Source organism: Pseudonocardia sediminis (genome assembly GCF_004217185.1).
GTDB classification, from domain to species: Bacteria; Actinomycetota; Actinomycetes; order Mycobacteriales; family Pseudonocardiaceae; genus Pseudonocardia; species Pseudonocardia sediminis.
Genome location: NZ_SHKL01000001.1, coordinates 113957 through 228384, shown reverse-complemented (window position 1 = coordinate 228384; position 114428 = coordinate 113957). Strand labels below are relative to the sequence as shown.

The following is a 114428-nucleotide window of genomic DNA, read 5'->3' as shown; positions in this document are numbered from 1 at the left end:
GGTCACCGACGGACCGGTCGCCGACCTGCTGCTCGTGGTCGCCGAGGGCCCGCGGGTGCTGGCCGTCGACGCCGGCGCGCCCGGGGTCACGGTGACGCCGCTGGGCACCGTGGACACGAGCCGCCCGCTGGCCGACGTCACCTTCGACGCGGCACCCGCGCGTCTGCTCGCCGAGGGCCCGGACGCGGCACGGGCGCTGGAGCGCGCGCTGCGCACGGCCGGGATCGTGCTGGCCGCCGAGCAGGCGGGCGGGGCCCGCGCGGTGCTGGACATGTCCGTGGCGTACGCGAAGGAGCGGGTGCAGTTCGGCCGGGCGATCGGCAGCTTCCAGGCCGTCAAGCACCTGTGCGCCGACCTCCTCGTCGACGTCGAGTCGGCCTTCTCGGCGGCGTACCAGGCGGCGTGGTCGCTGGCGGAGGACCGGCCGGACGCGGGCGCCGTCGCGTCGATGGCGCAGGCGTTCTGCTCGGAGACGTTCGTCCGGGCGGCCGGGGACACCATCCAGATCCACGGCGGGATCGGGTTCACCTGGGAGCACCCGGCGCACCTCTACCTGCGGCGCGCCCGCAGTGCCGCGGCGCTGTTCGACGGGGCGTCGGAGCACCGGGAGCGGTACCTGGCCGCGGTCGAGCAGGGCGCTGCCGTCCTCTCCTCCTCCCCCGTCGCCCGGGACGACGGCCCGGCCGCACCGGTCCCGGCCGGCGGGGTCCGCGGAGAGGTCCGCGCCTGGCTCGCCGAGCACTGGGACCCCCGCCACCGGGACTCCCCCGCCGACCGCGCCGCGTGGCGCGAACGCGTCGTCGACTCGGGGTACGCGGTCCCGCGCTGGCCGCGGGAGGCCCTCGGCCTCGGGATGTCCGACGCCGACGCGGACGCCGTCGAGGAGGAGTTCCGCTCGGTCGGGGCTCCCGGATCGGGCCAGGACCGGGTGAACCTGTGGGCGAACACCGTCCTCGCGTTCGGCACCCCCGAGCTGCGGGATCAGCTGCTGCGGCCGCTGCTGCTCGACCGGGTCACGATGTGCCTGCTCTACAGCGAGCCCGGCGCGGGGTCGGACCTGGCCGCCGTCCGCACGACCGCCGTCGCCGACGGCGGGGAGTTCGTCGTGGACGGGCAGAAGGTCTGGACGTCCGGCGCCGCCCGCGCCGACTACGGGATGCTGATCGCCCGCACCGACCCGGACGTGCCGAAACACCGCGGGCTGAGCTTCTTCTTCCTCCCGATGGACCAGGACGGCGTCGAGGTCCGTCCGCTGCGGCAGATGACCGGCGAGGCGCACTTCAACGAGGTGTTCCTGACCGGTGCCCGGGTCGCGGCCACGCACATGCTCGGCGCGCCCGGGCAGGGCTGGCGGGTGCTGCAGACCGCGCTGGCCTACGAGCGGGCCGCGCTGGCGGAGTCCAACATCGGCGCGAGCGTGCGCAGCGGACGGGCGGTGGACGCGTCCGGGGAGGTCGACCTCGTCGGGCTGGCCCGCCGGCACGGACGGCTGTCCGACCCGCTCGTCCGCGACGACATCGCCCGGCTCCTGACGCTGCGTGCGGTGAACCGGTGGAACAACCAGCGGGCGCAGGCCGAGCTGGAGCAGGGCACGTCGTCGCCGGTCGCGTCGCTGGGCAAGCTGCTGATGTCGCGGATGGTGCACCTCGACGGGGCCGTTCAGACCGCGATCGTCGGGCCCGAGGCGATGCTCGAGGGCACCGCGCACCCGGACGGCGACGAGGCGAACTTCGCCGCGATGAACGCCTACTTCACCTCGATCGGCGGGGGCACCGACCAGATCCAGCGCACCATCGTCGGCGAGCGGATCCTCGGCCTGCCCAAGGAGCCCGAGGTGGACAAGGACGTCCCGTTCCGGCAGGTCAGGTCCTCGGGCTGAGGTCCCGGCGCATCGCCACCCGCGGCCACCGGTCCAGGCGGCGGGCGGCCTCGTCCGCGCGGATCGCCCGCAGACCCGGGCCGAGCTCGTCGTCGTCCAGGGTCCGGAACCCGCACCGGGCGTAGTACGGGCCGTTCCAGGGCACGTCGCGGAACGTGGTGAGCGTCAGCGCCGGGTGGCCCCGCTCGCGCGACCAGGACGCGAGGTGCTCGACGAGTGCGGCGCCGTACCGGTGCCCGGCGTGATCGGGGTGCACCGACGCCTGCTCGACGTGCCCGCAGCCGTCCACCACCGCCGCGACCAGGTACGCGACGACCTCGCCGTCACGCTCGACGACCCACGCCCGGCCGTCGTCGACGAACTCCCGCAGCACCGCGACGGGCGGCGGCTCGTCGTCGGCGACGGCGTCCATCCCCAGCCCGCGGAACGGCTCCCCCGCCGCGCGCTCGACCGCCCGCATCACCGCGACGTCACCGACCGAGGCCTCCCGGAGCACGTCGCGGAAGGTAGCCGGTCGAGTCGGTCCCGGCACCCGAGATTCACAGAGGCATGATCACGGCAGTGGGAGCGGAGGCGACCGTCCAGGTCGGTTCCGCTCCCAGCGCGGTGATCACGCCGACTCCCGGACGAGGTCCGCGGCCCTCTCGCCGATCATGATCGCGGTCGCGGCGGGGCCCCGGCGGGGCACCGACGGCAGGACCGACGTGTCGGCGACGCGCAGCCCGTCCACACCGTGCACACGCAGCTGTGGATCGACGACGGCGTCCGGGTCGGTCCCCATCCGCGCGCTGCCGGACAGGTGCACCGACGTCGTGAGGACGTCGCGGATCCAGCCGTCGAGGCGGACGTCGTTGCCGAGTACGTCGCCACCGGGGGCGACGCGGGTCCAGCCGGCGGTGCGCATGATGTCGGCGGCGATCCGGATCGCGGCGCGCATCCGGCGGCGGTCGGACTCGGTGCGCAGGTACTTGTAGTCCAGGCGCGGCGGGTCCGCCACGTCCGGCGAGGTGATCGCGAGCATCCCGCGGCTCTCCGGGCGCTGCAGGGCACACATCAGGTGCGCCGGACCGTCCATCGCGAACGGTCGCGCGAACAGCAGGATCTCCAGGTCACCGGCCGGGTCGGCGCCGGAGTCGAGGTTCAGCGCGGCCTGCCCGGCCACCGCGTCCGGGCCGATCCCGCCGCCGCCGCGGAACGGCACGAACACGCTGGGGTGGTCCGACCAGCAACGGCCCACCCCCGGCAGCTCGCGCCGCACCGGGACCCCGGCCGTGCGCAGCGTGTCCTCCGGGCCGATCCCGGAGCGCAGCAGCAGCGCGGGGGTGCCGACCGCGCCGGCCGCGAGGACGACCTCGTCCGCGTGCACGACGGTGTCGGCGAGACGGATGCCGGTGACCCGACCGTCCTCGATCACCAGTGACGTCACCGGGGAACCGCCGCGCACGGTCAGGGTGTCGCGCGGCGCGGCGTCCCCCCACGGCGGCGGCAGGTAGGCGGTGGCCGCGCTGACCCGGCGTCCACCGACGGCGTTGGTGGGGACCGGCCCGGCGCCGGGCGGAGCGGCACCGTTCTTGTCCGGCTCGGCGGGGTAGCCCAGGCGGGCGCAGGCGGCGAGGAAGGGGCGGGTCGCGTCGGCCAGCAGCGGGCCGGACGGGCGGGTGATCCGCATCGGGCCGGCGTCGCCGTGCCGCGGGCCGGTCTCGTTCAGGTCGTTCTCGGCGCGCCGGTAGTAGGGCAGGACGTCGTCGTCGGACCAGCCGGGGATGGCCCAGTCGGCGAAGTCGGCCGGGACGGCGCGGACGTAGTAGCCGCCGTTGATCGCCCCCGAGCCGCCGAGCACCTTGCCCCGCGGCACCGCCGCCTCGCGTCCGCAGCGGGTCAGGTTGGCCCGGAAAGCCCAGTTCAGGGCGTGTTCGGGGGCGGTCGCGGCGAGCGAGGCGATAGACGCGACGTCCGGCGGGACGGACAGCGCACCGGCCTCGACGAGCAGCACCCGGACCCCCCGCTCGGACAGCCGCCCGGCCAGCACGCACCCGGCCGACCCGGCCCCGACCACCACCACCTCGTACGACGGTTCCCGCATCCCTGCGAGGATGCCGCAGGTGTATGACGCAGCGCGCGATCTGGCCTCCTTCGTCACCGCGAGCCCGTCGCCGTACCACGCGGTGGCCGAGGCGGTCCGGCGTCTGGAGGCCGCGGGGTTCACCGCCCAGGCCGAGGACGCCGAGTGGAACACCGCCCCCGGCGGTCGCTACCTGGTGCGCGACGGCACGATCCTGGCCTGGCGTCAGCCCGCCGTCGCCGGCGCGGCGCCCCTGCGGATCTTCGCCGCGCACACCGACTCCCCCGGCTTCAAGGTCAAGCCGAACCCGGACACCGGTGCGGCCGGCTGGCGGCAGGTCGCCGTCGAGGTCTACGGCGGCGCGCTGTGGAACTCCTGGCTCGACCGCGACCTCGGCCTCGCCGGGCGTCTCGCGCTCTACGACGGCTCGGTCGTGCCGGTGCACATCGACCGCCCGCTGCTGCGCATCCCGCAGCTGGCCATCCACCTCGACCGCAGCGTCAACCAGGGCCTGACGCTCGACGCGCAGCGTCACCTGTTGCCGGTCTGGGGCATCGGCAAGCCCACCGACGGCGAGCTGATCGAGTTCCTCGCCGACCGGGCCGGGGTCGACGCCGCCGAGGTCGCCGCGCACGACCTCGTCACGTTCGACCTCACCCCGCCGTCCACGCTCGGGCGCAACGAGGAGCTGCTCGCCGCCCCGCGCCTGGACAACCTCGCGTCGGTGCACGCCGGCATCACCGCGCTGCTCGACGCCACCGAGCGCGCGCCGGGCACGGTGCCGGTGTTCGTCGGCTTTGACCACGAGGAGATCGGCTCCGACACCGCCACCGGCGCGGCCGGGCCGCTGCTGGAGACGGTCCTGACCCAGCTCGCGGGCGGTTTCGACGCCCGCCGCACGGTGTTCGCGCGCTCGCGCTGCCTGTCGGTGGACGTCACGCACGCGGCGCACCCGAACTACCTCGACCGCCACGACACCGACCACCTGTCCATCCCCAACGGCGGCCCGTCGCTGAAGGTCAACGCGGTGCAGCGCTACGCCACCGACGCCCCCGGCGCGGCGGCCTGGCAGCGGGCCTGCCGCGACACCGGCGTCCCCACCCAGACGTTCGTCTCGCGCAACACGGTCCCCTGCGGCACGACCGTCGGGCCGATCATGGCGACGCGACTGGGCATCCGGACCGTCGACGTCGGGATCCCGGTGCTGTCGATGCACTCCGCGCGCGAGCTGTGCGGCGTCGACGACCCGTCGCACCTGGCCGTCGCGGGAGCCCAGTTCCTCTCCGACGACGTCTGAGGAATGCCGTCACCGTGACGACGTTCCGGACCACGGTGGGCCGTCGAGGACCTGCGGGCGGGCGAGAAGCAGGTCAGACCCGGGCCGGCAGGTAGTGGTCGGAGTCGACGATCTCCGAGCCCAGCGGCAGCAGCGAGATCGGGATGAGCTTGAAGTTGGCGATCCCGAGCGGGATGCCGATGATCGTCACGCAGAGCGCGATGCCGGTGACGACGTGCCCGAGGGCCAGCCACCAGCCGAACAACACGATCCACAGGACGTTGCCGATGGTCGACGCCGCGCCCGCGGTCGGGCGGCGGACGACGTCGCGCCCGAACGGCCACAGGGCGTAGGCCGCGATCCGGAACGACGCGATGCCGAACGGGATCGTCACGATCAGCACACACGCGACCAGACCGGCGAGCACGTAGCCCACAGCCATCCAGAAGCCGCAGAGCACGAGCCAGATGAGGTTCAGCAGTAGGCGCACATGTCCATGATGCCCGGATTCGGGCGACCGGGTCCTGGGGTTCGGCCCCATCACGACCCCGGGATGTTCCGGAGGGACGTCGATCGACTCGCCGATCCGTTCACCCGGTGGTGTGCTCATGACATGGACGGCAGCGATCACGGGTTGTTCGGGCCGGACTCGGTCACCTGGCGGGTCCACCTCGAGCCGGTGCTCGGGGTGGCCGGGATGCGCGCGCTGCTGCTGCAGTCGCTGCACCCCCGGGTGATGCGCGGGACGTACCAGAACTCGGCGTTGTTCGACCCGAAGAAGGCCTGGGCCCGGTTCGAGCGGACGGTCGAGTTCGTCAACACCCGGACGTTCGGGTCGACCGCCGACGTCGAGAAGATCGGCGCGCGGGTGCGGGGCCTGCACGCCGGCCTGCGCGGCTACGACCCCGACGTCGACGAGACGTTCCGGATCGACGAGTCGGCCGGCCTGCTGTGGGTGCACTGCGGCGAGATCGCCTCGTACCTCGACATCGCGCGCCGGGCCGGTCTGCTCGACGCCGCCGGGGCCGAGCGGTACCTGGCCGAGAGCGTGCGGGCGGCCGAGGTCGTCGGGCTGGACCCGGCGGTCGTGCCGTCGACGGTCACGCAGATGCGCCACTACTTCGACCGGATGCGCCCCGAGCTGTACCTCAGCGACGAGGCCCGGATCGGCGCCGGCAACCTGTTCGCCCCGAAGGGCGACATGCCGCCCGCGGTGAAACTGCTGATCTCGACGGCCGCCTCGCTCGGGATGGCGACCCTGCCACGCTGGGCGCGGCGCATGTACGGCCTGCCCGGACTGCCCACGACCGACCTGACCACCTCGCTGGCGTTGCGCGCCCTGTGCACCGCCACCGGCTTCCTCCCGGACGTCCCGGCCCCGCCGGAGGTGCAGGAGGCCCGGCGCATCATGCGTGCGACGTCGGGCACCCCCGCCCGCGCCGGCTGATCCCCCCAGACCGCGGGTGGTCAGCGCAGTCCGACCAGCACGTGGTCCTCACCCGACTGCCAGACCGGGCCGGCCGCGGCGTACCCGGCGGCACGCAGCAGATCGGCGTGGTCGGTGACCGAGAGCCGGTTGCTGCCGTGGTGGTGCTGGGCCTGGCCGATCTGCTCGGGCCCCGCCTGCTCGTCGGGCTCCGGGTGCGCGGACGCGGCACGGGTCCGCCCGGCCGTCACCGCATCCAGCCGCGGATCGGCCAGGATGCCGTCCCACCAGGCCTGCCAGTCCTCGCGGTCGCGCACCCGGGCCCGTTCGGCCCGCCCGGCCCGCACCTCGTCGGCGACCGCGGTGAGCCCGCCGTCGGCCAGGGCGAGGTGGTCACCGTTCGCGAACACTCCACCGGGAGCGGTGCGGGCGGCGAGGGTCCGGTAGAGCGCGGCGAGCTGATCGGCGTCCATCCAGTGCAGGGCCGTGGTGGAGACGGCGGCGTGGATCGTCGGCGGGAGCGCGTCGGCCCACGCGTCGTCGGCCAGATCGGCGAGCACCCAGGTGGCGACGTCGCCGTAGTGGGCGCGGGCGAGCCCGACCAGGAGCGGGTCGGCGTCGACGCCGACGAACCGGGCGTGCGGGATCCGCGCGGACAGGCGCGCGGCCAGCGACCCCGGGCCGCACCCCAGGTCGACGACGACGGGCTCCGCGACGTCCCGCACCGCCGCGTCGACGACGTCGGCGAGCACCGCGAACCGTTCCTCCCGGTCGGCGACGTAGCCCTCCTGCTGGGCGTCCCAGCGGCCGATCCACTCGGCGGCCACCTGCGGGTCGATCTCTGCTGCGGGTGCGACCACGATCTCCTCCGTCACTGTCGTTAAGGTATTCAGCAGTGACGACGGTAGAGACGAGGAGGTGACTGGTCAAGTGGACTTCGACAGTCACACCAGTGACGTGGTGACGGCCGCCGTGGGCGCGGTCAACCTGCTCACCCCGGGCTGGGAACGCGGCCGCCGCTACACCGCGGAGGGGCACTCCGGCCTCGACGACGTGCTCGCCCCGCGCGACCGTCACCGTCACCGCGCCGTCCCCGACGAGGAGATCGCCCGGCTACGCGACTGGACCGACCGTCTCCACACCGTGTTCGCCGCGGTCGAGGCGGGCGACCTCGACGCCGCCTGCGCGACCGTGAACGCGCTGATCGCCGAGACGGGCGCCGCCCCGGTGCTGGCCCGGCACGGCGAGGGGCCCTGGCACCTGCACTTCCACGCCGCCGACGCCGGCTGGGCCCGGAGCTGGGCGGCGTCGATGGCCACCGCGCTGGCGGTCGTGCTGGGCAACCCGATGCACGACCGGCTCGGGGTGTGCTCGGCGCCGGAGTGCGACCGGGTGTTCGTCGACGTCTCCCGCAACGGCACGAAGCGCTTCTGCTCGACGGCGTGCCAGAACCGCGTCAAGGCGGCCGCGTTCCGGGCGCGACGGCGGGAGCCCTGATCGGAGATCCCCTTTCCGAACCCCGCTCCGACCGGCGATGATGACGTCCTCCCTGCAGAGTCGCCGAAGGAGACGAACGATGATCCGCGAAGCGGAGCTGTTCCTGAAGGCCCAGCCGGTCCTGAACGAGGTCGTCGGACGGATCCGATCCGAGGGATGGACCATCCAGCTCCCCGCGCTGCTCGACATCCCCGGCTACGACGCGCCGTCGACGATGCGCGCCGCGATCCTGCGCCTGGCCCGTGAGGACGCGCAGGTCCCGGCCCTGCTGGCCGGTAAGGACCCCGGCCCCGCCGACGAGGACCCCCTCGGCGACGACCCGCACGCCGCCGTCGTCCGGTGCTCCGGGATCGCCGCCGACGCCGCCCGCGCGGCCACCGACGGCGACGCCGAGGCGAGGGACCTCTCCGGCTCCACCACGACCGTCGCCGACCTGCTGTGGCAGCTCACGATGGCGCGCTCGTTCCTGGCCCACGACATCGCGATGAACCTCGGCTCGCGGGCCTGCCCGCTGCACGAGGACCTGTCGCAGATCCTCTGGGAGCGGACCGAGCCGGAGGCGGAGCGGTGGCGCGAGCGCGGATGGTTCCGCGAGCCGCTGCCGCTGCCCCCGCCGGAGATCCACGTGTCCTGGCGCGACCAGTTCCTGATGGGCGCCGGCCGCGACCCGCACCCGTGGATGCACGAGCACTGACCGCTACCGGTCGCCGGGACGCTCCAGCACCCGCTTGACGTCGACGACCGGCGTCCCGTCGATCGCCTCCAGGTCACCGACCCGCACCCGCAGGCCGTCGACCTCCAGCACCCGCACCCGATGCAGCCCGATCGGGTTCGGCCGGTCCGGCGACCGCGTGCTGAAGACGCCTGTCTCCGGCCGCGACGGGTCGCTGCGCGGACGCACCGTGAGCACGCTCCGGTCGGCGCGGTCGAGCCAGGTCAGGACGAGGGCGTCGTCGCCGGCGCGCAGGTCCGCCATCGCCGCGGCGACGTCGGCGTCGAACACCAGCCAGGCCTCCGGCGCGCCCTCGTCGCCCTGCTTCGGCGCCTCCGCGCGCTCGCGCAGCGGGGACTCCACCCGGGCCACCGGTCGTAGCTCCATTCCCCCAGGCTAGCGGCCGTATCCAATAATTAACTGACTGATCGATCAGTAAATCAGGTACGCTCGCCGTCGTGGCACGGACGACCGACCCCGCACTGACCGAGGCGCGACGCACGGCGATCAGCGACGCCGCGGCGGGCCTCTTCGCGACGAAGGGTTTCGAGGGCACGACGGCAGCCGACATCGCCCGAGCAACCGGCCTGAGCTCGGGCAGCGTCTTCTACTACTTCACCGACAAGCGCGCCGTCTTCCGCTCGATCTTCGAGGCCGACCTCGCCGGATCCCGCGCGATGATCGAACGCCACGCCGGGGTGACCGACCCGATCGCCGCCGTCCTCGCGATCGTCGACGAGATGGCCACCGACATCCAGGATCCGGCCACGCAGGGCCTGGTCGTCGAGCTGATCCGCCAGTTCGGCCGGGATCCGGAGCTGGACCGCGTGGTGATGGAGACGAACGACCTGGTCGTCGCAGGCCTGGCCGCGCACATCGACCGCGGGCGGGCGGCCGGCGTCGTCGACCCGTCGCTCGACGCCACCGAGGCCGCGGGCTGGGTCCAGTCGATCGTCGACGGTGCCTTTCTCAGCGCCGACCCGGACCGAGACCCCCGGCCGATGCTGCACCGGATCGTGACCGCCTTCCTGCGAACGCCGCCCGCGACGAGCGCACCGCACGACACCGAGGGGGAAACACCATGACGACCACCGACGACCGGCCCGTCACGCTGGCGCTGCCCGGAGTGTGGCCGTGGCTGTTCCGGATCGGCACGCCGATCGCCGGGTTCGGCCTGGGCTTCGTGGTCGCACCGCTGGTGCGCTGGATGCTGTCCACGGTCGACTCCGCACCCGGCCCGCTGAGGATCCTGGCGCAGCTCCCGACCGGATGGGCGGTGCTGGTGACGACGTTGCTCGGCGTCGCCGCCGGCATCTACGTGGCGCAGCAGGCGATCAAGGAGAGCCTGGTCCTGACGGTCGACCGCGACCACGTCGGCCTCACCCAGGACGGCGCCGAGCACTACCTGCCCCGCGAACGCGTGGACGCCGTCTTCCGCGACGGCAAGGACCTCGTGCTCCTCGACGCCCGCACCACCGAGCTGGCACGCAACAAGGCCTCGGACCTGTCCTGGACGCAGGTGCAGGAGGCCTTCGAGCGGTTCGGCTACCCCTGGCGCGGTGCCGCCGACCCGCACGACGCGCAGTTCACGCGCTGGGTCGACGGCCATCCCGACCTCGACGCGACCACCCACGAACTGCTCCGACGCCGGGCCCGGGCACTGAAGGACGGGCAGTCCGGCGCCGTCGGTGATGCGCAGGACCGCCTGCGTGCGCTGGGGATCGTGGTGCGGGACCGGGACGGGAAGCAGGAGTACCGGGTGGCGCGTTCCTGAGCGACGTCCCGGGTGGCAGTCTCGACGAATGTCCGGATCGTCCGTGTCGTTCACGGAGCGCTACGCCGAGCTGCACCCGTCCGAGCGGCGGGAACCTGCGCCCGTCGTCGACGAGTGGTGGCAGTGCCGACCGGGCCGCGGAAAGCAGTCGGATCACGCCGGCCCGGCTGCTAACGTCGTCGACGTGCAACTCCCCCTGTACCTCTGACCGGTACCCGAGCGCCCGCCCCTGCACGACGTGTGGCCGCGGGTCGCTGACGTCTGCACGGACCCGTTCCGGGTCTCCCGTCAGCTCGCGGAGCTCCCGCATCCCCTCGTGACCACTCCGGGGCGGAGCTCTGCTCGGAGGAGCCATGCCACTCACCCCTGCCTGTCCACTGCCCGCCGGAGAGCGGGCCCAACTGACGGCGACCGGCGTCCGCATCGACCGCGGCGGCCGGACGGTTCTCGCCGGCGTCGACATGACCGTCACCCCGCACTCGCGGTGGGGCGTCGTCGGCGAGAACGGTCGCGGCAAGTCGACGTTGCTGCACGTTCTCTCCGGCGCGCTCGTCCCGGACGCCGGGACCGTCCACCGCATCGGCACGATCGGCGTCGCGGAACAGGAGATGGACTCCGGCGGCCGTCGCACCGTCGGCGACCTGGTCGACGTCGAGCTCGCCGACGCCCGCGCCGCCCTGGCGGCGCTCGACCTCGGCACCCGGGGACTCGCCGAGGAACGACCGGGTGCGGCCGAGGAGTACGCGGCCGCCCTGGACGCCGCGGAGTCGCTGGACGCGTGGGACGCCGACCGGCGCGTCGACCTCGCGCTGGAGAACCTCGGTGCCGTCACCGACCGGTCGCGGCTCCTGGCCGAGCTGTCGGTCGGGCAGCGCTACCGCGTCCGTCTGGCCTGCCTGCTCGGCGCCGCGCACGACTTCCTGCTGCTCGACGAGCCCACGAACCACCTCGACGCCGCCGGTCTGGACTTCCTGACCGACCAGCTCCGCGGCCACCGGGGCGGCGTGGTGCTCGTCAGCCACGACCGTGCCCTGCTCTCCGACGTCGCCACGACCGTGCTCGATCTCGACCCGAGCCGCGACGGCCTGCCCCGCGTCTACGGCGGAGGGTTCGCCGGCTACCAGGAGGGACGACGCGCCGAGCGGGCGCGCTGGGCGGCCGAGTACGAGCAGCAGCAGGCCGAACACGCCCGCCTGACCCAGGACCTGTCCGAGGCGCAGAACAGACTCGTCACCGGATGGCGCCCGGACAAGGGCACCGGCAAGCACCAGCGGGCGACGCGCGCGCCCGCGCTCGTCCGGTCCGTGCACCGGCGGCGTGAGGACCTGGCCGGGCACGCCGTCACCATGCCTCCGCCGCCGCAACGGTTCCGGATGCCGGACCTGCCGGTTCGCCCCGGCGTGACGCTGGTCGGTGTCGAGGAGGTGACCGTCCCCGGACGTCTCGACCGGCCCGTCACGGTCGCGCTCGACTCTGGCTCGCGGCTGCTGGTCACCGGGCCCAACGGCGCGGGCAAGTCGACGCTGCTGTCGGTACTGGCCGGCCGGCTCGAGCCGACCACCGGGGCGGTGCGCACCGCCCGCACGGCCCGGGTGCAGCTGCTGACGCAGGAGTCACCGCGCGCCGGGGCCCGCCGCGCCCGGGACGTGTTCGCCGCCCATCTGGGCCGGCTCGTCAGCGACGGCGTCCTCGCCGAGTCCGACACCGTCTCGCTGAACTCTCTCGGTCTGCTCCCGCCCGTCGACGCGAACAGGCCCCTCCGAGAACTCTCCATGGGGCAACAACGACGTCTCGACCTCGCGACGGCGCTCGCGTCACGGCCGCACGTGCTCCTGCTCGACGAGCCGACGAACCATCTGTCGATCGCCCTCGTCGACGAGCTCACGGAGGCCCTCCGGGCCACCGACGCGGCCGTAGTGGTCTCCACCCACGACCGCCGGCTCCGGCGCGACCTCGGGTCGTGGGAGCAGATCGGACTGAACCCCGCCTGCTGCTCGGCCGGGACGTCGTAGCCGGGCGCCGTGCCTTGATGATCGATCTCTGTGGGATGTTCGGTGCCACCCGTGGCACCGAACATCCCACAAGAATTGATCATGGCGTGCCGATCGGGCGCCGTCGGCCCGGGCGTCGCGTGGCGGAAGCGGGGGGATTCGAACCCCCGGTCACTTTCGTGACGCTCGCTTTCAAGGCGAGTGCATTCGGCCGCTCTGCCACGCTTCCGCCCGGCAGCGTAGTCGCTCCCTCCCGCCCCGGGATCACCTCTCCGGGTCGATCACGGCCGGGCTGACGCCGGGAGCCGGCGGGAGTGTGGTGGGATCTTCGCGGACATGCGGGGAGGCCAGAATGCGGTTCGACGAGAACGCCCAGCTGGACACGTCGGGGGTCGACGATCTCCGCGGCTCCGGTGGGGGCGGCGGCGGTGGCGGCATCGGCGGCCGGGTCGCGGCCGGTGGTGGCGGGCTCGGCGTCGTCGGCCTGATCCTCTACTTCGTCCTCTCCCAGTTCGCGGGGGTGGATCTGGGCGGTATCGACGCGGGTGGCGGCTACGGCGGGCTGAGCAACGTCTCGGCCGGGCAGCCCGCGGACAGCAGCCAGCTCCAGCAGAGCTGCCGCACCGGAGCGTCGGCGAACAACTCGACCGACTGCCAGGTCGTCGCCGTCCTCAACTCCCTGGACAGCTACTGGTCGGACTCGCTCGCCCGCTCCGGCACCACGTTCGAGCGGCCGCGGACGAACTTCTTCGACGGCGGCGTCAACACCGGCGGCTGCGGCAGCGCGACGTCGGACACCGGGCCGTTCTACTGCCCCGCCGACTCCGAGATCTACATCGACCTGTCGTTCTTCGACGAGCTGACCTCGCGGTTCGGTACCCAGGGCGGGCCGTTCGCGCAGGCCTACGTGATCGCACACGAGTACGGCCACCACATCCAGAACGTCCTCGGGACCAACCGCCGCGTCGGCAACGACACCGGCCCGACGTCGGGTTCGGTCCGCCTGGAGCTGCAGGCCGACTGCTACGCCGGGGTATGGGCCAACCACGCCACGACGACGCCGGGCGCCAGCGGCAGCCCGTTGATCACCGAGCTGACCCAGGAGGACGTCGACGCCGCCCTGGACACCGCGGCCAAGATCGGCGACGACTACATCCAGACCAACCTGGGCGGCGGCCAGGTCGACGAGTCGCAGTTCTCGCACGGCAGCTCGGCACAGCGCGAGAAGTGGTTCACCACGGGCATCCGGTCCGGCGACCCGGCCCGCTGCGACACGTTCGCCACCCGCAACCTGGGCTGATCTCCCTCCCCCACACGTTCTCCTTCTCGCACATGCCCCGGGAGGCGTGTGTGAGGTGAAGCAGGTGTGTGCCGGGTTCCGCGCGGCGCCGGCGTCAGGTCGACAGCCGGGCCAGCTGGCGGTCCACGACGGACAGCGCCGACCCGGCGGTGTGGTCGCCGACGAGGATCGACTCCCCCAGCCCGCCGGCCAGGGCGAACAGGACGGTCGACTCGTGTGCCGGGTCGACGTCGGCGGCGATCCGCCCGACGTCCCGGGCGTGCGCGAGCTTCTCGGTGAGCACGTCGCGCATCAGGCGGTTGCCGGCCCGGTAGGTCTCGCACAGCTGCGGGTCGGCGACGGCGCGGACGAAGAACGCGGACCCGACCAGGGCGTCGGTCCGGCTCTCGTCGTCCAGCGGGAGGATCCCGGCCAGGAGTGCCCGCACGACGTCGAGCGGCTCGTCGGAGGTGACCCGCGCGAGCTGCGCCCGGACGCGGGCGTCGACCCGCTGCTGCAACAACGTCGCGGTGAAGCCCAGCAGCTCCTCGCGCGAGGCGAAGTAGTGCTGGACGCGCCCCTTGGACACGCCCGCCTCCTGCGCCACCCGGCTCAGGCTGACCGTCTCCAGGCCCTCCCGGGCGGCGATCCGCCAGAGCGCCTCGGCGATCTCTCCCCGGCGTTGCCCGTGGTCGACGATCCGCGGCACCGACTCCCCCTTTCACGATCCGATCGGCTTGCAAAAGCCTCGGCATACTTTTACAGTCCGATCGTATCGCAACCGAGGGAGGACGCCATGCGGGTCGGGCACTTCACGAGCTCCGACGGACGGGAACGGTTCCAGCGCGACTACGCCGCGGCGATGGCTCTGATGCCGGCCCCGGACGCGGTCGCCGACGCGAACACGCCGTTCGGCACGGTCCGGGCGTACCGGTTCGGCGGCGCCGTCACCTCCGGCGCGGGCGACAGCGCGGGCGGGGCACCTCTGGTGCTGCTGCCGGGTGCGGCCTCGCCGGGTGCGGTGTGGGCGCCGAACCTCGCCGGGCTGGCCGCGCACCGGACCGTGTACGTCCTCGACATCCTCGGCGGTCCGGGCGCGAGCATGCAGCGGGTCCCGATCCGGACCACCGACGACCAGGCGCGCTGGCTCGGTGCGGCGCTGGAGTCCCTCGACCTGCACGACGTCCACCTGGTCGGGACCTCGATCGGCGGCTGGCTGGCCACCGCCCTCGCCGTACGGGACGGGTCACGTCTCGCGTCGGTCTCCCTGTTCGACCCGGCGCAGACCCTCGACCGCATCCCGCTGCCGACGGTGCTGCGGTCGGTCGGCGCGCTCCCGTTCGCCCCGGCGGCGCTGCGGCGGCGGTTCCTCGACGCGCTCGGTGAGCCGAGAGGAGCTCGCGGAACGAGCAGACGGCACGGAAAGGCCGACCTGGACGATCCGGTCGCCCGGGTGATCGACAGCGCGATGCGGGCGTGGTCCCCGGCACTGCCGCACCCGTCGTACCCGACGGAGGCGGAGCTGGCACGGATCGGGGTGCCGGTCCTGGTCGTGCTCGCCGGGACGAGCGTGATGCTCGACGCCGAGCGCGCCCGGCAGCGGGCGGAACGGGCGATCCCCGACGTCCGGGTGGAGGTCTGGGCGCAGGCCTCGCACGCCCTGACCGGCGAGTTCCCCGACGCCGTCGCCGGGGCCGTGCTCGCGCAGGCCGACGCGGCCGACGCACGGCGGGCCACCCGGTGAACGGCCCGGTGAACAGTACGGACCAGGTCGTGGCACCGGGGGGTCGCCGCGAACTGGTCGTGACGGTGCTGTCCGACGTCGTCGCACCGATCGTCGTCTACTACGGCCTGCGGGCCCTCGGCGTCGCGCCGACCCCGGCGCTGCTGGCCGGCGCGGTCGTCCCGGCGGTGCGGGCGTTGTGGTCGCTGGTGCGGCACCGGCGCCTGGAGTGGTTCGCGCTGCTCGTCCTGGTGTTGGTGGCGGCGACGGTGGCGACGTCGCTGGTCACCGGCAGCGAACGGTTCCTGCTGGCCCGCGACGGCGCGATCACCGCCGCGCTCGGGCTCGTGATGCTGGCGACGGCCGCGTCCGCACGACCAGCGATGTACGCGATCGGCCGGGTGGTCCTGGCGCGGAGCGGGCACGACGCCGTGGCCTGGGACGGGCGGTGGTCGGGCTCGGCGCGGTTCCGCCGGATCTGGCGCGCGGTCACCGTGCTGTGGGGCGCGGGCCTGCTCGTCGACGCCGTCCTGCGGGTGCTGTGGGCCTACACGCTCCCGATCGACGTGGTCCCGGCCCTGCACGCGGTGCAGTGGCTCCCGCTGCTCGTCGTCCTGCAGGTCGTGACCCAGCTGTACCTGCGCCGCCCCGGCAACCGGGAGCTGATCTTCGCCTGACTACCTCACACCGGTTCGGTGCACCTCACACGTCGTCCACGGCCTGTGAGGTGCACCGACGGCGTGTGAGGTCGGATCAGGCCGGCGGGGCCGCGGCCAGGAGGCCGGCCAGGTCGGGGGTGTAGCCGTCGACCTGCAGGGTCCAGGCCGGGCGGGTGAAGCCGGACCGGTCCAGGACCACCCGCTGCTGCACCACCGGCTCGTCACGGGGCGCGATCCGGGCGGTGCCGTCGTCGCGGTAGCCGAGGCGTTCGGAGATCCGGCGGGACGCGACGCTGCCCTCCAGGTACTCCGACCGGGCCGAGACCGCACCGAGGTGGTCGAACGCGAACGCCAGGACGGCGGCGCGCATCTCGGTGCCCAGGCCCCGTCCCTGGAACCGTCGTCCCAGGTAGGACCCGGTGGCGACCTCGCGCAGCACGCCGAAGCGCGACGCCGTCAGGCTCTGGATGCCGGCCACCGCGCCGTCGTGGCGCACGACGAGGTGCAGCGACCACCGCTCCGGCGAGACCGCGGCCCGCTCGGACCAGAAGTACTGCAGCATCCCGCGGCCCAGGTAGGCCGGTTCGGCGTCGGTCCACGCCTGCTGGAACGGCATCGTCGACGCCGGGTGGATGCCGTCGTGGACGAGCGCGACGAGCTCGAGGAGCGACGCGTCGTCGTCGGGACGCAGCTCCAGGCGCGGGGTGCGCAGCACGAGGTGGCGCTGGGGCCACGGCTCCGGGAGGGCCGGGCCGTCCGCCGGGCGCGGGTGCCACGTCACGTCCGGCGTGGGCGGGGCGCCGGCCGTGGGCGGGGCGTCGGCCGTGGGCGGGGCGTCGGCCACCGGCGGGGCGTCGGGCGTGCGGGCCGTCGCGTCCGGTGTCGCCATCACCGCAGCGTGCCGGATCGCGACGACCCGGGCGACGCAATACCGTCACGTCCCATGTACGCGATCACGATGGCGGAGTCCGGCGGCCCGGAGAACATGAGCTGGTCCGAGGTCGACGACCCGCAGCCGAAGGCGGGCGAGGTCGTCATCGACGTCGTGGCGTCCGCGGTGAACCGGGCCGACCTGCTCCAGCGCGAGGGCAACTACCCGGTTCCGCCGGGGGCGTCGGAGATCCTGGGCCTGGAGTGCGCCGGGCGGATCAGCGCACTCGGCGAGGGCGTGACCACCTGGAAGGTCGGCGACGAGGTTTGCGCGCTGCTGGCCGGTGGTGGGTACGCACAGAAGGTCGCGGTGCCGTCGGTGCAGGTCCTCCCCGTTCCCGGCGGCGTCGACCTCGAGACGGCCGGCGGGCTGCCGGAGGTGGCGTGCACGGTCTGGTCGAACATCGTCATGGCCGGGCATCTCAGCGCCGGCGAGACGTTCCTGATCCAGGGCGGCAGCAGCGGGATCGGCACGCACGCGATCCAGGTCGCGAAGGCGATCGGCGCGCGGGTCGCCGCGACCGCCGGGCACGCGGACCGCCTGCAGACCTGCCGCGACCTGGGCGCGGACATCGCGATCGACTACCACGACGACATCGCCGAGGAGCTGAAGAAGGCCACCGACGGCCACGGCGCGGACGTCATCCTCGACAACATGGGCGCCAAGGGCCTGGACAACAACCTCACCGCGCTCGCGTTCGACGGCCGGCTGCTGATCATCGGCATGCAGGGCGGGGTGAAGGCCGAGATCAACCTCGGGAAGCTGCTGTCCAAGCGCACGAGCGTGACGGCGATGGGCCTGCGCGGACGTCCGGTCGAGGGGCCGAACTCCAAGGCCCGCGTCGTCGCCGAGGTCCGCGACAACGTCTGGCCGATGATCGCCGACGGCCGGGTCCACCCGATCACGCACGAGCGGTTCTCGATGGCCGACGCCGCCGACGCCCACCGCCGCCTGGACGAGGGCGGCGTCGTCGGCAAGCTCCTCCTGGTCAACCCCGACGCCTGACCCTCGTGCGCGGATATCGCTGCTGGAGCGGTGATGTCCGCGCACGGGCACCGGAGGCGCACGGGTGCCGCAGCGCGGGATCGGTGACGGGGCCAGAATGGGCGCCATGAGTGATGGACAGGGCGAGTCCGGCGAGCAGGTCATGGTGGTCGGAGCCGACGGGCGTCCGGTCGGGATGGCACGCGTGCCGTCCGGGGACCCCGAGCAGGCCGACGAGCAGGGACTGGGCAGCATGGTCGAGCAGCCCGCGAAGGTCATGCGGATCGGCACCATGATCAAGCAGCTGCTGGAGGAGGTCCGGGCGGCGCCGCTGGACGAGGCCTCCCGCGAGCGTCTGCGCGAGATCCACGAGAACTCGGTCAAGGAGCTCGAGGAGGGCCTGGCTCCGGAGCTGCGCGAGGAGCTGCAGCGCCTGAGTCTGCCGTTCACCGCCGACAGCGTGCCGTCGGAAGGGGAGCTGCGGATCGCGCAGGCCCAGCTCGTGGGCTGGCTGGAGGGCCTGTTCCACGGCATCCAGACCGCGCTGTTCGCCCAGCAGATGGCAGCTCGCGCGCAGTTGGAGCAGATGCGACGCGGCCTTCCGCCGGGCGCCGGCGGCGGCCAGCCGGACCAGGGCGTCCCGGAGGGTCTCGGCCGAGGCACCGGTCAGTACCTCTGAACGCGATCACCGGGGCGGACCCGGCGGATCGGGCGGCGTGGTCACCCACGCATCCCGGTGACGCGAAGGCGCACGCCGTCGTCGTCGTCACGATGTCGATGAGTACCCTCGCGGAGTGGCCGTGACGGTGAGCGACAGCGAGGCGCGCGATGGCGCGTCCGCGATCGAGATGTCCGGTTCGCGCAGCTGGAAGCGGGCGTTCGCGGACATCGCGGCGGGCTGGCAGCAGCGTCCGCTGTGGGGGTATCTGGGCTGGCAGGACATCAAGCAGCGCTACCGCCGCTCGGTGCTCGGGCCGCTCTGGATCAGCATCAGCATGGGCGTCATCGCGCTCGGGCTGGGCATCCTCTACTCGGCGTTGTTCAAGGTCGACATCGCGGAGTTCCTGCCGCACGTCGCCGTCGGCCTGCTGATCTGGAACTTCGTCTCGGGGTGCATCCTCGAGGGCAGCGAGGTCTTCATCGCCAACGAGGGACTGATCAAGTTCCTCCCCGCGCCCCTGACGCTGCACATCTACCGCCTGGTGTGGCGCCAGACGCTGTTCTTCGCACACAACCTCGTGGTGTGGGTCGTGCTGATGTTCGTCTTCCCGCACCCGCTGGGCTGGTCGCTGCTGCTGGCGATCCCCGCGTTCGCCCTGCTGATGATCAACGGGGCGTGGGTCGCGATCCTGTCCGGCATCCTGGCCACCCGGTTCCGCGACATCCCGCCGATCATCGCCAGCGTCACCCAGCTGGTCTTCTACCTGACCCCGATCGTCTGGTCGATCGACATCCTCTCGGACAACGAGGCCGCGCGGGAACGGGCCAACCTGGTGGAGCTCAACCCCGTGTTCCACTTCCTGGAGATCCTCCGCCAGCCGCTGCTCGGCCAGGAGATCGTGTGGCGCTACTGGATCGTGGCCGGCGTGATCACCGTCGTCGGCTGGGCCGCCGCGCTGGTCTGCCTGCGCAACTACCGCTCCCGCGTCGCCTACTGGGTGTGAGACGACCATGAACGAACCCCGCATCACGCTCGACGACGCCGCCGTCGACTTCCCGATCTTCGACGCCAAGACGCGGTCGCTGAAGAAGTCGGTGCTCGGCCGCGCCGGAGGCCGGATCGGCACCGAGTCCAAGGTGCCGATCATCGAGGCGCTGCGCGAGATCAACCTGTCGCTGACCAAGGGCGACCGGGTCGCGCTCGTCGGGCACAACGGCGCCGGCAAGTCGACGCTGCTGCGCCTGATGGCCGGCATCTACGAGCCGACCCGCGGCCGCGCCGTCGTCCGGGGCAAGGTCGCGCCGATCTTCGACCTGGCCGTCGGGATGGACCCGGAGATCTCCGGCCGGGAGAACATCATCATCCGCGGGCTGTTCCTGGGCATGACCCGCAAGCAGATGGAGGCCCGGCTCGAGGACATCGCGGAGTTCACCGAGCTCGGCGACTACCTGTCGATGCCGCTGCGCGCCTACTCCACCGGCATGCGGGTGCGGCTCGCCCTCGGCGTCGTGACCAGCATCGACCCCGAGATCCTGCTGCTCGACGAGGGCATCGGCGCCGTCGACGCGGAGTTCCTGGCCAAGGCGCGCGGACGCCTCAACGAGCTGGTGGCGCGCTCGGGGATCCTGGTCTTCGCCTCGCACTCCGACGAGTTCCTGGCCGACCTGTGCGACACCGCGCTGTGGATGGAGCACGGGCAGATCAAGGAGTTCGGGCCGCTGCACGACGTGCTGGACCACTACAAGGGCCGTCGCCCGCTGGAGGACCCCGCGTGAGCACGGCTCCGCTGCCACCGGGATCGGTCGTCGGCGTGATCGTCACCCGGCACCGCAGCGACATGCTGGTCGACTCGCTGACGGCGATGGCCAAGCAGACTCACCCGATCGCGCACCTGATCGTCGTCGACAACGGGCCCGACCAGCCCGCCCGCGAGGCGGTCGAGGCCTGCGACCTGCCGACGACCTGGCTGCCGTCCTGGAACAACCTCGGCGGCGCCGGCGGGTTCGCCCTCGGCATGCTGCACGCGCTCGCCCTGGGTGCGGACTGGGTCTTCCTCGGCGACGACGACGGGCACGCCGGCGACGAGACCGCCCTGGCCACGCTGCTCGACCTCGCACAGCGCCGCGACCTCGCCGCGGTGTCCCCGGTCGTCGCGGACAAGGCGGAGCCGGACCGGCTGGCGTTCCCACTGCGCCGCGGCCTGACCTGGCACCGGACCCGCACAGCTCTCATGGCCGCCGACGGCGCCGGCGGCAGTTCCGACACCGAGCTCCTGCCCGGCATCGCGAGCTTCTTCAACGGCGCACTGTTCCGCGCGTCCACGCTGGAGGTCGTCGGCGTGCCGGACCTGCGGCTGTTCGTGCGCGGCGACGAGGTCGAGATGCACCGCCGGATGGCCCGCTCCGGGCTGGCGTTCGGCACCGCGCTGAACGCGACCTATCTGCACCCCTACGGGTCCGGCGAGTTCAAGCCGATGCTCGGCGGGCGGCTGCACGCGCAGGACCCCGAGGACCCGGTCAAGCGCTACTACACCTACCGCAACCGCGGGTACCTGATGAGCCAGCCGGGGATGCGCCGGATCGGGCTGCTGGAGATCCCCCGGTTCGCCTGGTACTTCCTGGTCACGCGCAAGGACCCGGCGGCGTTCCGGAGGTGGTTGAAGCTGCTCAAGCAGGGACGCGACGAGCACTTCCAGCGCGCCCCCTGACCGCGATCCGTCATCGGCCCGCACAGCCCCGCACCGTGCCGGCCGACCGCCGTCACAGGGCTGGTCCGCTTCGACCGAACGCTCGGGCGTCACGAAATGGTCGTCCGGACACCATTTCGTGACGCTCGACGTTCCGCGGCCGCGCAGGCCGGCCGGTGCCGCGACCGGCTGTCCAGGGCGAGCTCAGGAGCGGAAGACGACCGTCCGCAGCATCACGAAGTTGATGACGGTCGCGGTGCCCTGGGCGATCACCCAGGCGATCGTGGTCGCGAACGCGATCGTCGGCAGCAACGCCAGCGCCGCCGAGTTCACCCCGATGTTCACCGCGAACGTGACGGCGTAGAGCGCCACGAAGCCGGCGAAGCGACCGCGTCCACCACCGGTGTCGTTGAACGTGAACTTCCGGTTGAGCAGGTAGGCCGTCGTCGTACCGAGGATGAAGCTGATCCCCTTGGACACCGGCACGGGCAGGCCCAGGTGCAGCAGCAGGTGGTAGACGCCGAAGTCGACCACGGCGGCCACGACGCCGACGGCGACGAACCGGACGATCTGCTGGAGCAGACCGGACTTCTCGGGTGCTGCCTCGGTGGCCGTCACCGGTCGAGGGTAGCGCCGGGTGCCTCGACGCCCCGGGCGGACCCACCGTCCCTGGACTCGCCAACAACTTTGCGGTACAAAGTAGCTGTCAGTGCAGACCACTTTGGGGGAACCGATGACCGACCGACCCGAACCGACCACGCTCGACGAGGACCGGCCGGGCAGCCCGGCCGACGCGATGGACATCATCCGCAGCCAGCAGGCGAAGGTGAACGCACAGCTCGCCCCGGAGACCGCTCTGTTCTTCCTGTTCTGGGGGGTGGCCTGGGTCCTGATCGGCGTCCTCGCCTATCTGAACTCGACCGACGTGATCGGCGGTACGACCGCCGGGTTCGTCGGCGCCGCGGTCCTCCTGGTGGCCGGTGGCGCGTCCGCCTGGGTCGGGATCCGGTCGGGGCGCGGGGTCACCGGGGACTCGGCCCGTCAGGGCATGCTCTACGGCCTGAGCTGGCCGATCATCATGACCCTCGTCGGCGTCTTCATCGGGGCCGCGGCCTCGACCCTCGGTCTGACCGACGTCCAGATGTCGGTGCTGGTGCCGGCGATCTTCGCGCTGGTGGTCGGCGCTCTCTACTCGGCGGCCGGGGCGATCTGGGGACACGTGCCGAACTACGTCCTGGGGCTGTGGATCGTCGCGGTCGGGGTGATCTCGGTGTTCGTCGGCTTCCCGGTGAACACGCTGGTCTTCGGCATCGGGGCCGGGGGCGGCATGCTCGTCGTCGGCGGCATGGAGATGGCGCGGAGGGGTCGACGGTGACCGGGGTGCCGCAGCTCGATCCCGTCATCCACGCACAGGCCCGGCTCCGGGTGACCGCGACGCTCGCGACCCTCTGCGAGGGCGACCGGATCACGTTCCCGCGGCTGCAGGAGCTGCTCGACATGACCGCGGGCAACCTCTCGACCCACCTGCGCAAGCTCGAGGAGGCCGGGTACGTCGTGATCACCAAGGCACACGAGCGACGGACCCCGGTCACCTACGCCGAGCTCACCCGGGCCGGGCGGCGCGCGTTCGAGGACTACACCGCCGCACTGCGCTCGCTCCTCGCACCGGATGCGGCGACCGGCGACCCGGTCGGCACGGACGGGCTCGGCGCCGACCGGGACGCCGCGGAGAACGGGACCCGGCGATGACCCCACCTATCCGGCTCGACGACGTCAGCCGCAGCTACGGCGGCACGGTCGCGCTCGACCACCTCGACCTCGAGGTCGAGGCCGGCTCGATGACCGGGCTGCTCGGCCCGAACGGGGCGGGCAAGTCCACGCTGATCGCGCTGGTCGCGGGGCTGCGCCGCCCGGACTCCGGCACGGTCTCGCTGTTCGGCGGCTCGCCCCGGGACGCGGCGAACCGGGTCCACCTCGGGATGACGCCGCAGGAGACCGGGTTGCCGGAGGCCCTGCGGGTCGGCGAGGTGGTGCGGTTCGTGGCCGCGCACTTCCCGGACGCGGTGCCGGCGGGCGAGCTGCTGGAGCGCTTCGGGCTGACCGGGCTGGTGCAGCGCCAGACCGGCGGGCTCTCGGGCGGCCAGAAGCGGCGCCTCGCCGTCGCGCTGGCGTTCGTCGGACGTCCACGTCTGGTGCTCCTCGACGAGCCGACGACCGGGCTCGACACCGAGGGCCGCCACGCCCTCTGGGCCGGGGTGCGCTCGTTCCACGCCGAGGGCGGGACCGTGCTGCTGACCAGCCACTACCTCGACGAGATCGAGTCCCTGGCGCAGCGCATCGTCGTCCTGGCGGGCGGGCGGATCGTGGCCGACGGCGCCGTCGACGACGTCCGGGGCGTCGTGCACGGCAACCGGGTCACGTTCCGGGCGGCGTCGCTGCCCGAGCTCACCGGCGTCACCCGCACCGACCGGGACGGCGACCGCTGGGAGCTGCACACCCCCGACGCCGACGCCCTGGTCCGCGAGCTGGTGCTCAGCGGCGTCGGGTTCCGCGACCTGCAGGTGCACCGGGCGTCCCTGGAAGAGGCGTTCCTGACGATCACCGGAGGATCCCGATGACCGCGCCCACGGCCACCGTCGCACCGCCCCGCCGGCCCGCCCCGGTCGGCGTCCACTACCGCTACCTGGTGCTGGAGAACCTGCGGACGCCGGTCGCGGTGCTCACCTCGTCGCTGCTGCCCGCGCTGTCGCTGTTGTTCTTCGTGGTCCCGTTCGACTACGGGCAGGACACCCGCGCCGCGACGAACGCCGTCGCGCAGCTGGCCGTGTTCGGGCTGATGAGCAACTTCCTGTTCCTGTTCGGGGTCGGGGTGGCCGACGACCGCGCCAAGGCCTGGGACCCGTACCTGCGGACGCTGCCCGCGCCGCCGTGGTCCCGGATCGCCGCCCGGGTGCTCACCGGGCTCACGTTCGGGCTGGTCTCGGTGGTGCCGGTGATCGTCGTGGGGGCGCTGTTCACCCCGGCCACCGTGACGGCGGCCGGCCTGGGCCTCGGGGTGCTCGCGCTGATGGTCGGCGCCCTACCGTTCCTGCTCGGTGGCCTGGCGCTGGGCTACGCGCTCCCGGTGAAGGCCGCGCTGCCGGTGGTGCAGCTGGTGTTCTTCCCGGTCGCGTTCGCGGGCGGGCTGCTGTTCCCGCCGGAGCTGTTCCCGCGCTGGCTCGACGTGCTGTCGTCGCTGTTGCCCTCGCGCGGTGCCCGCGAGCTGGTGGTCTGGGCGACGACCGGTGCCGACCCGAAGGTCCTGGCCCTGGTCACGTTCGCCGTCTGGACCGCCGCGACCGCCGTCCTCGCGATCTGGGCCCTGCGCCGCGACGAGGGCCGCCGGTTCCGCTGAGCCCCCGCTTCCGTCTTCGCGGCCGGCCGCACGAGGGGGTGGCCGGAGCTCAGAAGTGGCGGCCGGCGAAGTGATAGCGGCGGCGGACCGTCACCGAGCCCATGCCCGCGCGGCCGTAGACGCGGAAGTGCGGGTGGCCCTGGGCGGCGCGGCCGGAGACCTTGGTGCGGACCGAGCCCATCGCCGTCACCATCTCGTCGAGGTCGGCGGTGGCGTCGTCCGGGACGAGCAGGCGCGCCGAGCCGGCGCCGAGCTGCAGCTCCACCTCGATGACGGGGTGGGAGAGCGTCGCGTCGCAGAAGTCGAGCACGACCGAGCCCATCGAGCTCTGCACCCGCAGGCGGGCCGGCACCTCCCAGTTCCCGACGCGGCGCAGCGAGCCCATCCCGCCGCGCAGCACGGTCGGTGGGCCGACCGGGGTGGAGAGCTGCTCGGTGCGCAGGTCCAGCGGGTCACCGGGGAGGTCGGCCAGCGGCGGGACCAGGTCCGCGCCGAACCGGGCGGCGTAGACGACGGCGAGCCGTTCCTCCAGCTCGCCCAGCGTGATCCGGCCCTCGGACAACGCCCGCTGCAGCCGTTCGGCGGCACGCTCGCGGTCGGCGTGCGAGATCCTGATCTCCCGCCGGTCACCGGATGAGGGCTGCGCGTCCACCTGAGCAGGGTAATCGCCACCGCCGTCGCGCTCACCGTCCCACCCTCGGAGATCGTCGCCGGAGCAGCGATATCCGCGCACGGGCGGCGTCAGCCGCCCGTGCCGCGCGGCGTCAGCCGCTCGGGCCCGCGGCCGCCGGGCGGAAGAGCCAGACGTCGCCGGTGAGACGGCCTGTGTCGCCGGTGACCCGGCGCGTCCAGTCCAGGACGCGCGGGTCGGGGGGCTCGCCGTCGTCGGGTGCCACCGCGACGACGGTGACGCCCAGGCGTCGCAGGTCGCCCGCCGCCTGGGCGGTGTAGCGCTCGCTCGGGTCGTTCTTGCCGTCGGCGACCCACTGCGCCCCGACCTGGTACCGGTTCCACGGCGACTCGATGACCAGCGAGCTCTCGGCGTCCGAGGCGATGAAGTAGCCGCCGGCGGTCTTGAAGGCCATGCCCGAGGCGACCTGCCAGCGCGAGCCCTGGGCGCCGTCGTCCCAGGCCGCGGTCAGCCGCGGGTGGATCTCGGCGACGTCGCCGGGGCGGAACGCGTCACCGGGGTCGGCGAACAGGGCGGGGACGGTCGCCGGCTGCACCTCCTGGGTGTCGCCGGGCAGCCAGGACACCAGCGCGAACCCGGAGAGCACGAGCGCCGCCGTCCGGACCCAGCCGCGCGGCGCGACCTCGGGCAGCCGGTCGATCCACAGCGCGACGACGGCGGCGACGCACAGCGCCACGACGACCTGGATCCGCACCGGCTCGATCTCCGAGAGGAGCGGGACGACCGTGACGGCCTCCCACGGCAGCGGGACGCCCGGATACTCGCCGAGCAGGACGACGCCGGTGCCGAGAGAGCAGACCCAGGCGATGGCCCCGACCGCGGCGGCGATCCGCAGGGCCGACGACCGCACGACCAGCACGGCGACCACGACCAGCGCGAGCATCGCGATCCCGACGTACCCGCCCTGCTCGCCGATGTGCCCGGTGAGCTCGTCGGCGAGCCCGCCGGGAGCCGGGCCGACGGCCGTCATCCGGGTCGGGACCACGATGTTGGCCAGGTCGGCGCCGGTCGCGTCGACGTTGCGGATGGCCGACCGGGGCCGCACCGGACCGGCCAGGATCAGCCACAGCGGGTAGGCCCCGACCACGGCGAACACACCGATGCAGGACACCGCGGCGCGGGTCAGGCCGGGCAGCGCCGGGCGCACGCGCCGCGGCCACCGCAGCGCGAGCACGACGGCGGTGACGACCAGGAAGATCACGCCGATGGCCAGGGCCTGGGTGTAGAGCACGAGCTGCGCGACGAGGACCAGACCGGTGACGGCTCCCGCCCGCCACGGGCGAGCCACGGGACGGGCGAACAGGTGGTGGGCCAGAAGGAGCAGGACCGGCGGCAGCACCGACCAGACCAGGTTCAGGTGCCCGGCCACGGCGTGCGCGAGGTGGAACGGGCTGAACGCGTACAGCGCGCCGGCGAGGCCGCGGGCCGTCCACCCGCGCAGCCCGGCGGAGCGGACGTACGGGCGCAGCGCGCAGGCCAGCGCGAGCCCGGAGACGACCGGACCGAGCACGATCCCGGTGTTGTACGCCGCGGTCGCACCGGCCGTCAGCGTCACAGGGGAGAGCAGCGCGGCCAGCAACGGCACGCTGGTGTTCCACAGCGCGTTCACCCCGAGCGGGTAGTGGATGTAGTCGCTGACCAGCGGGTTCTGCCCGTTTCCGACCGCCCACGGCAGCCAGTTGAGCCACCACGCGAACATGTCGGCGTCCGCGGTGACGCGCCCGATCAGGACCGAGGAGAACGACCCGAGCGCCCGGTGCTGCAGCGCCAGCGACGCCACGAGATAGAGCCCCGCGAGGAGCAGGTACGGCCGCCACGCGCGGCGCGTGCGCACCGGGGCGATCCCGATCTCGGGGGTGTCGGGCTCGTCGCGGGCGTGGCGGGGACGGCGCGTCTCGCCGGGCCCGGTCACGTCCAGCACCGGATCAGCGTCCCACAGGCCGGTACGCCCCCGGTGCGGCTGACCCGTACGGGTGCAGGGCGGGTCATACGCCGGGTCTCGGTAGCCTTGGGCCGATGTCGAGCCAAGCCCGGTCCCTGTACGGATGGGGACGCACCGCGCCCACGATCGCCGAGGTCGTCACCCCACGCGACGGGCAGGAGGTGGCGGACGCGATCACCCGGGCCGGTGAACGCGGGATCATCGCCCGCGGGCTCGGACGCTCCTACGGCGACCCCGCGCAGAACGCCGGCGGGATCGTCCTGGACATGACCGGCCTGGGCCGGATCCACTCGATCGACCCGGACTCGGGCGTCGCCGACCTCGACGCCGGCGTCAGCCTGGACACCCTGATGCGCGCCGCGCTGCCGCACGGGCTGTGGGTCCCGGTGCTGCCGGGCACCCGCCAGGTGACGATCGGCGGCGCGATCGGCTCCGACATCCACGGCAAGAACCACCACACCAAGGGCAGCTTCGGCAACCACGTGCTGTCGCTGGACCTGGTGACCGCCGACGGGTCGGTGCACACGCTCACCCCCGAGGGCACCGACTCGGAGCTGTTCTGGGCCACCGTCGGCGGGATGGGGCTGACCGGCGTCGTCACCCGGGCCAAGGTCCGGCTGCACCGCACGGAGTCGGCGTACTTCGTCGTCGACACCGACCGCACCGACGACCTCGACGGCCTGATGGCCCTGCTCACCGACGGCTCCGACGACACCTACGGCTACTCCGCGGCCTGGTTCGACACCACCGCGACCGGCGCGAAGCTCGGACGCTCGGTGCTCACCCGCGGCTCGCTGGCCACGGTCGACCAGCTGCCGGACAAGCTCAAGGCGGACCCGCTGAAGTTCGACGCGCCGCAGCTGTTCAGCTTCCCGGACGTGTTCCCGAACGGGCTGGCCAACAAGCTCTCGCTGACCGCGTTCAGCGAGCTGTGGTTCCGCAAGGCGCCGCGGCGCCAGCGCGACTCGGTGCAGAACATCACGGCCTTCTACCAGGTGCTCGACGTGTTCGGGAACTGGAACCGGATCTACGGGTCCAGGGGGTTCCTGCAGTACCAGTTCGTCGTCCCGACCGGTGAGGAGGCGGCGCTGCGCCGGATCGTCGAGAAGATCGCCGGCTCGCCGCACAAGTCCGGGCTCAACGTGTTCAAGCGCTTCGGCGAGGGCAACGCCGCGCCCCTGTCCTTCCCGATCAAGGGCTGGACGATCACCGTCGACTTCCCGATCGCGCCCGGCCTGGCGCGGTTCTGCACCGAGCTCGACGAGATGGTGCTCGCCGCGGGCGGGCGCCTCTACCTGGCCAAGGAGTCGCGGACCAGCCCGGCCGCGTTCGCCGCCGGCTACCCGCGGATCGACGAGTGGCGCAAGGTCCGCTCGTCCGTGGACCCGGACGGCCGTTTCGCCTCCGACATGTCCCGCCGCCTCGAACTGACCTAGGAGTCCTCCCCACATGATCGACGCCGTCGGCAACCCGCAGAGCATCCTCCTTCTCGGCGGGACCTCCGAGATCGGCCTGGCCACGGTGCGTGCGTTCGCCGCCGACCGCCCGATGCGCGTGGTGCTCGCCGCCCGTCCGGGCCCGCGCCTGGACGCCGCCCGCACCGGGATCGAGGCCCTGGGCTGCGCCGTGGAGACGGTCGAGTTCGACGCCCGCGCCGTCGAGACGCACTCCGACGTCGTCCGCAAGGCGTTCGCCGGTGGGGACATCGACGTCGCGATCGTCGCGTTCGGGCTGCTCGGCGACAACGAGAAGGCCTGGACCGACGTCGACACCGCCGTCGATCTGGCGCAGGTCAACTACACCGCCGCCGTCTCGACCGGGGTGGCGCTGGGTGAGCGCTTCACCGCCCAGGGGCACGGCTCGCTGGTCGCGATCTCGTCGGTGGCCGGGGAGCGGGCGCGCCGCTCCAACTTCGTCTACGGCTCCACCAAGGCCGGGATGGACGCGTTCTACACCGGCCTGACCGAGGCCCTGCGCCCGTCCGGGATCACGGTCTCGATCGTCCGGCCCGGGTTCGTGCACACGAAGATGACCGAGGGCCTCGACCCGGCCCCGCTGTCCACCACCCCCGAGGCGGTGGCCGACGTGATCGTCGACGCGGTGCGCAAGCAGAAGGAGCTCGTCTGGGCCCCGGCGCCGTACCGGTACGTGATGAGCGCCCTGCGCCACGTCCCGCGCCCGATCTTCCGCAAGCTCCCCATCTGAGCCTCACCCGTGCGCGGATATCGCTGCCCTGGCAGCGATATCCGCGCACGAGGGGTCACCAGGTGTCGACGTGCAGGACCGTGTCGAGGGGCTGGCGCGGAGCGGGCTTGAAATCCTTGCCGGTGTAGTAGGCGACCGGGAGCAGGACACCCTGGCGGACGTCTTCCGGGATGCCGAGCAGCTGCGCGATCTCGGTCTCGTACTGCAGGTGCAGCGTCGTCCACGCGCTGCCCAGCCCGCGGGCGCGCAGGGCCAGCTGCAGGCTCCACGCCGCCGGGAGCAGCGAGCCCCACAGCCCGGCCTGGTTCTTCGCCGGCAGGTCCTTCCCGGCCTTCAGCGCGCCGATGACCAGCACCGGGACCTCGCCCATGCGCTCGGCGAGGTACTCCGCGCTGGAGGCGACGCGGCCCTGGGTGGCGTCGCGGTCGGCGTCGCCGGAGGTGTGGTTGGTCGCGTACATCGGGGAGTTGCGGTAGGCCCCGAACGCCTGCGCGTAGTAGTCGCCGATCACGCGCTTCTTCTCCGGATCGGTGACGACGATCCAGTGCCAGCCCTGCGTGTTCGACCCGCTCGGGGCCTGCAGCGCGACCTCCAGGGACTCCCGGATGATCTCCATCGGGACCGGGCGGTCGAAGTCGAGGCGCTTGCGCACCGAGCGGGTGGAGCTCAGCAGCTGGTCGGGGTCCAGGGGAAGCAGATCGCTCATGCGGCCATCCTGTCCCACTCCCCCGGCGTCCGCCCGGGCGGTCAGGCGGGGCGGCGCACGATGAGCACGGCCGACTCCCCGGACCCGGGGGCGAGCGTCAGGCGGCCGATCGACCGCTGCGTCGCCGCGGGTGCGGTCCGCGGGTCCAGCCCGGCGGGGACGCGGCCGTACGGGCCGCGACACAGGCCGTCACTGCCCTCCCGGACGATCTCGAGGCCCGCGGCGACGATCAGCTCGCGGATCCGTGCGTGGCCCCGCGGGACGGGCGGGGTGGGCCAGCGGGCGCCGAGCAGCTCCCGGGCCCGGCCGTCCGCGTCGGCGGCGACGACCAGCGCGCGGCCCCCGGGCTCAAGGGCCCGGAACCAGCCGCCGGGACCGACGTCGGCGTCCAGCGCGTCGTCGGGGAGGTGGTCCAGCACGCCGACGGCGGTCAGCGCCGCGACCGGGCCGGGCAGCGTCGAGGCGTCGGTGTGGACCGGGCAGCCGGGCGCACCGGCGCGCAGGGCGGTGGCGTCGGCCTCGGTGGCCGCCAGCCCTGCGGCCGGGCCGAGCGCGGCCAGCCCGGCGAGCAGCGCGCCGTCACGGCCGCCGACGTCGAGGTAGGGCCCGCGGCCCAGGTGGTGCCGGGCGAGGCGGACGTACCAGCCGACGGCGGCGGGGTCCGGGGCCGGTGGGGCGGGCGGTGCGACGTCCGGGAAGTCGTCGGAGGGCGGGCTCGCGGCGTTCATCGTTCCGTTCGGCGGAGGCGGGTCGGACGAGGGGCGGCCGGTCTCCCGTGGTGGCATCCACGCGGTTCCGGCCGCCCCATCCTGCCGCCGACGCCCCCGCCGTCGCGCGGGCGGGGGCGTCCGGTCCTCAGCTGTCCCGGTAGTGCAGCCCGTGGGTGGGACGGCGACGGCGCCGCATGGGGTTGCCGCCGCGCACCGACGCCGCGGCCGTGGCGACGATCGGGGTGGCGGCGCTGTCGTGCGCGCTGTGCCGTCCGCGTCCCCGACCGCACCGTTCGACACCGGTCCGGCTGCCGCCGTGCGGGCCCCCGGCGTCGGCCCGCGGGCCGGGGACCGCTGTTCCCTCCGGCGAGGGGTCGGTCTCCGGGTCCGCCGTGAGCAGTGCCCCCGCACGCTCCTCCCGGGTCTCCTTCCGGGTCCGGGTCCGGGCCCGCACCGGCAGTCCCGCCCCGGTGAGCTGCGGGTCCGAGAGCTCGGACGTGGTGGGCGCCGGGACCGACAGCGCCCGGTCGGAGCGTTCCTGCACCTCACGCACGTGCTCGGCCCGGGCGGCCGGGTCGAACAGGTCGCCGACCGGGGTCGCGCGCAGACGTGCGGCGGCCATCAGGTTGCCGGCGAGGCGGTCGCCCTCGTGGTCGTCGCCGTGCCCGGCGTCGCGCGCGGCGTGCAGGCGGTCGAGCACCCACTCCGCGGTGTCGAACCGCTGGGCCGGGACCGGGCCCAGCGGCTGCGGCGTGTCGTGGGCGGGTTCGTGCTGGCGCGGGAGCTCGGTCGCCGGGTGTACCGGGCGAGCCGGGGCCGGGCGGGCCTGCATCGGGAGACGCGTCGTCGGCGGGTCCAGCCGGGCCCGGGCGCTGTCCACCGGCTCCAGGGACAGGCGCGGCAGCAGCGCCGTGACCGGGTCGAGGCGGGCGCGGTCGTTGTCCCAGCGGTCGTCCTGGTGCTCCGCGCCCGCGTCCTCCGCCGCCACCGCCTCGGGCGCCGGGGCCCGGCGACGACCGGGCAGGTCACGCATCCAGACCCGGGCCGGCTTCTCGACCAGGACGAACAGCAGGTGCGCGGCCGGGATCGTCGCGACCAGCACACCGAGGCCGACCAGGTGCGCGGACATCGATCCCGCGGCCAGGAACCCCTCGCCGCCGGCGCGGCGCAGCGCCAGCCAGAACACCTCGAACATCGGGATGTGCACCAGGTAGAGGGCGTAGGAGATCCGTCCGCCGTGCACCATCGGCCGCGACGCCAGGAACCGCGCCGGACCGCGGTCGGCCAGGGCCAGCGCCCCGACCAGCACCGGGAACAGCAGCGCGACCAGGCCCACCGCGCCGACCCCGGCGACGACGCTCGCCACGAGCGCGGCCAGGATCCCGGCGATCGCGATCCCCGCCAGCACCGAGGCGATGCGCCGGTTCCGCTCGCTCGAGCGCAGGCGGCGGACCACCAGCAGCGTCAGGACACCGGCGGAGAACCCGCAGACGATCCGGACCAGCCAGCTGAACGGGTAGTACGGGCTCCCCACCAGCACGAACGCGGCGGCCATCGGCGCCATCAGCGCGACCGCACCCAGAGCCAGGACCACGACCGGCAGCCGCCGCAGGCGGAAGAACACCAGCGCCGTCAGCGGGAACAGCAGGTAGGCCAGCCACTCGGCGCTGATCGACCAGGTCGGGCCGACCCAGGACGCGCCGTCGAGGAACGGCCGGTTCCACATCTGCACCAGGAACACCTGCTGCAGCCACTCCCCCCAGCTCAGGGTCGGCTGCACGGCCTGGAACGCGACCTCGGACGGGTCCGACCCGAACATCGACCGGGCGACCATCCAGACGCCGAACAGGTTGAACACCAGGAAGTACGCGGGCCACATCCGCGCCGCCCGGGCCCAGACGAAGCGCCGGGCCTCGCGCAGCCGCAGCCGCGGGCCCAGCACGTCGAGGTAGGTGTAGGCGATCACGAAGCCGCTGAGCACGAAGAACAGGTCCACCCCGAGCGAGCCCTGGGTCACCAGCGGGCCCAGCAGAGCGGAGACGTCGGCGACGCCGGGCAGCGCGGTGAAGTGGAAGTGGAACGCGACCACCCAGACCGCGGCGACGATGCGAAGACCGGTCAGCGGCCGCAGTTCACCGCCGGGCGCACGGTTCATCCGGGCAGCGGTGTCCGGCGCCGATGCGGAGCGCCCGGTGGCGATGTTCTTCACAGTCAGGGCCAACGAGGTTGCGCCGACACCGTCACCGGGGACACCCGAACTAGGCCCGAATGTCGCATCTGGTGACGGAGAGTGTCGATCATGGGAGATCCGCGACCTTGACTCCCCGGGCGGGGGATACCGCCGGACGGAGGCGTCGGACCCGTGTGGACGGGGCCGTGCCGAACCGTCCGAAGACGCTGTCTAGCCTCGACGGGGTGCTGACCACCGACCAGGTGGCCGCAGAATCACGGGACACGACGTCGTCCCGCGCACGCGGCCCACGTCCCGTCGACCGTTGGCTCGCCGCCGGTCTCGGGCTGATCTCGGCCGTGCTCGCGCTGGCCGTGCCGTTCCTGCCCGTCGTGCAGACCACCTCCGAGGTGCGCTGGCCGACGGCACAGAGCGGTACCGCCGCCGTCGACACGCCCCTGGTCGCGATGCGTCCGGAGACGATGGAGGCGACGTTCCCCGTCGCCGCGATCCGCAGCCTCGAGGCCCGCACCCCGGGCACCGCGACCGTGTTCTCCACCGTCCCCGTGAACGCCCCGGACGGGAACACCGTCGGGATGCGGGTCAGTGTCGACGCCGGCACGGTCGCGATCGACGTCCGCGGCCGGCAGGTCGTGACGGCACCGCTCCCGCCCGGGGACGGCGCACTGCGCATCACCTCGGACTTCGGCCGCACCGTCGCCACGCTCGGTGACCAGCAGCTGTTCTCCCTCGACTTCGACGCGCGACCCCAGGTCGTCGGGATCTACTCCGACCTCGACGCCGCGCAGGACCCGGTCGGCGACACGTCCGTGCGGATCGAGGCGGACAACCGCTACGACAGCACCGCGACCGTCCTGAAGATCGTCGTCAGCGCGATCGCCGTCCTCACCCTGGCCGGTTGCCTCTGGTTCCTGCGCCGGATGGACGACCGCGACGGCCGCCGGGTGCTGCACGGGCGGCGGCTGTCCCGGGCCCTGCAGGGACGCGACATCCTGCGCGACGCGCTCGTGGTCGTCGTCCTCGGCGTGTGGACGGCGATCGGCAGCGTCACCCCCGACGACGGCTACATCCTGGCCATCTCCCGGGCCGACGACGCGGCCGGCTACATCGGCAACTACTACCGCTGGTTCAACGTCCCGGAGGCCCCGTTCGGCTGGTTCTACCAGCTGTACTCGCTCTGGAGCGGGATCTCGGAGTCCGTCCTGTGGCTGCGGCTGCCCGCGCTCGGGATGGGTGTGGCCTCGTGGTTCCTGATCAGCCGCGCGCTGCTGCCGCGCCTGGGCACCCGGGTCCGCCGCAGCCGTTCCGCCGGCTGGGCCGCCGCCGGGGTCTTCCTCTGCTACTGGCTGACCTTCGACAACGGGCTGCGGCCCGAGACCGTCGTCGTCATCGCGGCGCTGCTGTCGTTCGTCACGCTGGAGCGGGCGCTGGCCACCCGGCGCCTGCTGCCGGTCGCCGGTGCGCTGTTCGCCGCGGCGTTCGCCGTCGCGGCCACCCCGACCGGGTTGATCGCGCTGGCCCCGTTCCTGGCCGCCGCGCGGCCGCTGCTGCGGCTGCTGAGCGAGCGCGGACGCCGCACCGGGTGGGTGACGACGCTGGCCCCGCTCGCCGCCGCCGGGCTGATCGTGCTGGTCGCGATCTTCGGCGACCAGACCTGGGCGACGATCTCCGAGGCCACCCGCGTGCGCACCGAGATCGGCCCGAACCTGGCCTGGTACGAGGAGCTGACCCGCTACCAGAACCTGTTCTCCGAGAGCCGCGACGGCTCCCTGATGCGCCGCTTCCCGGTGCTGCTGACGCTGCTGTGCACCGCGGTCGCGGCGATGGTCCTGCTGCGCCGGGGACGGATCCCGGGCGCCGCGCTGAACTTCAGCCGCCGGCTGATGGGCAGCACCGTGCTCTCGTTCGCGGTGCTGGCCCTGACCCCCACCAAGTGGACCCACCACTTCGGCGCGTTCGCCGCGCTCGGCGCCGGGATGGCCGCACTCGCCGCGCTGGCCACCAGCACCGGCGTCCTGCGCTCGCGCCGCAACCAGGCGCTGTTCCTCTCCGCCGTCCTGGCGGTCACCGGTCTGGCCTTCACCGGGCCGAACACCTGGTGGTACGTCTCCAACTGGGGCGTGCCGTGGTTCGACAAGCCGCCGTCGATCATGGGGTACTCGGCGACCGAGCTGCTGCTGGTCCTGGCCGCGATCTCGCTGATCGTCGGCGTCGTGGAGCACCTGCGCACGCCGGGGATCCCGCGGCCGGTGCTGAGCCAGAAGGCGCCCGTGGCCGGGCGGCGGATCCGCCGTGTGCGGTTGAGCCAGGCCCAGGCGGTGCGTCTGGGCTCGGCCCCGATCGCCGTCGTGTGCGCGCTGATGGTGCTGTTCATGGTCGCCTCGCTGGCCAAGGGCATGGAGAAGCAGGCCGGCAGCTACTCGCTCGGCGCCGACGTGATCAGCGACCCGACCGGCTCGAACTGCGGGCTGGCCGGACGGCTCCTCGTGGAGACCGACCCGGCGGCCGGTGTGCTCCCGGCGGCCCCGCCGACCGGCAGCCCGGACGACGCCCCGAGCGCGGTCGGGTTCTCCCCGACCGGGCTCCCGCCGACCGGTCCGGGCTCGCTGCGCGACAACAACGGCCAGGGTGACCGCCTCGCGGACGTCCTCGGTGCCGGGCCGCTCGGCGGACCGGTCGTGGGCAGCTACTCGACCAGCCCGAACGCCGTCGGCGACTACCGCTCCGGCTGGTACTCGCTGCCCGAGGCCGCCCGCAACGGGTCCGCGCCCCTGGTGCTCGGCATCGCCGGTTCGGTGGGGCTGGGCAACGAGCTGACGCTCGAGTTCGCCCGCGGTTCCCAGCCCGTCGGCGAGATCTCCCCGCCCGGGGCCGGCGGCACCGTCAGCACGACCGCGGACCCGTCGGGCACCTCGGCCGGCGGGCGCGCCTGGCGCGACGTGCGGCTCGACCTGGCGAACACCCCGGTCGCGACGGCCGACCGCGTCCGCGTGGTCGCCACCGACCGCGGCACCGGGCCGAACTCCTGGCTCGCCGTCGCCCAGCCGCGGGTGCCGGTCCTGACCCCGATGACCCAGCTCGTCGGCGACGAGCCCGGGTTCCTCGACTACACCGTCGCGTTCCCGAGCCCGTGCCTCAAGCGTTTCGACGTCAACGCCGGCATCGCGCAGGTCCCGACCTACCGGTTCCTGGGCGACACCCAGCTGCGCGCCGTCGGCGACAGCTGGAGCTTCCCGTCCGCGGGCGGGCCGCTCGGGTGGCTGAGCCAGGTCGCCGCGCAGCGTGTGCTGCCGACGTACCTGCCCGGGGCCTGGGACTTCGACGCGGGCCAGTTCCGCGTCGTCGAGCCCTACGCCGCCGACGCGGCCCGGCCGGACGTCGTCCGCGGCACCCGCACGATGTGGGGCTGGTCCGCGGTCGGACAGGCCGGTCCCCCGCCGTCGGACCCGTCGCCGCTGCCCGGATGAGCCGGCGGGACAATGGAGGGGTGAGGCCCCTCCGGCCGGCGACGACCGGAGACCCGACCGGACGACCCCCTGGAAGGCGAGCCGTTCCCGATGCTGCGTACCGCTGAGCCCGCTCGGAGCCACGACCCCGCTCCGCTGACGACGGACGGGCGCGCCCCCGACGCGCGCCTGACCGTGCAGCGCGGGATGTTCGCGGGGCCGACGGCGCTGGTCCCGCAGGACCTCTATGCGGAGATCCTGCGCGGCACGGCCCGCCGCGACCGCACGACGGTGTCGCTCACCCCGGGCACGCACGTCTCCACCAACACCTACTGGGGACGGCTGCACGCCACCTACTGGCAGCGCTGGACCGCCGTCGGCGAGGTGCGGGTGACGCTGCGCGCGTCCGGCACCGGCCGGGTGTGGCTGATGGCCTCGGACACGAACAAGGTCGGCCGCGCCGTCGACGTCGCATCGTGTGACGGCGGTGGGGACACCGAGATCGTGCTCACCGGGCCGGTCGACCGGTTCGTCGACGGCGGCGGCATGTGGATCGAGATGGCCACCGAGACCGGCGAGCTGACCGTCTCCGACGTGCGCTGGAGCGTCGCGCACCCGGAGCCGCTGCGGCCGACGTCGATCACGATCTGCACGTTCAACCGGGTCTCCGACTGCCTGAACACGCTGCAGGCGCTGCTCGACGACCCGTTCGCCCGCGACCGCGTGCGGTACGTGCGGGTCGTCGACCAGGGCACCGACCCGCTGGAGAGCCGGGACCGGTTCGCCGGCATCGCCGAGGCGTTCGGCGACCAGCTGCGCTACCAGCGCCAGCCGAACCTGGGCGGGGCCGGCGGCTTCACCCGCGGGCTGTTCGAGGCCACGGCCGGCGACCCGGCCGACGACCACGACGTCCTGCTGATGGACGACGACGTCCTGCTCGACCCCGAGATCGTGGTCCGCCTCATCGGCTTCGCGGCCTGCACGACGCGCCCGGCCATCGTCGGCGGGCAGATGCTCAACCTGCTGCACCCCGGGCACGTGCACATCACCGCGGAGTACGCGATCCCCGAGCAGCTCAAGGTCGGGCTGCCGGTGGACGGCGCGATGGTCGAGGGGTTCCTGCTCGGCCGCGACGAGCGCCAGCTCCCGATGGTGCAGGAGCGCCGCGTCGACACCGAGTACAACGGCTGGTGGTCCTGCCTGATCCCGGCCTCGATCGTGCGCGCGATCGGCTACCCGCTGCCGCTGTTCTTCCAGTGGGACGACGTCGAGTTCGGCTACCGGGCCCGCGAGCACGGCTACCCGACGGTGTCGCTGCCCGGCGCCGGTGTCTGGCACGCGGACTTCGGCTGGAAGGACTGGGACGAGTGGCACCGCTACTTCAACCAGCGCAACGGCCTGATCACCGCGTCCCTGCGCACCGGGTTCGACCGGCGCACGGTGACCACCACCGTCACCACGCTGCTGGGCCAGTACCTGGTCGCGATGCAGTACGGGCTGGCCGCGACGCTGCTGCAGGCCGTCGAGGACTTCCTGGAGGGTCCGGACATCCTCGTCGACGGCTCGGCCGCGGCCGCGGCGGAGATCCGCCGGATCCGTGCCGCCTACCCGGAGACGACGCCGGTGCCGGTGAACGACCTGCCGCTGGACTTCCGCGAGACCCAGGTCCACCTGTCCCCCGGCAAGCCGGCGCGGATGCTGCTGACCTGGGTGAAGCGGGCGCTGTTCCAGGGCACCGGACGGGTCCCGTTCCGGACCGGGATGGTGCCGGCCGGTGAGGCGCACTGGTGGCACGTGTCGCTGTTCGAGCGGGCGATCGTGACCGACATGGCCGAGACCGGGGTCCGGGTCCGCACCCGGGACCGCGACCGCCTGCGCGAGCTCTCCCGCCGCGCCGTGCGCACGCTGCGCCGCCTGCACGCGGAAGGTCCGCAGGTCGCGCAGCAATGGCGCGACGCCGCGCCGCAGCTGACGAGCCGGGAGAACTGGGCGCGCCTCTACGAGATCGACGAGCGCAGCTGACCCCGAGCCCCCGGAGCGATGCGGGAGCCGCGGAGCACCCACGCCCGGTGGACGAGCACCACGACCAGGACGAGGATCGCCGCGAGCGGCCGTGGGTGCCCGAGGACGAGCCCGACCGTCAGGTCCACCGGGACCGCGACGACGGCCGCCGCGAACACCCAGCGCGGCCCGGTCGGTGGCTTGGCCCTCCGAATGCCCGGCGTGCGGCCCCACGGCTTGGCGATCGAGAGCCAGCCCTGGAACGCGATCGCGCCCGCCATCAGCGCCGGGCCGAGCACCAGGCCGGTCGCCGACGGGACCTGTTCCGGCGTCGTCCGCGCCACGTCCAGGGCGTTCGACAGCACGAAGATGCCCAGGTAGAGCTGCACCAACGTGATCGCGAACTTGATCGTGACCCACCAGTGGTGGAAGAAGCCGAATGCGGTCGCGGCACTGAGCACGATGCCGGTCAGCGCGGAGCCGGCGGCCAGCGGCGCGAGCAGCGACTGGTCGAGGTGGTGCGCCGTCTCCAGCGCCCCGAGCCGCAGGGCCGGGTGGGTCGCGGCGAAGGCCAGCGACACCGCCATCACCGCGGCCAGGGCCATCCAGCCGACGGACGTGAGCACGTGCAACCAGACGGTCAGCTGACGCCAGGTGCGCAGGGACGGGGCCGCGGGAGACATGGACCCATCGCAGCCGGAGTGACCCGACACCACATCGGGGACGACCCCGAGTCGGCCGTCAGGGTGGCCTTCTGGTGATCCGCACCCCTGCCATCCGTTCGCACCCCCTGCACGAGGTGCGGATCGCGGCAAGGGGTGCGGATGAGCCGGGCCGGCTGCCTCGCCGGTGGGCTCAGGTCAGCCCAGGAAGTCCCGGCCGGTGTAGTACTTGCCGACCAGGGTGGGCAGGCGCGTCCAGCCGTTGCGCTCGACCGTGCCGACGGAGAGGTCGAACAGGCCCGGCGGGTGGTCGTAGGAGACGCGCTCGACGTGGCCCCAGCCGAACATCGCACGCCCGCCCGGCGGTTCGAGACCGGACGGGAGCTCGACGAACCTGGCCGTCCGGTCGACGGCGGCCAGAGTGCCGCCGTTGGCGGTGAAGGTGGAGTTGTCCTTGATCGCGTCCTCGAAGCCGTCACCGGCACGCAGGCGCCACGCGGGGGCCTGGGCCAGGCCGTCGCGGATCACGATCTGGTCGGCGCACGGCCAGAGCACCGCGGAGACCTGGTCGGCGAACACCGGCTGCCCGGCGATCAGCTCGGACGCCGGGCGCGCCTCGGCGAGGTAGGGCGCGCCGACGCCGAGCCAGCTGTCCGCGCCGTCGATGCGGTCGGCCGCCACGAGCCGGACGGCGCTCGGCGGGCCGGGGAGCCGGGCCTCGGCCGGGTCGGCGGACAGGTTCACCCAGTCGGCCTTCTTGGAGCCGGGCAGGTCGAGGGTGATCCGGTCGGTGGCGGTCGGCGCCCCGGCGGGGCCGGCCCCGACCTCGAGGACCACCGACTGGCCCGACCTCAGGTCCCCCGTGGCCGGGACGATCACGGAGCCGGACCCCGTGTCGGCCGGGAGCGGGTACCAACCGGTGGTCACGGAGCCGACACCGGTTCCGCCGGGGGCGTCGTCGCCCCAGACACCCGCCGACGCACCCCCCGGCGCACTCCGCTGCGGCGGGACGCCCGCCCGCATGTCGCCGGTGACCGTCTCGGGCCCGGCGGCAGCACCCAGTCCGGGCTCGGCCGGGGCCATCGCCTGCACGGCGTCGGCGAGACCGCAGGGACGGCCGGCGAGCGTGGCCAGGTTCATCGACGCGACGGACGCGCCCGGAGCCTGACCGACCGGTGCCACCGAGAACACGACCAGCATCAACACGGCCCCGCCGGCGAGCGCGACCCCGAGGACCGCCCGGTCCGGGGTGAGCCCGCTGGGCCGGCCGCTACGACGGCGCCGGTACACCCAGTACACCGCCGCAGCGGCCACCAGGATCCACAGGAAAGGACTACGCAGGTAGAGCGGCCCGGCGTGCGGCGCGAGCACGTTCGAGTTGACCGCCGCATCGATCACGGAGTGGTTGCCGAACGGCTGTCCCCAGTCCGAGAACGGGCGCCAGAGGTTGGGTCCGGCGAACGACACCGCGGCTGCGACCCCGGCCAGGGCGGCCCCGACGGCGAGCACCCGGGCCGGTGTCCGGCGCGGCAGTGGCGTGCGGACCAGGGCGAGCGCGAGCAGCAGCGTCGCCGGTGCGGCGACGGCGCCGAAGTGGTTGACCCACTTCGTCGGCGACACCGCGACCGCCACCAGCGACAGCGCGGTGATCGTCAGGGCGAAGCCGAGCGCGGAGCCGAGCGGCCCGCCCGTCCCGCGCCGGCGGCCCAGCCGGACGAGTCCGGCGGCGACCACGGCGAGCGTCAGCAGGACCGGCAGGCGCTTGCCCCAGGCGCCCTGGTCGTTCGGCTGCAGCAGGTTCGCGTAGTGCACGATCTCGGAGAACCAGGAGTACTGGAAGTAGTACCAGCGGTGCACCGCGATCGACTCGCGGACGTCGCCGAGCGAGGCGTCGCCGAACCCCAGCGGGACGATCACGCTCGCCGCCCCGACCGCGACGGCCACCACGGCGAGCCGCTCCGTCCACCCGGCGGCGCGCAGACGTGCCCACACCATCGGCAGGCCCAGCACGAGCGGGACGGCCGCGACCAGCGCCGTCGGGGCGGTGGACACCCCGATGACGGCGACGGCCGTCGCGGCGGCGAGCATCCCGAGGGAGCCCCGCTTCCGGGCGAGCGCCACCAGCAGCATCACCCCGGCCGTGGCCAGCGTCCCGGCAGGCTCCGGGCGCAGCGTGATGCCGTAGGCGGTGAACCAGAGCAGGTGCGCGGCCGCGAGCGCCCAGACGACGCCGGGGCGTCGCCCGAGCCGTCCGGTCAGGACGCTCAGCAGGGCGCGGAGCAGCAGGTAGGTCCCGAGCCCGTAGACGACCGGCAGCACCCGCAGCCACAGCAGGCCCCAGCCGGGCAGGCCCAGCGACTCGCCGAACGAGCCCCAGAACTGCATCAGGTACTGGCTGGTGGAGAACGGGTTCTCGGTGACGTTGAACTGGTAGATGTAGTTGCCGATCGTGCCGGACGCGGCGCCGTTGCGGGCCATCAGCGCGTACCAGGAGTCGTCGACGTTGACCGGGCCGAGCACCGCCCAGGCCAGCGAGACGACCAGGACGACGGCGTCCGGCGCCGACGACGTGATCCGTCCCGCGGAGGAGCGATCGGCACTGTCGGGACGGGCCCGCGGGAGCCGTTCGACGTCGCGTCCCCGCCACGTCCGCCAGGCCACGACGAGCATTGCCACCAGCGAGACCAGGTGCGCGATCAGCAGGACGGTCTTGAGCACCGACGGCGACGACTCGTACCGGGCGTCGGTGTGCAGCTGCACCGAGAGACCGGCGGCCTGCGGCAGGCCCTGCGCGTCCGTCTCGAACTGCGCGACCTGCGGTGGTTCCAGGCCACGCTCCTCCACCAGGGAGGTCCCGGTGCCGCCGGTGCCGAGCACCCGGGTGCCGGTGTCGTCGGCCTCGATCCGGTAGGAGCAGCCCGGGGCGCCGGTCGGGCCGGCGTAGAGCTCGCGCCCGGACGACGTCATCGTGACGCGGTCGCCCGGACCGGCCGTGACCAGCAGTCCCGGGCCCTCGGCCGCGTTCACCGAGGCCGGCATCGTGCGCAGGACGTCGCCGCCACCGGGACGGGCGGCCACCGCGCGCACCGTCTCGCACGGGATCTCGGCGCGCAGCTGCAACGGCCGGTAGGGCGAGAGCGGAACGACGGTCGACGCCGGCGCCTGCCCGGCCTGTGGCCAGGTCAGCACCGGGTCGTTCGCCGTCACCGGAGCGAGGACGGCCAGCGCGCCCAGCAACGACGTCAGCGCCCCCAGCAGCAACAACGCCCACCAGCGGCCCCGCGGACGGGGCTGCTCCGGCGGAGCCTGACCGGTGGCGGGCGCCGCCGTCGCCGTGCTCACTCGAACAGGTGCTTCCAGCCGTCCCGGCTGGTCAGGGTGGGTAGCGCGGCCCGGTAGCGCTCACGCAGCGACGTCCAGTCCGCCGACACCGCGCGGTGCAGCCGGAACGACTCGGACACCATCCGCTTGAACATCGCCGGGTCGCGACGCCGGAACGTGACCCCACGACCGTCCGGTGTGGACACCGTCGCCGAGTCCAGCCCGGCGAGCACGAACCACTGCGCGTTCGCCCACGGCACGTTGCGCTGCGGGCGCTCGCGCAGGCCCGGGTCCGGCGTCTTGAGGTTGCGCAGCACCCCGCGGACCAGTCCGAGCGCCGACTGCGCCCGCCCCGACGGGGGCTCCGGGAACAGCTGGGCGCCCAGCGCGTCGAGATCGGCGAGCGGCACCTGGGTGGCCGAGTCGAGCGGGCGGCCGTCGTCGTAGGTCGCACGCTCGGCCCGGATCTCGGCGAGCACCGTCGGCAGCTTCGGGAACAGCGCCTCCGGCCCGGCCAGGAAGTCGGTGAACGCCTTGATCTGCAGCGCGACCGCGGAGTACTCCATCAGCATCAGGTGCCGCAGCGTGCGCTTGAACGTCTCGCGCAGGATCGCCGTCGGGTCCTCCGGGCCGTGCAGGGCCGCGGCGACGAGCCGGTTGCGGTAGTGGAAGTAGGCCTGCCAGTCCGAGCTGTCGTCCTTCTCGATGAACGACATGTGCCAGATGGCGATGCCCGGCACGGTCGCCGTGCGGTAGCCGCGTGAACGGGCGCGCAGGCCGTACTCGGCGTCGTCCCACTTGATGAACAGCGGCAGCGGCAGGCCCAGGTCCTCGGCGACGACGCGCGGGATCAGGCACATCCACCAGGCGTTGTAGTCGACGTCGACGCGCCGGTGCAGCCACGGGGTCTGGCGCAGCGTCTGCTCGGCCAGGTCGTGGTGCGCCTCGGTCCTCGGGGCGGGACGCCACATGAACTGGTTGCGGTCGACGACCTCGCCCATCGTGGACAGCTGCGAGCGAGCCTGCAGCGAGAGCATCTGCCCGCCCACGAGCATCGGCTCGCGGGAGAACCGGGAGAACGCGACGGCGCGCAGGATCGAGTCCGGCTCGAGCAGGATGTCGTCGTCCATGTAGAGGATCTGCTCGCAGTCGGTGCTGCCGAGCGCCTCGTACATGACGCGCGCGTACCCGCCGGACCCGCCGAGGTTGGGCTGGTCGACGATCCGCAGCCGGTCCCCCAAAGCGGCGGCCGCCTGCTCGTAGCCGGCCTGGTCGCGGACCTTCCTCGTGCCCTGGTCGGGCAGGATCACCGCGGTCACGGCGTCGAGGACGACCGGGTCCTCGCCGATCGCCGTGAGCGTGGCGACGCAGTCGGCGGGGCGGTTGAACGTGGGCATGCCGACCGTGACCGCGGCCCGCCCGGGCGCCGGGTGCGGGGCGTGCCAGCCGCCGCCGTGCAGCGTGAGCTCGGCGTCGTCGGTCGTGAGGTCGAACCAGAACCAGCCGCCGTCCTCGAACGGGCGCAGGTCCAGTGCCATCTCGACCTCGCGACGGCCGTCGACGACCTCACCGCCGACGTAGATCTGCGACCCGTCGGCCTTGGTGCGGTAGACGTCGACCCGGCCCGACCCCTCCAGGTCCAGGCGCAGCGCGATGTCGGTCAGCGTGGACCAGGCGCGCCAGTAGCCGGCCGCGAAGCCGTTGAAGTAGGCGCCGAACGAGACCTCGGTCTGCGCCGGCACCACGGCCGTCGTCCGCGAGGTGACCTTCAGCCGCCGTCCGCCGGTACCCGAGACGGTCACCGTGACCGGCCGGTCCTTCTCCCCCGGCAACGGCTCGACCGGGGTCAGCTTCGCCCCGGAGCGCTCGTCGACGTAGAGCGTGCGCACCGACATCGGGTCGGCCGGGCGCGGCAGGATCACGCGCTGCAACAGCGTCGGCCCGGTGGTGGGGCCGTCCTGGGCGGGCTTCGGCTGGTCACCGGTGGAGGGGGACACGCGACCTCGCTGGTCGGCGGGGGCTGTGGTCATCGCAGGGCGGACCTCGGCACTCGGCATATCGTGGCGCCGCGGATCGATCACGGCGCACGGGGTTCAGGGGCGCACCGAGGGTAGCCGCGGGCACGACACGGACCGTGAGGCGGGGACGGCGCGCCGTGAATCGGAGACCGGGCCCGGCGGCGGGCGATGCCACATTGATCCCATGAGCGACGACCGGGATCCGCTACCGGCGGGAACCATCGAGGCCTTGCGTGCCGCCGGAGCCCGGTTCGCCCTGCTGCACGGAAGCCGGGCCGCCGGGACGCACCGTCCCGACTCCGATGTCGACGTCGCCGCCTGGTGGGCAACGGACCCGCCCCCGTCCTTCGAGGTGGGTCTCCCTGCCGGGGTCGACCTGCTCGTCCTCAACGGGGCCCCGCTCGAATTGGCCGGGCGGGTCGCGCAGGACGGCAAGCTGCTCTTCGACGACGACCCGCCGCCCGCGTCCGCTGGGTCGCGACGACACGCAAGATCTACGCCGACGAGCTCCCCCGGATGCGCCGCAGCCACGAGGAGTTCCTGCAGAGTCTCCGTCGTGGTTGACCCGGCACGGGTGGCCCGGCTGCTGCGCTCGATCACCGACGACCTCGCCGTTCTCGCGAGCGAGTCGGGGGCGGACCCGGATCGACGCGCCGACCCGCTGTGGATCCGCGGCATCAGGCCAGCCTCACCTACGGTGGTGCCGTGGCGCGTACCGAGATCACGACCGAGACCGAGCTGCGCGAGATCGTCGACCCGCCGTTGCCGTTCATCGCGGACAAGGACACCGACCACCTCGACAAGGTCCAGCAGGCGTTCGTCACCGGGTCACCGCTGTTCTTCCTCGCCACCACCAACGGCGAGGGCCTGCTCGACGTCTCCCCGCGCGGCGACCTGCCGGGCAGCGTCCTGATGCTCGACGACCGCACGCTCGCGTTCCCCGACCGCCGCGGCAACCGCCGTCTGGACAGCCTGCGGAACCTGCTCGTCGACCCGCGGGTCGGGATGCTGTTCGTCCGGCCCGGCGTCACCGACATCCTGCGGGTCAACGGCCACGCCACCGTCGTGCGCGGCGCGCACTACCGGGAGGGCCTCGCGATCGGCGAGTTCGTCCCCGAGATCACCGTCGAGGTCCGGGCCGAGGAGGTGTTCTGGCACTGCGGCAACGCCCTGCGCCGCTCCGGCACCTGGGACGCGACGACCTGGACGGCGTTCGAGCGCCCGGCCGCGACGGCCCGGGCCTGACCCCCGGGCCCGGTCCGGGCGCCCGGGCTCAGTCCTCCGACTCGGTGCCCGAGAGCGCCTTGCCCTCGGTGAAGTGCGGGACGAGACGGTTCTCGAACAGCGTCAGCGCGGAGCCGATCGCCATGTGCATATCCAGGTACTTGTAGGTGCCCAGACGTCCGCCGAACACCACGTTGCGGTTCGCGGTCTCCTTGCGGGCCAGATCCCGGTATCGCTCCAGCTTGGCGCGGTCCTCGGGGGTGTTGATCGGGTAGTACGGCTCGTCGCCGGACTCGGCGAAGCGCGAGTACTCGCGGACGATGACCGTCTTGTCCTTGGGGTAGTCCCGCTCCGGGTGCATGTGCCGGAACTCCAGGATCCGCGTGAACGGCACGTCCTGGTCGTTGTAGTTGACCACCGAGGTGCCCTGGAAGTCGCCGGTCGGCTCGACCGAGAGCTCGAAGTCCAGCGTCCGCCAGCCGAGCTCGCCCTCGCTGTTGCCGAAGTAGGCGTCCAGCGGACCGGTGTAGACGACCGGGACGCCGGCCGGGATGTCGTCGCGGACGGCGAAGTAGTCGGTGTCGAGGCGGACGTCGATGTTCTCGTTGTCGGCCATCTTCTCGAGCCACGCGGTGTAGCCGTCGACCGGCAGTCCCTCGTAGGTGTCGTTGAAATAGCGGTTGTCGAACGAGTACCGGACCGGGAGCCGCGTGATGATCGACGCGTCGAGCTCGGTCGGGTCCGTCTGCCACTGCTTGGCCGTGTAGCCCTTGACGAACGCCTCGTAGAGCGGGCGCCCGACCAGCGAGATCGCCTTCTCCTCGAGGTTCGCCGCGCTCTTCGTGTCCACCTCGGACGACTGCTCGGCGATCAGCGCGCGGGCCTCGTCCGGCGAGTGCGACCGGCCGAAGAACTGGTTGATCAGCGCCAGGTTCATCGGGAACGCGTAGACCTGCTCGCCGACCTTCGCGAACACCCGGTGCTGGTAGCCGGTGAACGCGGTGAACCGGTTCACGTAGTCCCACACCCGCTTGTTCGAGGTGTGGAACAAATGCGCGCCGTAGCGGTGGATCTCGATGCCGGTCTCGGGCTCGGCCTCGGAGTAGGCGTTACCGCCGATGTGACTGCGCCGCTCCAGGACCAGCACCTTCTTGCCCAGACCGCCGTCCTCCTGCGCGGCGGCGGCCCGCTCGGCCACGGTCAGCCCGAAGAATCCGGAGCCGACGACGACGAGGTCGTATCCATCGAAGGTCACGACCCCTGAGGGTAGACGCGCCGTGACGACGGCCTCGCACCCCCGGCCTCGACGCGGCCCGACCGCCGTCCCCGGCGTCGCTATCCTGGTGGGGTCACCGGTCGCGCCCGGTGACGGATGCGCGGCCGCCCACCACCTGCGGGCCGGACCCGCCCCGGGCAGAAGGAGTCGGACCGTCATGAGCTGGCTCGCCGCCGTACCCGTGATGCTCGTGGCCGTGTTCTGGGTCCTGGGACCCGGCCTGCTCGTCGCGCTGGCGTCGGGCCTGCGCGGGATCGTCGCGTGGGGCACTGCACCATTGCTCTCGGTCGGCATCGTCTCGATGTCCGCCGTGGCGGCCGGCGAGCTCGGCGTCCGCTGGGGTGCCCACGTCCCGGGCGTGGCCTCGGTGCTCCTCGCCGGCGTCGCTCTCGGCGGTCGGTACCTGGTGCGTCGATGGCGCGGGGCCCCTGTCACGGACCCCCGGCCGCCGGACGGGCGGTTCGCCGCCGTCGCCGCGACCGCGGGAATGGTCGTCGCCGTCGTCCTCGGCTGGATCTCCTCGGTCGGCGGGATGGGGCGCCCGGACGCGGTGTCGCAGAGCTTCGACGTGAACTTCCACTACAACGCCGTCGCCCGGATCCTCGACACCGGTGACGCGTCCTCGCTCGACGTCGGAAGGCTGGTGTCCGCGGCCGACTCGGCGTTCTACCCCAGCGCCTGGCACGGCATGGTCTCGCTGGTCGCGCCCTACGCCGGCGTCCCGGGTGTGGTGACCGGCTCGAACATGACGGTGCTCGCCGTCGTGCTGGTCGTCTGGCCGCTGTCGTGCCTGCTCCTGGTGCGCCAGGTGGTGGGGCGTTCCGCGGGCGCCGCGCTGGCCACGCCGGTGATCTCGCTCGGCTTCGTCGCGTTCCCGTGGACGCTGGTCACCTACGGAGCGCTGTGGCCGAACCTGATCGGGGTCTCCCTGATGCCGGCCGTGCTCGCCATGGTCGTGACGTTCGCCTGCCGCGCCCGCCACAGCACGCTGGAACGCGGCGGTGCCGTCGTCCTGGCCGGCGTCGGCCTGGCGACCCTCGGGCTCTCGCACCCGAACGCCGTGTTCGGCCTCGCCGTCGTCGCGCTCTGCCCGATGCTGTGGGCACTGGCCGCGTTCGTCCGTGCGCGGGTGCGCCGGCCGACCTGGACGAGGGCGTTCACCGCCCTCGCCGCCACCGTGGCCGCGGTGGCCATGACCGGCGCGGTGGCCTGGCTGATGTTCCGCTCCGAACTGCTCGCCGGTGTCCGCAGCTACACCTGGGACCCCGTCGAGACGTGGCCGCAGGGGCTGCTCAGCGTCGCGACCAACTCGCCCAACGGCAACTCCGAGGCGTGGGCGATCTCGATCCTGGTCGTCGTCGGGGCCGTCGTGGCGGTGCGCCGCACCGGGTGGCTGACGGCCACGTACGTGATCACCGGCCTGCTCTACGTGATCGCGGCGAGCTCGTCCTCCTCGTTCTGGACCGGCGTCTGGTACAACGACTCGCCCCGCCTGGCCGCGATGGTCCCGATCACCGCCGTCCCGCTGGCCGTGCTCGGCGTGCTCGCCCTGGCCGGGCTCATCCGCCGGGCGATCGCCGCGTCCCCGGAGACCGGGTGGCTGCGCCACCCCCGCCCGGCCGTCCTCGTCGCGCTCGGCGTCGCGGCGCTGGTCCTGTTCTCCGGCGGCCTCTACCAGAACTCGCACACCGACCAGCTCGCCTCGATCTACCGCTACCCCGCCGACGCGCTGCTCGAACCGGGCCAGGAGGAGTTCCTCGAACGCGCCGGCGAGATGCTGCCGGCCGACGCCGTCGTCGCGCAGAACCCGTGGGCCGGCAACGCGATGCTGTGGGCGCTGACCGACCGCCGGGTGCTGTTCCCGCACCTCACCGGCGTCTGGACGCCGGAGCAGGAGATGATCGCCTGGCACCTGCGCGACGCCGCGACCGACCCGGCGGTGTGCGCTGCGCTGGCCGCCACCGACGTCCGGTACGCGATCACCGGGCCGCCCACGCTGTGGTCCTGGAACCCGCTGTCCGGCGGGTTCCCGGGCCTCGACGGGCTCGACACCGCACCCGGGTTCGAGCGGATGGCCGGGGACGCACAGCGCGGGCTCTACCGGATCACCGCCTGCGATCCGACCACCGCGATCGGTTCCTGAGCGGCCGCGCGGGGATTCCACCCGGTCGCGCCCGTGCGGCACCCGCCGGATCGTCGGTGCCCGTCGGTATGCTCCGCAGCGTCATCGGCGCTCGCATGCGGTGACCCATTCTCGCCCGACCGGGCCCGGCTGCCGGGGAAGGAGGCGGCCGCGCCATGTCCTGGCTGTCCGCGGTGCCCGCCGTCCTGCTCGCCGGGTTCTGGGCACTCGGACCGGGTCTGCTCATCGCGTACGCGGCCGGGCTCCGCAACCTCGCCGCCTGGGGCGCCGCACCGCTGCTGTCGGTCGCCGTCACGGCGATCCCGGCCGTCGTCGCCGGTTTCCTCGGGATCCCATGGGGTGTGTGGGTCCCGCTCGTGTCGGCGCTGCTGGGCGCGGCCGTCGTGCTCGGCGCGCGTGAGCTGAAGGTCCGGCTGTTCCCGCGCCGCGACCGGCCGGTCGGTCCGGCGACCCTGGCCTGGCGGCGCTGGCGGGTGTTCTACGTCCGGCTGCGCACGCCGCAGGGCATGTTCGCCCGGCTCCCGGACGCCGTCGACGGCCTGTCCACGATGGCCGTCCCGCAGGTCTGGCCGAACGCGGCGGCGCGGGCGCGGGCCTCCGCGGGCCGCGCCCCCTGGCTGGTCGGCGCGGCCGCGACCGCCGGTGCCGCCGCCGCGGCCGTCCTCGGCTGGCTCACCGTCGTGCACGGCTTCGGGCCCGTCGACGGGCTGTCGCAGACCTACGACGCGGTCTTCCACTACAGCGCCGTCGCCGAGATCCTCCGCACCGGCAACGCGTCGTCGCTGCACATCGGGACGCTGACCAACCCGGCACTCTCCACCGCCCTCTACCCCGCCGCGTGGCACGACCTGGTCTCGCTGACGGCCCTGTCGGTACCCGGCGCCGGTGTGCCGGTGGCGACGAACGCGACGGCGCTGGCCGTCGCCGTCGTCGTGTTCCCGATGTCGTCGCTGTTCCTGGTCCGCCAGGTCGCCGGGCCCTCAGTCGGCGCCGCGCTGGCGACGCCGGTGCTGGCCGTCGGGTTCACCGCGTTCCCCTGGGCGCTGATGTCGTTCGGCGTGCTGTGGCCGAACCTGCTCGGCGTGGCGCTGCTGCCGGCCGCGCTGGCCGCCGTCGTCACGCTGTTCGGGCTGGCGAAGGACTCCCAGCTGGGACGGCCGGGGGCCGCGGTGGTGCTCGTCATCGCGGTCCCGACGCTCGCCCTGGCCCATCCGAACAGCGTGTTCAGCCTCGTCGCGCTCGCCCTGTTCCCCACCGTCTGGTGGGTGACCGGGCTGATCCGGCGGCGCCTGTTCACCCGTTCGTTCTGGGTGCCGCTGCTGGCGCTCGCCGGGTCCGTCGCCGTGGTGTGGACGGTCGTGTGGGTGATGGTCGCCTCGCCGCTGCTGGCCGGGGTGCGCAGCTTCGACTGGGGGGCGTTCTCCGAACCGGGAGAGGCGGTCTTCGACGTCGCGTTCGGAGCCACCAACAACCGTCCCGAGTCGTGGACGGTGTCGGTCCTGGTGCTCGTCGGGATCGTGTTCGCGCTGCGCCGGGCCTCGACGAGCTGGCTGGTCCCGGCGCACCTGCTCTCCGGGTTCCTCTACGTGCAGGCCGCGGCGTCGGAGACGACGTTCGCCGCCGCGATCACCGGTGCCTGGTACAACGACTCGTACCGCCTCGCCGCGATGGTGCCGGTCACCGGCGTCGCGCTGGCCGTGGTCGGGACGCTCGGCCTGGCCGGGCTCGCCCGGCGTGCGGTGGCCGCGCTGCCGGTGCCGTCGCCGAAGATCCTCCCCGGGCTGCTCGCCGGGGCCCTGCTGGTCGGGGCCGTGGTGGTCTCCGGCGGGATGAGCGAGAACACGCACGCCAAGGTGCTCGCCGGGCCGTACCAGAACCCGGGCTCGGAGCTGCTCGCTCCGGGGCAGCGCGAGTTCCTGCAACAGGTCGGCGACCTGCTGCCGTCCGACGCCGTCGTCGCGGCGAACCCGTTCACCGGCAGCGTCCTGCTCTACCCGCTGACCGGCCGGGAGGTGCTGTTCCCGCACATGACCGGGGCCTGGACGCCGGACCAGAAGACGCTCGCCGCGCACCTGCGCGACGTGACCACCGACCCGACCGTCTGTCCCGCCGTCCTCGCGACCGGCACCGGCTACGTGATCGACGGACCGACGACGTTCTGGCCCTGGAACGGGGCCGCCCGGAGCTACCCCGGGCTGCAGGACATCAGCCCCGTCCCCGGCTTCGAGCTGATGGCCGACGACGGCGTGAACGCGCTCTACCGGATCACCGCCTGCAGCGGCCCGGTCGAGCCCACCGACTCATGAGTGAGGAGAACCCCGGTTTGGACGCACTGCCGGAGTACGAACGGACCACCCTGCGGATGGTCGAGCGACGGCGGCTGGCCACCGGGTTCGCCAAGCAGATCGCGCTGACGACCGGGCCGTTCCTGGACAAGCCCTTCTCCGAGTGCGACGTCGTCGACGTCGGCTGCGGGTACGGCTACACCGCGCTGGAGCTGGGCAAGCTGTGCCGCACGGTGGTCGGGATCGAGCCGAACGGGGCGCTGGCCGAGGAGGCGAACCGGCTCGCGGCCGAGGAGGCCCCGAACTTCACGTTCCGCACCCAGTCGATCAACGACTTCGACGACCGCGAGCGTTTCGACGTCGCCGTGCTGGACAACGTGCTCGAGCACCTCGACGCCCAGCCGGACGCCCTGGAGCGGATCGCGAACGCGCTGCGCCCGGGCGGGGTCGCCTACATCCTCGTGCCGAACAAGCTGTGGCCGATCGAGGCGCACTACGCGCTGCCGTTCCTGAGCTGGATGCCGGTGCCGCTGGCCAACCGCTACCTGCGCCTGACGAAGCGCGGCCACGACTACACCGATGCCAGCTACGCGCCCGGGTACATCCGGATGCGCAAGCTGCTCGCCCAACGGCCCGAGCTGGAGGCGACGTTCACCGTCCCCGGTGACGTGTCGCTGGCCGAGGGCGGCGGGTCGAAGATCTACACGCTCGGGGTCGCGGCGCTGCGTCGGTTCCCCGCCCTGTGGGCGATCTCGAAGGCGTTCCTCGTGGTGGCCCGCAAGCGGACGCCCGTGGGACAGCAGCCGGGGTGACGGGACCCGTCACCGTGTCCGAGGTACCCCCCGGCTGGGAGCGCACCCGGGACAGGCCCGCCCGTGGCCCCTCGGTGTGGCGCGTGGCCGGTGAGCTGCCCGTCGCCGCGGTGGTCGCGGTGGGGGTCAGCGCCGCGATCCAGCTCGTGGTGGCGCGGCTGCCGATCCCGGCCGGGACGAACGTCGGGCTGGCGCTGACGGCGGCGTCCGGGTTCGTCGTCGCGGTGCTGCTGGCGCTGGCCGGGCTGGCGCACCGCCGTCGTCCGACGCTGACCGCGCCGCTGGCCTGGATCGGGCTCTCCGCGCTGTCCACGGCTCCCCTGGCGCTGCTGCTGGCGAACACCCGGCACTACCTGTTCGGGGTCTCCGGGGACCAGTCGTTCCGGGTGCAGTTCCTGACCCGCTTCGCCGACTCCGCCCGCCCGGCCGACTTCGCCTACGCCGACATCCCGCCCTACTACCCGACGGCCTGGTTCTGGGTCGGCGGGCGGCTCGCGGACCTGTTCGGGGTGGAGGCGTGGGCGTTCTACAAGCCGTTCGCGATCGCCACGATGGCGCTGACCGGCGTGCTCGCCCACGTCCTGTGGTCGGCGATCTCCGGGCGCCTGCGCGCGCTCGGCTTCGCGACCGCGACGGTGCTGGTCGGGCTCGCCCTCGCGCCCTACACGCCGTACTCGTGGCTGACCGCCGCCCTGATCGCGCCGGCCGCGGTCCTCGGACTGCGCCTGGCCGACGCGGCGCGCGAGCCCGAAAGACGGTGGGCCGGTTCGGCGGTGGTGCTCGGGCTGATCGCCGGCGTCGCCGGGGTGACCCACACCCAGATGTTCTACTTCCTCGGGCTCGTCCTGGTCGTGATCGTCGTCGACGGCCTGGTCCGGACCCGGGAGGCGCGCGGCCGCTACGCCCTCGCCCTGCTCCGCAGCGCCGGAGTGCTGCTGCTCGTCGCGCTGCCGTTGCTCCTGCTGAACTGGACCCCGTACCTGCTGGCCCGCCTCGGCGGGGCGCGGGCCGGCGGCGACGCGGCGCAGAGGTTCCTGGCCCAGACCGGGTCGACGTTCCCGCTGCCGATGCTGGAGGCGACCGCGCTCGGCGGGCTGTCGCTGGCCGGGACGGTGTGGATCGTGCTGCGGTTCCGCCGCGACCAGGTGGCGCGGGCGCTGGGCTGGACCGTCGCGTGCGGCTACGCCTGGTACCTGCTGTCCACGTTCGCCCTCGCCGCGGACACGACGCTGCTCTCGTTCCGGATCGAGCCGGTCATCGGTACGGCGCTGGCCTGCGGCGCGGTCGGACTGGCCGCGGACGGGGTGCGGGTCGCGCGGGCCCGGTTCCCCGGCCGCGAGCTGGGCGCCCGGATGCCGGCGCTGGTCGCCGTGCTGGCCGCGGCCGCCGTCGTCGCGCAGGTGCAGACGGTCCCCGAGACCTACTCGTGGTCCACCTCGGCGCAGAACGGCGACTACTACCCGGACGGGACGAAGCCGAACGGCACCCGCGTCGACACCGAGGCCGGCGCCTGGAACGGCGAGCTGACGTCGACGATCGACGCGCTCACCGGCCGCCCGGCCGACCAGGTCGTCGTGCTGAGCAACACCTACGCCCCGCTGACCTACCGGCCGTACTGGTCCTACCAGGCCACGAGTGCCCAGTACGCGAACCCGCTGGCCGACTTCCCGGCCCGCACCGAGGAGGTCAAGCGGTGGGCGACGTCGCCGACGCCGCTTGACCTGCTGGCCGCACTCGACTCTGGGCCCGCGCGGCCGCCGTCGGTGTTCGTGTTCAGCCGCGGCGGGGCCGGTGAGCTGCGGATGGGCGTGAGCTACGACCGCTTCCCGGCCGGCGGCGCCCGCACCGAGGCCGTCGTGTTCGATCCGCGCCTGTTCGAGGACCCGGCGTTCGTGCGACGCGACGTCGGCCCGTTCACCGTCGTCGTGCGGCCGGACGTGCCGCCGGTCGGGTAGGTGCCGGAGCCGTCAGGCGAAAGAGACGCGGTCCAGCCAGAACCGGAGCAGGTCGGAGTCGCCCTCGACCGTCACGTCGAGATCGCCCGGGGCCTTTCGCCGGAAGATCATCAGGAGCAGGTCGGTGACCGGGCCTCGGACGGTGGTCGTGGCCGTCTCGTCGCCGGTGGTGCGGCCGAAGTCGAGCCGGGCCCCGGTCATGTCCATCATCCAGCGGCCGCCCTCGCCGCCGTCGAGCAGGATCGTCCGGCCGGGTCCGAGCAGCTCGCGCTGCTCGGGGTGCACGTCGAACATCATCGGCAGGCTGCCGAGCTCACACCACTCGTCGATGCCGTCGGCGGCGACGTCGTCGGCCAGGTCGAACTCGGCGCCGATCACGAGCTGGGCGTCGGCACGATGCATCACGGTCTCGTGCGCCATCCGGCGGGCGTGGAACGTCGCCGTGGCGAGGCCGTCCGGGATCGGGGTCCACGCCGGACCGTCCGGGCCGGCCCTGCGCAGCGTCGCCGCGAGCTGCTCGGCGCCGTCGGCGAGCCAGTCACCCAGGGCCACCGGGTCGGTGTCGGTGTGCCCGGTGACCTGCCGGACGGCGTCCTGGGGCGGCGGGGTGTCGGACGGGACGGCGACCGTCGCCCCGATCCAGCGGTGCGCCTCCCCGACGTGGCGCAGCAGCGCGTTGACGTCCCAGCCCGGGCAGGACGGGACGGGCGCGCGCTGGTCCACGCCGGGCAGGGACGCCCGCAACAGCCCGGTCTGGGTGACGATCTCGGTGCAGTGGCGGTCGAAGTCCACGGTGGTCCCCTCGTCGGTGTGGGCGCCCGTTCGGCGCCGTCACCGATCGGTCGGAGCCGGCCGGGCGATCTCGACATAGCCCGGCCCTGCTCCGGACCCCGGGGTCAGGGCTCGACGACCGTGATCACGTTTCCGTCCGGGTCGCGCAGCATGAACATCAGCGGCGCGCCGGGGGTCTTCTCCGGCGCCGGGTCGATGTCGATGCCGTCGATCGCGCTGAGACGAGCGTGCTCGGCGAGGGCGTCCGAGCTCTCCACACCGATCGCGGAGCCGCCGGGCGAGTCGAACATCGGCGGGTTCAGCGCCAGTCGCGCGGTCGAGCCGGGCGGGGCCACCTCCAGCCAGCGGTACTCGCCGTTCTCGCCGAAGCTCGTGTCGCCGCGAACCTCGAAACCGAGGGTGCCGGTGTAGAACGCCAGCGCGGCGTCCTGGTCGGCGACGGTGAACATCACCACGCCGATGTTGTTGAGGGTGGTCCGGGTTGTCGTCTCGTTAGCCATATCGATGTGACCGGCGGAACGAGTACAACTCATCGGTCCGCCGCCACTCTCATCGCTCGAACCGCAGCACACCGGGATGCCCGATCTCCGGCGTGGACGTCAAATTCCGTTGATGCTGTTCAGACGCGCAGTGGCGTCGTCCAGGTGGCTGGTCATGTCGTTCATCTCGGTTGTCGACATGTTGATCAGATCAGGGTCGAGCTGCTGGGCACCCGCCACGCAGTACGCCGCCGAACGGGCACCACTCGCCAGCGCTGCGGACCACGACGACTGCACCTGTACATCCGGGACCGGTGTGAACGCCTGGGCCGACTCGATGTCGTTCTGGAGCGAGTAGCAGGCGGACATCATGCCGGAGACGTCGTAGCGGCTCGCCGCCTCTCCCACCGAGGTGAGGTCACCGCTGATGGTGGTCAGGTGCTGCAAGCCGCCGCCATCGCGCCACTGGGCCAGCAGCTGCGACGTCGAGGGGGCCGGCGGTGCGACGGGTGTCGCGACAGGAGCCGGGGAGGTACCGGTCGTCGCGAATCCGATCGCGATCGCCGCTGCAACGCCCAGAATCGCGAGCACCCCCGCCGCCACTGCACCGATGAGGCCGGCGCCGGGTCGTGCCGCGTGAGCCGGTGCCGACGGCACAAGACCGGAAATCCGCACGGACCCCGGACCCGATGCGGGTGCCTGCGTCGCTCCGGGAACGAATGGCGCGGATCGCTGCTGCGGCACGATCGTCATCGCACTGGTGGCGTCGTCCGGCGCGGCCGTCGAGACGGCGGGTCCGGTCGCATCGGGCCTACGTGTCGGCTGCTGGGGAGGAACGGTCGAGGTCATCGTCGGCCCATCTCGGATAGCGGTCAGTTGACCAGCAATCGCCTGACCGGCAGTCCCTTGTTAGCCCGAACGCCCACACCGACCGTCGGGATCAGCAGATTTGGCGACGATCACGCCTTCTTACTCGGATCCTCCGGGCAGCCCCATCTGCCGAGCCGGGCAGCGCTCGGTTCACCGGCCGGTTGTATGACCGGCCAGCACCCGCAGCGCACGCCCGTCGCGACGGGCCAACGCGCCCGGGATCTGCACCGCGGCGTTGAGGCGCGAGGAGAAGTGCCACCGTGCGACGGCCGCGGCCTTGTGCCATCCGCGGTCGTGCATCCGCTGCGCCTCGGCGGCGAAGAAGCGCTTCTCCTCCGGGAAGCGGTTCCCGGCCTGCGCCCCGGAACCGGAGTCGCTGGTGCGGTGACGGCGGTAGCGGAAGCACACCTCGTCGTCGACGACCATCCGCCCGCCGGCGGCGATCACGTCCAGCGGCAGAGCCAGGTCGAACACGTCCGCCGACTCCGGGATCGTGATCTCCTTGATCGCGCTCGTCCGCCAGCACAGCGACGGGTTGTAGAGCCAGTTCCCGCGCAGCAGGCTCACCGCGAGCGGCTCGCCGGACACGACGCGCGGACCGGTGCCCCGGGGCGCGAGCATCGCCTTGACCCGGTCGGCCAGCGGGCGGACCGGTGCGTCGTTCTCGTCCATCACCTCGACGCCCGGCTGCACCACAGCGGAGCCGGGGGCGGACTCGTGCAGGCCCAGCACGGTGTCCAGGTAGGACGGGAGCATCAGGTCGTCGGCGCCCATCATCACGAAGAACTCGCGCTCGACGTAGCTCAGGCACAGGCGGTTGTTCGGCTGCGCTCCGAGACGCTCGGGGTTGCGGAGGTAGCGCACCCGCTCGTCGTCCAGACCCGCGAACCAGGGCTCGACCGTGTCGTCGGGGTAGCCGTCGTCGACGACGGTGAGGCGCCAGTCGGTGCGGCGCTGCTCGAGCACGCTGCGCACGGCCCGGCGCAGCAGGTCCGGGTCCCCGAAGAACGGGAGCATGATGTCGACGGTCATGGCCTCGTTTCCCGTGCGGTGCGCGACTACCCGGGCGACGGTAGCGACCTGCCGGTCGAACCCGACGCGGCAGGTGCCCGCGGGACCTTCCGAACGGTGTGAGCCGGCCAGTGGGCCGCGCTTTGCACTGCACACCCCCATGCGTCCGGGTCCTGGACGCGTAGAGGTGTGCAGAGCAAAGCCCCGTCCGGGGGTGCACAGCCGGGACGCGCGACCGGCGTCGATACGATCGGGACCCGGTGGCCGCGGGACGTGACGGACACCAGCCCCGACCGGACACACGGAGCCTGCGTGGACATCCAGAACCACTACTACGGCCACTCGGCCGTGATGGCCGCCTACGCCGGGCTGTCCCGCCCACGGCACGTCGCCGGGTTGCTGCAGCACGGCTGGACGGCGACGTCGCCGGTCGACGCGCACTTCGCGGACTTCCCGCAGGTCGGGCGCGACCCGAAACGTCGGCGGCTGCTCGTCTGGTCGCACTCCTCGCGGGCCTGGTCACCGTCCGGCGAGGACCGGCCGACCACCGCCGTCGGAGCGCCGGTGCTCTATCTGGAGCGGCTCCTGCAGGCGCAGGGCTGGCGGCGTTCGGACCGTCTCGGGCCGGTGTTCGTCCCGTTCCACGGCACCCGGCTGGTCCGGGTCACGGGGGCACACCGGGAGCTCGCGGCGCAGGTCGCCGACGTCGACGGGCCGTCCACGGTGTGCCTGCACTCCGAGGACATGACCGACCCGGAGATCACCTCCGCGTGGGCCGCCGCCGGGCACCGCCTGGTCACGGCCGGCCGCCGGGACGACCCCGCGTTCCTGCTGCGGATCATGCACCTGGCCGGGAACGCGAGCCGGCTGTCGTCGAACCGCCTGAGCACCGCCGTGTTCTACGCCGCCGCGATCGGCACCCCCGCCGCCGTGTGGGGTGACCCGCTGACGTTCGGTGCGCAGAGCGAGAGCGCGTTGCAGGCGCTGCGTGAGGGCTGGCCCGAATTTCATCCGACGCAGCTCCACGGCGTCGCGTCGCGGTCGGCGGCCACGAGCGCGGAAGACGCCGCCGCCACCGCCCTCGCCCGTGCCGAACTGGGCGCCGACTCCCTGCTGGAACCGGACGCGCTGCGGGAGGCGATGGGCTGGACCGGTCCGGCGAGCCCGGGCCCGGCCGCGCAGTACTGGGCCGCGTCCCCGCTGGCCAAAGCCGCGATGGTGCTGGGACTGACCAAGCGCACCGAGGAAAGCACCGCGGCGATGTCCGCGGGCGGGTTCAGCCCGATGCTGTGGCTGCGCCACCCGCTGTCGCACCTGCCGCGCCCGCTCCCGAAGGGCCTGGACACCCCCGTCACGACGGTGGAGCCCCTCCCCGCCGAACGGTTCCCCGCCGAAAGCCCGGCCCCGGACACCGTCACCTCCTGACGGGACCGTCGAGCGACGCTCCCTCGCTCCGGATCCGGCCCGCGACAGCCACCGTGCGTCGCTCGATCACCGCGGCGGAGCGGGCGGGTCGGACGTCACGAGTGTGTGCAGCGACTCCCTGAGATGCTGCGCGGCCGCCGCGCTGATCGAGGCCAGGAACGTGCGTTCGGCCTCGTCGTGGGCGTCGGAGGCCCGGCCGAGCGTGTCCCGCCCCGCCGCGGTCAGCTCGACCACGTTGCGACGCCGGTCGTCGGGATGCGGCCGGCGCGACACCAGTCCCTTGCGCTCGAGGCCGTCCAGCAGCGCGACCGTCGTGGTGCGGTCGATGCCCAGGCGCTGGGCGATCTGCTGCTGGGAGGCCGCCTCGTGGCTGGCCAGGGCGAGCAGCCCGCCCAGCTCGCGACCGTTGATGCCGTACGGGTCCACCGCCGCGTCGCCGATCTCGACCATCCGCAGCTGCGCGTGCTTGAGCAGGTAGGTGAGATTCCGGCGCAGCTCCGGGGGCGGCCCCTCCGTGGTGGACATCCCCGAACTCTACCGCTAGCCTGATCGTCAGTACTACTGACAATCAGTAGAACGACAGAAAGGCGGAAAGATGATCCTGGTGACCGGAGGCCTCGGTTTCGTCGGCTCGCACACGGTGCGGGCCCTGCTGGAGCAGGGCGAGTCCTGCGTGCTGGTGCAACGCCGCGCCGCGGAGGCCCCGACGAGCCTGGCCGGCGCGCCGGTGGACGTGACGGTGGAGCAGGCCGACATCGGAGACCTGGCGACGCTGCGCGCGATCGGGGACCGTCACGACATCACCGGCATCGTGCACCTGGCCGGACCCATGCCGTGGGCGACCGGGGACGAGCGGCCCGTCGACGACGTCCGGACCGCGCTCGACGGCCTGCTCAACATCGTGACGGTGGCCCAGGAGTGGGGCGTGCGACGACTGGGCGTCGCCAGCACGATCGGCGTCTACCACGGCGTCGACGCCGAGGGCCCGCTCCGCGAGGACATGCCGTTGTCGATGACGTCGGGGCACCTGATCCCGGCGTTCAAGAAGGTCGGCGAGCTGCTGGGCGACCACCTGGCGTCCGCGACCGGTCTCGACATCGTGAACTACCGCATCGGTGCCATCTGGGGCCCGCTCGGGCATCCTGTCGACCTGTTCTTCCCCGTGCCCCACCTCGTGCACTCCGCCGCCCGCGGGACCGCGCCCGACCCCGCCCAGCTGACGAACGCGCACGCCGAGGACGCGATCGACCTCTGCTACGTCCGGGACTGCGGGCGCGCCATCGCGCTCCTGCAGACCGCCGACCACCTCGAGCACCGCACCTACAACGTCGCCTCCGGCCGCGCCACGACCAACGCCGAGGTCCTCGACGCGATCCGGACGGTCGTGCCGGACTTCGCGGTCGAGCTGCCCACCGGTGGGTCCGGCCGTCGGAACCACCTGGACATCTCGCGTGCTCGGAAGGACGTCGGCTACCAGCCCGAGTACGACACCGAGCGCGCGGTGGCCGACTACATCGGCTGGCTCCGGGCCGGCAACGACCGGTGAGACGCGGCGGACCGGGAGGCGGCCTCAGCGGGTGAAGATCCGCCGCACCAGCAGGAGGAACAGCCCGCCCAGGGCCACCGCGAGCACCAGCCGCACAGTGATCCACAGTGCTCCGGTGAACGGCAGCGTGGCGCCGAGCCCGCAGATCACGATCCCGCCCAGCACCGGGCCGGTGAGCACGGCCTCGCGCCAGCTCGTCGGCGAGACACGGCGGCGCAGCAGCGCGGTGCCGATGGCCAGGCACAGGTAGGTGATCGGGAACCCGGCCGCGACGGCGGTCAGCCCGCCGACCTGGGCCACTCCGAGCGAGATCAGCACCCCGACGGCGAGACTGATCGGGCTGGCGAAGGCGAGGCCGGTGCTGCGCGAGGACGCGAAGACCAGGTGCACGTTGGCCAGGTAGGCGACGCTGATCACCGAGCCGACGGTCGTGATCCCGACCGCGACGACCAGCTCGGACGGGCCGAACGAGGCCGGCGCCAGGATCTGCAGCACCCACGGCGACAGCAGCGCGACGCCGCCGGCGAGCACCGCCGTCACGCCCGCGACGTCCTTCGCGGTGCTCTCCAGGGCGGCGCCGCGGTGCTCGGCCGAGGTCCGGTAGATGACCGGCGCCCAGGCGTTGTTCAATGCCGAGGTGATCATGGCGGGCGCGCCGCCGATCAGCAGCGCGATCTGCAGGCGTCCACCGGCGGCCGTGCCGAGGTACCGCGCCGCGACGAGCACGAGCGCGCCCTGGGCGAGGAACAGCGCCACCAGGTGCGGCACGGCGGGCAGGCCGACCTTGAGAGCGTGGGAGAAGTCGCCGGGCTCGCCGCGGGGGCGTCCGCCCCGCAACGACAGCGCGATCCCGCCGATCCCGGCCAGCAGGTAGCCGGCCATCAGGCCGAACAGGTAGTCGTTCGCGTCGCTGCCGCGGAACAGCACCAGCAGCAGGCCGATCGCCGGGCCGCCCAGCGTCGCGACCGTGGACAGCGCGACGAACGGGACCGGCCTGTCGAGTACACGCAGGAACGACTGCGCGTTGAGCATCGTGCCGAACCCGGCGGCGGCGATCACCGCGAACGCGAGCCCGGCCCGCCAGGGCGTGCCCAGCACCGGTTCTCCCCACAGCGGCCCGGCCAGCATCGCGATCACCAGCAGCGCTGTGGAGATCGCGCTGCCGCGCAGCACCAGCGCGCGGGCGCCGTCGGCTCCGGAGCGCTCCATGATCCCGTGCCGGGTGATCGACGCGGCCATCCCGAGCCCGCCGACCATGGCCCCGACCTGCACGACCTGCAGCGCGATCGCGACGACGCCGTACTCGGCGGCGCCGAGCAGACGGGTCACGAACGGCGTCACCAGGACCGCGGCGAGGATCGGCGCCGCGCTCGCGATCGTGTAGAGCGACCCGCGACCCAGCACGTCCTTGCTCGCACCCGCCGCCGACGCCGCGCCGTCACCCGCATTCGGCTGCGCGGGGAGCGGGGTGGTCGCCGGGGTGTGCGGGTCGGTCATTGACGCGTCAGCCCCCGTACCCGAAGAACTCGCGGACCAGCGCGGACACGCGGTCCACATCGTCGTCGGCCAGCGCCGGGAACAGCGGCAGCGAGACCTCCTGGCGGTAGTACTCCTCCGCAACCGGGCACAGGCCCCGCCGGTAGCCGAGGTCGGCGAAGACCGGGTGCCAGTAGGCCGGCACGTAGTTGACCTGCACCCCGATCCCGCGCTCGCGCAGGAACTCGAACAGCGCCCGCCGGCGGCCGTCGAGGACACGCAGCGGGTAGAGGTGCCAGGCCGGTTCGGCGCCCTCACGCCGCGACGGGGTGCGCACCTCGGCGACGTCGGCGAGCGCGGTGTCGTAGCGGGCGTGGATCTCCGCACGACGGGCGGAGAACGCCTCCAGCCGGGTCAGCTGGCTGGACCCGAGCGCGGCGAGCACGTCGGGCAGCCGGTAGTTCAGCCCGAACGCGTGCACCTCCTGGTGCCACGGGCCCTCGTCGGGGAACCGCAGTGCGCCGGGATCGCGGACCAGGCCGTGGTTGCGGAACGAGCGCGCCCCGGCGGTGAGGGACTCGGACGGGGAGACGACGGCGCCGCCCTCGGCCGTCGTCAGGTTCTTGGTCGGGAAGAACGACAGCGTGGTCAGGTCGGCGAGGTCGCCCACCGGGCGTCCCTGCCAGCGCCCGCCGACCGAGTGCGCGGCGTCCTCGAGCAGCAGCGCCCCGGCGTCGTGGGCCAGCGCGCGGAGCGGCTCGGCGTCGATCGGATGCCCGGCGTAGTCGACGCCCGCCACGACCTTCGTCGCCGGCGTGAGCGCGGCCTTCGCGGCGCCCGGGTCGAGGTTCCCGGTGTCCTCGCTGACGTCGGCGAAGATCACCCGCGCGCCCAGCAGCGCCGCCGCCGACGCGGTCGCGACGAACGTCAACGGGCTGGTCACGACGTCGTCACCGGGTCCGATGCCGGCGGCGGCGTAGGCGACGTGCAGGGCGGCCGTCCCGGACGTCACCGCGACCACGCCGTGCCCGCCGGAGTGCGCGGAGAGATCGTCCTCGAACCGGGTGACGGCGGGACCGGTGGTCAGCCAGTCCGAGCCGAGCACCGCGGTGACGGCCTCGACATCGTCGTCGGAGATCGACTGCCGGCCATAGGGAAGCACTAGTCCAGCGCCTCCACCATCTCGCGCAGCTGCGCCGGGGTGAGCCAGAGGTCGTTGGTGTCGGAGCGGTAGGCCTGCCCGTCCGGTACCGCCTCGCCCTCCGGCGGGGAGGTGTAGCCCCAGCCGGCGATGTAGGGCTCGACGACGTAGCGGTCGGCCAGCTTGAGGGTCCGCCGCGAGTCGTCCCCGGCGATCATCTCCTCGTGCAGCTTCTCGCCCGGACGGATCCCGATCTCGTGGGTCGCCGCGCCGGGCGCGATGGCCTCGGCCAGGTCGGTCATCCGCATCGACGGGATCCGCGGCACGTAGAGCTCGCCGCCCTGCATCATGTCGAACGAGTCGATCACGAACTGGACCGCGACCGGCAGCGTGATCCAGAACCGGGTCATCCGCTTGTCCGTGAGCGGTAGCGACTGCCCCTCGGCGGCCAGGCGCTTGAACAGCGGCACCACCGACCCGCGCGAACCCAGCACGTTGCCGTAGCGGACCACGGAGAACCGGGTCTCGTAGGCGGCGGCGTAGTGGTTCGCGGACACGAACAGCCGGTCGGCGCAGAGCTTCGTCGCGCCGTAGAGGTTGATCGGCGACGACGCCTTGTCCGTCGACAGCGCCACGACCTTCTTCACGCCCGAGTCGATCGCCGCCTCGACGACGTTCTGCGAGCCCTCGACGTTGGTCCGGATGAACTCGAACGGGTTGTACTCGGCCGTGTCGACCTGCTTGAGCGCCGCCGCGTGCACCACGTAGTCGATCCCGTGCATCGCGCGGCGCAGGCGGGCCTGGTCGCGGACGTCGCCGAGGAACCAGCGCAGGCGCGGGTCGTCGCCGAACAGGTTTCGGCACTCGTACTGCTTGAGCTCGTCGCGCGACAGGATGACGAGGCGGCGCGGGTCGTACCGGTCCAACAGCTCGCGGACGAATGCCTTGCCGAAGGAGCCCGTACCGCCCGTGACCAGGACCGACGAGCCTTCGAGTACCGACATCACGCCTCCAGAACCGGGGCCGTTCCCCTGCACGGCATGATGGCACGCGCTCGGAACGGCGAAGGGATGCAGGTGCGGGTCAACGCGGTGGTCCAGGCACGGACGGGGTCGACCCGCCTGCCCGGCAAGGTGCTGCGCCCCCTCGGCGGGCGTCCGGTGCTGGACTGGGTGGTCGGTGCCGCGCAGAAGGCCCCCGGCGTCGACGAGGTGGTGGTCGCGACGTCGACCGACCCCGGTGACGACCCGGTCGCCGAGCGCGCGGCCCACCTCGGCGCGGCCGTCGTGCGCGGTCCCGAGGACGACGTGCTGGCCCGCTTCACCCTCGCCGCACGCGAGCACCCGTGCGACGCCGTGGTGCGACTCACGGCCGACTGTCCCCTGCTCGACCCCGAGCTGGTCGGGCTCGTCGCGGCCGCCTGGCGGCAGGCCCCCGGGCACGACTACGTCGCGACGACGCTCGTCCGCACCCTGCCCCGCGGACTGGACGTCGAGCTCGCCCGCGCCGACGCGCTGCGGGACCTCGACGCGACGGCGACCGGCTACGACCGGGTGCACGTCACGTCCGGTCTCTACGGCGAGCCGGAGCGCTTCCGCTGCCTGGGCCTGGTCGTCTCCCCCGCCGCGAACGACCTGCGGATCACCCTGGACACCCCCGAGGACGCCGACCTCCTCGACGGGCTGGTCGAGGCCCTCGACGGACGCACCGGCTGGCGGGACGTCGTCTCCGTGCTGCGCTCGCGTCCCGATCTCGTCGCGCGCAACGCGGACGTGCGGCAGAAGCCGCTGGAAGCGGGCTGATGCGGCTCCTTCTGCGCTGCGACGCCGGACCGAGCACGGGCGTCGGGCACGCGGTGCGCTGCGCTGCGGTGGCCGAGGCGGCTCTCGCGGCCGGGCACGAGGTGGTGTGGTCGGGACACCTCGACGGGCTCGACTGGCTGTGGGGCGGGCTGAGCCCCGGCGGCCTGCCCGGGACCGTTCTCGCCCCGTCCGACGACGCCGCGTCGCTCACGGCCGTGGCTCGTGAGGTCGGCGCCGACGCCGTGCACGTCGACCACTACCTGCTCGGCACCGACCTGCGGCCGGCGCTCGACGCGGCCGGGATCGTGCTGTCCACCGTGGAGGACTTCGCGACCGGCCGCCGTCCCGGTGACGTGGTGGTGGACCCGAACCTCGGCGCCGACACCCACCCTCGACCGGACGACGGCTCCCCCGTGCTCCTGCGGGGCCCGCGCTACGCGCCGCTGCGGGTCGCGGCCCGGGAAGCACGGTCGGTCCGGAACGGCGCTGCGCCCGGCGAGGTCGCGCGAACGGCCACCCGGCCGACGGGAGCGGACGGTGCCGGCCCGGCGCCCGGGGTCGGCGCCGAACCGCGCGTGCTGGTGGTGATGGGTGGCACCGACGCCGCGGGGCTGCTGCCGCGCGTCGTCGCGGCACTGGACGCGACCGGAGCGCCCGCCGAGGTCGAGGTCGTCGTCCCCGCGGGCCGGGATCTCCCGCTGCCCGGCGCCGGTCCCGCGCGTTTCCGGGCGATCGCGCCGGTGTCCGACCTGCCGGCCGCGATGGCGGGGGCCGACCTGGTGATCAGCGCGGCCGGGACGACCGTGTGGGAGCTGTGCTGTGTCGGCGTCCCGATGGCGCTGGTCCGGGCCGCGGACAACCAGGTCGAGGGCTACCGCGCCGTCGTGGGGGCGGGGGCCGGGCTCGGGCTGGGCGGTCCCGGCGACGTCGCCGACACCGCGACCGCCGCCGCCACGCTCCGGCCGCTGCTCACCGACCCCGGCCTCCGCGCATCGTTCGCGGCCCGTGCACGCACCGTCGTCGACGGGCGGGGTGCCGAGCGGATCGTGTCCGCCGTCGCCGATGCGGTGCACGACCGCCGGAAGCGGGACACCGAGCCCTCCGACGCCCCGACGATCTCCGCGCGGCCGGCCACCGAGGCGGACGCCGAGCTGCTCCTGGCCTGGCGCAACGACCCGGAGACGCGGCGGTGGTCGCGGGCCTCGGAGGAGGTCCGCCCGGAGCAGCACCGGGCGTGGTTGCGCAGTTCCCTGGAACGCACCGATCGGCTTCTGCTGGTCGTCACCGACGCCGGCGGCCCGGTCGGCACCGTGCGCTGGGACCGGGAGGACGACGGCTGGGAGGTCTCGATCACGGTCGCACCGGACCGTCGAGGCGCAGGATCGGCCGGGCCGCTGCTCGCCGCCGGGGAACGCGCCCTGCGGGAGCGCACCGGTCCCGGTACGTCCGTGATCGCTGTCGTGCACGCCGACAACGCCGCGTCCGCACGGCTGTTCGCGCGGGCCGGGTACACGTCGTCGGACGGACCGGACGCCGACGGGTTCGCCACGCACCGGCGTCGACTGGCCTGATGCCCCTCTGCTCCGCGATCGGGTCACCCCGGTCACGGCGCGCAGGTCTTCGCGGCCTGCGATGACTAGCCTCGTCCCGTGCCCCGCCCCTCGCTGCCCGCCGCGGACCTCGCCCGCATGGTCGTGTTCGCCGCGTTCATCGCCGTGCTCGGACTGTTCCCCGGGTTCTACGTCGGCGCGTCCGGGGTGCCGATCGTGCTGCAGAACGTCGGTCCGGTGCTGGCCGGCGCGATCCTCGGCTGGCGTCGCGGGGTCGCCGCGGTGCTCCTGCTGCTGGCCCTGACGGCGATCGGGCTGCCGCTGCTCTCCGGCGGACGCGGCGGGATCGCGCCGTTCGTCGGGCCCAGCGGCGGGTTCCTGTTCGGCTGGATCCTCGCGGTGCTGGTCACCGGGCTGATCGTGGCGCGGTCCCGGAAGCGCCGGCTGCCGACGATGCTGCTGGCGGCGTTCGCCGGGATGGCGTGCGAGTACGTGATCGGCGTGCCGTGGCTCGGGCTGGTCCTCGGCGACCTGCGGGCCGGAGCCGTGCAGTCGCTGGTGTTCGTGCCCGGTGACCTGATCAAGCTCGTGCTGGCCGCGGTCGTCGCCGGGCTGGTGCACCGGGCGCTGCCGGACCTGCTGCCGGTACGGGGCGACCGAGTCCGGTGACCGCCCGTCCTCCGGTCCTGTCCCGTTCCCCCGTTCTGCAGAGCGCCGACCTCCCCTCCGACCTGCTCGCGCGGGCGCACGGGGCGGCCGCAGTACTGCGGGAACGCGGGGTCCGCGCCGGTGACCGGGTCGCGGTGGACGCCCGGATCCCTCCCGGAGCCGACCGAGCGGACGCCGGTGCGGGCGGACGACCCGGCGCGGCCCAGCGGCCCGGCGCGGCCGATCCCTGGGCGACCCTGGCGTGGTTCCTCGGCGCGGACCTGCTCGGCGCGGCGACGCTCGTCGTCGACCCGGCGTGGACGCCTCGCGAACGCGACGCCGTCCTCGCCGACGCGGCACCGGCCGTCGTGGCCGGGGGTGTTCCCGAGCCCGGGCCCGACGTGGACCCCGTCGGTGGCGACGACTCGCTGTTCTACCTGCCGACGACGTCCGGGAGCAGCGGACGTCCGAAGGTCCTGGCCCGCACCCGCGACTCGTGGCGGCTCGGGTTCGACGCGCTCGGGCCGGTCGCCGGGCCGGTGCTGATCGCCGGACCGCTGAGCTCGTCGTTGTTCCTGTTCGGGGCCCTGCACGCGTTGCACCACGGCGTGGAGCTGCGGTTCCGCTCCCGCCTCGACGCCGCCGACGCGCGCCACGCCGGCGGCCTGCACCTGGTTCCGGCCATGCTCTCCGGTCTGCTCGACGGCCTCGAACGGAATCCCGGACCGGTCGCTCTGCAGACGATCGTCTGCGGCGGCGCGCACGTCGGCCCGGCCCTGCGCTCGCGCTGCGCGCAGCTCCTGCCGGACAGCGCGCTGGTCGAGTACTACGGCTCGGCCGAGCACTCGTTGATCGCCTCCCGCCGCGACGACGGCCCGCTGACGGCGTTCCCGGGGGTCGACACCGAGGTCCGCGACGACGTCCTGTGGGTGCGCTCGCCGCAGTCGTTCTCCGGCTACCTGCGCGACGGCGTCCTCGACCCGGCCGGGACCGGCTGGAGCAGCGTCGGGGACCGCGCGGAGATCGACGCGGGCGGCGGTATCACCGTCCACGGGCGGGGCAGCGCGACGATCTCCAGCGGCGGTGCTCTCGTCGCCGCCGAGGAGGTCGAGACCGTGCTGCGGGCGGTGCCGGGTGTCGCCGACGTGGTGGTCGCGGGGACCCCGCATCCCGCGTTGGGCGCGCTGGTCACGGCCGTGATCGAAGCCGGTGACGTCTCTCCCTCGTCCCGTGCGTTGCGGGAGGCCGCGCGAGCGGGACTGGCGCCGGGCAAGCACCCGCGACGGTGGCTGGTCACCTCCGCGCTGCCGCGGACGTCGTCGGGCAAGCCGGCGCGCGCCGTCGTCGACGCCGGTCTGCGGGACGGGACGCTCGGCGCCACGCCCCTGCCGTCCGAGGTCCCGCGGTGAGCGACCGCGACCCGGTCGTCGTCGCCGCACGTCGGACGCCGATCGGGACGGCCGGGGGCGCCCTGCGCGACGTCACGGTCGACGAGCTCGCGGCGCCGGTACTGCGCGCCCTGCTCACCGACGTCGGTCACCCCGCCGACGGATCCGCGGCGCACGTCGCCGGCGTGCCCGTGTCCGACGTCCTGCTCGGCAACGTGTTCGGTCCCGGCGGCAACCCGGCCCGGGTCGCCGCGCTGCGCGCCGGGCTCGGCGACGAGGTCCCCGGCATGACGGTGGACCGCCAGTGCGCGAGCGGGCTGGCCGCGATCCTGGCCGCGGCGACCGCGATCCGCGCCGGGAACGGCGAGGTCTACCTGGCCGGAGGCGTCGAGAGCGCCTCGACCGCCCCGCACCGGCAGTGGCCCGACGGCACCCGCTACACCCGCGCCCCGTTCGCCCCGGCCGAGATCGGCGACCCGGACATGGGCCCGGCCGCGGACGTCGTCGCCGCCAAGGCGGGCATCTCCCGGGAGCGCCAGGACGCCTTCGCCGCCCGCAGCCACGCCCGCGCCGTCCGTGCGCAGGACGGCGGCACGTTCGGCGCCGAGCTCGTCCCGGTCGCCGGACTGATCGCCGACCAGCGGCCCCGCAGCGGGTTCACCCCCGAGCGACTGGCCCGCTTCCGGCCCGCCTTCACCGCCGACGGCACCGCGACCGCCGCGAACTCCTGCGGCGTCAACGACGGCGCGGCAGCCGTCCTCGTCGTCAGCGAGCGGGTCCGGCGCACGCTCGGCGTACCCGGCCTCTCACTGACCGCAGCGGCCACCCGGGGATGCGACCCGAACCTGCTCGGGCTGGGCGCCGTCCCGGCGATCGAGGCGGTCCTGCAGGGCGCGCCGGACGCCGTCGAGTTCACCGAGGCGTTCGCCGGCCAGGCACTGGCCTGCCTGGACGCCGCCGGTCTCGACGAGCACACCGCGAGCCCGAACGGCGGCGCCATCGCGCTCGGGCACCCCTGGGGCGCGTCCGGGGCGGTGCTGGTGGTGCGGCTGTTCTCGCACCTGGTCCGCGCGCGACGGGGGACGACCGGGCTCTCCGCGCTGTCCTCAGGCGGCGGGCTGGGCGTCGCCGCCCGGTGGGAGGTCGTCACGTGATCGAGTTCTCCGGCGTCGGGCACCGGTTCGGCGAGCGTGTCGTGCTGGACGGGGTGGACCTGCGGCTGACGCAGAGACGGGTCGCGTTCGTCGGGGCCAACGGGTCCGGGAAGTCGACGCTCGCCCGGACGGTGAACGGCCTGGTCGTGCCGGAGACCGGACGGGTGCTCGTCGACGGCGTCGACCCGGCACGGCACGGTGCCGCGGTCCGCAAACGGGTCGGGTTCGTGTTCACCGACCCGGACTCCCAGATCGTCATGCCGACGGCCGGTGAGGACGTCGCGTTCTCCCTGCGCCGCTCCGACGTCCCCCGCCGCGACCGGGCCACCCGCGCCGCACAGGCGCTGGCCGAGTTCGGCCTCGAGGGCTACGCCGAGCACCCCGCGCACCAGCTCTCCGGCGGGCAGAAGCAGCTCCTCGCGCTGTGCGCGGTGCTCGTGCTCGATCCGGACGTGCTGGTCTGCGACGAGCCGACCACCCTGCTCGACCTGCGCAACAAGCGCCGCTTCGCCGAACGGCTGCGGGGTCTGCGCCAGCAGGTACTCCTCCTGACCCACGACCTGGACCTGCTCGACGACTTCGACCGCGTCGTCGTCCTCGACGGAGGGAAGGTCGTCGCCGACGACGAGCCCGGGCCTGCGATCGCGTACTACCGGGAGCTGTACCGGTGAGCCCCTTCGGGCTCTACGAACCCGGATCGAGCGTGCTGCACCGCGCGCCGGCCGGGCCATCGCTGCTGTTCGTGCTGGTGTTCGCGGCGGCGACGGTGGCGGTGACGTCGCCGTGGTGGCTGGGCGGGGCGTGCCTGCTCGTCGCGTCGGGCTTCGTCGTGGCGCGGATCCCGCTGCGCCGGGTGTGGCCGCTGCTGCGGACCCTGGTGCTGCTGGTGGTGCTGATCCTGGCCGTGCAGTGGTGGTTCCTCGGACCGGAACGGGCGCTCGTGGTGTGCCTGCGGATCGTGGCCGCGCTCGGTGTCGCGTCGCTGTTCACACTGGTCACGCGCGTCGAGGACCTGGTCGACGCGATCGAGCGCGCGCTCGGGCCGCTGCGCCGGTTCGGGGTGGACCCGGAGCGGGTCGGCGTTGTCGTCGGGCTCACGGTGCAGGCGGTCGGGACGCTCGCCGGCATCGCCGGATCGGTCCGCGAGGCCGCCCGGGCACGCGGGGCGAAGCGGTCGATCACCGCGTTCGCGGTCCCGTTCGTGGTCCGGACCCTGCGCTACGCCGACGAGCTCGGCGAGGCCCTCGCCGCCCGCGGATGGGGCGATCGCGACCCCGGTGATCGGCACCGTGGCAGCGAAATGCGACATCCGTGACGCGTTTCGCTGCCACGACACTGATCACGACCGAAAACTGTGTGCCGGATCGACGGGGTGATGCCACGGTGGGGCCTGTGACCAGGCCGAGCGACGAGTCGAGCGAGGCACCGCGTGAGTCGGCGGACTCCCCGGGTGTCGGACCTCGGTTCGGTGCACTACGCGGCAGGATTCGTTACGACGACGCCGGCTTCGACGGTCCGGACCAGGAGATCCTTCGCATGTTCTACGGCGATGACGACAGCGAGGACACGGTCACCAGGCCCTAGATCAGGTCCCAGGTCAAGGGCGTACCGCGCTCGACGTCACGGGTGAACGTCCGGCCCAGGACGGTGCCGATCGTGTCGGTGGCCAGGCCACCGGCCGGCCGGATGGACCGGACGTTGGCCTCGGTGACCTTCTCCCCCGCTGTCACGTCCGCGACGACGAACAGCGACCGGCGCAGGGCCAGGGTGTCGCGCTCGGACTCGCGCGGGCCGAACCGGGCCGGACCCATCGCCAGGCGCGCCGCGTCGGACTCGCGACACAGCGCGGCGAGCTCGTCGGGCTCCAGGCTGAAGTCGGAATCGACCCCGCCGTCCTCGCGCCGCAGCGTCACGTGCTTCTCGATCGCGACCGCACCCATCGCCACCGACGCGACGGCGACGCCGATCCCGTAGGTGTGGTCCGACAGCCCGACCGGCACCCCGAACGCCTCGCGCAGCGCCGGGATCGTCTGCAGGTTCGCGTCCTGCGGCTCGGCCGGGTAGGAGGCGGTGCAGGCGAGCAGGACGAGCTCCGAGCAGCCGCCGTCGCGGGCCGCGGTCACCGCGGCGTCGATCTCGCCGAGGGTCGCCATCCCGGTGGACATCACCATCGGACGGCCGGTCGCGCCCATCCGGCGGATCAGCGGCAGGTCCACGAGCTCGGCCGAGGCGACCTTGTAGGCCGCCGCGTCGAGGGATTCCAGCAGGTCGATCGCGGTCGGGTCGAACGGGCTGGAGAACGGCACCAGGCCGTGCTCGCGGGCCCGGGTGAACAGCGGCTCGTGCCACTCCCACGGCGTGTGCGCCTGCTCGTAGAGCTGGTAGAGGTTCCGCCCGCCCCACAGGCCGTGGTCGTCACGGATCCGGAACGCCGGGCCGTCGGCGTCGATCGTGATCGTGTCGGCCCGGTAGGTCTGCAGCTTCACCGCCTGCGCCCCGGTGCCGGCGATCGCGTCGACGATCTCCAGCGCCCGGTCCAGGGAGCCGTTGTGGTTACCGGACATCTCGGCGATCACGAACGGCCGCTCGCCGGGGCCGACCCGGTGCTCGCCGATGGTGATCGCGTCGGGGCTGCGCATGTCCCGAAGCCTACGGACGGGGGCTACCGCCGGACGAACACCATCACCTCGGACAGCGTGCCCTCGCTGTCCTGGCCGTAGAGACCGCAGTCCGAGGCGACCAGCTCGTACTCCGGGAAGGACTCCAGGTAGCGCTCGCGCAGCATGGGCTCGCGGACGTTCGGCTTGCCGACCGGGGAGTTGCGCAGCAGCAGATAGCGCGCCCCCAGGCCGCTGACCAGGCGCGCGTAGTTGGCGACGACGTCGGGCTCCATCTCCTGGAACGAGATGAAGTTGGCGAACAGGTCCACCGAGCCGACCAGCTTCGGCAGCTGCCAGGAGCACAGGACCGCCGCGCGCTGCGTGATCTGGTCGATCTCGATCTTCTCGGCGTCGCGGGTCGCGCCGTAGTCGAGCACCTGGTCGGTGCCGAGGACCTGCTGCAGGTAGTAGGTCGCCACGGCCGCGACCGGTGGGATGTCGATGTCGATGTAGCGCAGGCCCGGGTTCTGCGGGACGAGGATCTCCCCGAGCGTCCCGTAGCCGCCGCCGATCTCCAGCACGGTGTCGATCCTCAGGTCGGGCACCGCGCGCTTGAGCATCACCAGGCCACGCAGGTAGTTCAGCGACGAACGACTGTGCCGCTGACCGTCGAACGTCAGCTGCTCGGTCGGTGAGCCGACGGCCGACTCGGACATGCCGGCGATCCGCGGGGCGGCGTCGGGCAGGTCGAGGGCGCGGACGGTCCCGTGGTGCCCGCGGGCGACCGGGACCTGGTCCAGGCGGTCCTTGATCAGCTTGCCGTTCGCGCCGGCCAGCGCGGCCAGCCGGGAGAGCGCGACCGCGGGCTTCGCGACCGGCGCGTAGCGCGGGGCGTAGAAGAACGTCGCGCTCGGGTGCCGGCGGAAGTCGGTGAACCCGTGCTCGCGCAGGTCCTTCACGACCTGCTCCAGGCCGGTCTGCCAGAAGTTCGTCGGCTTGTAGAGCTCCTGCGCGCCATCGAGATCGGACAGCATCAGCTCGAGGAGCGCACGGGGATCCATGACACCCGAGGCTACGGATCGCCGGATTCGCCCGCCTTCATCATCCCCGGCGGGCCCCGCAGGTACGGACCGATACCCTGCGGGGACGCACCGCAACAGACCCGAGGGAGTGAGGGTGCCCAACACGGACACGTGGGTGGTGGTCCCCGTCTACAACGAGGAGACCGTCATCGCCGACGTGATCGCAGGTCTGGGCGAGCGCTTCCCGAACGTCGTCTGCGTCGACGACGGCAGCAAGGACGAGTCCGCCGCCCGGATCGCGACGACACACGCGCACCTCGTCAAACACCCGATCAACCTCGGGCAGGGCGCCTCCCTGCAGACCGGGATCGACTACGCCCTGCGGCGCGGCGCGCGCTTCGTCGTCACGTTCGACGCGGACGGCCAGCACTCGGTCTCCGACGCCGAGCGGATGCTCGAGGTCGCCCGCTCCGGCGAGGCCGACGTGGTGCTGGGCTCCCGTTTCCTGGAGTCGACCGAGCAGGTGCCGGGCCTCAAGCGGCTCGTGCTGCGTGTGGTGGTGGCGCTCTCGCCGTCCACCCGCAAGCTGGGTCTGACGGATGCGCACAACGGCCTGCGGGTTCTTTCCCGTCAGGTCGCCGAGAACATGCGGATCAGCATGAACGGCATGGCACACGCCTCGGAGATCGTCGACGCCCTCGCCCGCTCGCCGTGGCGGGTGCGCGAGGTGCCGGTGACGATCCTCTACACCGACTACTCCCGGGCCAAGGGACAGTCGCTGCTCAACGGCGTGAACATCCTGTTCGACCTGTCCGTGCGAGGCCAGAGGTGAACCGGGGGACGGCAGCCGGCGGAGCTTGCGTAGCCGGCGGGGTGGGGAGAACACAGTGATCCTGCAGATCGTGCTGGTGCTGGCGGCCGTCGCCGCGCTGGTGTACTTCGTCCGCAGCGGGCAGAACGTCGGCATCCGGGCCGGGAAGCGACTCGCGTTCGGCGCGTTCGTCCTGGTCAACATCTACGCCGTGCTCCGGCCGAACGACGTCACGTGGGTCGCGCGGCACCTTGGCATCGGCCGCGGTACCGACCTGGTCGTCTACCTGCTCGTCGTCGCGTTCGTGTTCGGGATGCTGAACTCCTACCTGCGCGACCGCGAGATCAGCCAGCACCTGACGAACCTCGCGCGGCAGCTGGCGATCCGTGACGCCGAGCTCGCCCGCCGCGAGGACGAGCTCGCCGCCCGCCTGGCCGAGACCGCCGCCGTGGTGCAGGCCGAGATCCCGGCCGCGTCGAGCGCGGCCGTGTCGGCCGGCGCCGGAGCGAACGGTGCCGGGACGAACGGGACCGGCACGACACCGCCGGACCGGACCGGACCTCCCCGGGCGGAGCACCCGGCGGGCGAGTGATCTCCCCGACCGCCGGGGCGGCATCGGCGCCGCCCCCGCGGGACCGCCGACGGGGGTGGGCCCGCTGGACCGCCTGACCCTGCTGGCGGGGCTGGTCGTCGCCCTCCTGCCCGGCGCCGCGCTGCTGGCCGCGCTGCGGATCCGCAGCCCGCTGCTGTTCGCCGCGCTGACCCCGACCGCGACGATCGGCGTGCTGCTCGCCGTCGCGAGCGCGACCGGTGCCGTCGGGCTGCCGTTCTCCCCGCTGACCGCCGGGCTCGTGACGGCCGTGCTGCTCGCCGTCGGGATCCTGCGGTGGTGGCGGGGCCGGTCCTCCGCCGCGCCACGGGTCCGCCCGTCGGCGCCGGCCGTGGTGGGGACCGTGCTCGTCCTGACCGGGGCGTTGTTCGGGACGCGGACGTGGCTGCGCGGCTTCGGCGGCCTGGACCGGGTGAACCAGGAACACGACATGATCACCCACCAGGTCGTCGTCGCCTGGATCATGCGCACCGGTCGCGCTGCACCCTGGCAGGTGGAACCGGTCGACCTGCTCACCGGCACGCCGGTCTCGTTCTACCCCGACGGCAGCCACCTCGCCCCGGCCCTGCTGGCCGCGCTCGGACCGGGCGCGGTCCCGGGCCTGAACGCGCTCACCGTCGTCTACCTGGCCGTGTGCTGGGTGCTCTCGGTCGCGGTGCTGACGGCCGTCGCCGCCCGCCGGCTGCGCGCCGGGACGTCGGCGGCGTGGCTCGCCGCGGGCGTCGCCGGGATCGTCGCCCCGGCCCTGTACCGGCCGGCGTTCCAGCTGATGCACGACGGCGGCATCTACGCCACGGCCGTCGCCCTCGCACTGGCCCCGGGGCTGATCGCCGCGCTGCTGTGGTCCGAACGGGAACGCCGGGTGCGGACCGCCGTCGCGCTCGGGGTGGGGGCCGCGGGACTCGTGGCGAGCTACCCGGGGGCAGCGGTGACGGTCGGCCTGAGCACGATCGCCTGGCTGGTCGGTGACCTCGTGACCCGCGACGGGTGGGTGCGGCTGCGCCGCTCGGTGCCGGTCCTGCTCGGCGCGGGGGTGGTCGCCGGGGTGCTGGCGGCGCCGCTGGTGCTGCGGGCCGGCGGGTCGGTGTCCGGCGTGGCGTCGTTCGGCGCGGACTCCCCGCCGGCGGCGTTCGGGGACTCGCTGGGCAGCGCGCTCGGACTCGGCTACGGCGGTTTCCTGGACCCGCAGCGCACGACCGGGCAGGTCGGGCTGACCGTTCTGTACCTGGTCGGGGTGCTGGTCGTGATCCGGGCGCGGCGCGGGCTCGGCCCGGTGCTGGCCTGGGCGGTCTGGGTCTCGATCGTCGTCGCGGCGTTCCTGAGCCCGGGCGTCGGCCTGGAGGCGCAGGTCACGGGCTTCTTCTACAACGCGATGCTGCGGGTCTGGTCGCACGTGTCGCTGTTCGTACCGACGTTCGCCGGACTCGCCGTCGTGCTCGTCGTGACCGAGGCCGTCCGGCGGACGCGACGGGCGTTCCCCCGCGTCGTCCGGGCCTGGCCGGTGGCCTCGGTGCTGGTGCTCGTGGCCGGGCTCGTGCTGCTCGCGGTGCCGGTGCGCACCGCCATGAACACCAACACGCGCAGCGTCGCCGAGCGCTATGCGACGCCCGAGTTCGTCCGGGTCTCGCCGTCCGACCTCGGTGCCGTGGACTTCCTGCGGGGCCGTGTGGTGCCCGGCGAGCGGGTGATGAACTCGGCCAACGACGGCTCGACGTTCCTCTACGTCGCGGCCGGGATCCCGGTCGTCAACCTCACCTCGCTGGGCAACGGCAGCGCTCCCTGGACGTTCGGGCTGATGAGGTCGTTCAACCGCTACCCGACCGACCCGGCGGTCCGGGCGGAGCTGGACCGGCTCGACATCGGCTGGGTCTACGTGGACTCCGACGCGCCCGGCATCGGCGCGGGCGGCGCTCCGTACGGCTGGGTGGACCGGAGCAGGCCGTTCTCGACCGCGCCCGGCCTGACGAACCTCGACGGGCTCCCCGGCCTCACCCTCGCCTACCGCAACGGCACCGTCTCGGTCTACCGCCTCGACCTCGCGCGGCTGGCCCCGGCGGGCTGAGAAGCCGTCGGCCGCACCCGGCCGTCGTCACGTCAGGTCGAACGCACGACGGGCTCGTTCGATCTCGGGCAGGTGGGCCTCGGCCCAGTCCAGGAGCACCTCGACGGGCCGTCTCAGTGTCTTGCCCAGCGGGGTGATCCGGTACTCCACGGCGACGGGGCGCGAGCTGAGGAGCACGCGCTCGACGATGCCGTTGCGTTCGAGCCGTCGCAGGGTCGCGGTGAGCGACTTCTGCGTCACCGTGGGGATGGCGCGGCGCAGGTCGTTGAACCGTGCGGGCCGCTCGCAGAGCTCGTTCAGGATGCTCAGCGACCACTTGTCCAGGACCTGGTCGAGCAGTTCCCGGTGCGGTGCCGTGATCCTGAGCTCGCCGGTCGTCGTCGGCGGGGTATCCATGGCGAAACCTGGTCTCGTTGAAGTGTCCTGGGCATACCAGGTATCGATCTTATACCTGATCCCGATCACACCAGGAGACCTCCGTCTCCGTCCGCCGTCTCAGTCCCGAAGGCATGCTGCAGACCCCCGTCTACCACCACGTCGCGGTGGGCACGGCGTCCCTGATCGGCGTCGAGCAGCTCTTCGAGCCCGACGTGCTCGTCGAGGTCGAAGCCACCGCGATCCTCGACTGAGGACCGGATCTCAGGGAGTGGGCGTGACCTCGGCCTGCACCGAGCGCAGGGTCGCGGTCAGCGCGGCGAGGCCCTCGGCGGCCTCGTCGGCGGTGAGCGTCATCGGCGGGGCGATGCGCAGGACGTTGCCGTACAGACCGCCCTTGCCGATCAGGATCCCGTTCTCCCGGGCCCGTTGCAGGGCCAAGGCGGCGGCGGGGGCGTTCGGCTCCCCGCCCGGTCCGACGAGCTCGATCCCGATCATCAGGCCCTTGCCGCGCACGTCGCCGACGACCGGGAGGTCCAGCGCCCGCAGGCCGGCGAACAGCTCGTCACCGCGGGCGGCGCAGTTGGCCTGCAGGTCGTGGTCGAGCAGGTAGGTCAGGGCGGCGTGCGCACCGGCCGTGGAGAGCGGGTTGCCGCCGAACGTCGAGATCGAGTTCGCCTGCAGGCAGTCCATCAGTCCCGCGCGGGCGACGACGCCGCCGATCGTCAGGCCGTTGCCCAGGCCCTTGGCGAACGTCATCGCGTCCGGGACGACGCCGTGCGCCTGGATGCCCCAGAAGTGCTCGCCGGTGCGGCCCCAGCCGGTCTGCACCTCGTCGGCGATGAGCAGGATGCCGCGCTGCGAGAGCTCCTTGGCGAACGCGCCGAACAGCCCGTCCGGGCCGTGGGCGAACCCGCCGACGCCCTGGATCGGCTCCGCGATCATGCACGCGACGTCGCCGGCGGTGGCGGTGTCCAGGACGTCGACCAGGTCGTCGACGCAGGCCTGGACGTAGTCGGCGTCGGAGAGGTGACGGAAGGGGCTGCGGTAGCGGTAGCCGCCGTGCACGTAGTGCACCTGCAGCGGGGACAGCGCCGACGCCGACCATCCCCGGTTGCCGGTGACGGCCATCGAGGCGAACCCGCGGCCGTGGAAGGAGTTGCGCATCGCCAGCACCTGCGAGCTGCGCCGGTACTCCGTCGCCAGGAGCAGCGCGGCCTCGTTGGCCTCGGTGCCCGAGCAGGTGAAGAACACCTTCGCGTCGTCGATCCCGGACAGCGCGGCGATCTTCTCGGCCAGCTCGACCTGCTTGCGGATCAGGTACAGCGTCGAGGTGTGCAGAACACCCGTGTCGACCTGCGAGCGGACGGCGTCGGAGATCTCGGGCAGGTCGTATCCGATGCCGTTGGTCAGGATCCCGGCGAACAGGTCGAGGTAGGTGCGCCCGTCGGATGCGGTGACCCGCCGCCCGGAGCCGGACACGATCTCCATCGGCTCGTCGTAGTACAGCGCCATCCAGGACGGGAGGACGGCGCGGTGCCGCGCGAGGAGGTCGTCGGTCGTCACATGTTCAGGCGTACACGGCGAGCGTCAGCATCGCCACCCACACGATCGCCAGCACCTGCAGCACGCGGTCGCCGAGCGCGATCTCCTCGGGCTCGCCGCCGGTGCCGCGGTCGACGTCGACCGAGTAGCGGAGCACCGCGATCACGAACGGGACGATCGAGATGACCGACCAGATCGTGTTGTTCTGCGTCTCGCGGATCTCGAACGCCCACAGGCTGTAGGTCGTGATCATGACCGTGGCCGACAGCGACCAGATGTAGCGCAGGTACGACGACGAGTAGCTCTCCAGCGACTTGCGGATCTTCGCGCCGGTGCTCTCGGCGACCATCATCTCCGCGTAGCGCTTGCCGGCCACCATGAACAGCGAGCCGAACCCGGCGACCAGCAGGAACCACTGCGACAACGCGATCCCGGTCGCGACACCACCGGCGATCGAGCGCAGCAGGAAGCCGCTGGCCACGATGCAGATGTCGAGCACCGGCTGGTGCTTGAGCCACACGCAGTAGGCGAGCTGCACCACGACGTAGACGGCCAGCACGACGACCAGCTGCCAGGTCGCCAGCAGGCTCAGCGCGATCGCGCCGAGGAACAGCACCGCGGCGACGCCGTAGGCCAGCGTCACCGGCACGATCCCGGCCGCGATGGGGCGCTTGCACTTGGTCGGGTGCACCCGGTCGGACTCGACGTCGAGCGCGTCGTTGACCAGGTAGACGCCGGACGCGGCGAGGGAGAACGCGGCGAACGCGACCAGGCAGTTGATCAGGACGGGGCCGTCGAACAGCCCGCCGCCGACGAACGGCGCGGCGAAGACCAGGACGTTCTTGACCCACTGACGCGGGCGCATCGTCTTGAGCACGCCCCGGGCGGTGCCCATGGGCTTGCCCCCGGAGGCCTCGTCGACCTTCGGGGTCGAGTCGGTGCTGGTCATGATCCTGCCTTCCGGCTGCTGAGGGCGTTCCGCACGCGGTTCGTGGCGCGACGGCGCAGCCACCGGCGGGAGCCGACCGCGACCGCGGCCCCCAGCACCGAACCCAGTGCGACGTCGCTGGGGTAGTGCACGCCCAGGACCAGGCGGGACACCGCCATGGCGGGGACCACCACCGGCGTCACCGGGGCGCCGAGCAACCCGCCGTAGAGCACGGCGGCGGCCGTCGTCGACGTGGCGTGCGAGGACGGGAAGCTCAGCCGGCTCGGCGTGCCCACGAGCACACGCACCGCGGGGTGCTCCGGACGGCGGCGGCGGACGACCCGCTTGATGCCGATCGACGCCCCGTGCGCGAACGCGACGGCGGCGGCGGAGCCGAGCCACTCACGTCGGCGGGCGCGGTCCAGTGCTGCGCCGGCCAGCCCGATCGCGAGCCAGCCCGCGGCGTGCTCACCGAACAGCGACATCCCGCGCGCGGCCGCCACGACCGGCGGGTGCGCGACGGTGCGCTGGACGGCGGCCAGCAGGGCGAGCTCACCGGCCGGGGCGGTCTCCGAAACGGGCGCACCCGGGTCGGACGCGCCGTCCGGCGCGTGCGGACCGGGGCGGTCCAGGATCTCGGCCACGGGGATGGGCCCTCCACGACGCTCGTGATCGTCGGTGTGCGACGCCGGCGTGCCCGCGCGACGCGGGCGATGACAGCCCGTGATCCTACGCGCGGCGGCCGCCCGGCTCCGGACGGGGCCGGGCGGGTCCGAAGTGTCCCGGTCGGGTGACTAGAACCAGCGTTCGAGGACCTCGGCCAGCCCGTGCCGGGTGTTGGGGGCGGTGACCTCGTCGGCCAGGCCGAGCAGCTCCGGGTGCGCGTTGCCCATCGCCACCCCGCGACCGGCCCACCGGAGCATCTCGCGGTCGTTGGGCATGTCACCGAACGCGACGACGTCGGCGGCGTCGACACCGGCCATGGCGGCGACCTCGGCCAGCCCGGTCGCCTTGGTGACGCCCGGTGCGGCGGCCTCGATCAGTCCCCCCGGGTGCGAGAACGTCAGGTCGCACAGGCCCTCGACGCGCGGGGCGAGACGCTCCCGCATCTGGTCGCTGGACAGCTCGGGTGCGCGGATCAGCATCTTGGTGACCGGGCGGGCGAGCAGTTCGTCGCGGGTGGCCGGGCCGGCGTCGGACTCGCCCCAGGCGTGCACGTAGGCCGGTTCGGCCAGGAACTCGTCGACGCCGCCGGTCTCGGCGTTGCCGACCCGCTCCACCCCGAGGCCGCAGCCCGGGAACAGCTGCGCGGCGGTCGCGGCGACGGTGCGCACGGCGTCCGGGTCGAGGGTGTGCGCGCCCAGCACGACGTCGTCGATCGCGTCGTAGAGCACGGCGCCGTTGGCGCAGACGCAGAGCCGCACCAGGCCCTCGGGCAGCCGGGCGACGATCGGCGGGATCCAGCGCGGCGGACGTCCGGTGACGAGCACGAACCCGGCCCCGGCGGCGACGGCGCGGGAGATCGCCGAGACCGTGCGCTCGGAGATGGTGTGGTCGTCGTCGAGCAGGGTGCCGTCGACGTCGGTGGCCACCAGACGGGGAGCGCCCGTGTGGTGCGGCGCCTCGGGCGCGTCCGGCGAGATCACGGATACCACCCTACGGGCCTGGTGTGAGCCCGGCAGGCGGTTAGTCTCGAGGGGTGCGCGTGCTGGTGGTCTCGGCCCCGATGACCGGGCACCTGTTGCCACTGCTCCCGCTGGCCGACGCGCTCTGGGACTCCGGCCACGAGGTGCTCCTGGCCAGTGGCGGCGAGGCGCTGGAGGCCGACACCGGGAACCTGCCGGTGATCGACGTGGCGCGGAACCTGCGCTTCGGCCGGATCGCCGCCGCCGCGATGGTGACCCACCCCGTCACCGCGCGCGCCGAGCTGGCCGGGCGCGGGGGTGACCGCGGCGTGCGGTCGCTGTTCGGGCCGGTGAACGAGGAGCTGGCCGACGCGCTGGTCACGGTCGTGGCGCAGTGGCGCCCGGACGTCGTCATCCACGAGCCGCTCGCGGCCGCCGGGGCGCTCGCCGCGGCCCGCCACGACGTCCCGGCCGTGTTGCAGGAGAACAACCTGTTCGCCGGGGCCGACCTCGTCGGGGCCACCGTCGGCGCCCGGACGATGCAGCGGGCGATGTGGCGGCACGGGATGACCGCGCTGCCCGCGCCCGCCCTGACGCTGACGATCGCCCCGCCCAGCCTCGTCGGGGAGCGCGACGGGCTGCCGATGCGCCCGGTCGACACCGGGCACCGCCGCCGCGGCGACGCCGACGTCCCCGGCTGGCTGCGCGCGCCCTCGGACCGCCCGCGCGTGCTGGTGACCCGGACGACGGTCGCCGGTCCCGGACGCGGCGACCCGATGGCCGCCGCCGTCCGTGCCGCGACGGACGTCGACTGCGAGCTGGTGCTGGTCCGGCCGACGGCGAAGGTGGCACGCAGGGCCGGGCCCGGGGTGCGGACCGTCGGGTGGGTGCCGCTGCCCGAGGTGCTGCCCGGCTGCGCCGGCGTGGTGCACCACGGCGGCGCCGGGACGGTGCTGGCCGCGCTCTCGGCCGGGATTCCGCAGCTCGCCGTCCCCGGCGCGGGCGACCGCCGGCACAACGCCGAGCTGGTCGACGCCCGCGGCGCCGGGATCGCCGGGGAGGTCACCTCCGAGGCCCTCGACCGTCTGGTGCACGACGGCGAGCTGGCCGCCACGGCGCGCGCCGTGCGCACCGAGATCGAGGCCATGCCCCCGCCGCAGGCCCGGGTGGACGCGGTCACCGCACTGGGGTGACACCGGCCGCGCTCCATGATCGGCGGTCCGGGACCGGACACCGTCCCCGGCACGCCGTCCGGTCCCCGAACGGTGTTCACGGGTCTGACCGTGTTCCCCGGCGGGTAGACGGGGGTCATGAGCGCCGATGACCGCACCGTCGAGGCCCTGCTGCAGGCCGCCGGACAGACCTACGCCGCCGAGGCCGGGATCTCCCTGAAGGACCAGCCGGCCCCGCTCTACCGCCTGCTCGTGCTGACGACGCTGCTGTCGTCGCGGGTGCAGTCGAACCTCGGGGTCGTCGCGACCCGGGAGCTGGTCTCCTCCGGCATGGGCACGCCCGAGAGGATGCGCGACGCGACCTGGCAGGAGCGGGTCGACGCGATGGACCGCGCGCACTACACGCGCGTCGACGAGCAGATGGCCACCGCGCTCGGCGAGGCCGCCGTGATGCTGCTCGACCGCTACCAGGGCGACCTGCGCGAGCTGCGCGAGGAGGCCGACGGCGACGCGACGAGGGTCCGCACGCTCCTGACCGCGTTCCCGCGGATCGGCCCGGTCGGGGCGGACATCTTCGCCCGCGAGGCACAGGCCGTCTGGCCGGAGCTGCGCCCGACCCTCGACGGCAAGGCGCTCGACGGCGCGAAGCGTCTCGGCCTGCCGGGCGACGAGCACGAGCTCGCGACGCTGGTCGACGACGACCGGCTGGCCGCGTTCTCGGCCGCGCTCACCCGCGTCGCCCTGGACGAGGAGCTCGCCCGGACGATCGCCGACGCCTGACCGGCGCGGGACGGGCTACAGGACGGCGACGGCGACGATCAGGCCCAGCGCGACGTGCGCGGCGGCGACGACGTTCGCGGCGGCGCGGCGCTCCTCGGACTGGATGACCTCGCCGATGTCGATCCGCGTCACCCACTCCAGCAGACGCACGGCGGCGACCTGGGCGACAATCCCGACCAGGCCGAAGATCAGCGACGACAAGATGCCCTCGAGCAGCGACCCCGCCGAGGAGTAGATCGCGACGACGATGATGAACGCCATCGACAGCATCCCGGCCGCGGTGATCGTCACCGCGTTCGGCAGGCCGGCGCGGACCATCTGCGGGAGCTTGCCCGGCGTGGTCAGGTCGATCGCCCAGAAGCCGAGCAGCATCAGCAGGACACCGATCACGGCGTAGAGCAGGATCGCGCCGACACCGCGGCCGACGAAGCTCCAGTAGATCGCGTCCTGAGCCAGCACCGTGGTCGTCACGGGAACCTCCGAGAGGGGGAGCGGGCGATCCGGGCGAATGGTCCGGATCGAAACGGGTGTGGGTGTACCGGGAGTCGGGGAGTGCGGTCCTACTCGGGGATGCGGTGCGGGACGAACGCGGCGCCGTCGTCGGTGATCAGGCCGGCCGTCTCGCGGATGCCGAGACCGGCGGCGGTGTCGCCGACGACCCAGGCGCCCAGGGCCGGGCGGAAGCCGTCGAACTCCGGCAGCGGGGCGAAGAGCTGGTAGACGAAGCCCTCCTCGCCGTACACCCCGCCGGTCGAGACCTCGCTGCCCGGCGAGACCACGGAGATGTTCGCGCCCTCGCGCCCGAGCAGCGGCTTCTTGACGTACTCGGTGAGCATGCCGGGGTCACGCAGGTACGCGGGCAGCAGGTTCGGGTGCCCCGGGTACATCTCCCAGAGCACCGCGAGCAGCGCCTTGTTCGACAGCAGCGACTTCCACAGCGGCTCGACCCACAGCGTGTCCGGCAGGCTGCGCGCGATGTGCTTGCCGAAGTCGTCGGAGAGCATCCACTCCCACGGGTAGAGCTTGAAGACCGCCGCCATCGGGGCCTCCTCGAGGTCGACGAACCGGTCCAGCGCCGAGTCCCAGCCGATGTCCTCGATCGCCAGCCCGACCGTGTCCAGCCCGGCCGCGGCTGCGGTCTCCTGCAGGTAGCCGACGGTGATGTGGTCCTCGCCGGAGGAGTCCGCACTGGACCAGGTGAAGTGCACCTCGCCGCTGGGCAGCGACGCCTTGATCTCGCCCCAGCGCTCGACGAGCTTCTCGTGCAGCGAGTTCCACTGGTCGTCGTCGCCGTGGGTGTCCTGCAGCCAGTTCCACTGCAGGATCGACGCCTCGAGCAGCGACGTCGGGGTGTCGGCGTTGTACTCCAGCATCTTCGCCGGGCCGGCCCCGTCGTAGCGCAGGTCGAAGCGCCCGTAGACGTGCGGGTCGTGCCGTTTCCAGGAGGACGCGACGGCCTCCCAGCACCACTCCGGCAGCCCGAAGTCGGCGTAGCGCTCGGTGGTCACGACGTGGTCGACGGCGTCGAGGCACATCGAGTGCAGGACCTCGACGTCGGCTTCCATGGACAGGATCTCGTCCATCTCGAACACGTAGTGCACGGACTCGTCCCAGTACGGGCGACTGCCCCGCCCGGCGGCGTCCCGGCCGGGGCTCCCGAACACGAGGCCCTGCTCGGCGACCGACTTCTCCCACCCCGGACGTGGGGTGCCTCGCTCACGGCGCATGTGGTGTCGTCAGCTCCCGCTGCTGGATCCGCTGGAACCGCTGCCGCCACTGCTGCTGCCGCCCACGCCGAGCCCGCCGCGGGAGATCGTGCTGCCCGAGGTGCCGCTGCGCACGGTCGCCCCACGGGGCGGGGACGCGACGCTGCCGCCGGTCGCGACCTGCCCGACGCCGCCGGAGCCGCCGTAGTTGTAGTGGTACTGCCGGCCGCCGCCACCGAGGAAGATCGGGACGAACGCGAACCCGCCGCCACCGTTGTTGACGTTGCCCTGGCCGGCCGGCTGGGAGCACTGGCTGTCGTCGACGACGACGTTGTTCTCGTCGACGCAGCGCGCCTCGACCTCCTCGCCGCTCGACGAGGCCGCGTAGACGGCGGCGATCAGCGCGACCACGCCGACGGTGGCACCGCCGCCGATCAGCAGGCGCTTGTTCTTCTTGCTCCGCGCCTCCTTGAGGCGCACGGCCTCGCGGTCGGCCCGGATCTTCTGCTCGCGTGCGCGGCGCTCGGCCAGTGTGGGCTCGCGCGGCGCGGTGCTCTCGTCCTGGCGCCGGATGCGCCCCGGAGTCGTGGGTGCGTCGTCGCCCGGCGGTTCGGTCCCCCCGGACCCGTCGCCCGCCGCGTGTCGTCCGTCGTCGGTCATGGTCACCCCCATCGGCACATTACCGGTTCCCGACCCGGTCACCGGGACAGTTCGCGGGACGAACGGTATCCATTTCACAACGTCTCGGCGACGGCGGTGCCTCGTTCGCAGCACGGCGCCGACCGATGACCGCCCCGAGAGCACGCCCGTGTGAATCCACAGTGGGACGCACGGCATCATGGGCGGCGTCATGGACCCCGTCTCCCCACATGGCGCCGCTCCCCCACGTCGCCGACACGCCCCTCCGGCCGGTCCCGGTGATCCCGGATCGACCGCGGCCGTCGGCGCCTACGACGGGCACGACGGCCGCTACGGCCGCACCGCGGTGGTCGCCGCGCCGGACCCGCGGACCGCGCTCGTCGAGCAGGAGACGACGGCGGTGCCCGGCCCGGCACGCAGCGGAGCACCCGCGGGACTGGAGCGCCCGGAACGGCGCACGCCCGTCCGTCCGGGGCGGCGGGGCAGGGACACGACGACCTCCACCGCGCGACGGATCGGCGCCGGGATCCTGGCCGGCGCGTTCCTCATGCTGGCGGTGGCCTCGCTGGACTCCCTGATGGGTGCGCAGATCCCGGTGCTGGGGTCGTTCGCGTCCTCCGGCGGCAACGGGGGCTCCGCCTCCCCGGCCGCCGAGGAGGCGCCCCCGGCTCCGCCCCCGCCGGACACCGCGGGCATCTGCCTGAACTGGAACCGTCCGGACGCCGTGGACACCGCGGCCGTCGACTGCGCCCGCCCGCACCTGTTCGAGCAGGCCGGCAACGTCAAGCTGCTCGACCAGCCGGCGTTCCCGACCGACCAGGGCTGGCAGAAGCTGGTCGCCGAACGCTGCTCGCCGGTGGTCAACGGCTACCTCAAGAACAAGTTCGACCCGGACGGCAAGTTCCGGATCGGCGCGCTGAAGCCGTCGCAGGCCCGGTGGGACGGCGGCGACAAGGGGATGCGCTGCGGCCTCCAGTCGGCCTCGCGGTCCGGGATGATGATCCCGATCACCGGCAAGGTCGCGGCCCAGGACCAGTCCGCCGTGGTCCCCGCCGGCACCTGCCTGGGCATCGACGGCCGGACCGTCGGTGATCCGGTGGACTGCGCACAGCCGCACGCCGTCGAGACCGTCGGCATCGTCGACCTGGGCACGCAGTTCAAGGAGGGCCTGCCCTCGGTCGACGACCAGGACGGCTTCCTGCAGCCGGCGTGCCAGAAGGCGGCCGACACGTTCGCCGGCGCCAACAAGGGTGCGATCGCGCAGAACAAGCTGACCGTCTACTGGGACAACCTGTCCGACCCGTCCTGGAAGGCCGGCAGCCGGAAGGTCAACTGCAACCTCGCGACGTTGCTGCCCGACGGCAGCGGGTTCGCCGCGATCACCGGCTCGATCAAGGGCAAGCTCGCGGTCAGCGGCCAGCCGGCGCCCCCGGCCGGCTCCACCCCGCCCGCGCCCGGTGGCAACTCGGCCACCTCGGGCCAGGCGCCGACGTTCGGTGCCCCGACCTCGGGTGCCGCGCCGTCGAGCGAGGGGGGTGCCTCCGGCGGCCCGGTCGCACCGTCGACGCCGGCCCCGGGGCTGCCGAACATCCCGCCCGGACTGCCCGGACTGCTGCCCTCGCCGTGAGCGTCGAGATGACGCAGCTGCGTTTCGAGGAGCTCGTCTCGGACGCCCTGGACCTGGTCCCGGCCGGGCTGACCGACCGGATGGACAACGTCGTGGTGCTGGTCGAGGACCGCCACCCCGAGGACCCCGACCTGCTCGGCCTGTACGAGGGCGTCGCCCTGACCGAGCGCACCAGCGACTACGGCGGCGAGCTCCCGGACCGGATCACGATCTACCGCGACGCCGTGCTGGAGATGTGCGAGGACTCCGACCAGGTCGTCGACGAGGTCGCGATCACCGTCGTGCACGAGATCGCCCACCACTTCGGCATCGGCGAGGAACGACTGCACGAGCTCGGCTGGGGCTGACCCCTCAGCGGTGACGGGACCGGAGCAGTTCCTCGATCCGCGCGGCGAGGTCGTCCACCGCGGTGTCGTCGGTGGACAGGACGAGATCGACCCGGGCCAGGTCCGCCATCCCGACGGCGAGACACCGCGCGTGGGTGACCAGGTCCTCGGTGCCGGACCAGCCGACCGGCTCGCGCTCCCGGATCCGCCGGGCCAGTGTGCCGGGGTCGGCTTCCAGCCGGACGACGACCGTCGACGCGGTACCGGCCGCGGCGACCAGGCGCTCGGCGTAGGCGTCGTCCTCGACGGTCGCGGTGACGAACAGCAGGTCGTGACCCCCGGCCCGGTAGCGCCCGGCCATCGCGGCGAGATCGGCCATCACGTCGTCCTCGTCACGCGGCGGGTAGCAGCGTTCGAGCTCGTCGACCTCGATCAGCGCGTTGGCGATCCCGGCGTCGCCCAGGCGGTCGTGCACTGTGGTGGCCACGGTGCTCTTGCCGGCACCCGGCGGGCCGGTGACGACGACGAGCATCCCGCCCGGGCCGTCCGCCGGCGCCGCCGCGTCCCCTACGTCGTCGATCATGGTCGTCAGTGTCGCGGGAGCGGTGCCGTGCGGCCACCGTGTTCTCAGTAGTCGGGGACCGCCGGGATCGGGTCCCACAGCTCGAGCACCCAGCCGTCCGGGTCGCGGCGCAGCACCACGCGTCCGGTGTTGGGCAGCGGGTTGCCCCGGCCCCGTTCGGCGTCCGGGCCGCCGGTCAGCAGGGCCGCGCTGGCGAGCCGGATCGCCGCACCGTGGCTGACCAGCAGGACGGCGCCGGAGTCGACGCCGTCCAGGGCGCGCTCGACGTCGGCCAGGAAGCGGGTGCGCAGGTCGGTGGCGGACTCGCCGCCGGGCTGCGGGCGGTCCGGGTCGCCGTCCCACCAGACGTCGAAGATCTCGTCGAACAGGGCCCGCGACGCCTCGTCGGCACGGCCGTCGAGCTCCCCGACGAAGATCTCGTGGATGCCGTCCATGGTCGTCACCGGCAGGCCGAGCCGCTCGCCGATCGGGGCCGCGGTCTGCTGTGCGCGGGTGGCCCGGGACGCGTGGACGGCCCGCACCGGCCAGTCCGCGAAGAGCCCGGCGACCTCGTCCGCCTGGGCCCGCCCGAGCTCGTCGAGCGACGGTCCGGGCAGCGCCGTGTCGAGCGCGCGGCTCACGTTCGACGGCGTGCGCCCGTGCCGGACGAGGACGAGCCGCAGCGCGCCGTCGTCGGGCGGGACGGCGGCGTCACGCACCGGTGCGGTGCCGTCGGTGCCGAGGAAGGCGGAGCTCATGTGCACGTCCCGTTCCGGAGCCCGGCCAGCCACTGCTGCGCGGCCGAGAACTCCTCGTTCGACGCGGCGCCCAGCGGCACCGCCGGGCTGCCCGCCCCCTCCGCCGGTCCGGCCGTGTCCCCGGCGCGCGGGAACGAGCCGAGGAACCGGACCCGGTCGCAGCGCCGGTGCAGGGCGGCCAGCGCCTCCCCCATCGCCGGCTCGGCGACGTGCCCGGAGCAGTCCAGGTGGAACCAGTACTCGGCGTGCCGGTCCTTGATCGGGCGGGACTCGATGCGGGTCAGGTCGATGCCGCGCAGCGCCAGCTCGGTGAGCAGGCCGAGCAGTGTGCCGGGCTGGTTGCGGGTGGTCGCGGCCAGCGTCGTGCGGTCGCGGCCGGACGGCGCCGGTGGCGGCCCGGGGCGGGTCAGGAGCACGAACCGGGTGACCGCGCCGGGGTTGTCGGCGATGTCGTCGGCGAGCACGTCGAGGCCGTGCTGCTCGGCGGCCAGCGGCGAGGACACCGCGGCGTCGACCTCACCGCGGGCGGCCTGCGCGGCCGCCTCCGCCGTCGACGAGCTCACCCGGACCTCCGCCGACGGCAGGTGGCCGGCGAGCCAGCCGCGGGTCTGGGCGATGCCGTGCCCGTGCGAGGCCACCGAGGTGATCTCGCCGAGGGCGGTGCCGCGGCGGGCCAGGAGCACGAACCGGACCGCGACCAGCGCCTCCGCCACGATCATCAACGGGGGGTCGTCCACCAGCCCGTCCAGGACCGGGGGGACGGCGCCCTCCACGCTGTTCTCGATCGGCACGCACCCGGCGTCCACCGAGCCGTCACGGACGGCGGCCAGCACGGCCGGCGACCCGGCCAGCGGGACCAGCTCCGCGCCCTGCGACGCGGGCAGCGACCGCAGCGCCTGCTCGGTGAACGTGGCGTGCGGGCCCAGGAAGCCGATGCGCGTCACGTCATGACCGTAGTGGCTGCCCCTAGTCGAGCAGACCGAGGGCGACGAGGTCGGAGATCGGCACCGGCTCCGGGTCCACCCCGCAGCGGGGCAGCACCGTGCGGATCCGCGCGACGGCCTCGGGCGAGAGCGTGTCCAGCTCGCGGGCCATGCCCTCGCCGTCGATGGAGTCCAGCGCCTCGCGGGCCGTCCCGGACGGGCTCTCGCCCAGCAGCCGCGACACCGCCACGATCAGGTTGAGCAGGCCGTGCCGGCCGCGGTAGTCGGCGGACTCGGGCCGGTCGCGCACGATCCGGTCCAGTCCCTGCGCGCTGACCCCGCCGCGCCCGGTCTCCAGGCACGCCTCCAGGAAGCTGTGCACGTCGTCGACGGTCGGGACGTCGGAGGCCCGGGGGCCGCCCATCCGCAGCTTCGGGGTGCAGCCGTGCTCGGCGACGCGGCGCACCGCGGTCAGCCAGGCCTTCGTGCCGGCCGGGTCGTCCTCCACCGGGCGGCGGGGCTCGACGACCGGGGTGACCTCCTCCGGCACGAACTCCGAGACGCGCTCCAGCCAGACGCCGTCGACGTCCGGGGGTGCGGCGCACTCGACCGTGCTCGGGGTCAGCAGGCTGGAGCGGGAGAACACCGTCGACAGCGCCTTCGGCACCGCGCCCAGGCCGGTGTCGACGACCAGCGCCAGCTCGGCCGGCCGGGACGGCGACGACCGGGCCAGCTCGGTGACCACGGCCGGCAGCTGCGACGCGGGGCAGACCAGGCGGCCGACCAGCCCGCCGTAGTGGCCGTCGCGCGCCGAGAGGTAACGCGAGACCACCGCGTCGACCCCCGGGGCGGTCGCCCGGGGCTGGAGCAGGCTCGTGTCGTCGACGAGAGCAGCCAGCAGCGGACGGACGGGCCACGGGTCGGCGGAGGAACCCGAGGGCACGGTCATCACGACGTCAGACGCTAACGGTCGGGTCACGGCCGGTTGACAAAGGGGTGCCCGAAGCCGGTCCTCCGTGGGCCGTTCCGGCGCCGTCCCTGGACAGGAGGCTTCCGAGTTGCTTAAGTAAGGGTTACCTAAATGGAGGTGAGGGAGTGGGAACTACCCGAACGCGGCGTCCTCCGGCGCCGACGGCGGCCGAGCGGGCGCGCAGCCTGGTCGCCCGTGGTGGACGTGCCGCGATCGTCGGTACCGGCGAGCCGGGCCCGATCACGCCGCTGATGCACCACGTGCACCCCGACGGCGCCACCGACCTGCTCCTCCCCGACGACTCCGTGCTCCTGGAGCGGCTGCGCGACAACGACGCCGGCGAGCTTCCCGTGATGCTCGAGCTCACCGAGCACACCCCGGTCCCGATGCCGGACCAGGTGCGTGAGCTGCTCTGGATCGTCGGCTGGCTGCACGAGCCGACACCGGCCGCGGCCCGGCACCTGGCCCTGCGCCTGGCCGAGCTGCGCCCGCACCCCCGGCTGCTCGACGTCGGGCACAACGCCACCCTGGTGCGCCTGCGCCCCGGGTCGACCGTCTACTCCGACGCCGAGTCCAGCGCCGCGACGTCGGCGGACGAGCTGGCAGCGGCCCGTCCGGACCCGTTCTGCCTGTTCGAGCACCAGTGGCTGGCGCACCTCGAGGACGCCCACCCGGAGGTGTTCACGTCGCTGATGCGGCACCTGCCCTCGACGCTGCGCCTCACCGACGGCGCGCGGGTGCGCCCGCTCGGGGTGGACCGGCTGGGCCTGCGCATCCGCGTCCAGACCCCGTCCGGGGACCACGACGTGCGGCTGGCCTGGTCCAGCGAGGCGACGACGGTCGAGGAGCTGCGCGCGCGGCTCGGGGAGCTGGTCGGCTGCCCGTTCCGAGCTGCCTCTTAGAAGCCATTCCGAAACCCTGCCCGCCGCCGGTGATTCCGACTCCCGGCGGCGTTCAGGTGTGTGCGCCCGGGATCAGGCGGTGGCGGCACCCAGGTGCTCGGCGTGCACCTTCTGCGTCACCTTGCGCTCGGCCACGAACGACGCGATCGGGATCGTGCCCGCGGCCAGGATGACCAGGGCGAACAGCGGCTTCCAGCGGGTGCGCTCGGCCAGGATCAGCGTGCACACGATGTAGATCATGTACAGGAACCCGTGGACCATGCCGATCAGTGCCACGGGGCGCGGGTCGCCGAAGAAGTACTTGGCCGGCATCGCGTAGAACGTCAGCAGCAGCAGGCCGACGCCGGTGACCCAGGCCGAGATCCGGTACGCCTTCAGCGCGGTCGCGATCGACACGGTGTCAGTGCTCCTGGTTCCTGGCGTTCAGCTTGGCCAGCTCGTCGTTGTAGGCCCGGATCTGCGGGTCCGAGAGGCGGGAGAGGTCGACCCCGGCGGGGCGGGGGCCGAACGGGGAGGGCCGGTCGGGATCCGGCTCCGGTGTCTTCTCCGGAGCCGCCGGCCGGACGGGCTCGTCCGCGGCGGACGGCTCTCCCGGGTCGCCGGCCCCGTCGCCGGTCGTGGTGCCGGCCGCCTCATCGGTCCGCATGGCGCCCTCGGCATCGCGCAGCGACCGGACCTCCATGTGCAGGAAGTGCCACCAGAAGAACGCGAAGAACAACGCGAACAGCGGCCACTGCAGGCCGTAGCCCACGTTCAGCGCGGACCCCATCGCCGAGCCGGCGCGGCCCCACTGCCAGATCGCCAGGAAGGCGCAGGTCGTCATGGCACCGAGGGTGAGCAGGTGCCAGGCGATCCACCGCGGGGACAACACCAGCCGGAGCACACGGGCCATGATACGCGGAGCGGTAACGTCGGTGCCCGTGGCAGTTCGGGACTGGCTCCTACCGGCACCGTCCGGCGTCGAGGTCGTACGGGACGCACGGGAGCGCCGCCTGATCGGGCTGGAGATCGCCGTCGTGCTGACGGTGACGCTCGGCCTCTCCGCGCTGCGCAGCGCGCTGTCGCTGGTCGAGGCCCTGCTCGCGCCCGCCCCGCTGGCGAGCCAGCAGGTGACGCTGAACGCCCCTGCCAGCACCGACACCGTCGTCGACCTGGCGTTCCAGCTCGTCCGGGTGCTGCAGCTCGTCGGGTGGGGCGCCCTGGCCGTCTACCTGCTGCTGCGCGCCGGGATCGCGCTGCGCCGGGTCGGCCTGGACCGCACCCGCCCCGGACGTGACGCGCTCGGCGCCCTCGGGCTCGCCGCCCTGATCGGCATCCCGGGCCTGGGCCTCTACCTGCTGGGCCGGGTGATCGGGATCGCACCGGACGTCGCGCCGAGCACCCTGACCGACGTCTGGTGGCGGATCCCGGTGCTCGTCGCCTCGGCCCTGGCCAACGCCTGGGCGGAGGAGATCGTGATGATCGGCTACCTGCTCACCCGCCTGCGTCAGCTCGGCTGGTCGGAGAACCGCGCGATCGGTGCGACGGCCGTCCTGCGCGGGGCCTACCACCTCTACCAGGGCGTGGGCGCGTTCTTCGGCAACGTCGTCATGGGGCTGGTGTTCGGCCGGGTGTGGCAGCGGAGCAACCGTCTCTGGCCCCTGGTCGGGGCACACGCGCTGATCGACGTCGTCGCGTTCGTCGGCTACGCGTTCCTGCCCGGGATCACCCAGGTCCGCTGACGCGCCCGCTCCGGTTCACATGGTCGACGGGGCGTCAGTGCTGTTCGATCATGCGTCGACAGCCCTGACGCCCCGTTGACCATGGCCGGGCTCAGCGCAGGATCTGGTGGCGGCTCTTGGCCATCATGTTCTCGGCGCCGGGGACGATGCCGGACTCGGTGAACAGCTCGTCGACGCGACCGGCCAGGACCGACGGGTCCCAGCGCCTGCCGTCCCCGCGGATCTCGGCGACCGACGTGAAGGGCTGGTAGATCTCCACGCTGTCGCCCTGGACGCCGAAGACCTTGCCGCTGATGTGGCTCGACTCGTCCGAGCACAGGTAGGCGACGAGCGGGGCGACGTTCTCCGGGGCGAAGAAGTCGAACTCGCCGCGCTCCAGGGCCTCGTCGCGGGCGTCGCGGAACTCCTGCGGCATGAGGTCGAGCGTCATCCGGGTGAGCGCGGTCGGGGCGATCGCGTTGGAGGTGATCCCGGCGCGGGCGCCCTCCATCGCGACGATCGTGGAGAACGCGGCGATGCCGGCCTTGGCCGCGCCGTAGTTCGTCTGGCCGAAGTTGCCGAGGATTCCCGACGTCGACGCCGTGTGCACCAGGTGCCCGGGGGTCTTCGCCTCGCGCCAGTGCCGGATCGCGGCGCGGGTCGGCAGGAAGTGCCCGCGCAGGTGCACCCGCACGACGGCGTCCCAGTCGTCCTCGGAGAGCTTGGCGACGGTGCGGTCGCGCAGGATGCCGGCGTTGTTGACCAGCGCGTCGAGGCGTCCGAACTGCTCCACCGCCGTGGCGACGAGAGAGTCCGCGGTGGCCGCCTCGGCGACGTCCCCGCTGACCGCGACGGCCGCACCGCCGGCGTCGACGATCTCCTTCGCGACGCCCTCGCCGGCGTCCGGGTCGAACTCGGCCACCACCACCGACGCGCCCTGCGCCGCGCACTCCAGTGCCTCGCCGCGACCGATACCCCGACCGGCACCGGTGACGATGACGACCTTTCCGTCCAGAAGTCCCATGCCCCGGAGCCTACGAGGCCACCGATGGCCGCGTCCGACCGTGTGATCCCACTCTTCTTGAATGGATCCAGAAAAGTTCTCCGGCTACCATCGGAGGGTGGCCGAGGAGACGAAGTTCCCCGCAATGTTGCGTGACCAGATCCGCAACGAGTTCACCGCGAGCCAGCAGTACGCGGCGGTCGCGGTCTACCTCGACGACGAAGACCTCCCGCAGCTGGCGGCGCACTTCTACGCGCAGGCCCTCGAGGAGCGCAACCACGCGATGAGCATGGTCCAGTACCTGCTCGACTCCGACCACCGCGCCGTCATCCCGGCCGTGGACGAGGTCCGCAACGAGTTCTCCAGCGTCGAGGACGTAGTGACGCTCGCGTTGTCGCAGGAGAAGACGGTCACCGAGCAGATCACGGCGCTCGCCCGGACCGCCCGCGACGAGGGCGACTACCTCGGCGAGCAGTTCATGCAGTGGTTCCTCAAGGAGCAGGTCGAGGAGGTCGCCTCGATGTCGACGCTGCTCACGGTCGTCCGCCGGGCCGGGGACAACCTGTTCCACATCGAGGACTTCGTGAACCGCGAGCTCACCAAGGCCGCGGCGCCCGACACCACCGCCCCGCCGGTCGCCGGCGGACGGGTCTGAGCCACCCCCTCACACACGAACGGCCCCGCCTCGGCGGGGCCGTTCCGCGTGTCGGGGCGGTCTAGCGGAGCGTGATCTGCTTGCCGGCGAGGACGTCGCGTGCGCGGTGCTCGTCGACGGTCAACGGGGTCGCGTCGAGACCCTCGAGGGTCTCCTCCAGGCGCGCGGCGAACGACGCGGCCGGCTCGGACCACTCCGAGGAGTGCATCTCCTGGTCGAGGTCCCAGACCGGCACCAGCAGCCCGTGCGCCCGGAACGAGCCCGCGTAGCGGCTGTCGGCCGACAGCTCCAGCTCGCCGCGCTCGGACAGGCGTGCCAGCGCCGCCATCAGCCGGTCCTCGGGCTCCGGGCGGACCCAGCGCAGGTGCGCCTTCGAGCCGGTGTCGACCCAGTACGCGGCGCGCACGCCCTTCCCCTCGACCTGCTCGGTCGGCAGGATCACCGAGTTCGCGCGCTCCAGCATCGCGGCGGCCTCGGCACCCGGCTCGCCGTCGTCGGCGAGCCACCAGGCGAAGTCCTTGTGCACCGTCAGGTCCAGGTGCGCGTCGGGGTCGAGCAGGTCCTGCAGGCGCTCGGACGACCGCAGCGAGGGCCCCACCACGGGCAGCGACGAGCCGGGCTCGGCCGACCGCGCCCAGGTCAGGGCCGCGGCCAGGTCGGCCGCCAGGTCGCCGGAGCGGGTCTGGACCTGCATGCCGAGCAGGATCTCGCCGTTGACGCGCACCAGCGCCGCGGACGCGCCCGGCAGCACCGAGGCGAGCGTCGCCGGGGCGCCGTCGCGCACCGGCAGCGGGGCGGTGGCCGACGGCAGGAACTCCCGCATCGCGACCAGGTCCGGCTCGGACGTCAGGCCCTCGAACGGACGGATGACGATCACGTCGTCGCCCGCGCCGTGGCAGGCCTTGTAGCGCTTGCCGGACCCGCACGGGCAGGGCCGGCGGGGGTTCTCCCCGTCGGTCGTGGCGGCTGCGGCTCGGGTTCGCGTCTTCTTGCCCATCGTGGTGCAAGGTAGCGGGTGGTGCATGCGTTCGATCCGGCCGACCCCGCGTTCCTGGCCGACCCCTACCCCGCCTACGCGCGGATGCGCGCCGTCGCGGCGGTGCACGAGCACCCGTCGCTCGGCCTGCCGGTGGCGGTGTCGCACGCGGCCTGCTCGGACGTCCTGCGCGACCGCGGCCTGGGCCGGATCTGGACCGACGCGGCGCCGGCCGCGGACTTCGCCGCGTTCAACCTGCTGCACCGCAACTCGCTGCTCGAACGCGAGGGCGAGCCGCACACCCGTCTGCGACGGCTGGTGGCGACGGCGTTCGGCCGCGGCCACACCGCCCGCCTCGCCCCCTGGGTGCAGCGACGCGCGGACGCTCTGGTCGACGGTCTCGTCGAGCGCATCGACGAGGGCTGCGGCGGCGGCGGCGACGACGGGGACGGGGCCGACCTGATCTCGGGCGTCGCGGAGCCGTTGCCGGTCGAGGTGATCGCCGAGCTGCTCGGCGTCCCGGAGTCCGAGCGGGGACCGCTGCGCGGCTGGTCGGACGCGATCGTGCGGATGTACGAGCCCGACCCCGGCGACGACGGCCGAGCATCGGCCGAGCGCGCGTCGGCGGAGTTCGTCGCGCAGCTGCGCGCGCTCGCCGCCCGACCCGCCGGTGGGCATGACCTCGTCTCCGACCTGCTCGCCGTCCGCGACGCCGACGGTGCACGGATCTCCGGCGACGAGCTCGTCGGCACGGCGGCGCTGCTGCTGATGGCCGGGCACGAGGCGACCGTGAACGTGATCGGCAACGGCGTCCGCGCACTGCTGGACCACCCCGACCAGTGGGCGCGTCTGGTCGCCGGCCCGGGGCTCGTCCCGGCCGCGGTGGAGGAGCTGATCCGGTTCGACGCGCCGTTGCAGCTCTTCGAGCGGACCGCGCTGCGCGACACCGAGGTGGCCGGGTTCCCCGTCGCGGCCGGGGCGAGCGTGGGCGCGCTGCTCGGGGCGGCCGCGCGGGACCCGGAGGCGTTCGCCGACCCGGACCGTCTCGACGTCGGGCGCTCCCCCAACCCGCACCTGGGGTTCGGCGCCGGGGTGCACTACTGCCTGGGCGCGCCGCTGGCCCGCGTGGAGATCGCCGCGACGCTGCACGCCCTGCGCGAACGACTGCCCGACATGGCCCTCGCCGGGACTCCGTCGCGCCGGCCGCGCTTCGTGATGCGCGGCTACCAGCGGTTACTGATCCGTCGCGCAGAGCGATAGACCTCGGGCCGGTCCACGGCAAGCGACAGAACGGCCGTACGCGCTACGGCGAAAGGCCCATCGCGTTGTTTGCAATACCCCCATACGGGTCGGGTATCACCGAGAAACGGTTCCGTGCGACCATTTTCCAGCCCGGGAGGAATTGATCTTGACGACGTTTTCCGAGGCGCTCCGGAGTATCGCCTCGCTGCCCGGTGCGCAGTATTCGTGTGTCGCCGGACAGCAGTCCGGAACGACGGTGGACGAGTACGGGGTGCGCCCGCCCGAGGCCGCTCCGGTGATCGCGTGGGGCCGGGTCGTCGCGGACTCGCCGGCGCTCCGGGGCGACCTCGAGGACCTCATGATCAGCGGGGAGCGGCACTACCACCTGCTGCGCCGGATCCGCTCCGGGGACGGCGCTGCGCTGCTGGTCTACCTCTGCCTCGACCGGGCGCGGGCGAACCTCGCCCAGGCCCGGCTGGCGCTGTCCACCCTCCGGCCGGACACTCCGGGAGCCGTTCCGCCACAGGCGCTCCCGCCCGTGCAGGAGTCGATCACCGAGCGGGCACCGGTCCTCGCGCGGCTGCCGATGCGGAACCCGGGCACCCATTCCGGACGTCCGGCGGTCGCGCTCGCCCCGGCGTCCCGCGCGGCCCCGTCCGCGCCGGTGCGGCCCGCCCCCGGGGCACCCGCCGGCGCGGTCCCGCTCCCGCGGCAGCCCGACGCCGGGGGCCCGTCACGCGACGCCGTCGAGCGGGAGCCCGCGCCGGCCGGTGGATGGTCGACCGACCTGCACACGATGCGCCGATTGCTCGACGCACTACGCCGTCTCGACTAGTCCCGCCTTTTATGCGCGAACGAGACGCACCCCACTCTGGCGCCTTTTCCATTCCGGGGATACTGTCGCCGAGCCGCGAACACTCCCCTTTCGTCGCGGTTCCGTTCCCCGGCCTGGAGGCCTTCTTCCCCATGAACAACATCGAGCATTCCCTGGACATGGCCGCGAACATCCGCGGCGCGTTCGCCGTCGCGCTGGTGGACTTCGACAGCGGCATGACCCTCGGATCCCGCGGCGGGAGCCCGGAGTTCGACCTGGACGTCGCGGCCCCCGGCAACTCCGACGTCGTGCGCACCAAGCTCGAGGTCATGCAGAAGCTGGGCCTGCGGGAGACGATCGAGGACATCCTGATCACCCTCGACACCCAGTACCACCTGATCCGGATCATCCACGGCACCGGCGAGGAGAACCTGTTCTTCTACCTGGTCCTCAACCGGGCCCAGGCGAACCTGGCCATGGCCCGGCGGGACCTGCGGGTGATCGAGCAGCAGTTCACGATGGGCAACGGCCCCAGCGTGCCGCGTCCGACCGCCGCGCAGGACCAGTCGTACTTCCCCGCCAACCAGCGCTGAGCCCGCCGTCGTGCCAGGACGTCACCGGCACGCGGTCAACGTGCGCGCCGACGGCCTGGCCACGGTGCTGGCGCCGCTGCTGACCGACACCCGGGTCCGGGCCGCGGCCCTCGTCGACGTGGACAGCGGCATGGTGCTCGACACCTGCGGCGGGTCCACCGACCCGGGCCGACCGGACCCCGAGGAGCTCGCCGTCGGGCACGCCGAGCTGATGCGGATCGCCTTCGGCCTGCTGCCCGGCCCGGGCTCCGGCGACAGCGAGATCGTCGTCGACGGCGGGAACGGTGTCGCGCACGTCGTCCGTACCGTCGCCGACCCGCACGGTGACCGGCTCGCCCTCTCCGTCGTCGTCGAGGGCTCGCCACGCGTCGTGGCCCGGATCCGGAAGAAGCTGCGCGCGGTCTCGGCGTCGGCACTGACGGCGGGGCCGTCGATGTCGCTGCGCCCGGCCGCGGACGGCTGGACCAGCGGTCCGGCCGCACCGGAGCGGTTCGTCCCCCGTACCCGTCCGGTCCGGCGACCGGCCGAGGTCGAGCCGGTGGGGACCGGACCGGACGGGGCAGGATCGGACGAGACCGGGCCCGTACCCGCCCGCGTACCCGCGATGACGGTGCTCCCGGCGCGGGACAGTCCGCCCGCCGGCCGGCCGACGGCCGGGTCGATCTGGCTGGCCGCGCCGGTCCCGTCGGAGGGGATCCCGTTCGGTCCGGCCGTCGGCGCGACGACGGCCGGACCGGTCCCGCTCCCGGCGGGGACCATCGCCGGTTTCCCGGTCCGGGCCGCGGGCACGACCGACGACCGGACCCCGGCGTCGGTGGCCGACCCGCGCCCGGGCCCGGCATCGCCGGTGAACGGGTCCGCGCCGCACGTCGACCGCCGGCCCACCCCTCCCACGGCGCTGCCGCCCGGACCGCGTCGCCCCGCACCCGAGGACGAGCAGCCCGGACGATGAGCTCCGGCCCGGCCGACCACCGCCCGGAAGGGTCAGGCCCGGGCCGGGCCGGCCACCGACACCAGCAGCTCCCGCGGACCACCCAGCGTCGGCTCGAGCAGGTCGGTGAGACGCCGCACGACGCGCGCCGTGACCACCGCGGTCACCACGGCCAGGACGTCGAGCCAGGCGTGCAGGACGACGCCGTCGGCCAGGGCCTGGGTGCCGTCACGCAGTGCCCACAACGCCGTCACCGCGCCCAGGAGGACGCAGGCGCCCCACAGCGCCCACCACACGAGCAGCTCCCGGGACGGCCGCGGGCGGTCGTCCGGCGGCAGGTCCAGGGCGGAGTGCTCGATCTCGGTCAGTACCGCGCCGGGCACGGCCAGGTTGAGGCCGGGGATCATCCACCCGAGGACGACGGCCCGGGTCGAGCGCACCGGCACCGTCCCCGAGCGCTGCGCCGCCGCGCGCATCGCCTGCAGCGTCCACGCGATGATCAGGTACCCGCTCGCCAGCACCGCCGCGAGCGACGCCCAGCCGCCGAACCAGACGAGCGAGTCCGACCAGGCGACGGCCGTCGGCGACAGCGCGTCGCTCCGGCTGATCAGCAGCAGGACATAGCGCCACACCTCGGCGACGGCGGCGATCGCCGACATCGCGGCCGCGACCCACAGCACCGGCACCAGCTGCCCGGCCAGCGCGCGGGCCAGCTGCAGCGACGTCGGCGCGTCGTCGGGACCGGCCGAGCGCCATGGACCCAGGGGCAGGCCCCAGCGCGGGATCTGCCGGTACCGGGGCGGGCCGTCGTAGCGGGCCGGTGCCGTCGCGGCCGGACGGGCGCGGACGGACTCCGGCAACAGCGCCGGGTCCGGGGTCAGCGCCACCCAGTCCAGGGCCGCGAGGTAGCGGCCGCAGTAGGGGCAGAACGGGCCGGCCCCGGCCGGCGACTGGCGCCCGCAGCGCGGGCACGGCGGCGAGGGTGCCGCATGTCCAGGCGCGGCGCCCTGCGCGAATGCGGCGTGACCCGGCTCGGCGTACGCGGTCGGCTCGCCCGCCGGGCCCTGGCCGGCCGTCGGGCCGGGAGGGGGCGGGGCGGGAGCGCTCGGGGGGCCGGGCTCGTCGGGGCCGGGGGTCACCGGCGTCAGATGATCTGCGGGGCACGGCCGTCGTCGGTGACGACGGGGCGTCCGGCGGCGGCCCAGTCCTGCATGCCGCCGTCGACGTTCACCGCGGGGATGCCCTGCTGGGTCAGGTACTGCACGACCCGGCCGGACCGGCCCCCGGAGCGGCAGACGACGTAGAGCGGGTCGTCCGCCGGGATCTCGGAGAGCCGCCCGGCCAGCTCGGACATCGGCAGATGACGTGCGCCCGGGGCGTGTCCGGCCGTCCACTCGTCGGTCTCGCGGACGTCCAGCATCGGCACGTCGGCGGGCAGCTGGGACACCGGCAGGGAGGGCACCTCGGACATGGGTGCCATCCTGCCACCTCCCCCTGTCAGCCCGCCGTGAACGCCCCGCCGGACCGGGCCCGAGACCCCGGTGCCGGCGCGAGGCCCGGACTCAGTCCCGCCAGGCGGACCGGTCGTAGAGCGACGCGTGCGGGATCGTGACCTCGTTCGGCCCGGGCGGGGGTGCCGCCCGGCGACGGGTCGCCCCCTGCTCGTCGACCGCCGACTGCGGGGCGGTCAGCCCCTCGGACGGGTCGGTCACGTCGACACGGCGGGCCCGGCCGCGGTCGCCGCGGGCCGGACGGCCGTTGTCCACCGGGCCGTAGGTCGGGATCGCACCGACCGAGCTGACCGTCACCTCGCGCGACTGCGCGGGCTTCTCGTTGGTCGCCCGGACCGCACCGGCACCGGTCAGCGAGCGGACCTCCATCTCGGCGAAGCGGGCGGCGTTGAACTTCTCCCGCCCGCCCAGGTACGTCCCGAGGACGCCGAGCAGGAACGACGCCGGGATCGACACCAGGCCGGGGTTCGACAGCGGGAACCAGGCGAAGTCCGCACCCTTGATCATCGAGCTGGGCGAGCCGGACACCGCGGGCGAGAACACGATCAGCACCACGCAGATGATCACGCCGCCGTAGATGCTGAACAGGGCTCCGGTGGTGTTGAAGCGCCGCCAGAACAGCGAGAACAGGATCGTCGGCAGGTTCGCCGAGGCGGCCACGGCGAACGCGAGCGCCACCAGGAACGCGACGTTCTGCCCGTTGGCCACGATCCCGCCACCGATCGCGACGACGCCGATCGCGACCGCCGTCGTCCGCGCGACGCGGACCTCGGAGTCCGGGGAGGCCTTCCCCCGGCGCAGCACGTTCGCGTAGACGTCGTGCGCGAACGACGCCGACGCGGTGATCGTCAGACCGGCGACCACGGCCAGGATCGTCGCGAACGCGACGGCCGCGATGATCCCGAGCAGCAGCTCGCCGCCCAGGGCGTAGGCCAGCAGCGGCGCGGCGTCGTTCTGGTTCGCCGTGGTGATGGTGCCCGGGGGCAGCAGCGCCGTGGCGCCGTAGCCGAGCACGAGCGTGAACAGGTAGAACACGCCGATCAGCCAGATCGCCCAGACCACCGAGCGGCGGGCCTCCTTGGCCGTGGGCACGGTGTAGAAGCGCATCAAAATGTGGGGCAGGCCCGCCGTCCCGAGCACCAGCGCGAGGCCGAGGGAGATGAAGTCGACCTTGCTCTTGTACTGCAGGCCCGGGTCCAGTAGCGCCTCACCGGCGGGCGAGTTCAGCGTCGCCCGGCCCATGATCTCGGAGAGGTTGAAGCCGTAGCGGCCGAGCACCCAGGCGGTGAGCACGGCGGCGCCGGTCAGCAGCAGCCCGGCCTTGATGATCTGCACCCAGGTGGTGCCCTTCATGCCGCCGACCAGCACGTAGAAGACCATGATCAGACCGACGACGACGACCACGAGCGCCTGGGAGAACCGGTCGGTCTTCGGGATCTGCAGCAGCAGCGAGATCAGTCCGCCGGCGCCGGCCATCTGCGCGATCAGGTAGAACAGCGACACCACCAGCGTCGACGTGGCGGCGGCGGCGCGCACCGGACGCTGCCGCATCCGGAACGCCAGCACGTCGCCCATCGTGAAGCGGCCGGTGTTGCGGAGCAGCTCGGCGACCAGCAGCAGCGCCATCAGCCAGCCCACGAGGAAGCCGATGGAGTAGAGGAAGCCGTCGTAGCCGTAGAGCGCGATCGCCCCGGCGATGCCGAGGAACGAGGCCGCGGACAGGAAGTCCCCGGCGATCGCGGTGCCGTTCTGCGGGCCGGTGAACGAGTGCCCGCCGGTGTAGTAGTCGGCGCGCGTGGAGTTCGTCCGGCTGACCCGGAACACGACCACGAGCGTGATCAGCACGAACACGGCGAAGATCGAGACGTTGGCGACGACGCTGCCCACGGCCTCGGGAGCGGGCGACGCCTGTCCCGGCACGGTCAGGACCCTCATCGGTGGCCCTCCTCGACGAGCTCACGCAGGCGGGTGGCCGCCGGGTCGATCTCGCGCTCGGCGAACCGCACGTAGAGCTGGGTGATCACGAACGTGCTGACGAACTGGCCCAGCCCGATCAGCAGCCCGACGTTGATGTTGCCGACGACCCGGATCGACATGAACTCGGGCGCGTAGGACGCCAGCAACACGTAGGCCAGGTACCAGACGAGGAACACGACGGTCATCGGGAACACGTACCGGCGGAGCCGACCGCGGAACTCCCGGAACTCCGGGGTGGCCTGGACCTGCTGATAGATGGTGCCGGTCGGCCGTTGGTCGACGCTGCTCATGACCGCGGTTCACCGTTCCCTTCGTCGTCTCGCCGACGGCCCTCCGGAGTCGGTTCGGGCCGGGGAAGTGCCCGGCACGGCGCGTCGGCGTGCACGAGGTTCCCTCAGGTCAACGATCTCCCGCGCACGGGGGGACGTGGGCGACACCGACGCGCGACAGATTGCCCGGGAAGGACCAATACCCCGCGTCCGGATGTCCGATTCCGGTCACGCAGAGTCAGACGCGGTCATCCAGTCGGTCGCGGCTCAGGCCGAGACGTTCCGGGGCGTGCAGGCGCAGTAGCAGCTGGCCCGCGTCCGACGGGCGGCTCGACCTGGTCATCCAGCTGACCGCGATCATGACGACGAAGGCCAGCGGCACGCTGATGATCGCGGGCCGGTACAGCAGCACCGCCCACCCGCTCTCGCCGACACGGACCACGAGGCTGACCACGACGGCCAGCGCGGACGTCACGCCACCGGCCAGCACACCGGCGATCGCCCCGGTCGCGGTCAGCCCGCGCCACCAGATGCCCAGCACCAGCAGCGGGCAGAACGTCGACGCGGCCACCGCGAACACGAGCGCGACCGCCTCGGCGAAGTTGAGCCCGGTCGGGGCCAGCGCGACGGCGACCGGCGGGACCCCGGCGAGGATCGTGGCGATCGCGAACCCGGAGATCTTCCGGCCGTGGGCGCGGCGCGGCAGCATGTCGGTCACCACGACGCTGGCCAGGCTCACCAGCAGCCCCGACGACGTCGACAGGAACGCCGCCCAGGCCCCCGCCGCGACGACCCCGCCGAGCACCGCCCCGGCGACGCCGCCGCCCAGCAGCGCGGTCGGCAGCAGCAGCACCGCGGCGTCGTTGCCGCTGACCAGCAGCTGCGGGGTGTAGTAGCGCGAGAGCACGCCCAGCAGCGTGACCAGGAAGTAGAACCCGCCCAGCATCGCGAGCACGACGACAGCACTGCGGCGCGCCGCCCGGCCGTCGGAGTTGGTGTAGAAGCGGCCGAGCACGTGCGGCAGGCCCATCGTCCCGAGGAACGTGGCGATGATCAGCGAGTAGGTGGCCAGCAGCTGGTGCGGCTCGGACCCGGAGAGCGGGCGCAGCCACGTCTCGTCGTCGGCCGGGGCGCCCTTCGTCGTCGGAACCGGGTCGCCGGTGCGGAACTGCAGGTCGGTGCCGGGGGCGACGGTGTGCTCGCTGTTCGCGGCCCAGCGGACCGGGCCGTCCACCGGGACCCCGTCGACGGTCCCGCTCGCGACGACGTCGACGGCCTCGCGGACGTCGAGGACGACGGGGGTCTTCACCGACACGCTCGTCTGGTCGCGGAACGTGGGCGGGGCGTCGCGGTCGAAGCCGTGCCCGCTGCCCAGCAGCAGGACCAGGCCGATCACCACCGGGACGGCGACGGCGGTGAGCTTGAGCCAGTACTGGAACGCCTGCACGAACGTCACCGAGCGCATCCCGCCGAGCGCGACCGTCGCCAGCACGATCACCCCGGCCGCGGCGGACCCGATCCACTGCGGCAGCCCGGTCACGATGCTGACCGTGAGACCGGCGCCCTGCAGCTGCGGCAGCAGGTAGAGCCAGCCGATGACCAGCACGAACGCGGTGCAGACCTTGCGCAGGCCGGGCGAGGCGAGCCGGGCGTCGGCGAAGTCGGGCACCGTGTAGGCCCCGGAACGGCGCAGCGGCGCCGCCACGAACAGCAGCAGCGCGAGGTACCCGGCGCAGTAGCCGACCGGGTACCAGAGCGCGTCCGCGCCGTCGACGAGGATCAGCCCGGCGATGCCGAGGAACGACGCGGCCGAGAGGTACTCGCCGGAGATCGCGCCGGCGTTGAGACGGGACGGCACCGAGCGGGACGCGACCAGGAAGTCCGACGTCAGACGCGTGCGGTGCCCGATCGAGCCGATCACCGCCGTGGCCACGGCGACGAGCACGATCGCGGTCAGCGACGCGATCGCGGTGGAGTTCAGGTTCACCTGTCCTGCACGCCTTCCGCGAAGTCCTGCTCGACGCGTTCGGCGGAGTTGACGTACCACCAGCCCAGGCCGAACAGGAACGGGTAGACACCGAACCCGAGGAGGAGCCAGGGCACGCGCAGGCCGAGGACCGCGAGCTCACCGATCGACGGGAACGCCGCGAACAGCGCGGGTAGCAGGCCGAGGCCGAGCAGCGCGACGCCGAACACCCGCACGGCCAGGGCGAGCTGGTTGTTCACCAGCCCGTTGCGCAGCGTCGTCCCGACCGAGCCGGGGTCCTGGACGTCGACGACCGGGCGCACCGACTGCGCGGTGGAGCGCCGCTCGGAGAGCACGACCCGCACGCGCCGGCCCTCCGGACCGTCCGCGGCCGCCTCCGCCGGGTCGACGGGCTCGGGGTCGGTCGGCTCGGCGGCGAAACGGCGCGGGCGCGCTCCGGTGTAGGGGTTCTCCGACGGCGTGACCTCCGGCGGCCGCACGACCTCGGGCGACCGGGTGGCGACGGCGGACCGGGACCCGGGCTCGGGCTCGTCGTCCAGGCCGGGGGCACGCCAGATGACCTCGGTGCGCTCGACCGCGGGACCGCGCAGGTCCTCGTCCGGGTCGTCGTCCTCGTCGAGGTCGTCGAGGTCGTCGTCGTAGTCCTCGAGGTCGGCGGTGGCGGGGACCCGCGCGCCGAGGTCGGTGGTGGGCGGACCGGCGAGGTCGGCCCGTGCGGCGTCCTCGGCGGAGCGGGCGAGGGGATCCGGCGTGACGGTCCGGCGACCGGCCGGGGCCCACGTCGAGGGGACGGGCCGCGTGTCGGTGTCGAGACCCGACGAGCCGTTGAGCAGGGTCGCGCGGTCGAGGGTCCAGCCGGCGCCGGGGACGCGGCGGGGCAGCCCGGACGCCCCGGTGGCCGGCGGCCACTGCTTCGGCCCGGCCGGTGCCGGGGTCGTCGCCGCAGCGGCCGCGCCCGTTGCGGTGCCGGCGGCACCGGGTGCGTCGGTACCGCGTACATCGTCGGTGCCGGGGGCGTCGGTGCCGGCCGGCACGGTGTCACCCGCGGCGGCGTGCGGGCCCGTGCCGTTCGTCGCGGCGGTCCAGGCGGCGATGACGTCCGGGGAGACGGTGCCCCGGGCCGCGGTCGCCCCGCCGGCCGTCGATCCACCGGCCGGTGATCCGTCGGCCGGTGATCCGTCGGCCGGTGATCCGTCGGCCGGTGATCCGTCGGGGCCCGAGGCCTCGGCCGGAGCCGGGCGGGGACGGGCCGCGGGGCCGGCCAGCCGGAACGCCGGTTCCGGGCCGGTGCCGTCGTCGGAGGGCGGCCACCCGTCGCCCGCGCGGGGCTCGCGCAGCCCGGCGGGCGAGTAGGGGTCGGGCATCCAGCCCGAGCGGGCGCGGAACGAGCCCGAGCGGTCCGGGACGACCCGGGGCGCACGCGTGTCCTCGTCGTCCTCGTCGTCGTCCTCGTCGGCCGCGGACGGGACGGCGGAGGACGGCGCGGGCGCCGGGGAGGCGGGCGGGGCGGCAGCGGTGGCCGGCGCGTCCGGGGTCGCGGCGGGACCGTCCGCCGGTGGCGGGGTGGGGGACGGCGCGGGGGCGGCCGGGCGTGCGTGCACCTCGGGTGCGGGGGCCGGCGTCGCCGCCGCGACCGTGTCCGGGCGCGCGTGACGTCCGGTGTCGCTGACGCCGCCCTTCTCCTCCGCGACCTTCTTCTCGGCGACCCGGCGTGCGATCTCCTGCTGGAGCCAGTCCTGCGCCGATCCGGCGGACCCGTCGACGGGATCGGCGGCGCGCCGGGAGCGGCCCGTCCTCCGCGTCGCGCCGTCGGGAGCCCCGGACACACCGGAACCCCCGGGCGTGCCGGGGGTCGCGGAGCCGTCGGACGGAGGGGGTGTGGCGGCCGCCGCATCGGCGTCGTCGTCCCCCTCGTCGGAGGAGGAGGCGACCGGGGACGGCGACGGCCGTCGGGGCCGGGGCGGGACCCCGGCGGTCGCGGCCGGCGGGTCGTCGCCCGTCCCGGCCGAGCGCACCGACGGCGGAGCGCCGTCGGTGTGCGTGCTCACCTCTGGCTCCACGCCTGCTTCGTCGCCCGGACGAGCCGGTCCTTCAGCTCACGGGTGTGCCGGCGGCTGACCGGGAGTTCGGCGGTCTCCGCGCCGGACCCGATCCGCACGACGTAGCCGGACCCGGCCAGGCGCAGCTCGGTGACCAACGGCAACGCGACCAGGAACGACCGGTGGATCCGCACGAAGCCGGCGTCGCGCCAGCGCTCCTCGAGCACCGACAGCGGGATCCGGACGAGGTGGCTGCCCTCGGTGGTGTGCAGGCGGGCGTAGTCGCCCTGGGCCTCCACGTAGCGCACGGCCGAGCGCGGGACCAGCTTCGTGGTGCCGGCCAGCTCGACCGGGATCACCTCGTCGTCACCGGCGTCGTCGCGGATCGGCTCCACGTGCCCGCCCGCGGCCCGGGAGTCGACGATCCGGTCCAGCGCGGCCGAGAGGCGTTCGGTGCGCAGCGGCTTGAGCAGGTAGTCCTTGGCGCCGATCTCGTAGGCGTCCACGGCGCGGTCGTCGTGCGCGGTCACGAACACGACGTCGGGCTTCACGGCCATCCCGGAGAGCACCCGGGCGAGCTCGAGGCCGTCCAGCCCGGGCATCCGGATGTCGAGGAACACGACGTCGACGTCGGTGTGCTCGGCGACGTGCGTGCCGGTCATCGGGTTCGCCGAGCCGGCGCTCGCCAGCGCCCCGCCGGAGCTGCTGACGTGCTGGCGGCTGTTCAGGATGCGCAGGGCCTCGTTGGACTCCCCGGCGGTGAGGACGACGTCCACCCTCGGGTCCTCCCCCAGCAGGAAGGCCATCTCCTCGAGGGCGGGCTGCTCGTCGTCCACCGCGAGCACGACCAGTCCCCGAGTGGTGTCGTTGCTGTCCACGATCTCCTCATCCTGCGTCCGGCTCCTGCACCGGGAGCGACCTCGATGTCGATGATGATCGCCCCGGTACCGCGACCATGGTGACGCGCATTCGCGCGGAGTGCCAGGGCATGACCCTGATCAGTGATCGTTCGACCACGGACCGGGTACTCCCCGACACGGTCTTCACAACCCGAAACGGGCCCAGGCGGCCCGGGTCTCGACGGCGGAGAGCGCGTCCAGCACCCATCCGCCGGGGTCGCCCGAGCCGGGCAGAGAGGCCGCCGGCCCCCCCATCCCGAGTCGCGCGAGCAGCGGCTTGCGGCTCTCCACCGGGCGCTGGTCGGCGTCCGGGAACCGCCGCGAGAGCACCTCGCGCGGGGTCCCGAGCCCGTCGATCAGTCCCAGCTCCAGCGCACGGGCGCCGGTCCAGACCTCACCGTCGAAGAGTTCGGTCCCGGTGGCGAGCTTGTTACCCCGGCGCTCGGTCACCCAGCCGGTGAACTGCTCGTGCAGCTGGTCCTGCAGGCCGCGCAGCCACGTGACGTCCTCGGGCTTCTCCGGCAGGAACGGGTCCAGGCGCGCCTTGGACCGCCCGGCGGTGTGCAGCCGTCGTTCCACACCCAGCCGTTCGATCAGGCCCTCGAGCCCGAACCCCTGGCTGATCACCCCGATGGACCCCACCAGGGAGGTCGGGTGGGCGTAGATCTCGTCCGCGGCGCAGGCGAGCCAGTAGCCGCCGGAGGCCGCCACGTCCTCGCAGAACGCCAGCACCGGCACCGAGCGCTCGGCGGCGAGTGACCGGATCCGATCGGCCACGAGCGCGGACTGGGTCGCCGACCCGCCCGGGGAGTTGATCAGCAGCGCCACCGCGGAGAGCCGCTCCGGGGCGAACGCGCGTTCCAGGACCTTGTCCATCGACGCGGAACTGATCACCGACCTCGGGACCGGCGACGGCTGGGCGCTGATCACACCGTGCAGCCGCACCATGGAGACGACGTCGGTGCCGGCGCTCTCACCCAGCCGGCCCGGCAGCCGCGCGCTCAACGCGTCCGGAATGCGCAGGACATCCATGCCACGTCACCGTACGCGGGCGCGCACCGTGACGGAGGGCGACCGGATCGGCACAGCGCCCGGCGTGACGGATCACTCGTCCGGCCCAGCGGGGCGGACGGGGTCAGGCCCGGATGCCGGCCCGGAACTTCGGCACCCGCAGCGTGATCTTCATGCCGGCGCCGAGGGCGGTGTCGACGACCAGGCCGAAGTTGTCCCCGAACGCGGAGCGCATGCGGTCGTCGACGTTGCCCAGACCGACGTGGGCCCCGGAGAGGTGGGCGTCGTCGAGGTCCTCGTTGAGCCGGGCCGGGTCCATGCCGACGCCGTCGTCCTCGACGACGATCACGCACTCGGTGCCGGCGTTCTCCGCCCGGATCGTGATCGTGCCGCCGTTCGGCTTGCCGGACAGGCCGTGCCGGACCGCGTTCTCCACCAGCGGCTGCAGCGCCAGGAACGGCAGCACGACGTTGAGCACCTCGCTGTCGATCTGCAGCGCGATGTTGAGCCGGGCGCCGAAGCGGGCCTTCTCCAGCCGGATGTAGCGCTCGATGTTGTTCAGCTCGTCGGACAGGGTCGTGTACTCCCCGGCCGAGCGGAACGAGTAGCGGGTGAAGTCCGCGAACTCGATCAGCAGCTCGCGCGCCCGGGTCGGGTCGGTGCGGATGAACGACGCGATCGTGGTCAGCGCGTTGTAGACGAAGTGCGGTGAGATCTGGGCCCGCAGCGCGCGGACCTCGGCGCGGTTGAGCCGGTCGCGGGAGTCGTCGAGCTCGGCGAGCTCGAGCTGGCTGGAGACGTACCGCGCGACCTCGGCGGTGGCGCGCAGCACCGGGGGCCCGGCCGTCGTCCCGGTCAGCGCCGCGAGCGTCCCGATGATGTTGCCGTCGCTCTCCAGCGGCACCACCACGATGCCGCGCACGACGCAGCCGGGTCGGTTGCACCGGATCGCGGTGTGCGAGCGCAGCTCCTGACGGCCGGTGGAGATCACCTTGTCGGCCAGGGCCTGCACGTCGGGCTGGTGCTGGTCGGCCTCGCCGTTCCAGGCCAGGACGGTGCTGCGGTTGTCGGTCATGGCCAGCGCGGTGGTCTCCAGCAGCTGGCGCAGGTACGGCAGCGCCTGCGACGCCGAGTGCGACGAGAGCCCCTCCCGCAGCACCGGGGCGGCCAGCGCCACCGTGTGCAGGGTGGAGAACGTGGCCCGCTCGAGTGGGGAGACGACGTTGTTGCGCTTGGTGCGGCGCCACCAGATCGAGAAGCCGAGGATCCCGATCGCCGCCAGCGCGACGACGATGACGACGGCGGCGAGTGGGGAGAGCAACACCTGGCCCACCGACACCTACCTCACCAACCGGGACAGCCGCCGGTCGGCGAGTGGCTTCCCACCGGTCTGGCAGGTCGGACAGTACTGGAACGATCTTTCGGCGAACGACACCTCCCGCACGGTGTCCCCGCAGACGGGGCACGGTAGGCCGGTCCGCGCGTGCACCCGCAGGCCGGAGCGCTTCTCCGACTTCAGCGTCGCCGCGCCCTGCCCGACCGAGCGCTCGACGGCGTCGGTCAGCACCGCGTGCAGCGCCTCGGACAGCGCGTCGACGTCGGCGTCCTTCAGGCGCGAGGCCGTGGCGTAGGGCGACAGACGGGCGGTGTGCAGGATCTCGTCGGAGTAGGCGTTACCGATGCCGGCCAGCGTCGTCTGGTCCGCGAGCAGCGTCTTGAGCCGCCGAGAGTCCCCGGCCAGCAGCTCGGCGAGGCCGTCGCGTCCCAGCTCCAGCGCGTCCGGGCCGAGCCGCGCCACGCCGGGGACCTGCTGCGGGTCGGGGACCAGGTAGACGGCGAGACGCTTCTGGGTGCCGGCCTCGGTCAGGTCGAACCCGGGCCCGCCGACGGAGTCGAGGTGCACCCGCAGCTGCAACGGCCCGCGTCCGGGCTTGGGCGGGGTGACCGACGCCGTCTCGTGCCACCGCAGCCACCCTGCCCGGGACAGGTGGGTCAGCAGGTACAGCGGGGCGTCCGGGCGGTCGGCGAACTCGACGGAGAGGAACTTCCCGTACCGCGCAGCCCCGGTGATCACCCGTCCGACCAGGGCCGAGACCGGCGGGTCGAACGTCTTCAGGACGCTCATGCCGCCCAGGTCGACCCGCGCGACCGGGCGGTAGATCGCGTGTTCGCGCAGGTGGTGGGCCAGGGCCTCGACCTCGGGCAGCTCAGGCATCCCCGCGCCCCCTAGTTCACCGGCTGCAGCGGGCTGTCCGCGTGCCCGGGTGTGGCGCGGGTGCGCAGGCTGCGCAGGACGACGCGGGTCTCCTCGCGGGCCGCGGACCCGCCGCGCACCATGCCGGTCCAGTGCTCGGGCGGGAGCTCGTAGCTGCCCTGGGTCTTGGCCACGATCGTCCACGGACGGCGCAGGTACCAGCGGGCAGGGAAGAACCCGACGCCGATCACCAGGACGATCCAGTAGAACCACGGGACGTAGACCCCGCTCGGGGTCCAGACCAGCACGAGCACCCAGAACAGGACGAGCGAGGAGATCACCAGGACCACGGCGCCACGACCACCGTCGACGTCGTGCTCGAACTCGTCGCCCATCGCCGGTGTCGACCACTCGATGTTGCGCCGCACCTGCCACTCGCGGTTGTCCGCGGCGATGACCGTCTTCGTCCCCATCGGCTCCGCCCTCTAGCCCGTGCCCGGCCACAATCGTCCCACATCACGGCGCCGATCCGGATGATCGACGTGGGCCGGGCCGCCGCGGAAGCGGTCCCGGCTCAGGGCGCGGTGCAGGCGGGCTCGGCCGGGCGGCGCTCGTCGGTGTCCGGGGCGAGCAGCTCGCTGCGGGTCAACACGACCGGGTCCGGGCCGTCGTTGCGCAGCTCGTTGGCCTCGCCGTCGGCCAGGAAGAACGCCTGCTCGGCGCCGAACCGGGCGGGCTCGCAGGCCTGCGCGCGCACGACGGACACGGTGCCCGACCGCACGACCGACATCACCGTGCCGGGGTGGGTGATCCACCCGGTGGTCTGCCCGGGCTGCAGGACCTCGGTGCGGACCAGGAACAGCGCCCGGCCCGGCGTGCTGATCTCCACCGGTGCGTCCACGGTGCCCCGCGCGTCCGATCCCGCGGTGGCCGCCGACGAGCCGGGGACCTGCCCCGCCGGTCCGCCGGGTGCACCGCCCGCGGGCCCGCCGCCCGGCTGCCCCGCCGAGGGGGCCGCTCCGTCCGTGCCGGGGGCGCCCGGCGTCACCGGTGCGGCGCCGTCCGCGGGGGCGGGCGCTGCGTCACCGTCGTGGCCCAGCTGCCCGGGCTGCGCGCAACCGCCGGCCACGGCCAGCACCAGCAGCGCCGCCACACCTGTCGCGGCCCGCAACCGGGCCCGTCCGATGCTCGTCACCGGCGATCACCTCCGCTCGCCGGGCAGGGTAGTGATGCATGGCGGGGTCGTCGCCGGGCGGGCCGCTCACCGCGCGTCGGCGGCCTCTCGTCACCAGCGCAGGGGTAGGCGGGTGAGCCCGTTGATGAAGTTCGACGTCAGCCGCCGCGGTTCCCCGTCGAGCCCGACGGCGGGCAGCCGGGTCAGGAACGCGGTGAAGAAGACCCGCATCTGCAGCCGCGCGAAGTGCGCGCCCAGGCACAGGTGCGGCCCCTGTCCGAACGCGAGGTGCTCGTTCGGCGTGCGGTCGATGTCGAAGACGTCCGGCTCGGGGAACCGGCGCTCGTCGCGGTGCGCGGAGCAGTGGTAGACGACGACCTTGTCCCCGGCCGCGATCTCCCGCCCGGCCAGCGTCAGGTCGCGCGTCGCGGTGCGCCGGAACGTCAGCACCGGCGGGTTCCAGCGCAGCACCTCCTCGATCGCCCCGGGCAGCAGCGACGGGTCGGCGCGCAGCCGTGCGTAGGCCTCCGGGTGCTCGACGAGGGCCAGGACGCCACCGGGCAGGGCACTGCGCACGGTGTCGTTGCCGGCGATCACCAGCAGGAAGAAGAACATCTTCAGCTCGGCGTCGGTGAGGCTCTCGCCGTCGACCTCGGCGTTCACCAGCGCCGTCATCACGTCGTCGGCGGGCTCGCGGCGCTTGAGCTCGGCGAGGGACTCGGCGTAGCCGAACATGTCGGCCAGCGCCGCCGGCGAGCGCGGGTTGAGCGGGCGGCCGTGCTCGTCGGTCTGGACCTCGGCGTGCTCGGGGTCCTGGTAACCGATCACCCGGTTCGTCCAGCGCAGCAGTTCCGGGCGGTCCGCCTCCGGCACGCCGAGCAGGTCGGAGAGGTTCTGCAGCGGGAAGGCGTCGGTGACCTGCGACGTCAGCTCGCACCCTCCGTCGCCGGCGACGGCGTCGAGCAGCCGCGCCGCCCGTGCGGCCACGACCTCGGAGAACGCCTCCATCCGGCGACGGGTGAACGCCCCGGTGACGAGCGTGCGCAGCCGGACTTGCTCCGGCGGGTCCATGTTGAGGATCATCCGGCGGATGAACGGCAGGTCGCCGGGGTCGGGGTCGCGGATCTGGGTGGCGCCCAGCGAGGACGAGAAGTCCTGCGGGCTGCGCAGCACGTGCCGGACGTCGTCGTGTCGGGTGACGGCCCAGAAGCCCGGCCCGGCGGGCCAGTCGCCGACCGCGTGCTCGTCCTGCCAGGACACCGGCTCGTCGTCGCGCAGCCGGCGCAGCGCGTCGTACGGGATCGCGCGGGCGAAGATCCGCGGGTCGAAGACGTTCTCGGCCGTCGTCACGCCTTCTCCCCGGCCCTCTCCTCGGGAAGGCTCCCGGGCCGGGAGTTCGCGACCTCGATCAGCGTGTCCGCGTGGCAGAGCTGGTCGGGGTCGCACCAGCAGCACAGGTCGTGCCCGGCCAGCTCGTCGCGCACCCTCTCGACGAGGTCGGGCTGTTCGAACAGCCAGCGCCGGTGCTCGGTGATCGCGGGCTCGCGGCCCATCTCGCGGACGTCGAACGGGTTGCCCCAGGGACCGGGACGGGTCACCAGCACCGCGCCGTCGGGCTTGCGCCAGCCCTTCTTGCGACGCAGTCGGATCCGCTGCGGACCCGCCGGGCGGGCGGAGTCGTCGTCGACCATGGAACGACCGTAGGC

108 protein-coding genes, 1 tRNA gene and 2 pseudogenes (1 of these 111 cut by a window edge) are annotated in these 114428 nt (G+C 73.5%); 53 read left to right on the top strand and 58 right to left on the bottom strand.

Annotated features, from left to right (window positions below; translation table 11 throughout):
• Positions 1–1879, top strand: partial view of an acyl-CoA dehydrogenase family protein gene (locus tag EV383_RS01105; protein ID WP_165438192.1) — the 3' portion only. 449 nt of this gene lie to the left of the window's left edge; 1879 of the gene's 2328 nt are visible here — the last part of the coding sequence; its start codon lies beyond the left edge, outside the window; its stop codon occupies positions 1877–1879.
• Here EV383_RS01105 and EV383_RS01100 read toward each other — a convergent pair.
• Positions 1863–2375, bottom strand: coding sequence for a GNAT family N-acetyltransferase (locus tag EV383_RS01100; RefSeq protein ID WP_130288174.1), 513 nt, complete (start codon positions 2373–2375; stop codon positions 1863–1865). The two genes, EV383_RS01105 and EV383_RS01100, sit on opposite strands and share 17 nt — an antisense overlap.
• A 114-nt stretch (positions 2376–2489) precedes the next feature.
• Complete coding sequence (gene mftG / locus EV383_RS01095) at positions 2490–3962, bottom strand: mycofactocin dehydrogenase MftG (RefSeq protein ID WP_165438191.1); 1473 nt, start codon at positions 3960–3962, stop codon at positions 2490–2492.
• Positions 3963–3981: 19 nt separating this feature from the next.
• Here mftG and EV383_RS01090 point away from each other — a divergent pair, with 19 nt between their 5' ends.
• The gene (locus EV383_RS01090) at positions 3982–5238 is read left to right on the top strand and encodes a M18 family aminopeptidase (RefSeq protein ID WP_207223398.1); all 1257 of its coding nucleotides are present in this window, start codon (positions 3982–3984) and stop codon (positions 5236–5238) included.
• 73 nt (positions 5239–5311) lie between these two features.
• Here EV383_RS01090 and EV383_RS01085 read toward each other — a convergent pair whose 3' ends face one another.
• Positions 5312–5707, bottom strand: a complete 396-nt coding sequence (locus EV383_RS01085) for a YccF domain-containing protein (protein WP_130288172.1) — start codon at positions 5705–5707, stop codon at positions 5312–5314.
• A gap of 123 nt (positions 5708–5830) precedes the next feature.
• Between EV383_RS01085 and EV383_RS01080 the strand changes: the two genes are divergently transcribed.
• Entirely contained in the window at positions 5831–6664 is an 834-nt protein-coding gene (locus EV383_RS01080; protein WP_130288171.1) for an oxygenase MpaB family protein, read from the top strand.
• A gap of 20 nt (positions 6665–6684) precedes the next feature.
• Here EV383_RS01080 and EV383_RS01075 read toward each other — a convergent pair whose 3' ends face one another.
• A complete protein-coding gene (locus EV383_RS01075) occupies positions 6685–7518 on the bottom strand; it encodes a class I SAM-dependent methyltransferase (protein ID WP_242622834.1) in 834 nt (277 codons plus the stop codon).
• Between the two features lie 55 nt (positions 7519–7573).
• Here EV383_RS01075 and EV383_RS01070 point away from each other — a divergent pair, with 55 nt between their 5' ends.
• Together EV383_RS01070 and EV383_RS01065 are read left to right on the top strand one after the other, a co-directional pair.
• The gene (locus tag EV383_RS01070) at positions 7574–8140 is read left to right on the top strand and encodes a CGNR zinc finger domain-containing protein (RefSeq protein ID WP_130288170.1); all 567 of its coding nucleotides are present in this window, start codon (positions 7574–7576) and stop codon (positions 8138–8140) included.
• 79 nt (positions 8141–8219) lie between these two features.
• Entirely contained in the window at positions 8220–8834 is a 615-nt protein-coding gene (locus tag EV383_RS01065) for a hypothetical protein (protein ID WP_130288169.1), read from the top strand.
• A 3-nt stretch (positions 8835–8837) separates the two neighbouring features.
• On the opposite strand, the gene tsaA is transcribed toward EV383_RS01065, so the two are convergent.
• Positions 8838–9239: a tRNA (N6-threonylcarbamoyladenosine(37)-N6)-methyltransferase TrmO gene (gene tsaA, locus EV383_RS01060; protein ID WP_130288168.1), complete on the bottom strand. Its 402-nt coding sequence runs from the start codon at positions 9237–9239 to the stop codon at positions 8838–8840.
• 71 nt (positions 9240–9310) lie between these two features.
• Here tsaA and EV383_RS01055 point away from each other — a divergent pair, with 71 nt between their 5' ends.
• The 3 genes from EV383_RS01055 to EV383_RS01045 all read left to right on the top strand — a co-directional run bounded on the left by EV383_RS01055 (position 9311) and on the right by EV383_RS01045 (position 12638).
• Entirely contained in the window at positions 9311–9937 is a 627-nt protein-coding gene (locus EV383_RS01055) for a TetR/AcrR family transcriptional regulator (protein ID WP_130288167.1), read from the top strand.
• Complete coding sequence (locus EV383_RS01050) at positions 9934–10626, top strand: YqeB family protein (protein ID WP_207223397.1); 693 nt, start codon at positions 9934–9936, stop codon at positions 10624–10626. The genes EV383_RS01055 and EV383_RS01050 overlap by 4 nt, the downstream gene beginning before the upstream one ends.
• A gap of 353 nt (positions 10627–10979) precedes the next feature.
• A complete protein-coding gene (locus tag EV383_RS01045; protein WP_130288166.1) occupies positions 10980–12638 on the top strand; it encodes an ATP-binding cassette domain-containing protein in 1659 nt (552 codons plus the stop codon).
• A 120-nt stretch (positions 12639–12758) separates the two neighbouring features.
• Here the strand turns inward: EV383_RS01045 and EV383_RS01040 are convergent.
• Positions 12759–12846: transfer RNA gene (locus EV383_RS01040), tRNA-Ser, on the bottom strand.
• A 123-nt stretch (positions 12847–12969) separates the two neighbouring features.
• Here EV383_RS01040 and ypfJ point away from each other — a divergent pair.
• Entirely contained in the window at positions 12970–13917 is a 948-nt protein-coding gene (gene ypfJ, locus EV383_RS01035) for a KPN_02809 family neutral zinc metallopeptidase (RefSeq protein ID WP_130288165.1), read from the top strand.
• Between the two features lie 94 nt (positions 13918–14011).
• Here ypfJ and EV383_RS01030 read toward each other — a convergent pair whose 3' ends face one another.
• Complete coding sequence (locus tag EV383_RS01030) at positions 14012–14605, bottom strand: TetR/AcrR family transcriptional regulator (protein WP_130288164.1); 594 nt, start codon at positions 14603–14605, stop codon at positions 14012–14014.
• 87 nt (positions 14606–14692) lie between these two features.
• Between EV383_RS01030 and EV383_RS01025 the strand changes: the two genes are divergently transcribed.
• Both EV383_RS01025 and EV383_RS01020 read left to right on the top strand, forming a co-directional pair.
• Positions 14693–15640, top strand: a complete 948-nt coding sequence (locus EV383_RS01025; protein WP_130288163.1) for an alpha/beta fold hydrolase — start codon at positions 14693–14695, stop codon at positions 15638–15640.
• 29 nt (positions 15641–15669) lie between these two features.
• Entirely contained in the window at positions 15670–16296 is a 627-nt protein-coding gene (locus EV383_RS01020) for a VC0807 family protein (RefSeq protein ID WP_130288162.1), read from the top strand.
• 76 nt (positions 16297–16372) lie between these two features.
• Here EV383_RS01020 and EV383_RS01015 read toward each other — a convergent pair whose 3' ends face one another.
• Entirely contained in the window at positions 16373–17167 is a 795-nt protein-coding gene (locus tag EV383_RS01015) for a GNAT family N-acetyltransferase (RefSeq protein ID WP_130288161.1), read from the bottom strand.
• 54 nt (positions 17168–17221) lie between these two features.
• Between EV383_RS01015 and EV383_RS01010 the strand changes: the two genes are divergently transcribed.
• The 5 genes from EV383_RS01010 to glfT1 all read left to right on the top strand — a co-directional run bounded on the left by EV383_RS01010 (position 17222) and on the right by glfT1 (position 21561).
• Entirely contained in the window at positions 17222–18214 is a 993-nt protein-coding gene (locus tag EV383_RS01010; RefSeq protein ID WP_130288160.1) for an NAD(P)H-quinone oxidoreductase, read from the top strand.
• 97 nt (positions 18215–18311) lie between these two features.
• Complete coding sequence (locus EV383_RS01005; RefSeq protein ID WP_130288159.1) at positions 18312–18872, top strand: bacterial proteasome activator family protein; 561 nt, start codon at positions 18312–18314, stop codon at positions 18870–18872.
• 169 nt (positions 18873–19041) lie between these two features.
• A complete protein-coding gene (gene wzm, locus EV383_RS01000; protein ID WP_130293684.1) occupies positions 19042–19857 on the top strand; it encodes a galactan export ABC transporter permease subunit Wzm/RfbD in 816 nt (271 codons plus the stop codon).
• Between the two features lie 7 nt (positions 19858–19864).
• Positions 19865–20629 carry a galactan export ABC transporter ATP-binding subunit Wzt/RfbE gene (wzt, locus tag EV383_RS00995; protein WP_130288158.1) on the top strand — a complete coding sequence of 255 codons (765 nt, stop codon included), beginning with the start codon at positions 19865–19867 and terminating at the stop codon, positions 20627–20629.
• Positions 20626–21561, top strand: coding sequence for a galactofuranosyltransferase GlfT1 (glfT1, locus tag EV383_RS00990; protein WP_278044805.1), 936 nt, complete (start codon positions 20626–20628; stop codon positions 21559–21561). Before wzt ends, glfT1 begins: the two co-directional genes overlap by 4 nt.
• A gap of 183 nt (positions 21562–21744) precedes the next feature.
• Here glfT1 and EV383_RS00985 read toward each other — a convergent pair whose 3' ends face one another.
• The gene (locus tag EV383_RS00985; protein ID WP_242622833.1) at positions 21745–22158 is read right to left on the bottom strand and encodes a GtrA family protein; all 414 of its coding nucleotides are present in this window, start codon (positions 22156–22158) and stop codon (positions 21745–21747) included.
• A 115-nt stretch (positions 22159–22273) separates the two neighbouring features.
• On the opposite strand from EV383_RS00985, the gene EV383_RS00980 reads away from it, so the two are divergent.
• The 4 genes from EV383_RS00980 to EV383_RS00965 are packed head-to-tail and all read left to right on the top strand — an operon-like array spanning position 22274 to position 24934.
• Positions 22274–22915, top strand: coding sequence for a hypothetical protein (locus tag EV383_RS00980; RefSeq protein WP_165438170.1), 642 nt, complete (start codon positions 22274–22276; stop codon positions 22913–22915).
• A complete protein-coding gene (locus EV383_RS00975; RefSeq protein ID WP_130288155.1) occupies positions 22912–23289 on the top strand; it encodes a transcriptional regulator in 378 nt (125 codons plus the stop codon). Before EV383_RS00980 ends, EV383_RS00975 begins: the two co-directional genes overlap by 4 nt.
• The gene (locus EV383_RS00970; protein WP_130288154.1) at positions 23286–24158 is read left to right on the top strand and encodes an ABC transporter ATP-binding protein; all 873 of its coding nucleotides are present in this window, start codon (positions 23286–23288) and stop codon (positions 24156–24158) included. The genes EV383_RS00975 and EV383_RS00970 overlap by 4 nt, the downstream gene beginning before the upstream one ends.
• Positions 24155–24934 (top strand): ABC transporter permease, encoded by a 780-nt coding sequence (locus EV383_RS00965; RefSeq protein ID WP_130288153.1) that lies wholly within the window; start codon positions 24155–24157, stop codon positions 24932–24934. Before EV383_RS00970 ends, EV383_RS00965 begins: the two co-directional genes overlap by 4 nt.
• Before the next feature lie 49 nt (positions 24935–24983).
• Here the strand turns inward: EV383_RS00965 and EV383_RS00960 are convergent, their stop codons facing one another.
• A complete protein-coding gene (locus tag EV383_RS00960; protein WP_130288152.1) occupies positions 24984–25586 on the bottom strand; it encodes a DUF1707 SHOCT-like domain-containing protein in 603 nt (200 codons plus the stop codon).
• A 112-nt stretch (positions 25587–25698) separates the two neighbouring features.
• On the bottom strand, positions 25699–27546 hold the full coding sequence (locus EV383_RS00955; protein WP_130288151.1) for a hypothetical protein: 1848 nt from the start codon (positions 27544–27546) through the stop codon (positions 25699–25701).
• A 95-nt stretch (positions 27547–27641) separates the two neighbouring features.
• Here EV383_RS00955 and dprE1 point away from each other — a divergent pair, with 95 nt between their 5' ends.
• Positions 27642–29003: a decaprenylphosphoryl-beta-D-ribose oxidase gene (gene dprE1 / locus EV383_RS00950; protein ID WP_130288150.1), complete on the top strand. Its 1362-nt coding sequence runs from the start codon at positions 27642–27644 to the stop codon at positions 29001–29003.
• Between the two features lie 13 nt (positions 29004–29016).
• Positions 29017–29772: a decaprenylphospho-beta-D-erythro-pentofuranosid-2-ulose 2-reductase gene (gene dprE2, locus EV383_RS00945; protein ID WP_130288149.1), complete on the top strand. Its 756-nt coding sequence runs from the start codon at positions 29017–29019 to the stop codon at positions 29770–29772.
• Positions 29773–29827: 55 nt separating this feature from the next.
• On the opposite strand, the gene EV383_RS00940 is transcribed toward dprE2, so the two are convergent.
• From EV383_RS00940 to EV383_RS32550, 3 genes are all read right to left on the bottom strand, one after another.
• The gene (locus EV383_RS00940; RefSeq protein WP_130288148.1) at positions 29828–30478 is read right to left on the bottom strand and encodes a nitroreductase family protein; all 651 of its coding nucleotides are present in this window, start codon (positions 30476–30478) and stop codon (positions 29828–29830) included.
• 41 nt (positions 30479–30519) lie between these two features.
• Entirely contained in the window at positions 30520–31206 is a 687-nt protein-coding gene (locus EV383_RS00935; RefSeq protein WP_130288147.1) for a hypothetical protein, read from the bottom strand.
• 127 nt (positions 31207–31333) lie between these two features.
• On the bottom strand, positions 31334–33343 hold the full coding sequence (locus tag EV383_RS32550; RefSeq protein ID WP_130288146.1) for an acyltransferase family protein: 2010 nt from the start codon (positions 33341–33343) through the stop codon (positions 31334–31336).
• Positions 33344–33603: 260 nt separating this feature from the next.
• On the opposite strand from EV383_RS32550, the gene EV383_RS00925 reads away from it, so the two are divergent.
• Complete coding sequence (locus EV383_RS00925) at positions 33604–36846, top strand: arabinosyltransferase domain-containing protein (protein WP_165438190.1); 3243 nt, start codon at positions 33604–33606, stop codon at positions 36844–36846.
• A gap of 90 nt (positions 36847–36936) precedes the next feature.
• Positions 36937–38847 carry a glycosyltransferase gene (locus tag EV383_RS00920; protein WP_130288144.1) on the top strand — a complete coding sequence of 637 codons (1911 nt, stop codon included), beginning with the start codon at positions 36937–36939 and terminating at the stop codon, positions 38845–38847.
• Here EV383_RS00920 and EV383_RS00915 read toward each other — a convergent pair.
• The 3 genes from EV383_RS00915 to EV383_RS00905 all read right to left on the bottom strand — a co-directional run bounded on the left by EV383_RS00915 (position 38823) and on the right by EV383_RS00905 (position 44839).
• Entirely contained in the window at positions 38823–39509 is a 687-nt protein-coding gene (locus EV383_RS00915; protein ID WP_130288143.1) for a hypothetical protein, read from the bottom strand. The genes EV383_RS00920 and EV383_RS00915 overlap by 25 nt on opposite strands.
• A gap of 177 nt (positions 39510–39686) precedes the next feature.
• Positions 39687–42830, bottom strand: coding sequence for an arabinosyltransferase domain-containing protein (locus tag EV383_RS00910; protein ID WP_130288142.1), 3144 nt, complete (start codon positions 42828–42830; stop codon positions 39687–39689).
• Positions 42827–44839, bottom strand: coding sequence for a glycosyltransferase (locus tag EV383_RS00905; RefSeq protein ID WP_130288141.1), 2013 nt, complete (start codon positions 44837–44839; stop codon positions 42827–42829). The genes EV383_RS00910 and EV383_RS00905 overlap by 4 nt, the downstream gene beginning before the upstream one ends.
• Before the next feature lie 172 nt (positions 44840–45011).
• On the opposite strand from EV383_RS00905, the pseudogene EV383_RS33010 reads away from it, so the two are divergent.
• Together EV383_RS33010 and EV383_RS31900 are read left to right on the top strand one after the other, a co-directional pair.
• A pseudogene (locus EV383_RS33010) lies at positions 45012–45221 on the top strand (nucleotidyltransferase domain-containing protein); the annotation flags it as partial.
• Positions 45222–45532: 311 nt separating this feature from the next.
• The gene (locus tag EV383_RS31900; RefSeq protein ID WP_165438189.1) at positions 45533–46072 is read left to right on the top strand and encodes an MSMEG_1061 family FMN-dependent PPOX-type flavoprotein; all 540 of its coding nucleotides are present in this window, start codon (positions 45533–45535) and stop codon (positions 46070–46072) included.
• Positions 46073–46100: 28 nt separating this feature from the next.
• Here EV383_RS31900 and glf read toward each other — a convergent pair whose 3' ends face one another.
• Entirely contained in the window at positions 46101–47306 is a 1206-nt protein-coding gene (gene glf, locus EV383_RS00890; RefSeq protein ID WP_207223395.1) for a UDP-galactopyranose mutase, read from the bottom strand.
• Between the two features lie 178 nt (positions 47307–47484).
• Here glf and EV383_RS00885 point away from each other — a divergent pair, with 178 nt between their 5' ends.
• From EV383_RS00885 to EV383_RS00870, 4 genes are all read left to right on the top strand, one after another.
• Positions 47485–49470: a DUF6541 family protein gene (locus EV383_RS00885; protein ID WP_130288138.1), complete on the top strand. Its 1986-nt coding sequence runs from the start codon at positions 47485–47487 to the stop codon at positions 49468–49470.
• Positions 49471–49625: 155 nt separating this feature from the next.
• Positions 49626–51776, top strand: coding sequence for a DUF6541 family protein (locus EV383_RS00880; RefSeq protein WP_130288137.1), 2151 nt, complete (start codon positions 49626–49628; stop codon positions 51774–51776).
• A gap of 17 nt (positions 51777–51793) precedes the next feature.
• Complete coding sequence (locus EV383_RS00875; protein WP_165438188.1) at positions 51794–52567, top strand: class I SAM-dependent methyltransferase; 774 nt, start codon at positions 51794–51796, stop codon at positions 52565–52567.
• Positions 52568–52581: 14 nt separating this feature from the next.
• Positions 52582–54522, top strand: coding sequence for an arabinofuranosyltransferase (locus EV383_RS00870; RefSeq protein WP_165438187.1), 1941 nt, complete (start codon positions 52582–52584; stop codon positions 54520–54522).
• Between the two features lie 12 nt (positions 54523–54534).
• Here the strand turns inward: EV383_RS00870 and EV383_RS00865 are convergent, their stop codons facing one another.
• From EV383_RS00865 to EV383_RS00850, 4 genes are all read right to left on the bottom strand, one after another.
• On the bottom strand, positions 54535–55314 hold the full coding sequence (locus EV383_RS00865) for a maleylpyruvate isomerase N-terminal domain-containing protein (RefSeq protein ID WP_130288134.1): 780 nt from the start codon (positions 55312–55314) through the stop codon (positions 54535–54537).
• 104 nt (positions 55315–55418) lie between these two features.
• Positions 55419–55814, bottom strand: a complete 396-nt coding sequence (locus tag EV383_RS00860) for a VOC family protein (protein WP_130288133.1) — start codon at positions 55812–55814, stop codon at positions 55419–55421.
• Between the two features lie 99 nt (positions 55815–55913).
• Complete coding sequence (locus EV383_RS00855) at positions 55914–56642, bottom strand: hypothetical protein (RefSeq protein ID WP_130288132.1); 729 nt, start codon at positions 56640–56642, stop codon at positions 55914–55916.
• A gap of 171 nt (positions 56643–56813) precedes the next feature.
• Positions 56814–57695, bottom strand: coding sequence for a glycosyltransferase family 2 protein (locus EV383_RS00850; protein WP_130288131.1), 882 nt, complete (start codon positions 57693–57695; stop codon positions 56814–56816).
• A 291-nt stretch (positions 57696–57986) separates the two neighbouring features.
• Here EV383_RS00850 and EV383_RS00845 point away from each other — a divergent pair, with 291 nt between their 5' ends.
• Entirely contained in the window at positions 57987–59099 is a 1113-nt protein-coding gene (locus tag EV383_RS00845) for a hypothetical protein (protein WP_207223394.1), read from the top strand.
• Positions 59100–59165: 66 nt separating this feature from the next.
• On the opposite strand, the gene EV383_RS00840 is transcribed toward EV383_RS00845, so the two are convergent.
• A complete protein-coding gene (locus tag EV383_RS00840) occupies positions 59166–59624 on the bottom strand; it encodes a MarR family winged helix-turn-helix transcriptional regulator (protein WP_130288130.1) in 459 nt (152 codons plus the stop codon).
• A 70-nt stretch (positions 59625–59694) separates the two neighbouring features.
• Between EV383_RS00840 and EV383_RS00835 the strand changes: the two genes are divergently transcribed.
• Positions 59695–60645: an NAD-dependent epimerase/dehydratase family protein gene (locus tag EV383_RS00835; protein WP_130288129.1), complete on the top strand. Its 951-nt coding sequence runs from the start codon at positions 59695–59697 to the stop codon at positions 60643–60645.
• 24 nt (positions 60646–60669) lie between these two features.
• Here EV383_RS00835 and EV383_RS00830 read toward each other — a convergent pair whose 3' ends face one another.
• The 3 genes from EV383_RS00830 to pseB are packed head-to-tail and all read right to left on the bottom strand — an operon-like array spanning position 60670 to position 64266.
• Entirely contained in the window at positions 60670–62142 is a 1473-nt protein-coding gene (locus EV383_RS00830) for a lipopolysaccharide biosynthesis protein (RefSeq protein ID WP_165438186.1), read from the bottom strand.
• A gap of 7 nt (positions 62143–62149) precedes the next feature.
• On the bottom strand, positions 62150–63283 hold the full coding sequence (locus EV383_RS00825; protein ID WP_130288127.1) for a DegT/DnrJ/EryC1/StrS family aminotransferase: 1134 nt from the start codon (positions 63281–63283) through the stop codon (positions 62150–62152).
• Positions 63283–64266, bottom strand: coding sequence for a UDP-N-acetylglucosamine 4,6-dehydratase (inverting) (gene pseB / locus EV383_RS00820; protein WP_130288126.1), 984 nt, complete (start codon positions 64264–64266; stop codon positions 63283–63285). The genes EV383_RS00825 and pseB overlap by 1 nt, the downstream gene beginning before the upstream one ends.
• 36 nt (positions 64267–64302) lie before the next feature.
• Between pseB and EV383_RS00815 the strand changes: the two genes are divergently transcribed.
• The 7 genes from EV383_RS00815 to EV383_RS00785 all read left to right on the top strand — a co-directional run bounded on the left by EV383_RS00815 (position 64303) and on the right by EV383_RS00785 (position 71119).
• Positions 64303–65064, top strand: coding sequence for a cytidylyltransferase domain-containing protein (locus tag EV383_RS00815; protein WP_130288125.1), 762 nt, complete (start codon positions 64303–64305; stop codon positions 65062–65064).
• On the top strand, positions 65064–66635 hold the full coding sequence (locus EV383_RS00810; RefSeq protein ID WP_130288124.1) for a bifunctional UDP-2,4-diacetamido-2,4,6-trideoxy-beta-L-altropyranose hydrolase/GNAT family N-acetyltransferase: 1572 nt from the start codon (positions 65064–65066) through the stop codon (positions 66633–66635). Before EV383_RS00815 ends, EV383_RS00810 begins: the two co-directional genes overlap by 1 nt.
• A gap of 78 nt (positions 66636–66713) precedes the next feature.
• Complete coding sequence (locus EV383_RS00805) at positions 66714–67283, top strand: biotin transporter BioY (protein WP_130288123.1); 570 nt, start codon at positions 66714–66716, stop codon at positions 67281–67283.
• Positions 67280–68671 (top strand): class I adenylate-forming enzyme family protein, encoded by a 1392-nt coding sequence (locus EV383_RS00800; RefSeq protein WP_242622832.1) that lies wholly within the window; start codon positions 67280–67282, stop codon positions 68669–68671. The genes EV383_RS00805 and EV383_RS00800 overlap by 4 nt, the downstream gene beginning before the upstream one ends.
• On the top strand, positions 68668–69804 hold the full coding sequence (locus EV383_RS00795; protein ID WP_130288122.1) for a thiolase family protein: 1137 nt from the start codon (positions 68668–68670) through the stop codon (positions 69802–69804). Before EV383_RS00800 ends, EV383_RS00795 begins: the two co-directional genes overlap by 4 nt.
• Positions 69801–70475 (top strand): energy-coupling factor ABC transporter ATP-binding protein, encoded by a 675-nt coding sequence (locus tag EV383_RS00790; protein ID WP_130288121.1) that lies wholly within the window; start codon positions 69801–69803, stop codon positions 70473–70475. The genes EV383_RS00795 and EV383_RS00790 overlap by 4 nt, the downstream gene beginning before the upstream one ends.
• Positions 70472–71119, top strand: a complete 648-nt coding sequence (locus EV383_RS00785) for an energy-coupling factor transporter transmembrane component T family protein (protein ID WP_130288120.1) — start codon at positions 70472–70474, stop codon at positions 71117–71119. The genes EV383_RS00790 and EV383_RS00785 overlap by 4 nt, the downstream gene beginning before the upstream one ends.
• Positions 71120–71384: 265 nt before the next feature.
• Here EV383_RS00785 and pseI read toward each other — a convergent pair whose 3' ends face one another.
• Both pseI and EV383_RS00775 read right to left on the bottom strand, forming a co-directional pair.
• A complete protein-coding gene (gene pseI, locus EV383_RS00780) occupies positions 71385–72443 on the bottom strand; it encodes a pseudaminic acid synthase (RefSeq protein ID WP_130288119.1) in 1059 nt (352 codons plus the stop codon).
• 23 nt (positions 72444–72466) lie between these two features.
• Complete coding sequence (locus tag EV383_RS00775) at positions 72467–73465, bottom strand: putative sugar O-methyltransferase (RefSeq protein ID WP_130288118.1); 999 nt, start codon at positions 73463–73465, stop codon at positions 72467–72469.
• Positions 73466–73580: 115 nt separating this feature from the next.
• Here EV383_RS00775 and EV383_RS00770 point away from each other — a divergent pair, with 115 nt between their 5' ends.
• Genes EV383_RS00770 through EV383_RS00760 form a run of 3 tightly spaced genes read left to right on the top strand, consistent with a single transcriptional unit; the run spans position 73581 to position 76909 of the window.
• Entirely contained in the window at positions 73581–74258 is a 678-nt protein-coding gene (locus tag EV383_RS00770; RefSeq protein ID WP_207223393.1) for a glycosyltransferase family 2 protein, read from the top strand.
• Positions 74259–74313: 55 nt separating this feature from the next.
• The gene (locus tag EV383_RS00765; RefSeq protein ID WP_242622831.1) at positions 74314–74829 is read left to right on the top strand and encodes a DUF2304 domain-containing protein; all 516 of its coding nucleotides are present in this window, start codon (positions 74314–74316) and stop codon (positions 74827–74829) included.
• A 55-nt stretch (positions 74830–74884) separates the two neighbouring features.
• The gene (locus tag EV383_RS00760) at positions 74885–76909 is read left to right on the top strand and encodes a DUF6541 family protein (RefSeq protein WP_130288115.1); all 2025 of its coding nucleotides are present in this window, start codon (positions 74885–74887) and stop codon (positions 76907–76909) included.
• A 27-nt stretch (positions 76910–76936) separates the two neighbouring features.
• Here EV383_RS00760 and EV383_RS00755 read toward each other — a convergent pair whose 3' ends face one another.
• The 5 genes from EV383_RS00755 to EV383_RS00735 form a co-directional block, all read right to left on the bottom strand.
• On the bottom strand, positions 76937–77305 hold the full coding sequence (locus EV383_RS00755; RefSeq protein WP_130288114.1) for a winged helix-turn-helix transcriptional regulator: 369 nt from the start codon (positions 77303–77305) through the stop codon (positions 76937–76939).
• Positions 77306–77548: 243 nt separating this feature from the next.
• Entirely contained in the window at positions 77549–78850 is a 1302-nt protein-coding gene (locus tag EV383_RS00750) for an aspartate aminotransferase family protein (RefSeq protein ID WP_207223392.1), read from the bottom strand.
• 4 nt (positions 78851–78854) lie between these two features.
• Complete coding sequence (locus tag EV383_RS00745) at positions 78855–79778, bottom strand: decaprenyl-phosphate phosphoribosyltransferase (RefSeq protein ID WP_130288113.1); 924 nt, start codon at positions 79776–79778, stop codon at positions 78855–78857.
• Positions 79775–80302, bottom strand: coding sequence for a phosphatase PAP2 family protein (locus EV383_RS00740; protein ID WP_242623387.1), 528 nt, complete (start codon positions 80300–80302; stop codon positions 79775–79777). The genes EV383_RS00745 and EV383_RS00740 overlap by 4 nt, the downstream gene beginning before the upstream one ends.
• 249 nt (positions 80303–80551) lie before the next feature.
• Positions 80552–81403 carry an HAD family hydrolase gene (locus EV383_RS00735; RefSeq protein WP_242622830.1) on the bottom strand — a complete coding sequence of 284 codons (852 nt, stop codon included), beginning with the start codon at positions 81401–81403 and terminating at the stop codon, positions 80552–80554.
• 53 nt (positions 81404–81456) lie between these two features.
• Between EV383_RS00735 and EV383_RS00730 the strand changes: the two genes are divergently transcribed.
• On the top strand, positions 81457–82575 hold the full coding sequence (locus tag EV383_RS00730) for a glycosyltransferase (RefSeq protein ID WP_130288112.1): 1119 nt from the start codon (positions 81457–81459) through the stop codon (positions 82573–82575).
• A 117-nt stretch (positions 82576–82692) separates the two neighbouring features.
• The gene (locus EV383_RS00725; protein WP_130288111.1) at positions 82693–83334 is read left to right on the top strand and encodes an endonuclease; all 642 of its coding nucleotides are present in this window, start codon (positions 82693–82695) and stop codon (positions 83332–83334) included.
• Positions 83335–83349: 15 nt separating this feature from the next.
• Here EV383_RS00725 and EV383_RS00720 read toward each other — a convergent pair whose 3' ends face one another.
• The 3 genes from EV383_RS00720 to EV383_RS00710 all read right to left on the bottom strand — a co-directional run bounded on the left by EV383_RS00720 (position 83350) and on the right by EV383_RS00710 (position 85700).
• Entirely contained in the window at positions 83350–83805 is a 456-nt protein-coding gene (locus EV383_RS00720; RefSeq protein ID WP_207223391.1) for a DUF350 domain-containing protein, read from the bottom strand.
• A gap of 89 nt (positions 83806–83894) precedes the next feature.
• Positions 83895–85061, bottom strand: coding sequence for a glutathionylspermidine synthase family protein (locus EV383_RS00715; protein WP_130288110.1), 1167 nt, complete (start codon positions 85059–85061; stop codon positions 83895–83897).
• Between the two features lie 9 nt (positions 85062–85070).
• Positions 85071–85700 (bottom strand): hypothetical protein, encoded by a 630-nt coding sequence (locus EV383_RS00710; protein WP_207223390.1) that lies wholly within the window; start codon positions 85698–85700, stop codon positions 85071–85073.
• 190 nt (positions 85701–85890) lie between these two features.
• Here EV383_RS00710 and EV383_RS00705 point away from each other — a divergent pair, with 190 nt between their 5' ends.
• On the top strand, positions 85891–87306 hold the full coding sequence (locus tag EV383_RS00705) for a septum formation family protein (protein ID WP_165438185.1): 1416 nt from the start codon (positions 85891–85893) through the stop codon (positions 87304–87306).
• Positions 87303–87653 carry a metallopeptidase family protein gene (locus EV383_RS00700; RefSeq protein WP_130288108.1) on the top strand — a complete coding sequence of 117 codons (351 nt, stop codon included), beginning with the start codon at positions 87303–87305 and terminating at the stop codon, positions 87651–87653. Before EV383_RS00705 ends, EV383_RS00700 begins: the two co-directional genes overlap by 4 nt.
• Before the next feature lie 4 nt (positions 87654–87657).
• On the opposite strand, the gene EV383_RS00695 is transcribed toward EV383_RS00700, so the two are convergent.
• The 4 genes from EV383_RS00695 to EV383_RS00680 are packed head-to-tail and all read right to left on the bottom strand — an operon-like array spanning position 87658 to position 90824.
• The gene (locus EV383_RS00695; RefSeq protein ID WP_207223389.1) at positions 87658–88215 is read right to left on the bottom strand and encodes an AAA family ATPase; all 558 of its coding nucleotides are present in this window, start codon (positions 88213–88215) and stop codon (positions 87658–87660) included.
• Between the two features lie 44 nt (positions 88216–88259).
• The gene (locus tag EV383_RS00690) at positions 88260–88952 is read right to left on the bottom strand and encodes a histidine phosphatase family protein (RefSeq protein WP_242622829.1); all 693 of its coding nucleotides are present in this window, start codon (positions 88950–88952) and stop codon (positions 88260–88262) included.
• Positions 88949–89896 (bottom strand): prephenate dehydratase, encoded by a 948-nt coding sequence (gene pheA, locus EV383_RS00685; RefSeq protein ID WP_130288107.1) that lies wholly within the window; start codon positions 89894–89896, stop codon positions 88949–88951. Before pheA ends, EV383_RS00690 begins: the two co-directional genes overlap by 4 nt.
• A 22-nt stretch (positions 89897–89918) precedes the next feature.
• Entirely contained in the window at positions 89919–90824 is a 906-nt protein-coding gene (locus EV383_RS00680) for a hypothetical protein (RefSeq protein ID WP_130288106.1), read from the bottom strand.
• 146 nt (positions 90825–90970) lie between these two features.
• Between EV383_RS00680 and EV383_RS00675 the strand changes: the two genes are divergently transcribed.
• The gene (locus tag EV383_RS00675) at positions 90971–91747 is read left to right on the top strand and encodes a DUF2470 domain-containing protein (protein WP_130288105.1); all 777 of its coding nucleotides are present in this window, start codon (positions 90971–90973) and stop codon (positions 91745–91747) included.
• 72 nt (positions 91748–91819) lie between these two features.
• Here EV383_RS00675 and EV383_RS00670 read toward each other — a convergent pair whose 3' ends face one another.
• Both EV383_RS00670 and EV383_RS00665 read right to left on the bottom strand, forming a co-directional pair.
• Positions 91820–92143, bottom strand: a complete 324-nt coding sequence (locus EV383_RS00670) for a DUF3817 domain-containing protein (RefSeq protein ID WP_130288104.1) — start codon at positions 92141–92143, stop codon at positions 91820–91822.
• 4 nt (positions 92144–92147) lie between these two features.
• On the bottom strand, positions 92148–92639 hold the full coding sequence (locus EV383_RS00665) for a hypothetical protein (RefSeq protein WP_130288103.1): 492 nt from the start codon (positions 92637–92639) through the stop codon (positions 92148–92150).
• Here EV383_RS00665 and EV383_RS00660 point away from each other — a divergent pair.
• Positions 92638–93468, top strand: coding sequence for a CPBP family intramembrane glutamic endopeptidase (locus tag EV383_RS00660; protein ID WP_130288102.1), 831 nt, complete (start codon positions 92638–92640; stop codon positions 93466–93468). The two genes, EV383_RS00665 and EV383_RS00660, sit on opposite strands and share 2 nt — an antisense overlap.
• A 91-nt stretch (positions 93469–93559) precedes the next feature.
• Here EV383_RS00660 and EV383_RS00655 read toward each other — a convergent pair whose 3' ends face one another.
• Positions 93560–94471: an SDR family NAD(P)-dependent oxidoreductase gene (locus tag EV383_RS00655; RefSeq protein ID WP_130288101.1), complete on the bottom strand. Its 912-nt coding sequence runs from the start codon at positions 94469–94471 to the stop codon at positions 93560–93562.
• Positions 94472–94595: 124 nt separating this feature from the next.
• On the opposite strand from EV383_RS00655, the gene EV383_RS00650 reads away from it, so the two are divergent.
• A complete protein-coding gene (locus EV383_RS00650; RefSeq protein ID WP_423213678.1) occupies positions 94596–95105 on the top strand; it encodes a ferritin in 510 nt (169 codons plus the stop codon).
• A 61-nt stretch (positions 95106–95166) separates the two neighbouring features.
• Here the strand turns inward: EV383_RS00650 and EV383_RS00645 are convergent, their stop codons facing one another.
• Complete coding sequence (locus EV383_RS00645) at positions 95167–96102, bottom strand: DUF5926 family protein (RefSeq protein ID WP_130288099.1); 936 nt, start codon at positions 96100–96102, stop codon at positions 95167–95169.
• Between the two features lie 21 nt (positions 96103–96123).
• On the opposite strand from EV383_RS00645, the gene EV383_RS00640 reads away from it, so the two are divergent.
• From EV383_RS00640 to EV383_RS30960, 4 genes are all read left to right on the top strand, one after another.
• On the top strand, positions 96124–97341 hold the full coding sequence (locus tag EV383_RS00640) for a cytochrome P450 (RefSeq protein WP_242623386.1): 1218 nt from the start codon (positions 96124–96126) through the stop codon (positions 97339–97341).
• Positions 97342–97579: 238 nt separating this feature from the next.
• A complete protein-coding gene (locus EV383_RS00635; RefSeq protein WP_130288098.1) occupies positions 97580–98158 on the top strand; it encodes a hypothetical protein in 579 nt (192 codons plus the stop codon).
• 131 nt (positions 98159–98289) lie between these two features.
• Positions 98290–98730 carry a hypothetical protein gene (locus tag EV383_RS00630; protein WP_130288097.1) on the top strand — a complete coding sequence of 147 codons (441 nt, stop codon included), beginning with the start codon at positions 98290–98292 and terminating at the stop codon, positions 98728–98730.
• Positions 98731–98740: 10 nt separating this feature from the next.
• A complete protein-coding gene (locus tag EV383_RS30960) occupies positions 98741–99682 on the top strand; it encodes a hypothetical protein (RefSeq protein WP_165438184.1) in 942 nt (313 codons plus the stop codon).
• A 32-nt stretch (positions 99683–99714) separates the two neighbouring features.
• Here EV383_RS30960 and EV383_RS00620 read toward each other — a convergent pair whose 3' ends face one another.
• The 14 genes and pseudogenes from EV383_RS00620 to EV383_RS00555 all read right to left on the bottom strand — a co-directional run bounded on the left by EV383_RS00620 (position 99715) and on the right by EV383_RS00555 (position 114413).
• Complete coding sequence (locus tag EV383_RS00620) at positions 99715–100800, bottom strand: DUF4328 domain-containing protein (RefSeq protein WP_130288096.1); 1086 nt, start codon at positions 100798–100800, stop codon at positions 99715–99717.
• A gap of 5 nt (positions 100801–100805) precedes the next feature.
• Complete coding sequence (locus EV383_RS00615) at positions 100806–101132, bottom strand: rhodanese-like domain-containing protein (protein ID WP_130288095.1); 327 nt, start codon at positions 101130–101132, stop codon at positions 100806–100808.
• A gap of 367 nt (positions 101133–101499) precedes the next feature.
• Positions 101500–103107 (bottom strand): annotated as a pseudogene (locus EV383_RS00610) (solute symporter family protein); the annotation flags it as partial.
• A complete protein-coding gene (locus tag EV383_RS00605; protein ID WP_130288093.1) occupies positions 103104–103439 on the bottom strand; it encodes a DUF485 domain-containing protein in 336 nt (111 codons plus the stop codon). The gene EV383_RS00605 and the pseudogene EV383_RS00610, both read right to left, overlap by 4 nt.
• 217 nt (positions 103440–103656) lie before the next feature.
• Positions 103657–105405 carry a sodium/solute symporter gene (locus EV383_RS00600; RefSeq protein WP_242622826.1) on the bottom strand — a complete coding sequence of 583 codons (1749 nt, stop codon included), beginning with the start codon at positions 105403–105405 and terminating at the stop codon, positions 103657–103659.
• On the bottom strand, positions 105402–107453 hold the full coding sequence (locus EV383_RS31535) for a hypothetical protein (protein ID WP_207223388.1): 2052 nt from the start codon (positions 107451–107453) through the stop codon (positions 105402–105404). Before EV383_RS31535 ends, EV383_RS00600 begins: the two co-directional genes overlap by 4 nt.
• Positions 107450–108322, bottom strand: a complete 873-nt coding sequence (locus EV383_RS00590; RefSeq protein WP_207223387.1) for a LytR/AlgR family response regulator transcription factor — start codon at positions 108320–108322, stop codon at positions 107450–107452. Before EV383_RS00590 ends, EV383_RS31535 begins: the two co-directional genes overlap by 4 nt.
• 165 nt (positions 108323–108487) lie before the next feature.
• Entirely contained in the window at positions 108488–109366 is an 879-nt protein-coding gene (locus EV383_RS00585; RefSeq protein ID WP_165438556.1) for a S49 family peptidase, read from the bottom strand.
• Positions 109367–109478: 112 nt separating this feature from the next.
• On the bottom strand, positions 109479–110687 hold the full coding sequence (locus EV383_RS00580) for a sensor histidine kinase (protein ID WP_130288091.1): 1209 nt from the start codon (positions 110685–110687) through the stop codon (positions 109479–109481).
• Between the two features lie 6 nt (positions 110688–110693).
• Positions 110694–111569 carry an Fpg/Nei family DNA glycosylase gene (locus EV383_RS00575; RefSeq protein ID WP_130288090.1) on the bottom strand — a complete coding sequence of 292 codons (876 nt, stop codon included), beginning with the start codon at positions 111567–111569 and terminating at the stop codon, positions 110694–110696.
• 11 nt (positions 111570–111580) lie between these two features.
• A complete protein-coding gene (locus EV383_RS00570) occupies positions 111581–112021 on the bottom strand; it encodes a hypothetical protein (RefSeq protein ID WP_130288089.1) in 441 nt (146 codons plus the stop codon).
• 101 nt (positions 112022–112122) lie between these two features.
• Positions 112123–112743, bottom strand: a complete 621-nt coding sequence (locus EV383_RS00565; protein WP_130288088.1) for a cupin domain-containing protein — start codon at positions 112741–112743, stop codon at positions 112123–112125.
• A 90-nt stretch (positions 112744–112833) separates the two neighbouring features.
• Positions 112834–114072: a cytochrome P450 gene (locus EV383_RS00560; RefSeq protein ID WP_130288087.1), complete on the bottom strand. Its 1239-nt coding sequence runs from the start codon at positions 114070–114072 to the stop codon at positions 112834–112836.
• Complete coding sequence (locus tag EV383_RS00555) at positions 114069–114413, bottom strand: DUF4326 domain-containing protein (protein ID WP_130288086.1); 345 nt, start codon at positions 114411–114413, stop codon at positions 114069–114071. The genes EV383_RS00560 and EV383_RS00555 overlap by 4 nt, the downstream gene beginning before the upstream one ends.
• Positions 114414–114428 lie beyond the last annotated feature (15 nt).

Bases quoted from the DNA above. Each gene is read 5' to 3' on its own strand.
- EV383_RS00680 (WP_130288106.1), bottom strand. From the start codon at position 90,824: ATGACCGTGCCCTCGGGTTCCTCCGCCGACCCGTGGCCCGTCCGTCCG.
- EV383_RS00745 (WP_130288113.1), bottom strand. From the start codon at position 79,778: ATGACCAGCACCGACTCGACCCCGAAGGTCGACGAGGCCTCCGGGGGC.
- EV383_RS01080 (WP_130288171.1), top strand. From the start codon at position 5,831: ATGGACGGCAGCGATCACGGGTTGTTCGGGCCGGACTCGGTCACCTGG.
- EV383_RS00570 (WP_130288089.1), bottom strand. From the start codon at position 112,021: ATGGGGACGAAGACGGTCATCGCCGCGGACAACCGCGAGTGGCAGGTG.
- EV383_RS00725 (WP_130288111.1), top strand. From the start codon at position 82,693: ATGAGCGCCGATGACCGCACCGTCGAGGCCCTGCTGCAGGCCGCCGGA.
- EV383_RS00755 (WP_130288114.1), bottom strand. From the start codon at position 77,305: ATGGATACCCCGCCGACGACGACCGGCGAGCTCAGGATCACGGCACCG.
- EV383_RS00815 (WP_130288125.1), top strand. From the start codon at position 64,303: ATGATGGCACGCGCTCGGAACGGCGAAGGGATGCAGGTGCGGGTCAAC.
- EV383_RS01010 (WP_130288160.1), top strand. From the start codon at position 17,222: ATGTACGCGATCACGATGGCGGAGTCCGGCGGCCCGGAGAACATGAGC.
- EV383_RS00980 (WP_165438170.1), top strand. From the start codon at position 22,274: ATGACCGACCGACCCGAACCGACCACGCTCGACGAGGACCGGCCGGGC.
- EV383_RS01050 (WP_207223397.1), top strand. From the start codon at position 9,934: ATGACGACCACCGACGACCGGCCCGTCACGCTGGCGCTGCCCGGAGTG.
- EV383_RS00830 (WP_165438186.1), bottom strand. From the start codon at position 62,142: ATGACCGACCCGCACACCCCGGCGACCACCCCGCTCCCCGCGCAGCCG.
- EV383_RS00655 (WP_130288101.1), bottom strand. From the start codon at position 94,471: ATGGGACTTCTGGACGGAAAGGTCGTCATCGTCACCGGTGCCGGTCGG.
- EV383_RS00705 (WP_165438185.1), top strand. From the start codon at position 85,891: ATGGACCCCGTCTCCCCACATGGCGCCGCTCCCCCACGTCGCCGACAC.
- EV383_RS00860 (WP_130288133.1), bottom strand. From the start codon at position 55,814: ATGGCTAACGAGACGACAACCCGGACCACCCTCAACAACATCGGCGTG.
- tsaA (WP_130288168.1), bottom strand. From the start codon at position 9,239: ATGGAGCTACGACCGGTGGCCCGGGTGGAGTCCCCGCTGCGCGAGCGC.
- EV383_RS00880 (WP_130288137.1), top strand. From the start codon at position 49,626: ATGTCCTGGCTGTCCGCGGTGCCCGCCGTCCTGCTCGCCGGGTTCTGG.
- EV383_RS00970 (WP_130288154.1), top strand. From the start codon at position 23,286: ATGACCCCACCTATCCGGCTCGACGACGTCAGCCGCAGCTACGGCGGC.
- EV383_RS00715 (WP_130288110.1), bottom strand. From the start codon at position 85,061: ATGCGCCGTGAGCGAGGCACCCCACGTCCGGGGTGGGAGAAGTCGGTC.
- EV383_RS00850 (WP_130288131.1), bottom strand. From the start codon at position 57,695: ATGACCGTCGACATCATGCTCCCGTTCTTCGGGGACCCGGACCTGCTG.
- EV383_RS00615 (WP_130288095.1), bottom strand. From the start codon at position 101,132: ATGTCCGAGGTGCCCTCCCTGCCGGTGTCCCAGCTGCCCGCCGACGTG.
- EV383_RS00645 (WP_130288099.1), bottom strand. From the start codon at position 96,102: ATGGGCAAGAAGACGCGAACCCGAGCCGCAGCCGCCACGACCGACGGG.
- pseB (WP_130288126.1), bottom strand. From the start codon at position 64,266: ATGTCGGTACTCGAAGGCTCGTCGGTCCTGGTCACGGGCGGTACGGGC.
- EV383_RS00840 (WP_130288130.1), bottom strand. From the start codon at position 59,624: ATGTCCACCACGGAGGGGCCGCCCCCGGAGCTGCGCCGGAATCTCACC.
- EV383_RS00665 (WP_130288103.1), bottom strand. From the start codon at position 92,639: ATGGCCCGTGTGCTCCGGCTGGTGTTGTCCCCGCGGTGGATCGCCTGG.
- EV383_RS00605 (WP_130288093.1), bottom strand. From the start codon at position 103,439: ATGAGCAGCGTCGACCAACGGCCGACCGGCACCATCTATCAGCAGGTC.
- wzt (WP_130288158.1), top strand. From the start codon at position 19,865: ATGAACGAACCCCGCATCACGCTCGACGACGCCGCCGTCGACTTCCCG.
- dprE2 (WP_130288149.1), top strand. From the start codon at position 29,017: ATGATCGACGCCGTCGGCAACCCGCAGAGCATCCTCCTTCTCGGCGGG.
- EV383_RS00650 (WP_423213678.1), top strand. From the start codon at position 94,596: ATGTTGCGTGACCAGATCCGCAACGAGTTCACCGCGAGCCAGCAGTAC.
- EV383_RS01045 (WP_130288166.1), top strand. From the start codon at position 10,980: ATGCCACTCACCCCTGCCTGTCCACTGCCCGCCGGAGAGCGGGCCCAA.
- EV383_RS00575 (WP_130288090.1), bottom strand. From the start codon at position 111,569: ATGCCTGAGCTGCCCGAGGTCGAGGCCCTGGCCCACCACCTGCGCGAA.
- EV383_RS00630 (WP_130288097.1), top strand. From the start codon at position 98,290: ATGAACAACATCGAGCATTCCCTGGACATGGCCGCGAACATCCGCGGC.
- EV383_RS00775 (WP_130288118.1), bottom strand. From the start codon at position 73,465: ATGGATCCCCGTGCGCTCCTCGAGCTGATGCTGTCCGATCTCGATGGC.
- dprE1 (WP_130288150.1), top strand. From the start codon at position 27,642: ATGTCGAGCCAAGCCCGGTCCCTGTACGGATGGGGACGCACCGCGCCC.
- wzm (WP_130293684.1), top strand. From the start codon at position 19,042: ATGTCCGGTTCGCGCAGCTGGAAGCGGGCGTTCGCGGACATCGCGGCG.
- EV383_RS00835 (WP_130288129.1), top strand. From the start codon at position 59,695: ATGATCCTGGTGACCGGAGGCCTCGGTTTCGTCGGCTCGCACACGGTG.
- EV383_RS00690 (WP_242622829.1), bottom strand. From the start codon at position 88,952: ATGAGCTCCGCCTTCCTCGGCACCGACGGCACCGCACCGGTGCGTGAC.
- EV383_RS00965 (WP_130288153.1), top strand. From the start codon at position 24,155: ATGACCGCGCCCACGGCCACCGTCGCACCGCCCCGCCGGCCCGCCCCG.
- EV383_RS00695 (WP_207223389.1), bottom strand. From the start codon at position 88,215: ATGATCGACGACGTAGGGGACGCGGCGGCGCCGGCGGACGGCCCGGGC.
- ypfJ (WP_130288165.1), top strand. From the start codon at position 12,970: ATGCGGTTCGACGAGAACGCCCAGCTGGACACGTCGGGGGTCGACGAT.
- EV383_RS00855 (WP_130288132.1), bottom strand. From the start codon at position 56,642: ATGACCTCGACCGTTCCTCCCCAGCAGCCGACACGTAGGCCCGATGCG.
- EV383_RS32550 (WP_130288146.1), bottom strand. From the start codon at position 33,343: ATGAACCGTGCGCCCGGCGGTGAACTGCGGCCGCTGACCGGTCTTCGC.
- EV383_RS01005 (WP_130288159.1), top strand. From the start codon at position 18,312: ATGGGCGCCATGAGTGATGGACAGGGCGAGTCCGGCGAGCAGGTCATG.
- EV383_RS00940 (WP_130288148.1), bottom strand. From the start codon at position 30,478: ATGAGCGATCTGCTTCCCCTGGACCCCGACCAGCTGCTGAGCTCCACC.
- EV383_RS01025 (WP_130288163.1), top strand. From the start codon at position 14,693: ATGCGGGTCGGGCACTTCACGAGCTCCGACGGACGGGAACGGTTCCAG.
- EV383_RS00915 (WP_130288143.1), bottom strand. From the start codon at position 39,509: ATGTCTCCCGCGGCCCCGTCCCTGCGCACCTGGCGTCAGCTGACCGTC.
- EV383_RS00810 (WP_130288124.1), top strand. From the start codon at position 65,064: ATGCGGCTCCTTCTGCGCTGCGACGCCGGACCGAGCACGGGCGTCGGG.
- mftG (WP_165438191.1), bottom strand. From the start codon at position 3,962: ATGCGGGAACCGTCGTACGAGGTGGTGGTGGTCGGGGCCGGGTCGGCC.
- EV383_RS00885 (WP_130288138.1), top strand. From the start codon at position 47,485: ATGAGCTGGCTCGCCGCCGTACCCGTGATGCTCGTGGCCGTGTTCTGG.
- pseI (WP_130288119.1), bottom strand. From the start codon at position 72,443: ATGCGCAGCCCCGACGCGATCACCATCGGCGAGCACCGGGTCGGCCCC.
- EV383_RS00935 (WP_130288147.1), bottom strand. From the start codon at position 31,206: ATGAACGCCGCGAGCCCGCCCTCCGACGACTTCCCGGACGTCGCACCG.
- EV383_RS00710 (WP_207223390.1), bottom strand. From the start codon at position 85,700: ATGACCGACGACGGACGACACGCGGCGGGCGACGGGTCCGGGGGGACC.
- EV383_RS00905 (WP_130288141.1), bottom strand. From the start codon at position 44,839: ATGACCACAGCCCCCGCCGACCAGCGAGGTCGCGTGTCCCCCTCCACC.
- EV383_RS00920 (WP_130288144.1), top strand. From the start codon at position 36,937: ATGCTGCGTACCGCTGAGCCCGCTCGGAGCCACGACCCCGCTCCGCTG.
- EV383_RS00555 (WP_130288086.1), bottom strand. From the start codon at position 114,413: ATGGTCGACGACGACTCCGCCCGCCCGGCGGGTCCGCAGCGGATCCGA.
- EV383_RS00660 (WP_130288102.1), top strand. From the start codon at position 92,638: ATGATACGCGGAGCGGTAACGTCGGTGCCCGTGGCAGTTCGGGACTGG.
- EV383_RS01065 (WP_130288169.1), top strand. From the start codon at position 8,220: ATGATCCGCGAAGCGGAGCTGTTCCTGAAGGCCCAGCCGGTCCTGAAC.
- EV383_RS01015 (WP_130288161.1), bottom strand. From the start codon at position 17,167: ATGGCGACACCGGACGCGACGGCCCGCACGCCCGACGCCCCGCCGGTG.